This window comes from Nonomuraea sp. NPDC049655, assembly GCF_044465465.1.
Classification (GTDB): Bacteria; Actinomycetota; Actinomycetes; order Streptosporangiales; family Streptosporangiaceae; genus Nonomuraea.
In genome coordinates, this window is sequence record NZ_JBITLS010000013.1 from 275643 (window position 1) to 363489 (window position 87847).

Annotated in this window: 74 protein-coding genes, 1 pseudogene and 1 riboswitch (1 of these 76 running past the window's edge); of the genes and pseudogenes, 37 read left to right on the forward strand and 38 right to left on the reverse strand. The window is 73.8% G+C overall.

What is annotated here, in order from left to right; translation table 11 throughout:
- Nucleotides 1–493, reverse strand: partial view of a globin domain-containing protein gene (locus ACIBQ6_RS37085; RefSeq protein WP_397217760.1) — the 5' portion only. It extends 674 nt beyond the left edge of the window; only the first 493 of its 1167 coding nucleotides appear in the window; the start codon lies at nucleotides 491–493; its stop codon lies off the left edge, out of view.
- Between the two features lie 256 nt (nucleotides 494–749).
- On the opposite strand from ACIBQ6_RS37085, the gene ACIBQ6_RS37090 reads away from it, so the two are divergent.
- On the forward strand, nucleotides 750–1175 hold the full coding sequence (locus tag ACIBQ6_RS37090; RefSeq protein WP_397217762.1) for a pyridoxamine 5'-phosphate oxidase family protein: 426 nt from the start codon (nucleotides 750–752) through the stop codon (nucleotides 1173–1175).
- A gap of 51 nt (nucleotides 1176–1226) precedes the next feature.
- Here ACIBQ6_RS37090 and ACIBQ6_RS37095 read toward each other — a convergent pair whose 3' ends face one another.
- Complete coding sequence (locus tag ACIBQ6_RS37095) at nucleotides 1227–1982, reverse strand: sigma 54 modulation/S30EA ribosomal C-terminal domain-containing protein (RefSeq protein WP_397217764.1); 756 nt, start codon at nucleotides 1980–1982, stop codon at nucleotides 1227–1229.
- 122 nt (nucleotides 1983–2104) lie between these two features.
- A complete protein-coding gene (locus ACIBQ6_RS37100) occupies nucleotides 2105–2572 on the reverse strand; it encodes a MarR family winged helix-turn-helix transcriptional regulator (protein WP_397217766.1) in 468 nt (155 codons plus the stop codon).
- A 69-nt stretch (nucleotides 2573–2641) separates the two neighbouring features.
- On the opposite strand from ACIBQ6_RS37100, the gene ACIBQ6_RS37105 reads away from it, so the two are divergent.
- The 4 genes from ACIBQ6_RS37105 (at nucleotide 2642) to ACIBQ6_RS37120 (ending at nucleotide 7658) form a co-directional block, all read left to right on the forward strand.
- The gene (locus ACIBQ6_RS37105) at nucleotides 2642–3430 is read left to right on the forward strand and encodes an SDR family NAD(P)-dependent oxidoreductase (protein WP_397217768.1); all 789 of its coding nucleotides are present in this window, start codon (nucleotides 2642–2644) and stop codon (nucleotides 3428–3430) included.
- Between the two features lie 55 nt (nucleotides 3431–3485).
- The gene (locus ACIBQ6_RS37110; protein ID WP_397217770.1) at nucleotides 3486–4319 is read left to right on the forward strand and encodes an SGNH/GDSL hydrolase family protein; all 834 of its coding nucleotides are present in this window, start codon (nucleotides 3486–3488) and stop codon (nucleotides 4317–4319) included.
- Nucleotides 4316–4957, forward strand: coding sequence for an SDR family oxidoreductase (locus tag ACIBQ6_RS37115; RefSeq protein ID WP_352329358.1), 642 nt, complete (start codon nucleotides 4316–4318; stop codon nucleotides 4955–4957). The genes ACIBQ6_RS37110 and ACIBQ6_RS37115 overlap by 4 nt, the downstream gene beginning before the upstream one ends.
- Before the next feature lie 94 nt (nucleotides 4958–5051).
- On the forward strand, nucleotides 5052–7658 hold the full coding sequence (locus ACIBQ6_RS37120; RefSeq protein WP_397217773.1) for a LuxR C-terminal-related transcriptional regulator: 2607 nt from the start codon (nucleotides 5052–5054) through the stop codon (nucleotides 7656–7658).
- A 69-nt stretch (nucleotides 7659–7727) separates the two neighbouring features.
- Here ACIBQ6_RS37120 and ACIBQ6_RS37125 read toward each other — a convergent pair whose 3' ends face one another.
- The 5 genes from ACIBQ6_RS37125 to ACIBQ6_RS37145 all read right to left on the reverse strand — a co-directional run bounded on the left by ACIBQ6_RS37125 (nucleotide 7728) and on the right by ACIBQ6_RS37145 (nucleotide 11194).
- Nucleotides 7728–8414 carry a hypothetical protein gene (locus ACIBQ6_RS37125; RefSeq protein WP_352329361.1) on the reverse strand — a complete coding sequence of 229 codons (687 nt, stop codon included), beginning with the start codon at nucleotides 8412–8414 and terminating at the stop codon, nucleotides 7728–7730.
- Between the two features lie 27 nt (nucleotides 8415–8441).
- A complete protein-coding gene (locus ACIBQ6_RS37130; protein WP_397217775.1) occupies nucleotides 8442–8762 on the reverse strand; it encodes a hypothetical protein in 321 nt (106 codons plus the stop codon).
- A 146-nt stretch (nucleotides 8763–8908) separates the two neighbouring features.
- On the reverse strand, nucleotides 8909–9625 hold the full coding sequence (locus ACIBQ6_RS37135; protein WP_397217777.1) for an alpha/beta hydrolase: 717 nt from the start codon (nucleotides 9623–9625) through the stop codon (nucleotides 8909–8911).
- A gap of 134 nt (nucleotides 9626–9759) precedes the next feature.
- Nucleotides 9760–10266, reverse strand: coding sequence for a GNAT family N-acetyltransferase (locus ACIBQ6_RS37140; RefSeq protein ID WP_397217779.1), 507 nt, complete (start codon nucleotides 10264–10266; stop codon nucleotides 9760–9762).
- An 82-nt stretch (nucleotides 10267–10348) separates the two neighbouring features.
- On the reverse strand, nucleotides 10349–11194 hold the full coding sequence (locus ACIBQ6_RS37145; protein WP_397217781.1) for an acyl-CoA thioester hydrolase/BAAT C-terminal domain-containing protein: 846 nt from the start codon (nucleotides 11192–11194) through the stop codon (nucleotides 10349–10351).
- Between the two features lie 105 nt (nucleotides 11195–11299).
- On the opposite strand from ACIBQ6_RS37145, the gene ACIBQ6_RS37150 reads away from it, so the two are divergent.
- On the forward strand, nucleotides 11300–11596 hold the full coding sequence (locus ACIBQ6_RS37150; protein WP_358300446.1) for a DUF4287 domain-containing protein: 297 nt from the start codon (nucleotides 11300–11302) through the stop codon (nucleotides 11594–11596).
- A gap of 57 nt (nucleotides 11597–11653) precedes the next feature.
- Here the strand turns inward: ACIBQ6_RS37150 and ACIBQ6_RS37155 are convergent, their stop codons facing one another.
- On the reverse strand, nucleotides 11654–12649 hold the full coding sequence (locus tag ACIBQ6_RS37155) for a ribonucleotide-diphosphate reductase subunit beta (RefSeq protein WP_358300443.1): 996 nt from the start codon (nucleotides 12647–12649) through the stop codon (nucleotides 11654–11656).
- Nucleotides 12650–12666: 17 nt separating this feature from the next.
- Nucleotides 12667–15102, reverse strand: a complete 2436-nt coding sequence (locus ACIBQ6_RS37160) for a ribonucleoside-diphosphate reductase subunit alpha (RefSeq protein WP_397217783.1) — start codon at nucleotides 15100–15102, stop codon at nucleotides 12667–12669.
- A 128-nt stretch (nucleotides 15103–15230) separates the two neighbouring features.
- A riboswitch (cobalamin riboswitch) is annotated at nucleotides 15231–15436 on the reverse strand.
- Nucleotides 15437–15637: 201 nt separating this feature from the next.
- Here ACIBQ6_RS37160 and ACIBQ6_RS37165 point away from each other — a divergent pair.
- The gene (locus ACIBQ6_RS37165; protein ID WP_397217785.1) at nucleotides 15638–16585 is read left to right on the forward strand and encodes an alpha/beta hydrolase; all 948 of its coding nucleotides are present in this window, start codon (nucleotides 15638–15640) and stop codon (nucleotides 16583–16585) included.
- Nucleotides 16586–16685: 100 nt separating this feature from the next.
- Nucleotides 16686–16844, forward strand: coding sequence for a hypothetical protein (locus tag ACIBQ6_RS37170; RefSeq protein WP_397217787.1), 159 nt, complete (start codon nucleotides 16686–16688; stop codon nucleotides 16842–16844).
- 16 nt (nucleotides 16845–16860) lie between these two features.
- On the opposite strand, the gene ACIBQ6_RS37175 is transcribed toward ACIBQ6_RS37170, so the two are convergent.
- Nucleotides 16861–17481 carry a TetR/AcrR family transcriptional regulator gene (locus ACIBQ6_RS37175; RefSeq protein ID WP_397217789.1) on the reverse strand — a complete coding sequence of 207 codons (621 nt, stop codon included), beginning with the start codon at nucleotides 17479–17481 and terminating at the stop codon, nucleotides 16861–16863.
- 113 nt (nucleotides 17482–17594) lie between these two features.
- Here ACIBQ6_RS37175 and ACIBQ6_RS37180 point away from each other — a divergent pair, with 113 nt between their 5' ends.
- Both ACIBQ6_RS37180 and ACIBQ6_RS37185 read left to right on the forward strand, forming a co-directional pair.
- Complete coding sequence (locus tag ACIBQ6_RS37180; RefSeq protein ID WP_397217791.1) at nucleotides 17595–18242, forward strand: FMN-dependent NADH-azoreductase; 648 nt, start codon at nucleotides 17595–17597, stop codon at nucleotides 18240–18242.
- Nucleotides 18243–18244: 2 nt separating this feature from the next.
- Nucleotides 18245–18565, forward strand: a complete 321-nt coding sequence (locus ACIBQ6_RS37185; protein WP_352360314.1) for a multidrug efflux SMR transporter — start codon at nucleotides 18245–18247, stop codon at nucleotides 18563–18565.
- A gap of 29 nt (nucleotides 18566–18594) precedes the next feature.
- Here the strand turns inward: ACIBQ6_RS37185 and ACIBQ6_RS37190 are convergent, their stop codons facing one another.
- A complete protein-coding gene (locus tag ACIBQ6_RS37190) occupies nucleotides 18595–20157 on the reverse strand; it encodes an FAD-dependent monooxygenase (protein ID WP_397217793.1) in 1563 nt (520 codons plus the stop codon).
- A 69-nt stretch (nucleotides 20158–20226) separates the two neighbouring features.
- Here ACIBQ6_RS37190 and ACIBQ6_RS37195 point away from each other — a divergent pair, with 69 nt between their 5' ends.
- The gene (locus tag ACIBQ6_RS37195; protein WP_358300423.1) at nucleotides 20227–20832 is read left to right on the forward strand and encodes a TetR/AcrR family transcriptional regulator; all 606 of its coding nucleotides are present in this window, start codon (nucleotides 20227–20229) and stop codon (nucleotides 20830–20832) included.
- A gap of 42 nt (nucleotides 20833–20874) precedes the next feature.
- Here the strand turns inward: ACIBQ6_RS37195 and ACIBQ6_RS37200 are convergent, their stop codons facing one another.
- Complete coding sequence (locus ACIBQ6_RS37200; RefSeq protein ID WP_358300420.1) at nucleotides 20875–21417, reverse strand: RICIN domain-containing protein; 543 nt, start codon at nucleotides 21415–21417, stop codon at nucleotides 20875–20877.
- A gap of 105 nt (nucleotides 21418–21522) precedes the next feature.
- On the opposite strand from ACIBQ6_RS37200, the gene ACIBQ6_RS37205 reads away from it, so the two are divergent.
- The gene (locus ACIBQ6_RS37205; protein WP_397217796.1) at nucleotides 21523–22299 is read left to right on the forward strand and encodes a class I SAM-dependent methyltransferase; all 777 of its coding nucleotides are present in this window, start codon (nucleotides 21523–21525) and stop codon (nucleotides 22297–22299) included.
- Between the two features lie 31 nt (nucleotides 22300–22330).
- On the opposite strand, the gene ACIBQ6_RS37210 is transcribed toward ACIBQ6_RS37205, so the two are convergent.
- Both ACIBQ6_RS37210 and ACIBQ6_RS37215 read right to left on the reverse strand, forming a co-directional pair.
- Entirely contained in the window at nucleotides 22331–22960 is a 630-nt protein-coding gene (locus tag ACIBQ6_RS37210; RefSeq protein ID WP_358300414.1) for a response regulator transcription factor, read from the reverse strand.
- Entirely contained in the window at nucleotides 22957–24024 is a 1068-nt protein-coding gene (locus ACIBQ6_RS37215; protein ID WP_397217799.1) for a sensor histidine kinase, read from the reverse strand. Before ACIBQ6_RS37215 ends, ACIBQ6_RS37210 begins: the two co-directional genes overlap by 4 nt.
- Nucleotides 24025–24144: 120 nt before the next feature.
- On the opposite strand from ACIBQ6_RS37215, the gene ACIBQ6_RS37220 reads away from it, so the two are divergent.
- Nucleotides 24145–25266, forward strand: a complete 1122-nt coding sequence (locus tag ACIBQ6_RS37220) for a hypothetical protein (protein ID WP_397217801.1) — start codon at nucleotides 24145–24147, stop codon at nucleotides 25264–25266.
- Here ACIBQ6_RS37220 and ACIBQ6_RS37225 read toward each other — a convergent pair.
- Entirely contained in the window at nucleotides 25235–25615 is a 381-nt protein-coding gene (locus ACIBQ6_RS37225; RefSeq protein ID WP_358300405.1) for a TIGR03618 family F420-dependent PPOX class oxidoreductase, read from the reverse strand. The two genes, ACIBQ6_RS37220 and ACIBQ6_RS37225, sit on opposite strands and share 32 nt — an antisense overlap.
- A gap of 94 nt (nucleotides 25616–25709) precedes the next feature.
- On the opposite strand from ACIBQ6_RS37225, the gene ACIBQ6_RS37230 reads away from it, so the two are divergent.
- The 7 genes and pseudogenes from ACIBQ6_RS37230 to ACIBQ6_RS37260 all read left to right on the forward strand — a co-directional run bounded on the left by ACIBQ6_RS37230 (nucleotide 25710) and on the right by ACIBQ6_RS37260 (nucleotide 32431).
- Nucleotides 25710–26216, forward strand: coding sequence for a winged helix-turn-helix transcriptional regulator (locus ACIBQ6_RS37230; RefSeq protein ID WP_397217803.1), 507 nt, complete (start codon nucleotides 25710–25712; stop codon nucleotides 26214–26216).
- A 40-nt stretch (nucleotides 26217–26256) separates the two neighbouring features.
- Nucleotides 26257–26583 (forward strand): annotated as a pseudogene (locus ACIBQ6_RS37235) (2'-5' RNA ligase family protein); the annotation flags it as partial.
- Nucleotides 26584–26711: 128 nt separating this feature from the next.
- Complete coding sequence (locus ACIBQ6_RS37240; protein WP_397217806.1) at nucleotides 26712–28949, forward strand: Orn/Lys/Arg decarboxylase N-terminal domain-containing protein; 2238 nt, start codon at nucleotides 26712–26714, stop codon at nucleotides 28947–28949.
- 340 nt (nucleotides 28950–29289) lie between these two features.
- Nucleotides 29290–29802, forward strand: a complete 513-nt coding sequence (locus ACIBQ6_RS37245; protein WP_358010973.1) for a SigE family RNA polymerase sigma factor — start codon at nucleotides 29290–29292, stop codon at nucleotides 29800–29802.
- Nucleotides 29789–30517, forward strand: coding sequence for a hypothetical protein (locus ACIBQ6_RS37250; RefSeq protein WP_397217808.1), 729 nt, complete (start codon nucleotides 29789–29791; stop codon nucleotides 30515–30517). Before ACIBQ6_RS37245 ends, ACIBQ6_RS37250 begins: the two co-directional genes overlap by 14 nt.
- A gap of 81 nt (nucleotides 30518–30598) precedes the next feature.
- On the forward strand, nucleotides 30599–30868 hold the full coding sequence (locus ACIBQ6_RS37255; RefSeq protein WP_352328991.1) for a metal-sensitive transcriptional regulator: 270 nt from the start codon (nucleotides 30599–30601) through the stop codon (nucleotides 30866–30868).
- A 171-nt stretch (nucleotides 30869–31039) separates the two neighbouring features.
- The gene (locus tag ACIBQ6_RS37260) at nucleotides 31040–32431 is read left to right on the forward strand and encodes a rhodanese-like domain-containing protein (protein ID WP_397217810.1); all 1392 of its coding nucleotides are present in this window, start codon (nucleotides 31040–31042) and stop codon (nucleotides 32429–32431) included.
- A gap of 100 nt (nucleotides 32432–32531) precedes the next feature.
- Here ACIBQ6_RS37260 and ACIBQ6_RS37265 read toward each other — a convergent pair whose 3' ends face one another.
- Nucleotides 32532–33167 (reverse strand): transcriptional regulator, encoded by a 636-nt coding sequence (locus ACIBQ6_RS37265; protein WP_397217812.1) that lies wholly within the window; start codon nucleotides 33165–33167, stop codon nucleotides 32532–32534.
- Entirely contained in the window at nucleotides 33164–33553 is a 390-nt protein-coding gene (locus ACIBQ6_RS37270; RefSeq protein ID WP_397217814.1) for a DNA-binding protein, read from the reverse strand. The genes ACIBQ6_RS37265 and ACIBQ6_RS37270 overlap by 4 nt, the downstream gene beginning before the upstream one ends.
- Nucleotides 33554–33610: 57 nt before the next feature.
- Here ACIBQ6_RS37270 and ACIBQ6_RS37275 point away from each other — a divergent pair, with 57 nt between their 5' ends.
- Together ACIBQ6_RS37275 and ACIBQ6_RS37280 are read left to right on the forward strand one after the other, a co-directional pair.
- Complete coding sequence (locus ACIBQ6_RS37275; protein ID WP_397217816.1) at nucleotides 33611–34831, forward strand: PEP/pyruvate-binding domain-containing protein; 1221 nt, start codon at nucleotides 33611–33613, stop codon at nucleotides 34829–34831.
- Nucleotides 34832–34883: 52 nt separating this feature from the next.
- On the forward strand, nucleotides 34884–35486 hold the full coding sequence (locus tag ACIBQ6_RS37280; RefSeq protein WP_397217818.1) for a histidine phosphatase family protein: 603 nt from the start codon (nucleotides 34884–34886) through the stop codon (nucleotides 35484–35486).
- 59 nt (nucleotides 35487–35545) lie between these two features.
- Here the strand turns inward: ACIBQ6_RS37280 and ACIBQ6_RS37285 are convergent, their stop codons facing one another.
- The 5 genes from ACIBQ6_RS37285 to ACIBQ6_RS37305 are packed head-to-tail and all read right to left on the reverse strand — an operon-like array spanning nucleotide 35546 to nucleotide 45095.
- Entirely contained in the window at nucleotides 35546–38641 is a 3096-nt protein-coding gene (locus ACIBQ6_RS37285) for a DUF5722 domain-containing protein (RefSeq protein WP_397217821.1), read from the reverse strand.
- Between the two features lie 11 nt (nucleotides 38642–38652).
- The gene (locus ACIBQ6_RS37290) at nucleotides 38653–40095 is read right to left on the reverse strand and encodes an ABC transporter substrate-binding protein (protein ID WP_397217823.1); all 1443 of its coding nucleotides are present in this window, start codon (nucleotides 40093–40095) and stop codon (nucleotides 38653–38655) included.
- Nucleotides 40096–40144: 49 nt separating this feature from the next.
- Complete coding sequence (locus ACIBQ6_RS37295; RefSeq protein WP_397217826.1) at nucleotides 40145–40969, reverse strand: carbohydrate ABC transporter permease; 825 nt, start codon at nucleotides 40967–40969, stop codon at nucleotides 40145–40147.
- The gene (locus tag ACIBQ6_RS37300) at nucleotides 40966–41856 is read right to left on the reverse strand and encodes a sugar ABC transporter permease (protein ID WP_358300366.1); all 891 of its coding nucleotides are present in this window, start codon (nucleotides 41854–41856) and stop codon (nucleotides 40966–40968) included. Before ACIBQ6_RS37300 ends, ACIBQ6_RS37295 begins: the two co-directional genes overlap by 4 nt.
- 5 nt (nucleotides 41857–41861) lie before the next feature.
- Nucleotides 41862–45095: a family 78 glycoside hydrolase catalytic domain gene (locus ACIBQ6_RS37305; RefSeq protein ID WP_397217828.1), complete on the reverse strand. Its 3234-nt coding sequence runs from the start codon at nucleotides 45093–45095 to the stop codon at nucleotides 41862–41864.
- Nucleotides 45096–45263: 168 nt separating this feature from the next.
- On the opposite strand from ACIBQ6_RS37305, the gene ACIBQ6_RS37310 reads away from it, so the two are divergent.
- Nucleotides 45264–46301 (forward strand): LacI family DNA-binding transcriptional regulator, encoded by a 1038-nt coding sequence (locus ACIBQ6_RS37310; RefSeq protein WP_358300361.1) that lies wholly within the window; start codon nucleotides 45264–45266, stop codon nucleotides 46299–46301.
- Nucleotides 46302–46390: 89 nt separating this feature from the next.
- The gene (locus tag ACIBQ6_RS37315; RefSeq protein WP_397217830.1) at nucleotides 46391–47950 is read left to right on the forward strand and encodes a DUF5722 domain-containing protein; all 1560 of its coding nucleotides are present in this window, start codon (nucleotides 46391–46393) and stop codon (nucleotides 47948–47950) included.
- An 89-nt stretch (nucleotides 47951–48039) separates the two neighbouring features.
- Here the strand turns inward: ACIBQ6_RS37315 and ACIBQ6_RS37320 are convergent, their stop codons facing one another.
- From ACIBQ6_RS37320 to ACIBQ6_RS37330, 3 genes are all read right to left on the reverse strand, one after another.
- Complete coding sequence (locus ACIBQ6_RS37320) at nucleotides 48040–52428, reverse strand: ThuA domain-containing protein (RefSeq protein ID WP_397217832.1); 4389 nt, start codon at nucleotides 52426–52428, stop codon at nucleotides 48040–48042.
- 289 nt (nucleotides 52429–52717) lie between these two features.
- Nucleotides 52718–53905: an ROK family protein gene (locus tag ACIBQ6_RS37325; protein WP_397217834.1), complete on the reverse strand. Its 1188-nt coding sequence runs from the start codon at nucleotides 53903–53905 to the stop codon at nucleotides 52718–52720.
- 113 nt (nucleotides 53906–54018) lie between these two features.
- Nucleotides 54019–55164 carry a sensor histidine kinase gene (locus ACIBQ6_RS37330; RefSeq protein ID WP_397217836.1) on the reverse strand — a complete coding sequence of 382 codons (1146 nt, stop codon included), beginning with the start codon at nucleotides 55162–55164 and terminating at the stop codon, nucleotides 54019–54021.
- 102 nt (nucleotides 55165–55266) lie between these two features.
- On the opposite strand from ACIBQ6_RS37330, the gene ACIBQ6_RS37335 reads away from it, so the two are divergent.
- From ACIBQ6_RS37335 to ACIBQ6_RS37350, 4 genes are read left to right on the forward strand one after another with little or no spacing between them, the layout of a single operon-like run.
- Nucleotides 55267–55809: a helix-turn-helix domain-containing protein gene (locus ACIBQ6_RS37335; protein ID WP_397217838.1), complete on the forward strand. Its 543-nt coding sequence runs from the start codon at nucleotides 55267–55269 to the stop codon at nucleotides 55807–55809.
- Nucleotides 55810–55812: 3 nt separating this feature from the next.
- Nucleotides 55813–56199, forward strand: a complete 387-nt coding sequence (locus tag ACIBQ6_RS37340; RefSeq protein ID WP_397217840.1) for a hypothetical protein — start codon at nucleotides 55813–55815, stop codon at nucleotides 56197–56199.
- The gene (locus ACIBQ6_RS37345) at nucleotides 56196–57164 is read left to right on the forward strand and encodes an ABC transporter ATP-binding protein (protein WP_397217842.1); all 969 of its coding nucleotides are present in this window, start codon (nucleotides 56196–56198) and stop codon (nucleotides 57162–57164) included. The genes ACIBQ6_RS37340 and ACIBQ6_RS37345 overlap by 4 nt, the downstream gene beginning before the upstream one ends.
- Nucleotides 57161–57958: an ABC transporter permease gene (locus tag ACIBQ6_RS37350; RefSeq protein WP_397217844.1), complete on the forward strand. Its 798-nt coding sequence runs from the start codon at nucleotides 57161–57163 to the stop codon at nucleotides 57956–57958. The genes ACIBQ6_RS37345 and ACIBQ6_RS37350 overlap by 4 nt, the downstream gene beginning before the upstream one ends.
- Before the next feature lie 167 nt (nucleotides 57959–58125).
- On the opposite strand, the gene ACIBQ6_RS37355 is transcribed toward ACIBQ6_RS37350, so the two are convergent.
- The 3 genes from ACIBQ6_RS37355 to ACIBQ6_RS37365 form a co-directional block, all read right to left on the reverse strand.
- Nucleotides 58126–64374, reverse strand: coding sequence for an RHS repeat domain-containing protein (locus ACIBQ6_RS37355; RefSeq protein WP_397217847.1), 6249 nt, complete (start codon nucleotides 64372–64374; stop codon nucleotides 58126–58128).
- Between the two features lie 19 nt (nucleotides 64375–64393).
- Nucleotides 64394–67681, reverse strand: a complete 3288-nt coding sequence (locus ACIBQ6_RS37360) for a LamG-like jellyroll fold domain-containing protein (protein WP_397217849.1) — start codon at nucleotides 67679–67681, stop codon at nucleotides 64394–64396.
- A 163-nt stretch (nucleotides 67682–67844) separates the two neighbouring features.
- On the reverse strand, nucleotides 67845–69023 hold the full coding sequence (locus ACIBQ6_RS37365) for an aminotransferase class V-fold PLP-dependent enzyme (protein WP_397217851.1): 1179 nt from the start codon (nucleotides 69021–69023) through the stop codon (nucleotides 67845–67847).
- 52 nt (nucleotides 69024–69075) lie between these two features.
- Here ACIBQ6_RS37365 and ACIBQ6_RS37370 point away from each other — a divergent pair, with 52 nt between their 5' ends.
- Nucleotides 69076–70488: a PLP-dependent aminotransferase family protein gene (locus ACIBQ6_RS37370; protein ID WP_358300326.1), complete on the forward strand. Its 1413-nt coding sequence runs from the start codon at nucleotides 69076–69078 to the stop codon at nucleotides 70486–70488.
- A 10-nt stretch (nucleotides 70489–70498) separates the two neighbouring features.
- Here ACIBQ6_RS37370 and ACIBQ6_RS37375 read toward each other — a convergent pair whose 3' ends face one another.
- The 3 genes from ACIBQ6_RS37375 to ACIBQ6_RS37385 form a co-directional block, all read right to left on the reverse strand.
- Nucleotides 70499–71494 carry a serine/threonine-protein kinase gene (locus tag ACIBQ6_RS37375; RefSeq protein ID WP_397217892.1) on the reverse strand — a complete coding sequence of 332 codons (996 nt, stop codon included), beginning with the start codon at nucleotides 71492–71494 and terminating at the stop codon, nucleotides 70499–70501.
- A 142-nt stretch (nucleotides 71495–71636) separates the two neighbouring features.
- Nucleotides 71637–71993, reverse strand: a complete 357-nt coding sequence (locus ACIBQ6_RS37380) for a hypothetical protein (RefSeq protein WP_358300312.1) — start codon at nucleotides 71991–71993, stop codon at nucleotides 71637–71639.
- A gap of 1 nt (nucleotide 71994) precedes the next feature.
- A complete protein-coding gene (locus tag ACIBQ6_RS37385) occupies nucleotides 71995–72549 on the reverse strand; it encodes a helix-turn-helix domain-containing protein (RefSeq protein ID WP_358300309.1) in 555 nt (184 codons plus the stop codon).
- A gap of 95 nt (nucleotides 72550–72644) precedes the next feature.
- Here ACIBQ6_RS37385 and ACIBQ6_RS37390 point away from each other — a divergent pair, with 95 nt between their 5' ends.
- Together ACIBQ6_RS37390 and ACIBQ6_RS37395 are read left to right on the forward strand one after the other, a co-directional pair.
- Nucleotides 72645–73610, forward strand: a complete 966-nt coding sequence (locus ACIBQ6_RS37390; protein WP_397217853.1) for a serine hydrolase domain-containing protein — start codon at nucleotides 72645–72647, stop codon at nucleotides 73608–73610.
- A gap of 96 nt (nucleotides 73611–73706) precedes the next feature.
- Nucleotides 73707–74579, forward strand: coding sequence for an endonuclease/exonuclease/phosphatase family protein (locus ACIBQ6_RS37395; protein WP_397217855.1), 873 nt, complete (start codon nucleotides 73707–73709; stop codon nucleotides 74577–74579).
- A 69-nt stretch (nucleotides 74580–74648) separates the two neighbouring features.
- Here the strand turns inward: ACIBQ6_RS37395 and ACIBQ6_RS37400 are convergent, their stop codons facing one another.
- Nucleotides 74649–75029, reverse strand: a complete 381-nt coding sequence (locus ACIBQ6_RS37400; RefSeq protein ID WP_358300303.1) for a helix-turn-helix domain-containing protein — start codon at nucleotides 75027–75029, stop codon at nucleotides 74649–74651.
- Nucleotides 75030–75112: 83 nt separating this feature from the next.
- On the opposite strand from ACIBQ6_RS37400, the gene ACIBQ6_RS37405 reads away from it, so the two are divergent.
- A complete protein-coding gene (locus tag ACIBQ6_RS37405; protein ID WP_358300298.1) occupies nucleotides 75113–75547 on the forward strand; it encodes a nuclear transport factor 2 family protein in 435 nt (144 codons plus the stop codon).
- A gap of 38 nt (nucleotides 75548–75585) precedes the next feature.
- Here ACIBQ6_RS37405 and ACIBQ6_RS37410 read toward each other — a convergent pair whose 3' ends face one another.
- On the reverse strand, nucleotides 75586–76044 hold the full coding sequence (locus ACIBQ6_RS37410) for a helix-turn-helix domain-containing protein (RefSeq protein WP_358300295.1): 459 nt from the start codon (nucleotides 76042–76044) through the stop codon (nucleotides 75586–75588).
- Between the two features lie 83 nt (nucleotides 76045–76127).
- Here ACIBQ6_RS37410 and ACIBQ6_RS37415 point away from each other — a divergent pair, with 83 nt between their 5' ends.
- Entirely contained in the window at nucleotides 76128–77324 is a 1197-nt protein-coding gene (locus ACIBQ6_RS37415) for an MFS transporter (protein WP_397217858.1), read from the forward strand.
- A gap of 6 nt (nucleotides 77325–77330) precedes the next feature.
- Here the strand turns inward: ACIBQ6_RS37415 and ACIBQ6_RS37420 are convergent, their stop codons facing one another.
- Nucleotides 77331–78155: a nitroreductase/quinone reductase family protein gene (locus ACIBQ6_RS37420; protein WP_358300289.1), complete on the reverse strand. Its 825-nt coding sequence runs from the start codon at nucleotides 78153–78155 to the stop codon at nucleotides 77331–77333.
- Nucleotides 78156–78429: 274 nt separating this feature from the next.
- Nucleotides 78430–78843 (reverse strand): VOC family protein, encoded by a 414-nt coding sequence (locus tag ACIBQ6_RS37425; RefSeq protein ID WP_352366224.1) that lies wholly within the window; start codon nucleotides 78841–78843, stop codon nucleotides 78430–78432.
- 336 nt (nucleotides 78844–79179) lie between these two features.
- On the opposite strand from ACIBQ6_RS37425, the gene ACIBQ6_RS37430 reads away from it, so the two are divergent.
- Complete coding sequence (locus ACIBQ6_RS37430; protein WP_397217860.1) at nucleotides 79180–80565, forward strand: MFS transporter; 1386 nt, start codon at nucleotides 79180–79182, stop codon at nucleotides 80563–80565.
- Nucleotides 80566–80581: 16 nt separating this feature from the next.
- On the opposite strand, the gene ACIBQ6_RS37435 is transcribed toward ACIBQ6_RS37430, so the two are convergent.
- On the reverse strand, nucleotides 80582–81196 hold the full coding sequence (locus tag ACIBQ6_RS37435) for a dihydrofolate reductase family protein (RefSeq protein ID WP_397217862.1): 615 nt from the start codon (nucleotides 81194–81196) through the stop codon (nucleotides 80582–80584).
- 128 nt (nucleotides 81197–81324) lie between these two features.
- On the opposite strand from ACIBQ6_RS37435, the gene ACIBQ6_RS37440 reads away from it, so the two are divergent.
- The gene (locus tag ACIBQ6_RS37440) at nucleotides 81325–84036 is read left to right on the forward strand and encodes a LuxR C-terminal-related transcriptional regulator (RefSeq protein ID WP_397217864.1); all 2712 of its coding nucleotides are present in this window, start codon (nucleotides 81325–81327) and stop codon (nucleotides 84034–84036) included.
- On the opposite strand, the gene ACIBQ6_RS37445 is transcribed toward ACIBQ6_RS37440, so the two are convergent.
- Nucleotides 84020–86494, reverse strand: a complete 2475-nt coding sequence (locus ACIBQ6_RS37445) for an ATP-binding protein (protein ID WP_397217866.1) — start codon at nucleotides 86492–86494, stop codon at nucleotides 84020–84022. The genes ACIBQ6_RS37440 and ACIBQ6_RS37445 overlap by 17 nt on opposite strands.
- Nucleotides 86495–86672: 178 nt before the next feature.
- Between ACIBQ6_RS37445 and ACIBQ6_RS37450 the strand changes: the two genes are divergently transcribed.
- Nucleotides 86673–87128 carry a carboxymuconolactone decarboxylase family protein gene (locus ACIBQ6_RS37450; protein ID WP_397217868.1) on the forward strand — a complete coding sequence of 152 codons (456 nt, stop codon included), beginning with the start codon at nucleotides 86673–86675 and terminating at the stop codon, nucleotides 87126–87128.
- A 62-nt stretch (nucleotides 87129–87190) separates the two neighbouring features.
- The gene (locus ACIBQ6_RS37455; RefSeq protein WP_358300273.1) at nucleotides 87191–87655 is read left to right on the forward strand and encodes a DUF1801 domain-containing protein; all 465 of its coding nucleotides are present in this window, start codon (nucleotides 87191–87193) and stop codon (nucleotides 87653–87655) included.
- The last annotated feature ends 192 nt before the right edge of the window (nucleotides 87656–87847 follow it).

The window sequence follows — 87847 nt, forward strand, 5'->3', positions numbered from 1 at the left end:
CGCGGCGGCCGGCCACCCGCCAGCGCCGCCACGTGCGGCCCTCGACGGCGCCGGCGTCGGCGTAGAGGCGGGCCTCCATCGCGATCAGGGCGCCGGCCATCAGCCAGTACACCTCGTCCCAGGCGGCGGCGACCTGCGGGGTGACGGCCTCGCCCAGCACCTCGGCGATCGCGCCGAACAGGTACTTGTGCACGATCACGTACTGGTCGTCGGTGACGCCGACCGCGGTGTGCTTGTGCGCGATGCGCGCGAGCAGGTGGTCGGGCCGCTGGTCGGGGTGGTCCAGGAGGGTGGTGGCGAAGGCGGCGACGGAGGCGGCCAGCGCCTTGCGCTGCTCGCCGCTGGCCTGGTTGCCGCGGTTGAACAGGCCGTCCAGCAGGTCGGGCCGGTCGGCGAACATCGTCGCGTAGAACCGCTCGGTGATGGCGTCGAGCGAGGCGCCCACGACGGGCAGCGTGGCGCGGACGACGGCGGCGGATTCCGCGGACAACATTGTGACCTCCACAGTCCCAGGGGGGAGACCCGCGACCGCGGGCCGGACCCCAGGCTAGGGAGCGGGGCCCGGCCGCTGACCGGGGCGAACGTCCGCACTTGAAGGGCCGAAGGTCCCGGACGGGACATCCGGCCGGTCGCGGGCCGGTCGCGGGCCGGTCGCGGGCCGGTCGCGGGCCGGTCGCGGGCCGGTCGCGGGGGAAGATGGGACTTTCGTCCCTGCCGCGGGCGGGGGCGGGTGGGGGATCCTGGAGAGCATGCAGCTCGACTCGTCCGGACTGCAGGTGCTCTCCGAGGAGGAGTGCTTCCTGCTGCTGTCCTCGATGCCCATCGGGCGGATCGTGTTCACCGATCGTGCCCTGCCCGCCGTCCAGCCGGTGAACTTCTGTCTCGACGGGCGGTCCATCGTGATCCGCACCGCGACGGGGTCGAAGCTGGCGGCGGCCACCCGGCGGGCCGTGGTGGCCTTCGAGGCCGACGACTTCGACGCCGGGCGGCGTACCGGCTGGTCGGTCACGGCGGTGGGGCACGCGCGCGAGGTGACCGAGGCCGCCGAGCTGGCCCGCCTGGCTGAGTTGCCGCTGACGACGTGGGCGCCGGGCGACCGGGACCACTACATCGTGGTGGAGGCCGAGCAGATCTCCGGCCGCCGCATCGCGCCCGCCCGCGCGGCCGTCGGGTGACGGGTCCTTGACCGGGCGGCGCCGCCCCCTGGCCGGGGGCGGCGCCGGCGCTCAGTCCTCGTGCGCGGTGGTCACCAGGCCGTAGTCCCCGTCGTCGCGGCGGTAGAGGAGGCAGCCCGCCCCGGTGGCGGAGTCGGCGAAGAAGACGAACGGGAAACCGGTCAGCTCCAGCCGGTCGAGGGCCTGCCCGGCGGTGAGGCGGGGGGCGGGCAGCGGGCTGACCGAGATCCCCGCGCAGGTCGGCGCCGGCAGGTCGGGACGGGGGTCGAGCTGGGCGAGGCGGTAGCCGTCGCCGGTGCGGTAGATCACGCTGTCCTGGCCGGTCGCGGTCTCGGTGAACAGCAGGAAGTCGTAGTCGAGGTCGTCCATGTCCACCGCCGCCTCGTCGGGCACGGCGCGGGCGGCCGTATAGGTCAGGACGATCCGGCGTTCCCCGGCGGGCGGGGCGGGGTGGGGCGGACGGGGGTGGCGGCCGCGCCGGTTCTCCCAGTCCCGGGCGCTCTCCAGCAGCCGCGCCCGCAGCCGGTCGCCGAGCAGGTGGATGGCGGCGCGGGTGGAGCCGGCGCCGGCCCGGGCCCTGATGAGCCGGCCCTGGACGTCCACCACGGCCTCGGCCGTCCGCCGCTCCCCCGCGACCTGCGGTGTGGCGGCGAGCTTGACCGTCGCGCCGAGCACCGGCTCGTGGGCGAGCCGGGTCAGGTCGGCCACGGTGTGGCGGGCACGCCGCACGTCGGCCGCGCGCACGCCGCCGCCGCGGATCCTGACCTGCACGTCGTCGGCGTCAAGGGCGATGGGCCTGTGTCTCATTCGTGAACACCTTCTTCGCATCCGGTGGTGCTGATCCAAGCCTCTGCCCTGGGCGGACGCGGCGGCCAGAGCCGTAGGTCCTCCCGCGCGGGGACCTACGGCCCGCCGGGCGGCGGGCGGCCTCAGGAACGGCGGTAGCCGGGATGCACGCCCGGCGTCAGGCCCTGGTCGGCGGCGACCAGCTCCAGCAGGGCGAGCAGCTCGCCGCGCTGGTCAGGGCTGAGGCACGAGGTCAGGTCGGCCTCGTGCGCCATCGCGGTCCTCCTGATGTCCTCCATCACCTTCGCGCCCTGCTCGGTCAGGTGCAGCTCGTGGTTGCGGCGGTCGCCGGCCGAGCGGCGCCGCTCCACCAGGCCGGCCCGGTCGAGCGGGTCGAGCAGCGCGGTGACCCGGCTGGGCACGACGCCGAGGTCGGCGGCGAGCGACTGCTGGCTGCGGCCCGGCTGGAGGGCGATCATCCGCAGCAGGCCGACGTCGGACGGCGACAGGCCGAGCTCGGCGACCCGCGCGGCGAACCGGCCGGCGGCGTGCGCGCCGAGCTGCGCGAGCAGGAAGGCGACGCCCATCGGGCGGTTGCGGGACGCGGACACAGCGCATACTGTACTCCGCACAGAACCTTTCACAAGGGTGAACCTTTCTCTAGAGAGAAGCAATATGCGATGACCACCGAGATGACCACCGACCGGCCTGACTGGCCCAGACATCCAGGACTGGAGGGCAAGGTCGCCCTCGTCACCGGCGGTTCCCGCGGCATCGGCGCGGCGACCTGCCACGCGCTGGCCGCCAACGGCGTCCGGGTCGCGGTCACCGGCCGCGACACCGAGGCGGTGGACCGCGTCGTCGCCTCGATCACCGCCGAGGGCGGCCGGGCGCTGGCCGCGCCCGGCGACGTGACCGACACCGGCGCCCTGGCCCGCATCCGCGCCGAGGTGGAGGCCGCGCTCGGGCCGGTGGAGATCCTGGCCCCCTTCGCCGGCGGGCAGGGCGCGCCCGCGCCGACGGCGGGGCTCGACCCCGGCCGCTGGCGCGCCGTGCTGGAGTCCGACCTGACCTCGGTGTTCCTCACCGTCCACGAGTTCCTGCCGGGCATGCTGGAGCGGCGCGCCGGGTCGATCATCCTGATGTCGTCCACCGCGGGCCGGCAGCCCGGAGGCGCCAACGCCGCCTACGCCGCCGCCAAGGCGGGCGTGGTCATGTTCGCCCGGCACCTGGCCGCCGAGGTGGGCGGCGACGGCGTGCGGGTCAACTGCCTGGCGCCCTCGGCCGTGCTCAACGACAAGCTCGCCGCGCTGCCCGCCGAGCGGCTCGCCCAGCTCGCCGCGGCCTTCCCGCTCGGGCGCGTCGGCCGTCCCGCCGACGTCGCCCAGGCCGTCCTCTACCTCGCCTCGCCCGCCGCCTCCTGGGTGACCGGGGCGACCCTCGACCTCACCGGCGGACGGGTCTCGTGATCTACGCCGCGCACCGCCCGTCCCCCGCATCCACCGTCCAGACGGAGGCCATGTCATGACCGACCCGATGACCGAACGGCTCGTCCGGTTCCAGCGGCCCGGCGCCCTGCCGTACCTGATCGGCGCGGACGAGGCCCGCCTCGCCGCCCTGTTCGGCCTCGACGCGGGCGCCTACCGCGCGCTGCTGGACGCCTTCGACCACCAGACCCGGCAGGCCGCCGAGACGCTGCTGGCCCGGCCCGGCCTCGCCGACGCCGTCGACCGGCTGCCCCTGCGCCCCGAAGACGCCCGCGACTCCCGCGACGCCTTCCACGTCGTCGCCCTCGGCGAGAGCACCACCGCCGACCGCCTGTCCTGGTTCGAGATCCTGCGCCAGGTGGTCGCGCTGCGCCGTCCCGGCGACGCCGTCCGCTTCACCAACCTGGCGATCACCGGCAGCACCACCACCCAGGCAATCACCCAGCTCCCCGCCCTCGGCTTCCAGCGGCCCGACCTGGTGCTGTGCATGATCGGCGCCAACGACGCCCAGCACCTGGCCCCCGACGCGCCGACCCTGGTCAGCGCCGCCGAGACCGAGCGCAACCTGGCCATGCTGCACGACCTGGCCCAGCAGCGGGGGGCCGTCCGCTGGGTCTGGCTCACGCCCAGCCCCTTCGACGAGCCGCGCGCCGCCGCCTACCCGCACTTCCGGCGCGCCGGCATCACCTGGGCCGGCAAGGACGTCGACGCCACCGCCGACCACCTGCTGGGCCGTCCCGAGCCGACCGTGGACACCAGGCTCGCCGTCCGCGAGGACCACCACTTCCTCGACGACGGCGTGCACCTGAGCATCGAGGGCCAGCGCGAGATCGCCGAGGCCGTCGTACGGGCCCTGGCCGGTGCGGCATGAGGCTGATGGTCCTCGGCGCGACCGGCGGCACCGGACGCCAGGTGGTCGAGCAGGCGGTCGCCGCCGGGCACGACGTCACCGTCCTGGCCCGCGACCCCGCCCGCGTCCCGGCGGGCGAGCGGGTGAGCGTGATCGGCGGCGACGTGCTCACCCCCGGCCCCTGGCGGGAGGCCGTCGCCGGGCACGAGGCCGTGCTGTCCTGCCTGGGCAGCACCGACCGCGGCCACCCCACCACCGTCTACTCCCAGGGCACCGCCAACGTCATCGCCGCCATGCGCGACGGCGGGGTGCGCCGCCTGCTGTGCCTGTCGTCGGCGGGCCTGGACATCCCGCCGGGCACGCCGCTGGGCCGCCGCCTGGTCACCCGCTTCGTGATCCAGCGCCTCTACCGGCACGGCTACGCCGACATGAGACGCATGGAGGCCGCCGTCACCGCCGCCCACGACATCGACTGGACGATCGTGCGCCCGCCGATGCTCACCGACGGCCCGCTGACCGGCCGCTACCGCACCGCCGAGAACGCGCCCCTGGCCAAGGCGGGCTCGATCTCCCGCGCCGACCTGGCCCACTACCTGCTCGACCACCTCACCGACGAGCACAACCGCCACGCCGTCGTCGAGATCGCCGGCGGCTCCTGATCCGCCAGGCGAACACCGGCGAAGGCGACATTCCGGCTGACTCGTGCCCGTCCGGCGTGTCAGACTGCGGCAGACGACGCAGCGGGAGGCGGGCATGTGGCCGTTCGTGGGCAGGGAGTCCGATCTGGGCCGCGTCACCACCGCCCTGCGCGATCCGGCGGCCGGCGCGCTGGCGATCACCGGCCCGCCGGGCGTCGGCAAGAGCCGGCTGGTGTACGAGGCGCTCGCCACGCTCGATCCGTCCAGGTTCGTCGTGCATTCGGTGCCGGCCACCTCGGGCAACTCCGACGTGCCGCTCGGCCCGCTCGGCGTGCTCGTGCCCGACGGCGTCGTGGGCGTGGCCAGCCGCGGCGTGCTGGTGCGGGCCATGGTCGCGGCCCTGACGGCCGGGTCGCGCCGCGCGGTGGTCGTCGTGGACGACGCCCACCTGCTCGACGACGAGTCGGCGGCCGTGCTGCGCCACCTGGCCCGGACGCGGGCCGCGTTCGTGCTGGTGGTGCTGCGCGCCGGCGAGCCGTTCTCCGAGTGGCTGGCCGCGTTGTGGACCGAAGGGCTGGCCGAGCGGATCGAGCCGGCCGCGCTGTCGCCGTCCGAGGTGGGCCAGGTGCTGCACGAGGTGCTCGGCGGCCAGGCGGCCGAGCTCACCGTACGCCGTCTGCACGAGCTGACCGCCGGCAACCCGCTCCTGCTGCGCGAGGTCGTGCTGGCCGGCATGCAGGCCGGGACGCTGGCCGAGACCAAGGGCGTGTGGCGATGGGAGGGCCCCTGGCTGGTCGCCCCCCGGCTGACCGAGCTGGTGGCCAGGCGGCTCGGCGCGCTCGCCGACCAGGAACGGTGGGCGCTCGAACTGCTCGCCCTGGCCGAGCCCGTCTCGGTCGGCGTGGTCACCCGGCTCGTCCCCGAAGACCTGCTCACCCGCCTGGAGGCGCGCGGCCTGCTGTGGATCCAGCGCGACGGCCGCCGCTCCCTGCTGCGCCTGGCCCACCCCCTGTACGGCGAGGCGCTGCGCGACGGCTGCCCGGAGCTGCGCACCCGCAGGGCCAAGCGCGTGCTGGCCGAGGCCATCGCCGCCACGGGGGCCCGCCGCCGCTCCGACGCGCTGCGCATCGTCCGCTGGAGCCTCGACGCCGGCGTCCAGCCGCCGCCCGGCATGCTGCTGACCGCCACCCGGCGCGCCTGGACGCTGCTCGACCTGCCGCTGGCCGAACAGCTCGCCCGCGCCGCCACCGAGTCGGCCCTGCTGAACGGCGACGTCGAGCAGGGCGTCGGCGCGGCGCAGGTCCTGTGGCGGGTGCTCATCTCGGGCGAGCGCACCGGCGAGCTCATGGCCATGCTCGACGTCATGGACGCCGTCGCCACCGCCGGCCACCACCACGACAAGATCGCGTTCGGCCGGGCCGAGACGCTGTTCTGGGGGCTCGGCGACCCCGCCGCCCATCGCGCGCTGCCCGCCCGCGACGCGGCCCTGACCCCGGAGCACGCCGAGGAGCGGGCGGCCCTGGGCTCGGTGTTCGCCGCGTTCTCCGGCGACCTGCGCCCGGCGCTGTCGGAGCTGCCGCCGCTGTTCCGGGCGGGGATGGTCAACAAGGAGGCCGAGGTCAAGGCCCGCCTGGCGCACGAGCTGGCCGGCGCCTACGGCGGCCGCCCGCCCGCGCCGCCGCACGACGCGCGCGATCCCGTGCTGGCCGAGGCGGTGGAGAACATGCCGTGGCTGCCGCCGACCACCGCGCTGGTCCAGGTGCAGGGCGCGCTCCTGGCCTGCCGTACGGACCTGGCCGCGCGGCTCGCCGGACGGGAGCAGGAGGCCGCCCTCGCCCACGGCTGGGAGTACGCGCTGATGGTGGCGGCCATCGCGATGGCCCAGGTCGCCCGGTTCACCGGCGACGTGGCGGAGGCCCGGCGCAGGCTGCGCGAGGCCGTCGTCCTCCATCGGCCCGACACCGTCACCGGCCGCCTGCTCCACCGCCTGCTCTACGGCGAGGTCGCGCACGCCGAGGCGCTGGCCGGTGAGGCCGACGCCGCGCAGGACGCGCTGCGCACCGCCGACCGCCTGGAGTGGCCGCCCGCGACCATGTTCGGGCTGTGGGCCGACCTGGCCCGGCCGTGGGTGGCCGCCGCCCGGGGCGACGCCCGCGCCGCGGCCGGCCTGGCCCGCGCGACCGCCGTCCGGGCGCAGGCCATGGGCGCCGCGGCGGTGCACGCGCTCGCCCTGGCCGACGCCGTCCGGCTCGGCGCGGACGTACGGACCGCCCCGCCTGCCGCCACCACGGGCGGCGGCGAGTCCCCCTACCTGCGATACGCGGCGGCGATCAGCACCGGCGACCCCGCCGCGCTGGAGGCGGCTGCCGGGGACTTCGCCCGCCTCGGCCTGCACCCCCTGGCCGCCGAGGGGTACGGCCGCGCCGCGCGCCGTCACCAGGAGCGCGGCCGTGCCCACACCGCCCGGCGCTGCTGGGGCCTGTCGGCCGAGCACCTGCGCCGCTGCCCCGGCCTGGCCCTGGCCGAACGGCTGCCCTCGACCGCTGAGCTGACCGCCCGCGAGCGCGAGGTGGCGACGCTGGCGCTGGCCGGTTTGACCCACCGGCAGATCGCCGAACGGCTGGGCATCTCCAAACGCACCGTCGACAACCACGTCGCCCGCGCCTACGCCAAGCTCGGCGTCACCAGCCGCGGCGAGCTGCGCGACGTCCTGCGCCCCTGACGGCCGCCACCGCACCGCCCGGCCCGGTCGTCAGGCCCGGTCGTCAGGCCCGGTCGCCAGGCCCGGTCGTCAGACCCGGTCGGCGGCGCGGGCGGGTGGCGCGGTCGCCTCGCGGGTCCACGACGACGGCGCGGCCCCCTGCAACGGCGTGAAGTACCACAGGAAGGAGAGGGTGGGCGCGACGACGCCGGCGATCAGGTCGGCCCCCGACCCGCCGCTCCCGCCGAACCCCGCGCCGCTGACGCGGGCGTGCAGGTCGATCCACGCCCGGTAGTCGTGGCGGGCGGCGCAGGCGAAGTCGCCGCTGACCGCCGCCGACCCGCCCGGCGCCGGGTTGCTGAACAGCAGCTTGTTCTCCCCCACGTTGAACCCCGAGTCCCGCGCGATGACGAACTCCGGCCCGGTGACGACGGTGCCCGCCGTGAGGTCCTCCAGGCTGACGGCGAGGGTCACCGACAGCTCGGAGGAGTTCCACGACCTCTCGACGTGGAAGCGGGAGTCGGGGTCCAGCCGGAACGTCGCCCCGACCTGGGCCACCGAGGGCCCGTCGATGCGCCCGTTCTCGTTGCGCGGGACGCCGATCGACGCGCCCAGCGAGGTGATCTGGTCCGCGGTGGAAGGCGCGCCGCGGTTGGTCGCCATCCGCAGCGCCAGATGACCGGTGGCCAGGTCGTGCACGGCGGGGGCGACGGTGGGGGCGCCCAGGACCGCGCCGCCGGCCTCCCACGTCCAGCCGACCCTTGCGAAAAACGTCATGGTCCGTCCTCCTTGTGTCGGCTGTGGTCAGCGGGGTGGTCCGGCGGGGATCCGCAGGGCCGTCTGGCCGGCCAGGCTCTGCCTGGTCAGCTCGGCGCTGCGCCGGAGGCTGTCGCCGTTGGCGCGCAGCTGCTCGGTGCGCAACCGCCAGTCCCGGTCCCGCGCCTCCGAGCCGTCCGCCCCCTGCCGCTGCGTCTGCGTCCGCGCTTCTCCGGCCGGCGTCGCCGCGGCCCGCCCGGACGGCAGGACCATCGCCGCCGTCGTGGCCACCGCGGCCGCCCCCGTCAGCCGCAGCAGCCCTCTCCTGCCTACGGACGGCTCCCGGTCGCCGTTCTGCTCGTCGTGCATCGCCCACCTCCATGCCGTGGTCTTCCTGCACCACGATGGTGGCCGCGCCGCGGGTCCCCTGTCGTGAGCACGCACGTGCTCAGCCGCGCCCGCCCGTACTCATCGGCGGCCCGCCGGCCGGGACGGCCTCCCGGCCGGCGGCGGCCTCAGGCCAGCCGGTCGGCGAGGAAGCGCAGGGCGCTGTCGATCTCGAAGTCCGGCACGTCCGCGTGCCCGCCGGGGTTGGCGTGCAGGGTCTTCTCGGCCGAGGCCAGGGCGTCGAACAGGGCCAGGGCCTCGGCCCGCGGCACCCGTTCGTCGTCCCACTGCAGCAGGAACCGCACCGGGACGGTGATCCCGGCGGCGGCCTGGGCCGAGGCCGGCGAGGTGCCGCTCAGCCCCAGGACCGCCGCGCCGATCCGCAGCTCGGCGGCCACCAGCGGGATCCCCAGGGCGCAGCCCAGCGACACGCCCCAGTAACCCACCGGCCCCTGGTCGCCGAGCGCGTCCAGGACCGACCGCCACTCCGGCACGATCTTGGCGGTCAGCAGCGTGTGCAGCTCGGCCAGCAGCGGGGTGGGGTCGCCCGCGCCGGCCATGCGCTCCCGCATCGCGGCGATGATCCGCTCGTGTTCGGCGCTTCTGGGCCGGTCGCCGTGGGCCGGCGCGTCGATGGCCGCCGCCGCGAAGCCGCGTTCGGCCGCCAGCCGGTGCGCGCGTCCCACGACGCCCGGGGCCTGCTTGTGCTGCCCGCCGCCGTGCCCGATGAGGACCAGGCCGCGAGGTTCGGCGCCCTGCGGGGTCCACAGGACGCCGGGGATGTCGCCGAGGGCGAAGGATCGTTCGATGACGCCGTCGGCCGACGTCCGGGAGAGAAAACGCATGCGCGTCTTGAGCCTTTCGGGATGCCTTGTGCGGGCGCTCCCTAGGCGATGCGCGTGAGGGAGCCCCGACCTGTCACAACGTTGATCGGTCTCACCCCCTCAGTTCGAATGCGTGGCGAAAACGTACCACACCATCAGATTTCGGCTGCGGTGAAGGAGATCCACACGTCCGGCGGGACGTCCGGGCGGTTCGGGACGGGCCGGCGCTCCTCCGTCCACGCCTCGCCGGCGAACTCGGTCGCGACGCGCCGCCAGAACGCCACGCCCGCCGCGTTGGCGTCCTGGAAGGCGATCCGCCACGGCCCGGGATGCCGGGAGATCACGTCCCGGACGACCCGCAGCCCGATCCCGGACCGGCGGGCGCCGCGGACCACGAAGAAGCTGTTCAGCACCCGGACCGGGCCGGCCGCCGCACGCACGAACGCGAACCCGACCGGCCGGTCGCCGCTGGTGAACAGGTAGGCCGTCCAGTCGTCGTCATCGAGGGCGGTGCTCAGGCGGTCGCCGTGGTAGGTGCCGTCGGGGTCGGGGAGCCCGCCCTGGAAGTCCGCCATGTCGTGGCGGAACATGAGCCAGAGGCGTTCGACGGTGGGATGGTCCGCGGCCTCGACGGGCCGCACAATTACCGGAGAAATGCTCATACAAGCACTCTCGGCCAGATGCAACATCCGGCCGGAAGGTACAAACTACCAGAAGACGATCACCACAGGGGACCCGCGGGCGTCAGCCGTGCAGCAGGTCGAGGATGTGCGGCCAGGCGTCGGCTCCGAGCCCGGCGTCGGCGACCGGGTCGCCCCCGTAGAGGAAGTCCGGCGACTCGGGGGCGGGCCCCTCCCCCGGCAGGCGCGGACGATGACCGGCCTCGGCCCGGCTGACCACCCGCACCGGGCGGCCGGCGGCACGACGCCGGGCGGCCAGCCGCCGGGCGAACGGCAGGGACGGCCACATGGCGTCATCCCCGCCCGCCACCAGCAGCACGTCGGCCGCCGCCGCCTCGATCGGGATCTCCGCGGCCGGCAACAGATCGGCGAACGTGCGCTGGCTGAGCTCGTACAGCTCGCGCAGGGCCAGCGGGCCGTGCTCGGGCTCGGCCTCGGCCCAGTCGTCGTCGTACGGGACGAACGGCAGCGGCCGCCCCTTCCACGTCCAGGACGACCGGTAGGGACGCTTCTCCCCGTCCGGCCCCGGCCCGACGTTGCCCCACACGAGCGAGGTCGGCGACAGCGCCACCACCCCGCCGATCCGCCGATCCCGGACGGCGGTCAGCAGCGCGGCCTCGGCCCCCTTCGACATGCCCAGCACGCAGACCCGCCGGACGCCGGTGGACTCCAGCAGATCGACGGCCGACACGAACGTCTCCAGCGGGATCTCACAGATGCCCGGCGGCTGCCCCGGACCGCCGAACCAGCGGATCGACAACGCGGTCACCCCCTCCGCGGCCAGCAGGCGGGCCCTGTCCCGTTCGATCCGCCCGCTCGACCCCGCCAGCACGAGCACGCCCGTGCGGACGGCCGGGCCCGGTGTGACCAGGACGCCTTCCCACGGGCGGCTCAGTTCGCGCTCGTCCATCACCGTCACCCCTCGGCCCTCGGCGGAACGGCATTCTACTGAGACGGCGCACCCACCGAAATGGTGCATCATGGCCGCAACACCCCATGACGAGCGGAGAACACCATGTCCTTCCAGGCTTACCTGGACAACATCGAAGGCAAGACCGGACTGACCCCTCGTGAGTTCATCGCCCTGGCCGAGGAACGCGGCTTCGACGCCCCGTCCACCAAGGCCGGGACGATCATCGACTGGCTCAAACAGGACTACGACCTCGGACGCGGCCACGCCATGGCCCTCGTCCACGTGATCAAGAAGGGCCCGCGGATCGACGCCAAGCACGTCGGCGCCACCGGTTCCCACCGCGACGAGTCCGACGTCCTCTGGCTGGACGGCAAGGACAACCGCCCGGAGCCTGCCTGACCCGCGCGGCGGGGGCGAACCCCCGCCGGGCGGCTTTACGTTGTAGATCTGTAAGGGTCAGAAGTCGGCGTCGAAGCTGACCGAGCCGGTCACCCCCACCTGGTACGCCGACACCCGCCGCTCGAAGAAGTTCGACAACTCCTGCACGTCCTGCAGCTCCATGAACGCGAACGGGTTCTTCGACCCGTACAGCGGCTCGATGCCGAGCTGGGCCAGCCGCCGGTCGGCCACGTGCTCCAGGTACGAGCGCATGTCCGCGGACGACATGCCCGGCACGCCCTGCCCGAGCAAATCCTCGGCGAACTGCGCCTCGCAGTCGACCGCCTCGGCCAGCATCTCCCTGACCTGGCTCGCCATCTCCTCGTCGAAGAGGTCCGGCTCCTCCTGCCGGACGACGTCCACCACGTCGAAGGCGAAGGCCATGTGCATGGACTCGTCGCGGAAGACCCAGTTGGTGCCCGAGGCCAGCCCGTTCAGCAGGCCGCGCGAGCGCAGGAAGTAGACGTAGGCGAACGCGCCGTAGAAGAACAGGCCCTCGATGCAGGCGGCGAAGCAGATCAGGTTGAGCAGGAACGCCCGCCGGTCCTCGCGGGTCTCCAGCCGCTGGAGGCTGCCGATGGAGTCGATCCAGCGGAAGCAGAACTCGGCCTTGCGCCGGATGGAGGGGATGTTCTCCACCGCCGCGAACGCCGCGAACCGCTCCTCCTCGTCCGGCACGTAGGTGTCCAGCAGGTTCAGGTAGAACTGGACGTGCACCGCCTCCTCGAACAGCTGCCTGCTCAGGTACAGGCGCGCCTCGGGGGCGTTGACGTGCTGGTAGAGGTTGAGCACCAGGTTGTTGGCCACGATCGTGTCGCCGGTGGCGAAGAAGGCGACCAGACGGCTGACCAGGTGGCGCTCGGCCGCCGACAGCTTGGGCAGGTCGTTCAGGTCGGAGTGCAGGTCCACCTCCTCGACCGTCCAGGTGTTCTTGATCGCGTCGCGGTAGCGGTCGAAGAACAGGGGGTAGCGCATGGGCCGCAGGGTCAGGCTCATGCCCGGGTCGAGCAACATCGGATTCTCCTCGGGGGTCACTGGCAGGCTTCGCACGACTCGGGGTTCTCCAGGGAGCACACCAGGGCCTCCTCGGACTTGTTCGCGAGGGGCGCGGGGGGCGCGAGGGGCACGGTGGCCTGCTGGATGCGGGTGGCCGGGCGCGAGCGCAGGTAGTAGGTGGTCTTCAGGCCGGACTTCCAGGCGTACAGGTACATCGAGGAGAGCTTGTCGATCGTCGGCGCGCTCATGAACAGGTTGAGCGACTGGCTCTGGTCGATGAACGGCGAGCGCGCGGCGGCCATGTCGATCAGCGCCCGCTGCGGCAGCTCCCAGGCGGTGCGGAACAGCCGGCGCACGTCCTCCGGCAGCTCGGCGATGCCCTGCACCGAGCCCTCGGCCTGCTTGATGGCCGCCCGGACGCGGTCGTTCCACAGGCCGCGCGACTTCAGCTCGGCCACCAGCGCGTTGTTGATCTGCAGGAACTCCCCGCTCAGCGTCTCGCGCTTGAACAGGTTGGACACCTGCGGCTCGATGCACTCGTAGCAGCCGACGATCGAGGCGATGGTGGCGGTCGGCGCGATCGCGATCAGCAGCGAGTTGCGCAGGCCGTGGGCGGCGATGCGCTCGCGCACCGCGTCCCAGCGCCCGGCCTGGGTGCCGCTCTGACCCCACAGGTCGTGCTGGAGCCGGCCGCGGGCCGCCCACGTCTGGTCGTAGGCGGGGTGGGCGCCGAAGCGCTCGGCCAGGCCGGCGGAGGTCTCCAGCGCCGACAGGTAGATCTCCTCGGCGATCCGGGTGGACAGCTCCTTGGCCTCGGCCGAGTCGAACGGCAGGCGCAGGGCGAAGAAGACGTCCTGCAGGCCCATCACGCCGAGGCCGACCGGGCGCCAGCGCGGGTTGCTGGCCGCGGCCTGCTCGCTCGGGTAGTAGTTGATGTCGATCACCCGGTCGAGGAAGGTGACCGCGGTGCGGACGGTGGCGCGCAGCCGCTCCCAGTCGATGCCGCAGTCGATGTCGCCGCCGGGGCCCGTGCCCGCCAGGTGGGCGGCGAGGTTGACCGAGCCCAGGTTGCAGACCGCGGTCTCGGCGTCGCTGGACACCTCGACGATCTCGGTGCACAGGTTGGACAGGTGCACGACGTTGCCGGGCTCGGCCGCCTGGTTGCACAGGCGGTTGGCGGCGTCCTTGAAGGTCATCCAGCCGTTGCCGGTCTGGGCCAGGGTGCGCATCATCTTGGCGTACAGGTCGCGGGCCTTGACCTGCCGGACGTACCGGCCGTCGCGCTCGGCGGCGCGGTAGGCCTCCTCGAACCCCTCGCCCCACAGGTCGGGCAGCTCGGGGACCTCGTCGGGGTCGAACAGCGACCAGGTGCCGTCGGCCTCGACCCGGCGCATGAACTCGTCGGGGATCCAGTTGGCCAGGTTGAGGTTGTGGGTGCGGCGGGCGTCCTCGCCGGTGTTGTCGCGCAGTTCCAGGAACTCCTCGACGTCCGGGTGCCAGGGCTCCAGGTAGACGCAGGCCGCGCCCTTGCGCCGGCCGCCCTGGTTGACGGCGGCCACGGACGCGTCGAGCGTGCGCAGCCACGGGACGATGCCGTTGGAGTGCCCGTTCGTGCCGCGGATCAGCGCGCCCCTGGAGCGCACCCGCGACCAGGAGATGCCGATCCCGCCGGCGAACTTCGACAGCTGCGCCACCTGGGCGTAACGGTCGTAGATGGAGCCGATCTCGTCACGGGGCGAGTCGACCAGATAGCAGGAGGACATCTGGGTGTGCCGGGTGCCGGAGTTGAACAGCGTCGGCGAGCTGGGCAGATAGGCCAGCGACGACATGAGCCGGTAGAAGCCGACCGCCTCGGCGGGCGTCTCGGCCAGCCCGCAGGCCACGCGCAGCAGCCAGTACTGCGGCGTCTCCACCACCAGCCGGGTGGACGGGTGGCGCAGCAGGTAACGGTCATAGACCGTGCGCAGCCCGAAGTACTCGAACCGCAGGTCGGCGGTGACGTCGATGGCGTCGTCGAGCTTGCGGGCGTTGGCGTTGACGAACTCGGCGGTCTCGTCGCCGATGAGCCCCTCGGCGTGGCCCAGCCGGATCGCCTGGCTGAAGGAGGCCACGCCCTGCCCGCGGACCTCCTTGTCGATGTAGCCCGACAGCAGCCGCGCGGCCAGGCGCGAGTACTGCGGCTCCTCGCCGATCATCTCGGCGGCCGTCTGGATGGACAGCCGGTCCAGCTCGGCGGTGGTGGCCCCGTCGTAGAGGCCGCTGATCGTCTTGGTGGCCACCCGCATCGGGTCGATGTCCGTCAGATCGGTCGCCCAGTGCTCCACCGCACGTACGATCTTGTTGACGTCGACCGGCTCCGCAGTGCCGTTGCGCTTGCGCACCTGCATCTGGACGCGCCGCGGCGCGGACCTGTCGGCGTCCGCCCGCGCCGTCCCGGCCAGGTCCGTCATCGGGTCCCCTGTGACCGTCACTGCGCTCTCCCCTCGTGAACTCGGTCAGTGGCCGAGAACGCGCGCAGGAGGCGGACGGCGAGGCGCCACAGCCCTCTCGCCGGTGCCGTCCACCGTCCCGCGCGGCCTCGGACCAGCCGCGCGCGCATGATCGCGCGCGGCGCGCCGGCAGGTCTTCGGACTCATGGGCATGCTGTCGCTGCCTACTGGCCGTCGCTTCCCGGGCCTTCGGCCCAGTGCGTCTGACGGCGGTCGTTCCCACTCACCGCTGCGGGGCAGTCCCGGATTCCCACCGGGTTCCCTCTTGCCTCGGCCGCCCTGGCGGGGCGGCCGAACCGGCTGCGGGAGACACCATATATAGGGCGGATCAAAAAGTCACACCCAACATCTCGTGTTGCGAAGAACCCCCGCTCCGATCCGGCCACCCGCCGCGGAGCCGCTCCCCGCGGGCCTCACGGGCGGACCGGCATGTGATCGAGGTCATAGACCGGCCCTGCCCGGTTTTCGCTACCTTAGGTATCGATACTTCAAGTAGCGAAAACCTGAGGAGACCACCATGAGCGAGACCTCCACCGGCCGCCGTCCGGTCACGCCGGACTGGGACACCGTCACCCCCGCCGAACTGGCCGCCTACGTCGAGGCGGAGAACCGGCTGCGCGCCTCCGTCGAGGCACAGGCGATCACCGGCCGGCCGGATCCCGGCGCCGCCGTCGACTGGCGGACGGTGGCGCTGCCCGGCCGCGACATCCGCGTCCGGGTCCACCGGCCCCGAGCGGCCGAGCCGGGGGACGTCCTGCCGCTCGTGCTGCACGTGCACGGCGGCGGCTTCGTCGGCACGGCGCCGCAGAGCGACTGGGTCAACAGCCACCTCGCCGCCCACCTGCCCGCCGTCGTCGTCTCGGTGGACCACCGCCTGCTCGACTGGCACACGCCGCTGGCCGCCGCCGCCGACGACGGCTGGGACGTGCTCCGGCACGTGCTGGAGCACGCCGCGCAGTGGGGCGTCGACCCGGCGCGGGCCGTCCTGTTCGGCGAGAGCTGCGGCGGGCTGATCTGCGCCCTGGCGGCGATCAGGGCCCGCGACGCCGGTCTGCCCCTGAAGGCCCAGGTGCTGGTCAATCCCGCCGTGGAGGTGGCCGGGACGATGTTCGGCCACCCGTCGATGATCCAGTACGCCGACACCCCGACGCTCAGCGTGCCGGTGCTGCGGCTGTTCCACCGGCTCGCCGTGCCCGAGGGGACGGACGCCCGCGCGCTCTCCCCGCTGCACGCCGGCGACCTGGGCGGGCTGGCCCCGGCGCTCGTGGCGGTGCCGACCCACGACCCGATCGCCGACCACGGCCGCCGCTACGCCGAGGCGCTGCAGGCCGCCGGCACCCCCGCCCGCCTGGCCGAGTACCCCGAGGCCGGGCACGCCTTCCTCAGCATGCCGGTGCTGGCCCCCCAGGCCGAGGACGCGCGGGCGGACATCCTGAGCTTCCTCCGCGACGCCCTCACCGCGTAACCCGCGACCGGAGCGGCCAGGCGAGGACGGGCCGGCCCCTCGCGCGGGGACACCGACCGGTGGATCTTCAAGGGCTCGACCGGCGGAGCTCTAGGCGACCGTGCTCTCCGCCTGCTGGCATCACCAGCGTTACGAGCTCCTGGACATCGAGATCGGGCTCGCCCTGCCCGGGACCTACGGCGACGACGACGTCGAGGAGATCGTCGGGATGGCCTTCAGGAACGTCGACCCGTACGACAAGGCGGCGGCCTGGGGGTGAGCCGCCGCCGGCGCGGTCAGCGCCCGGCGTCCCGGGCGACGATGCCGTGCGCCAGCCGGGCCAGGGCGGCGGTGATCTGCTCGGGGGTGAGCCCGCGCCTGCGCTGCTCGGCGTAGACGTCGGGGCCCAGCGGGGCGAGGAGGATGTCGGCCAGCGCCTCGGTCTCCGGGACGCCCGCCTCGGCCAGCAGCACCCGCACGTGCGCCCGCCAGAACCCGTAGGCGCCCGTGGCGTAGCGCAACGCGCCCTGCTCGGCGCCCAGGACGAGCGAGATGTGCTCGTCCAGCAGGTCGACCATCGCGGTGTAGAAGGCGGCGAGCCGGTCGGCGGGGGGCGCGCCGGGGCCGAGCGGCGGGTCGCCGCGCAGCAGGCGTTCCTGCAGCTCGCGCTCGTGCTCGTCCAGCAGGGCCTGCGCGATCGAGACGGTGTCGGGATAGCGGCGGTAGAGCGTGCCCCGCCCGACGCCGGCGGCCTTGGCGATGTCGTCCATGGTCACGCCGCGCGGGTCGCGGGTGGCGAACAGCTCGGCCGCGGCGGCGAGCACCTTGGCGCGGTTGCGGGCGGCGTCGGCGCGCTCACGCGGGCGGCCCGCCTCCGCCACGGGACGCCCGGTCAGCAACTCGGTACGGGACTCCATGGCGGCGACTCTAACCCACCCCGACATAAGTGGACAACGTGCCCGCTTAGTTGCTACGGTCACCTCGACCGCAAAACGGACGTCATGTCCACTTATCTCGAGGAGCCCCTCCCATGGCCGTTCTGCTGCACCTGGACGCCAGCGCCCGACGCCGTTCGATCAGCCGCGAGCTCGGCGACGCCTTCGCCGAGGCGTGGCGGTCCGCCCACCCCGAGGGCACCTACGTCCACCGCGACCTGGCCGCCGAGCCGGTGCCGCACATCGGGGAGGCCTGGACCGAGCTGTGCGACTACGTCATGGCCAACCAGATCACCGACATCTCCCGCTACCACGAGGCCGCCCGCACCCCGGAGCAGGCGGCCGCGTGGGCGATCGTCGAGCCGCTGCTGTCGCAGCTGGTGGCCGCGGACGTGGTGCTGATCGCCACCCCGATGTACAACTACTCGATCCCGTCTTCGCTCAAGGCCTGGCTCGACCAGGTGACCTTCCCCAAGATGTCCCTGGCCGGGCGGCGTTTCGTGGTCACCACCGCGCGCGGCGGGGCCTACTCGCCCGGCGCCCCCAAGGCCAGGTTCGACTACCAGGAGCGCTACCTGCGTGACTTCTTCGCCGGCCACTTCGCCGTCGAGGACACCACCGTCGTCGCCGCCGAGCTGGCCAACTCCCGCGTCGACCCCGGCCTCTTCCACCTGCGCGCCCAGCACGACGAGCTGTACGCCGCCGCGCTGCGCGGCGCCCGCGACCTGGGGAAGGAGTTCTGACGATGAACTGGCTCATCCTCGGGCTGGCCGGGCTGGTCGAGATCGCCTGGGCGCAGAGCATCAAGCCCACCCAGGGCTTCACCAGGCCGCTGCCCACGCTGATCTGCTTCGTCCTCATGGTGGCCGCGGTCTGGCTGCTGTCGTACTCGATGAAGACCCTGCCGGTCGGCACCGCGTACGCGGTCTTCACCGGCATCGGGGCGGTCGGCGCGATCGCCCTGGGCGTCGTCGTGCACAAGGACCCGATGTCGATCGGCCGGATGGCGGCGCTGGCGCTGATCGTCGGCGGCATCGTGCTGGCCCGCCTCACCAGCCCGGAGTGACCCCTCCCCGTCCGGACGGACGGCCGGGCTCAGCTCGGGCCGAACCAGCGGGCGAGCGCGGCCCTGAGGCCGTCGGGGCCCGCGCCCGCCCAGGCGACGTAGCCGTCGGGCCGGACGAGCATCGCCGGGGCGGGGGCGTCGGCGGTGGCGGCGGCGGCGGTGGCGGTGGCGGTGGCGGTGGCGGCCACGTGGCGCACCCGGCCGAGCCAGGGCGCGGCGGCGGCGGCCAGGGCGTCGCCGCCGGTCAGGTCCAGGAGCAGGGGGCGGGCGTCGCGCATCAGCTCGGCCAGGCGCCGCGGCCGCCCGTCGCCGGTGGTCAGCGCCATGGACGGCGCGAACCAGCCGGTGGGCCCGGCGGGCCGCTCCTCCCCCATGTCGTGGCGGACGTCGCCGCCCGCCATCAGCTCGGCGATCATGCGCAGGTTCTCCGTACGGCCCAGGAGCTCGGCGAACAGCCGTCGTAGCGCGGTGACCTCGGCGCCGGGCGCCAGCAGGGCGGTCGCGGCCAGGGTCTGGGTGACCACGCGTTCCGCGCACGCGCGGCGCTCGCTCTCGTAGCTGTCCAGGAGCCCTTCCGGGGCCTGCCCCCGGAGCGTGGCGGCGAGCTTCCAGGCCAGGTTGGCGGCGTCCTGGAGCGCCAGGTTCAGGGTGGGCCCGTGGCTCACCTGGGCGGCGTCGCCGGCGATGAAGACGCGTCCGGCGCGGTAGCGGTCGGCGAGCCGGGTGTTGCGCCCGCACAGCCGGCGCAGCATGACCGGCGCTCCCTCGGGCGGCGGGCTCAGCGGCAGGCGCACCCCGAGGACGCGTTCGACGCTCTTCTCCATCTCGGCCAGCGTCATCGGCGCGCCCGGCCCCGGGAAGCCGCCCGCCGGACGCTCCTCCCACTCGGCGGTGTTGATCAGCGGCCGCCGCGGGTCGTGGGCCAGGAGGGTGAAGACGCCGCGATCGGTGCGGTGGAAGTGGGCGGGGATCTCGCCGAGCCCCTCGATCAGGACGCGCCCGCCGGGCAGGATCCGGACGTGCTCGCTCGGGCCGATGAGGGCCGAGCGGTCCACGACGTGGTCGTCGCTGACGCCGGGGAAGCCGATGCCCGCCGCCTTCCTGACCATGCTGTGGCCGCCGTCGCAGCCGACCAGGTAGCGGGCGGTGAGGGTGGTTTCGGCGCCGCCGGGGCCGCGGGTCACGACCTCGACCCGGTCGGCGTCCTGGCCGAAGGAGATCACCTCCTGGCCGCGCCGCACCTCCGCGCCCAGTTCGGCCGCGCGCGCGGCGAGCACCCGTTCGAGGTCGCGCTGGTCGCAGGGCAGGAGGTACATCGGGTTGGCCTCGCCGAGCGTGTGCAGCGGCAACGGCATCCCGCCGAAGAAGTGGCCCGGCGCCGGCGCCGGGACGCCCCGGCCGCCGCAGCGTTCGAACAGGCCGCGGTGGTCCAGCAGCCGGACGACCTGCCCGGCCAGGCCGTGGGCCTTGTCCGACAGGTCGGGCTCCGGCCGTCGTTCCAGCACCAGCGGCCGCACGCCGGCCAGGCGCAGCTCGCAGGCGAGGAAGAGGCCGGCGGGCCCGGCGCCGACGACGATGACGTCGAACATCATGGACGGTCCTTTGGGTACAGGGCTGTATCTAATTCCGGCCACCGTAGGGCGCCGGGATAAGATACGCAAGTGAATCTCAAGCACCCTGCCCCCGGCGGCGCGTCCCGCCGTCGCGGCCCCGCGCTGGAGGAGGCGATCCTCGACGCCGCCTGGCAGGTGCTGGTCGAGCACGGCTACCACGGCTTCACCTTCGAGGCCGTCGCCGCCCGCGCCGGCACCAGCCGCCCGGTGCTCTACCGGCGCTGGCCCCGGCGCGACGACCTGCTGCTGGCCACCCTCGCCAAGTTCTGGCGGCTGATCGACGTGCCCGACACCGGCAGCCTGCGCGAGGACGCCGTCGGGTTCCTGCGCAACGCCGGCGACGACCGCGCGGGCATGCTGACGCTGATGAGCGTGCAGCTCGCCGACTACTTCCGGGAGGCCGGCACCAGCCTCACCGAGCTGCGCGACACCCTGCTGCCGCCCGGCCGGGCGACCGCGTTCGAGACGATCGTGGGCCGGGCGGTCGAGCGCGGCGAGCTGCCCGACGTGCCGCGTTCGTCCAGGGTGGTGAACCTGCCGCTGGATCTGCTCCGGCACGACATGCTCGTCACGATGCGCCGGGTGCCGGAGGAGTCGATCGCCGAGATCGTGGACGAGGTGTGGCTGCCCCTGCTGGGCGCGCCCCCCGGCTGACCGGCGGCCACCAGGGGACGGCCTCCCGTGGCGGCGAGCTGGTCAGCTCCCGTAGTAGTCGCGGATCTCCCAGAACCTGGACGGGTGCCCGTCACAGGTGTACTGGACGGCCTCCAGGTTGTTGGCGGTGCTGACCCCGCCGGCGATGGTCAGGCACTTGGCGGTCTGCACGTTGCGGAACTCGACGTACTGGCCGACGCGGTTGCCGAGCGCCCAGTAGCGCGAGGGGTGGGTGTCGCAGGTGTACTGGAGGGCGACGACGTTGTTCTCGGTGCTGACGCCGCCGGCGATGGTCAGGCACTTGCCGGTCTGGCGGTTCCTGACCTGCAGGGCCGCGCTGGAGTAGCCCCACACGTCCCAGCGGCGGGAGGGGTGGCTGTCGCAGTCGTACTGGACGGCGTGCACGTTGTTCTCCGTGCTGACGCCCCCGGCGATGGTCAGGCACTTGCCGGTCTGCCGGTTGACGAGCTGGACGTTGGAGGCGGCCCAGACGGACGAGGCCGACGCGGGCGCCGGGGCGGCGGTGAGGGCGAGGACGAGCAGCGGGGCGGCGACGGCCGCCGGGCGAAGGAGGTGTCTCTTCATGCGGCCAAGCCTGCGGCCGCGGGGCTCGTACGGCCTGAGTAGCGCGTACTCAATGTGCGCCGGCGGGGTTGTGCGCCTGGACGATCATGAATGAGGATCGTGCACATGACAACACAACGGATTCAAGGAAGGGTCTTCGGCGAGGTCGCCGACGAGTACGACAGGGTCCGGCCCGGCTACCCGGCCGAGCTGGCCGCGGACGTGCTGGCCTACGCCGGAGGGCCCGCGCTGGAGGTGGGCGCGGGCACGGGGAAGGCGACGGAGCTGTTCGCGGCGACCGGCGTCGAGGTCGTGGCCACCGAGCCGGATCCGGCCATGGCCGCCGTGCTGGCCCGGCGGACCGCCGACCGGCCGAACGTGACGGTCACCGTCTCGGCGTTCGAGGAGTACGTCCCGCAGCGGGCGTTCGGCCTGCTGTACTGCGCCCAGGCGTGGCACTGGGTCGACAAGGAGGTGCGCTGGCAGCGGGCCGCCGCGGCGCTGGCCCCGGGCGGCGGGCTCGCCCTGTTCTGGAACGTCGACTGGCCCGCCGACGAGGGGGTGACCGCGCGGCTGCTGGCCGCGCACGAGCGGTTCGCCCCGCACGTCAGGCCCAACACCGGCCCGATCGGCAGGCCCATCGGCGAGGAGGCCGGCGCCCGCGAGTGGGCCCGGGAGATGGGGCTGCCGCCCGAGTTCGGCGACCTCGGCACCCGCCTCTACCGGTCGGGACGCACGGTCTCGGCCGCCGACTACGTCGCCCTGCTGTCCACCCAGTCGTCCTACCGCATCCTGGCCGAGGACGTGCGCGAGAACCTGTTCGGCACGCTCCTCGACACGCTCGGCGAGCAGGTCGCCCTGAACGTCGAGACGGCCCTCTACCTGGCCCGCCACCTCCCCTGACCGGCGGCACGGCACGGACGGGCGCACCCCGTCACGGCTGGGCCCTGCCGGTCGCCCACGCCCACCCCGCGATCATCACGCGGTTCCTCGCGCCGATCTTGCGCTGGACCGCGGCGACATGGTTCTTCACCGTCCCCGGGGACAGGAAGAGCTCGGCGGCGATCTCCGCGTTGGTCCGCCCCCGAGCCACCAGGGCCACGATCTCGTCCTCCCGCTCGGTCAGCACCACGTCCGAGACCTCCCGTTCCGGGCCGCTGCCGCGCAGCAGCCGGACGGTGAGCTGGGGGCTGATGAGCATGTCGCCGTTCACCGCCGCCCGGACGGCCTCCACGAGCAGCGCGGGCCCCGAACGTTTCAGCACGAACCCGGCCGCGCCGTGCTTGAGCGCCGCCTGGACGTACTCCTCCAGCCCGAACGTGGTGACGACCACCACGTGGATGCCGGTGCCGGCCAGGGCGCGGGTCACCTCGATGCCGTCGGCGCCGGGCATGCGGATGTCGGCGAGGACCACGTCCGGCCGGACGGCGAGGGCGGTGTCGATCGCGGTGCGGCCGTCGGCCGCCTCGGCCACCACGCTAAGGTCGGGCTGGGCGTCCAGGATCAGGCGGAAGGCGTCGCGGATGCCCTCCTGGTCGTCGGCGACGAGGATGCGGATGCTCACCCGGGAGATTGTCGCAGCGGCAGCCGCGCCGCCAGCGACCACCCGTCCGGCACGGCCCCCGCGACCAGCTCGCCCCCTTGTTCGGCGACGAGCGCGGCCAGGCCGGGCAGGCCCGAGCCGCCGCGCCGGCGGCCCGCCGCGCCGGACGTCCCGTCGTTGGTCAGGGTGATCTCCAGGACGTCGCCCGGCGTCGTGACGGACAGCTCGACGCGGCCGGCCCGCGGCGCGTGCCGCCGGATGTTGGTCAGCCCTTCGATCACGATCCGGTAGGCCAGCGCCGCCGTCTCCGCCGGGACGGCCGCCGCGCGGTCGATCCGCACGCCGACGTGCGCGGATCCGGCGGCGGAGAAGCGCGCGGCGGCCTCGGCGACGCCGTCCAGGTCGCCGGACGGGCCGAGGGGCCGGTCGTGGTGGAGCATGTCGAGCGTGCGGTCGAGCGTGGACAGGGCCCGTTGACCGGCCGCCTCGACGCGTCGCAGGGCCCGCAGCGGATCGCCCGCGACGGCGCCCGCCTGGGCGTGCGCGACCATCTCGCTGATGTCGTGGGCGAGGAAGTCGTGCAGGTCGCCGGCCAGCCGCAGCCGCAGGACGGTGCGGGTGTCGGCCACCGCGCGCCGCTGCCGTACGTCGAGCAGGCGCAGGTAGGCTCCCACGGCGGCGCCCGCCAGCACGCCCGCCCCCCAGAACGCGCACGCCCCCACCGCCTCCAGCGCGGAGGCCGGCGTGAAGACCCGCGGCAGCCAGGTGGCCGCGGCGAGCCCCGCCAGCAGCGCCGCGGGCACGGCCCGGCGGACCGGCGCGTACCGGACGACCAGCCCGGCCGCGACCGTCAGCGCCGCGCTCTCGGCCATGCCCAGCGCGCCGACGCCCGGCGTGGACGGCCCCCCGGCGGCCCGCCACAGGACCGTGACCGCCAGGGACGCGCCCGCGGCCGGCAGGACCAGCCAGGCGAGCCACCCGGCCCCGCTCCCGGCCCTGCTCCCAGCCAGGAACAACCCGATCGCCGCCACGGCGACGGCGACCGCCGCCGGCAGCGCGGCGGCGACCATCCACAGCACGTTCATCCGGGACACGATATGCGCCCGCGCCGCGCGCCCCCACGTGCCGAACGGCACTGCCGCGGCCCGCGGGAGGTGCCGAACGGCATCTGCCCGCCGTGCGCCCGCGCTGGAAGGCTCGTGGGCATGACGATCTTCACTTCCGGCCGGTACGGTTACGCGGCGGCGCTGTGGGCGGTCGCCTACGGCCTGCTCGGCGCGGCGTGGGCGCTAGGGGCGCCCGGTTACCCCTGGGGGGCCGACGATCCCGACCCCGACGGGGCGCTGTCGATCCTGGCCGGCACGGCGCCGCCGTTCGGCTGGTGGATCGCGGCGTTCTCGGCCCTGGTGGCCGCGACGGCACTGGCCCTGACCCGCCGCGACGACGCCCACCCGGCGAACGACCCCGGACCGAACGACCCTCCGCCGCTCCTACCCGGACCGCCGCACCACCCCGGGACGAGCCCCCGGGGTGGTGAGCGCCCGGCGAAGGGGGTGTGGGGGCGGGTGCCGGTCCTGCTGGCCTGGCCGATCGCCGTGCTGCTGGTGCTGGTGGTTCCCGACTCGCGGCTGATGATGGGCGTCGCCTACACGCCGTTGCTCCTGGTCGCGCCACTGTTCGGCTGGGGGCTGGGCGGCGCGACGTTCGCCGACGCCTGGCCGTGGCCGGTGCTCAACCAGCTCGTGTGCGTGCTGGGCGGTCTGCTGCTGGCCGCCGCCGCGCGGGACCACGGGCGCGGGCGCGGGAACTGGTTCACCCCGGCGCGCGGGCGGATGGCGGTGTACGTGGCGGTCGCGGTGCCGCTGGTCTACTGCGCCACCCGGTGGGCCTGGGCGCTGGGCATCCCGCTCGGCGTGAGCACGGAGTTCCTGGCCGCGGGCGAGGACGGGCTGTGGCTGGCGGGGGCGTACCTGGCGACGTTCGGGGCGCTGGGCGGCGTGCTGACCCTCGGGCTGGTCCAGCGGTGGGGCGAGGTGTTCCCGCGATGGATCCCGGGGCTGCGCGGCCGGCGGGTGCCGCCGCTGCTGGCGGTCGTCCCGGCCGGGTTCGTCTCGATCATCGTCACGGTGGCCGGGCTCACCTACATCCGCTGGACCGTGGCCGGCCGGTTCGCCCTGGAGGAGTGGGGAGCCTGGCTGCCGGAGTGCTTCTGGCCGGTGTGGGGCGCCGCGCTGGCCACCGCCGCCGTCTGCTACCACCGGCGCCGCCGGGCGAACCCGCATCCCACGGCGGAGGTCAGCCCGCGCTCTGCCGGTCGGGCTCGATGAGCAGGACGACCCGTTCCTCCGCGCGCGAGTAGGGGCCGCCGATGTACTTCGCGGCGATCCGGTCGACGATCTCCCAGCCCGCCTCGCCCTCGACCCACTCCACGACCCTGCCCCGGACGAGCACCGGCCGGAACGGGTCGCCGGGCGGCGTCAGGGAGAGCGCGACCCGCGGGTCGCGCCGCAGGTTGAGCGCCTTGCGGGAGCGCGGGCCGGTGAGGACGGCGACATGGTCGCCGTGCGTGCCGATCCAGACCGGGACGGAATGGGGGGCGCCGTCGGGCAGGACGGTGGCGAGATGGGCGATCGGGGTGCCGTCGAGCACGCCGCGCACGTCGGGGTCGAGTTTCATGGGTTCTCTCCGGATTCTGGGGTTCCTTGAGGAGACTCTGTAACCGTAGCACCGAGAGTTCCTTAAGGGAACCCCGAGAGGTAGGGTGGGACCCATGCAGCGCACGAACTTCGCGGAGATGGCCTGCTCCATCGCCCGCACCCTCGACGTGATCGGCGAGCCATGGTCGCCGCTGATCCTGCGGGACGTGTGGGCCGGAGTACGGCGGTTCGACCAGCTCCAGGCCGATCTCGGCATCTCCCGCAAGGTGCTGACCGAACGGCTCGCCCACCTCGTCGACCACGGCGTCCTCGAACGCCGTCCCTACGACCGGCGGCCGCGCCACGAATACCACCTGACGGTCAAGGGCGCCGAGCTGGTCGACCTGCTCATGGTCATGGCCGGATGGGGTGACCGGTGGCTCGCGGGCCAGGCCGGGCCGCCCGTGCTCTACCGCCACCACGCCTGCGGCGAGATCAGCGCCGTGGAGCTGCGCTGCGCCCACTGCGGCGCGCCGATGCACGCCGGCGACGTCGACCTGCTGCCCGGTCCCGGCGCGGCTGTCGTCCCGGATGAAGTCGATTTGCCGCCCGGCCCCGGCGCGACCGGCAGGCCCGGGTAAATCGGTGGCCGGCGCCACGGACGGCCTGGGAGCCTGAGTCATGCCTCCCACGGAACCGGGCCCGTACCGAGCCGGCGGAACGGCGCTCGTGGTCGCGATCCCCGAAGCGGAGCCGCTGGTCGGCCCCTGGCGCTCCCGGCTGGACGCCGTCGCCGCCGACGGCGTCCCCGCGCACGTGACGATCCTCTACCCGTTCCTCGATCGCGACCGTCTCGACGAGGGGGCGCTCGACCGGCTGATCGGCGCGCATCCCGCCTTCGACGTGCGGTTCACCGGATGCGGCAGGTTCCCCGGGGTGCTCTACCTCTCCCCCGCCCCCGAGCGGCCGTTCCGGGAGCTGACGGAGGCGGTCGCCGCTGGCACGCGGACCGGATCTTCGCGCTCGGACGGCACTCCTGAGCGCTCGACAGGCTTTCGTCACTCACCGTGTCTTTGCCATTCCTTGGCGTTACGATCAGGGGAGATTCCCGTCCCTGATCGATCACGGAGTGCCGCATGGAGCGAACGGTTCTGGCCGCCGTCACCGAACACCCCGACGCCGACTCGGCGCTCGCCGAGCAGATCCGCCGGGTGTGCGCCGAGATGGGCGAACTCGGCCTCCAGGTGCGCTGGACCCGCCGCACGGCCGACGCCCTGGCGGTGGTCGGGTCCGACGCCTCGCTCACCGCGATCCTGGCGGCCTGGGACGCGCCCGGCGCCGAGGACCTGCTGGCCGCGGTGGCCAAGCGCTTCCGCGGCCTGCCGGTCTTCCTGATCACCCAGGACCAGGAGCTGCCGCTGTGGGTGTACGAGGTCATCCAGGGTTACGTCTTCCCGCTGGAGGACACCCCGCAGTTCATCGCCGGGCGCATCGCGCACGCCGCCGACCAGTACGCCGACCAGATCCTCCCGCCGTTCTTCCGCGCGCTGGTGCACCTGGAGGACCACCACCCCTACTCCTGGCACACCCCGGCGCACGCGGGCGGCGTGGCGTTCCTGAAGTCGCCCGTGGGCCGGGCGTTCTTCGACTTCTACGGCGAGCGGCTGCTGCGCACCGACCTGTCGATCTCCGTCGGGGAGCTGGGCTCGCCGCTCGACCACACCGGCCCGATCGGCGAGGCCGAGCACAACGCGGCCCGCGTCTTCGGCGCCGAGCGCACGTTCTTCGTGGTCAACGGCAACTCCACCGCCAACCGCATCGTCGGGCACCACGCGATCGCCCGCGACGACACCGTCCTGGTCGACCGCAACTGCCACAAGTCGATCCAGCACGCGCTGGCCATCAGCGGCGCGCGGCCGGTCTACCTCGTTCCCGAGCGCAACGGGCTGGGGCTGGCCGGGCCGATCCCGGCCGCCGCGCTGGAGGCGTCCGCCGTCCGGGCGCGGGTGGCCGGCCATCCGCTCGCGGCGGGCGACCCCGCGTACGCGGTCGTCACGAACTCCACCTACGACGGCGTCTGCTACGACGCGGTCCGGGTCGCCGAGCTGCTGGGCGCCACCGTGCCGCGGCTGCACTTCGACGAGGCGTGGTTCGCCTACGGCCGGTTCAACCCGCTCTACTCCCGCCGATACGCCATGTCGGTCGACGAGCGCACGCTGCCCGGCCCGGGGCGTCCCACCGTGTTCGCCACGCAGTCCACGCACAAGTTGCTGGCCGCGTTGTCGCAGGCGGCGATGTTGCACGTCCGGCCCGCGCCGCGGGCGCCGGTCGACTTCGACGCGTTCAACGAGACGTACCTGATGCACGCCTCGACCTCGCCGCTGTACCCGATGATCGCCTCCCTCGACGTGGCCGCGGCGATGATGGACGGCCCCTCCGGGTCGTTCCTGACCGGCGAGGCGATCGTCGAGGCGGTCCGGTTCCGGCAGGCGATGACCCGCCTGGCCGCCCGCATCCGCGAGGACGGCCGGCGGCCCGGCTGGTTCTTCGGCCTCTGGCAGCCGCCCTCGGTGCTCGACCCGCACACCGGCCGGGCCGTGCCCTTCGCCGACGCCGACCCGGCGCTGCTGAGCTCGGAGCCGCGCTGCTGGGTGCTGGAGCCCGGCGCCGCCTGGCACGGCTTCGACGGCATGCGCGACGACTACGCCCTGCTCGACCCGGTCAAGGTGACGATCACCTGCCCCGGCGCGGACGCGGCCGAGGGCACGCTGGAGTGGGGCATCCCGGCCAAGGTCGTGGCCGCCTACCTGCAGCGGCGCGGCATCGTGGTGGAGAAGACCGGCGACCACACCCTGCTGGTGCTGTTCTCGATGGGCATCACCAAGGGCAAGTGGGGCACGCTGATCGACGCGCTCACCGACTTCAAGAACGCCTACGACGACGACAGGGCGCTGGCGGACGTGCTGCCCGGGTTCGGGCCGTCCGGCGTGTCGTTGCGGGCGTTCTGCGGCGAGGTGCACGCCAAGCTGCGCGACTCGGGCGTGGGCGCGCTGCTCGACCAGGTCTTCACCGCGCTGCCGGAGCCGGTCTCCACGCCCGCCGACGTCTACCAGGCCATGATCCGCTCCCGTACCGAGCGGGTCCCGCTGGCCCGGCTGGCCGGGCGGGTGGTGGCGGCGACCGTGGTGGTCACCCCGCCCGGGATCCCCATGCTGATGCCGGGCGAGGCGACCGGCGCGGCCGACGGCCCGCTGATGCACTACCTGCGCGCCCTGGAGGACTTCGACCGGACCTTCCCCGACCTGGCCACCGACATCCACGGCGCCCACCGCGACGGCGAGGGCCGCTACTGGGTGGAGGTCGTCCGCGACTGACGGCCCCCGAAGGGCCCATGTGGCCCTTGGCCGGCTCGGTGGACAGCCGCACGGTCTCCCGTCGATCGACTCGCTCCACCCGGCGGGTGAGCCGTCACGCCGCCAGGCCTCCCTGTCGGCCGGGGTCGTGCCCGGTTCGCGGTAGGCGTCCCAGGCCCTGCCGTCGGGGGTGGTCCACCGTTCCGTGATCGGCCGCCGCGGCGGGCGCCGGCGTGCCCAGGGCGGCGCCCATGGCGATCAGGCGGTGGAACGTCGCCGCCCCGCCGCCTTCCCCCGCTCTCGCGGGCAACCGCCGCCGGCCCCCAGGCGTATAAGGAAGCGTGAAATCGGACAGACAGCCGTGAGCGCCACGGAACACGACTTCGGCGCATTCGTGGCCGCACGCGCCACGAGCCTGCTACGGGTCGCCTACCTCGCCTGCGGCGACGAGGCGGAGGCGGAGGACCTGCTGCAGACCGCGCTGGAGCGCACCTATCGGAACTGGGACCGGGTCCGCCACGACAGCCCCGAGCCGTACGTGCGCCGCGTCATCGTCAACGCCGCCATCAGCAGGGCCCGCCGCCGGGCGATCCTCAGGATCATCCCGATGCACAGCCCGCCGGACACTCCGGACCGGGCGACGGACACCGACCTGCGCCAGGTGCTCATGGACGCGCTGCGCGCCCTGCCGCCCCGGCAGCGGGCGGTGATCGTCCTGCGCTACTGGGAGGACCTCAGCGAGGCGCAGACCGCCGAAGTGCTCGGTTGCTCGGTCGGCACGGTCAAGAGCCAGGCGTCGAAGGCGACGGCCAAACTCCGTTCGGCCCTCGGACGGGAGACAGTGGAAGGAGTGATCAGGAATGCCCACGCTTGAGGAGGAGCTCCTCCGGCTCATGACGGAGGAGACCGCCCGGCTGCACGCCGCGCCCGACCTGGTGGAACGGGTGGTGCGCAGGTCCCGGCGCAGGCGGGTGAGGGGCCGGATCGCGGCGTTGTCGGCGTCCGTGGCGGTCGTGGCCGCGCCCGTGGCGTACCTGGGCGCGAGCACGACGACCGCGACGGGCAGCCAGGTGGCGATCTCCGTGACGCCGGAGCCGCCCGCCATCGACGACACCCCGCCCCAGCCGTCGGAACCGCCGAGCCTCGGCGACCTGGGCGACGGGATGAGGTTCGGGCACGTCAAGGTGGGATACCTGCCCGAGCGGCTGAAGTGGTCCGGCTGGTCGGTGGACTTCGGCGACAAGTACACGACCGCCTACTTCTACGAGGGCGACGACCCGGGCTCCTACCGGGTGCAGATCTACATGTACGAGGAGGGGGCCGTCCAGGAGGTCGGCGACCGGATCGCGGCCTACCGCGACGAGGGGGACGGCGAGGAGGTGACCGTCGGCGACCGCGGCGGCTACCTGGTCGTCCAGAACGTCGGCGAGGACGGCATGAAGGGCACCCCCACCCTCTTCCTCCGCATGGGCGACAAGCAGTGGGCCGAGATCATGTTCAGCCCGACGTACGCCGAGGAGTTCCGCGACGCCGCGGCCGTGTCCGCCGAGCTGAAGAGGATCGCCGAAGGGCTCACCCCCAGCCCGTGACCGCCTCCGCCTCCACCGCGCCCCCGCGGACGTGCGCGGCACCATACCTCGGGGGGTATATTGGCGGTGGAGGTGGAGCGAATGGACATGAACGCGGCCGTCCTGGCCGAGGCGCTCACCCGGCTCAAGCGGGCCCACGGCCAGCTCGGCGGGGTGATCGCCATGATCGAGAACGGTGACGACTGCGAGCGGGTGCTGACCCAGCTCGCGGCGGTGTCCAAGGCCCTGGACCGGGCCGGATTCAAGATCATCTCCACCGGCCTGCAGCAGTGCCAGGCGGCGCGCGAGCGCGGCGAGGAGCCGGCCATCACGCCGGAGCGGCTGGAGAAGCTGTTCCTGGCCCTGTCCTGATGCAGCACTGATCTCCCCGCGGGCAGCCGAAGGCGACGAATGAACTCGTACGCCCGAGCCTGCCCGTCTTTTTACCTGCCGGATACCCCCCGGGGTATCAATGGGTAGGACGGTCCCTGACCCGGAAACCGGCCGGACCGCGACTGCGACGACACGAAGGCGGCGAAGAAGATGAGCACGATCCACATCGAGGTGGTGGAGACCTCTTCCCTGGGCGACCGCAGCTACCTCGCCCACGACGGCCAGGTCGCCCTGGTCGTCGACCCGCAGCGGGACATCGACCGGATCCTCGCCCTGGCCGGACGTCTCGGCGTGCGCATCACCCACGTGGCCGAGACCCACCTGCACAACGACTACGTCTCGGGCGGCCTGGCACTGGCCCGGGTGACCGGCGCCGCCTACCTGGTCGCCGCCGACGAGACCGTGCGGTTCGACCGCCGGCCGGTCTCCGACGGCGACCAGGTCACGCTGTCCGGCGCCATGAGCGTCCAGGCGGTGGCCACGCCCGGCCACACCTTCCATCACCTGTCGTACATCCTGACCGGCCCGGACGGCCCCGAAGGCGTCTTCACCGGCGGCTCCCTGCTCTTCGGCACCACCGGCCGCACCGACCTGCTCGGCGCCGAGCACGCCCACGACCTGGCCCACCGCCAGCACACCTCGGCGCACCGCCTGGCCGACCTGCTGCCCGACGGCGCCCACGTGTGGCCCACCCACGGCTTCGGCAGCTTCTGCTCGGCGACGCAGGCCGACGCCCCGGCCTCCACGATCGGCCGCGAGCGGCAGGCCAACCCGGCGCTGCGTCTGGAGGCCGACGACTTCGTCGCCCAGACCCTCGCCGGTCTCGACGCCTACCCCGCCTACTACGCCCACATGGGGCCGCGCAACTCCGAGGGCGGCGGCCCGATCGACCTCACCCCCGTACGGACCGCCGACCCCGAGGAGCTCGGGAAGCGGATCGCGGCCGGGGAATGGGTGGTGGACCTGCGCTCCCGCAAGGCGTTCGCCAGCCGCCACCTGACCGGCACGCTCAGCTTCGGCCTGGACGGCCCGATGTCCACCTGGCTCGCCTGGATGGCCCCGTGGGGCGCGCCGATCACCCTGCTGGGCGAGGACGCCGCGCAGGTCGCCGCCGCCCAGCGCGAACTGGCCCGCATCGGCGTCGACCGCCCGGCCGCCGCCGCGACCGGCGACCCCGGCCAGTGGGCCGGCGGCCACGACGACCGGCTGGGCGAGCTCGCGGTGGCCACGTTCGCCGACCTGGCCGCCGTCCGCGCCGGGCGCGCGCCCGCCCACCTGCCCGCTCCGGACGTCGTGCTGGACGTGCGCATGACCAACGAATGGCGGGCCGGCCACGTCGCGGGCGCCACCCACATCCCGCTGCCCGACCTGCCGCACCGCCTGGCCGACGTCCCGGCCGGCACGGTGTGGACGCACTGCGGCTCCGGCTACCGGGCGGCCGCCGCCACCAGCCTGCTCGCCCGCGCCGGACGCCGCGTGGTGCACATCGACGACGCCTACGCGGCGGCCGCCGAGGCGGGCCTGACCATCACCGACGACTGACCCGGCGCGCTCGCCGCCGCGCACGTCCCGGGCTCCCGCAACGTGCCGCTCGGCCTGCCGCGCGTACCACACCATCCCGTGCCCGGACGCGCGCCTGGGGTCAGGAGCCGGCGTGGCGGTCGAGGCCGAGGGTGGAGATCAGGTCCTCGTGCAGCTCGAACCAGACGCGGTGACAGGAGTCGACGTCGGTGCGGTCGACCCACGCGCCCTCCCCGTTGCGGGCGCGGGCCAGGGCCGCGGTGAAACGCGTGTCGTACCCGCCGAACCGGGCCAGGACGCCGGTCAGCCGGTCGGCGAGCGGCTGGAGGGCGCGGCCGACGACGGTGAGCTCGTGCAGGATCCGGGCGTCCCAGGCGGGGTCGGAGTGGTCGTTGGCGGCGAGCCGGTCGCGGCCGTCCGGGCGCAGCTGCCAGTCGGTGCACGCCTTGAGCAGCAGGGCGTTCAGCGGGAGGAACTCGCGGTGGACGTCGCGGACCTCCTCGGCGCCGCCGGCCTGGTCGAGCTCGGCGGCCAGGCGCCGCTCGTCCTCGGCCCGGCCCGTCTCGGTGAGCGACCAGCCGCCGGTGCCGGCGAACTCGGAGCGGCTCACCCAGCCGCGCGCCTCGGCGTCGAGCAGCTGCTCCTCCGTCTCGGCCACGCCGAGCGCGTACCGGCGGGCGAGCACCGGGGTGTCGGCGAAGCCGGTGACGCGTACGGCGTGCAGCGCCAGCAGGCCGGGCGCGGACTGCCAGGTCATGAGCCGGCCTCCTGACGGATGGTCAGGCGGGTGTAGTGCTGCTGGCACGCCTGCGGCGAGTTGAACCCCATCGCCTCCGCCATCTGCGCCCAGGTCAGCCCGGCGCTGCGGGCGGTGAACAGCAGGGCCGACTCGATCGCCTCGACCTCGGCGCGCGCGGCGGGCAGCAGGGCCAGCGCGCCCAGGATGTCCTCCGGCTCCAGGCCGGCGTTGCGCCAGACGGCGAACCGCGTCAGGTCGACCGCCGACGGCGGGACGGGCGGGGGTTGCCACGGGCGCGGGTCGAGCAGGTCGGCGCCGAGGGCCATGAGCCGCCGGCGGGCCTCCCTCTCGCGCTGGGCGTGGAGCTGGTCCGCGTTCGGGACGGGGTCGTGGTTGCGTTGCATGCGGGCCATGATTCACAATCGGCGGGACATCGTCAACATTTTGTTGAAGGGCGGCGGATGATCGTACCCCTTGTGGAGGCCGCGGCCGACACCTGCGGGGGCAAGGGCGGCGCGCTCGGCGCGCTGCTGCGGGCCGGGCTGCCGGTCCCGGACGGCTTCGTGGTGCCGTTCGCCGCCCATCTCGCCGCGGTCCGCGGTCTCGACCTCGGACGGCACACCGCCGGACCGGACGACCTGGCCGCGGCTCGGCGGGCGATCGAGGCACGCACGCTCGACGCCGGGCTGGCCGCGGCGCTGGCTCGGGGGCTCGGCGCGCTCGGCGACCCGCCCGTGGCCGTGCGGTCGTCGGCGGCCGACGAGGACACCGGCCTGAGCTCGGCCGCCGGCCGGTACGAGAGCTTCCTCGCCGTGCGCGGCGCGGGCGGGGTGGCCGAGGCCGTGCGCGCCTGCTGGGCGTCGCTGTTCTCGCCGCGCGCCGCCGCCGGCCGCCGGTCCGGCGAGGGCCCGGCGATGGCCGTGGTCGTCCAGCGCCACCTGGACGCCGAGGCGTCCGGGGTCATGTTCACCCCCGGCGGGCCGGACGAGCCCACCGGGATCGAGGCGTCGTGGGGGCTCGGGCCCAGCGTCGTGGGCGGCACGGTCACCCCCGACTCCTACCGGGTCGCCGCGGACGGATCGGTCGTGCGCGCCGTGGCCGACAAACGCACCCGCCTCGACCGGGAGGGCGCGCGGCTCGTCGTGCGGAACGTGCCCGACGACGTCCGGGGGCGGGCGGCGATCGACGACGCGACCGCCGTGCGGCTGGCCGGGCTGGGCGCGCGGATCGCGGCCCTGCGCGGCGGGCCGCAGGACGTCGAGTGGGCCGTCGCGGGCGGCCGCGTCTGGATCCTGCAGGCCCGCCCGATCACCGCCGCTCCCCCGGCCGCCGGCCCGCCCGCCCCGGCGGCGGACGTGCCTGCCGGGGCGCTCGTCGGGACGCCGGGCAGCCGCGGAGCCGTGACCGGCACCGCGCGGATCGTGCGCGGGCCGCGCGACTTCGCCCGCGTGCTCCCGGGCGACGTGCTCGTCTGCCCCTTCACCGACCCGGCGTGGACGCCGCTGCTGCGCATCGTCGCCGGCGTCGTCACCGAGACCGGCGGCGTGCTCTCGCACGCCGCGATCGTGGCCCGCGAGCACGCCATCCCCGCCGTCCTCGGCGTCCCGGACGTGACCAGCAGGCTCCGGGACGGCGCGCTCGTCACCGTCGACGGCACCGCCGGTACCGTCACCGCCACCTGACCCTGGGAAAGGAGAGGGGAGCGGCCTGCGACACGCCGCTCCCCGACCACCTATGTCGCTACGACGCCTCTATCTGGCCCGCCACGGCGCGGCCGACGCGTTCGGGCAGCTCACCGACGCCGGGCGGCAGCAGGCGGCCCTGCTCGGCGAACGGCTGGCCGGGATGCCGGTCGGCGCGGTGTGGCACTCGCCGCTGCCGCGTGCCGCCGAGAGCGCGCGCGAGCTCGCCCGGCGTCTGCCCGGCGTGCCGGTGGCCGCGGCCGACGAGCTCGTCGACCATGTGCCGTACGTGCCCGCTCCCGCCGAGACGCCCGCGTCCTGGGCCGGCTACTTCGACGGCTTCGACCAGGCGGAGGCGTCGGCGGGCCGCGCGCTCGCCGACGCCCTGATCGCCCGGTTCGCGAAGGTCCCCGCCGAGCCCGCGTCCGACGTGCACGAGGTGCTGGTGACGCACGCCGGTCAGATCGCCTGGCTGGTGCGCCACGCGCTGGACGCGCCGCCGCCGCGGTGGCTCGGCCTGAACAGCGCCAACACCGGCCTGACGATCATCGAGTACCGCACCGGCCTGCCGCCCACGATGGTCATGTTCAACGACCTGAGCCACCTCCCGTCCGGCCTGCGCTGGACCGGGTTCCCGCAGGACATGTGGCCGTGAGCGGCGGGGCGGGGGCGTCGGGAGGTGGCGTCGGGAGGTGGCGTCAGGGGATGCCCTCGTCAGGAGATGCTGCGTCCTTCCACCGCGTCGAGCACCAGGGGGCTGGGGCCGGGGTCGCCGCGCACGCCGAAGCCGTAGCGGTAACCGGCCCTGACCTCGGGGTCCGACAACGCCGGCAGGTGTTCCAGCGTGGCCGCGGTCACCAGCTCCCAGCCGGAGCCGGTGTCGGCGTACATGGCGGCCCGCTCGCCCACCAGCGACAGCGCGAAGCGGCCGCCGTCGGGGACGGTGACGCCCTGCTTGACGCCGAAGACCGCGATCCCGCCCGGCACCTGCGGGCCGCGCACCTCGAACCCGGCGAACCTGTGGCTGTTGACGTAGAACGCCGCCACATCCGTGCTGCCGTCCTTGACCAGGCCCGTGTAGACGGTGTCCATGTCGGTGGAGTCGCCCTGGAACCTCCTGATCGTGATCGCCGTGGCGAACGCCGGGTTGCGCGGCGAGACGCCTGACGACATCAGCCCGAACCAGGACGCCGACGGGTGCCCGGCCGACAGCGCGCCGCCCGCGTACGTCACCTGCGGCAGCTCCTTGTCCTCCGGCTGGACCCGGTGGGCCTGGTAGTCTCCGGCCTGGTCGAAGCCGTCGGCCAGCTCCTGGTTGGCGAAGGCGTCGGGGGCGGGCGGCACGTACGCGGCCCGCGGCGGCAGCCGGAACGTCACCCGGTCCGTGTGCCCCAGGTAGGACGCGCACACGACCGGATACTCCTGGTTCGCGGGCGCGTACGCGGTCAGCGTGGTCTCCGTCGTGCGGCTCGCGCCCGTGCGCAGGCCGGTCACCGGCAGCGCGGGCGGATCGACGGCCACGCCGTCGCAGGCGGACAGCGTGACCCGGCCGGCCATCGGCAGCACGTCCCGGTTGGTGACGGTGAAGGTGACCTTGGAGCCGAGCCGGCCGCGCTCGGCGGTGGACGCGCTCACCTCGACGTTGCGCCGGGCGAGGCCGGGCAGCGCTGCCGCGGCCAGGCTCAGCCGGTCGAGGTCGTACGAGCCCGCCCAGTCCGAGCCGGCCGAGCCGCGTACCCAGACCTTGACCCGGGAGATCGCGGCGCGCGGGGCCCAGCGGGACAGGTCCAGCGTGAGCCGGTTCCAGCCGAGCTCGGGGTCGACCGTGCCGGCGCCCTCCGCGACCGCGCCGCCGCGCCCGTAGACGCGGACCTTGGCGGTGAAGACGTTGCCCGGCTTGAAGCCGTCGTCGGCCTCGGGCGGCACCCGGACCGACACCGACAGCGACGGCGTGCGCGAGGCGTCGAGCGGCTTGCCGAACAGCACGTCGGCGCCCTTGTACGACTTGGCGTACCGCGACCAGCCGGGCAGGTCGCGGTCGAAGCGCACGCGCAGCGCGTGCCCGCCGTCCACGGCCACCCGCTCCACGGCGGCGGCGTTGTCCGAGGGCCGCCAGCCGTCGGCGCCGGTCTCGAAGCCGGAGATCACCCGCTCGGCCACCGGCCTGGCGTCGAGCTGCGTGCCCACCGCGGCGGGCGGCCTCCTGACGGCCAGCTCGGCCGGGTCGAAGCCGGGGATGACGTCCTTCCAGTCGGAGATGCCGATGATCTTCTTGGCGAACTCGGTCACCTCCAGCGACCGGCCGGTGTCGATGGCGGCGAACACCTCGTGCAGGGGCTTGCGCTCCCCGGCGTTGGAGGGCGCGCTGTGCTCCTCGTCCCACGTCCACAGGCCGAGCCGCAGGCCGCCCTCCTGCTTGTGGTCGACGTGCCGGTGCAGGATGAAGGAGTCGATGCCGTCGGCGAAGGCGATCTTGTAGTAGGCGTACGCGTAGGCCGCGGCCTGCAGCTCCAGCTCCTTGGCGGAGTAGTCCTGGGAGTTCAGGCCCTGTTCGGAGAGGATCACCCGTCGCCGTTGCCCGTGGTAGGTCAGGTCGTCCTGGGCGAGGTAGCGCGGCAGCAGCTCGATGTTCTTGAACGTGATCCGCAGGGTGTCGAAGCCGTCCGTGGCGGTCTTGTCGTTCCAGAACGCCGGGTTGAACAGGTTCTCCGGGTAGGGGTGGTAGGCGATGTTCCAGTCGAAGTCGCCCTGGCGCTTGGTGAGGGCGTTGAGCCCGTCCACCACGTCGCGGCCCTTGTAGGTGTACTTCGGGTCGTCGTTGGCCGCGCCCGTCCAGAAGTGCGTCAGCGAGGTGTAGACGCGGGCGGCGGCGTCGGCCTTGCGCACGGCCTGCCAGGTCAGCCGCATGGCGCGGGCGTACTGGTCGAGGAAGACGTCACGGTCCTGGCGGCCCATGTTGTACCAGAACTGCTGGGCGTCGATCTCGTTGCCGACGATCCAGCCCCACGCGCGGCCGTAGCGGCCGTCGGCCTGGCTGTAGCGCTGGGCGAAGAACTCCATCGCGGCGGTGAAGTGCGCCTCGCCCTCGGCCGTCTTGGTGTTGAACGCGTACACCGTGCCCTTGCCCAGCTCGGCGTCGGGGTGGATGAGCGTGCGCGCGGCGGAGTCGGGCGCGCCGCTGTTGTAGACCAGCACGATCATGTTGACCAGGACGCCGTTGTCCGACAGCGGCTTGACCTGGGCGTCGAGCCCGGCGACGGCGCCGCGGTCGAAGTAGTACGTCTTGCCCTGCGAGACGAACTCGATGGTGTTGCCCGGGGCGCCCGGCCCGGCCGTCATGACCGAGTCGAGGGCCAGGTTGATGCCGGCGTGCTGGACGCCGATCTCCTCGGCGTCGTCCGTCATTTGCACCTGTAACCCCTTTTTGCCCGACATTTCGGGATAAGGGGCTTGGTTGGCCGAGGGGAAGCTCAGCTTGTCAGCGTAGTGCACCTCTCCCAGCGGGCCGTCCGCGCCCACCGCGAGGAACTTGTCGTAGAGCCGGTCCTGGTCACCGTCCATCCGGGGCACCTCGACGCGGAACGGGCCCGCCTCGACGGACGCGACCGGCCGCTCCCCCGCGGGCGAGTCCTGCCAGGTGTCCAGCGCGTACAGCTCGGCCGGGCCGGGGGCGACGCCGGTGACGGTGACCGTGTCCCCGCCGACCTCGACGCCGCTCACCCCGCCGGCCGCCGCCGCGCGCGCGGGCAGGCCCTGCGCCGGGAGGGCCAGCATCGGGACGGCCAGCGCCAGGGCGATCAACAACCGCATGTCATCTCCTCCTACTTGGCCCAGTCCTCGTCGCCCCAGGCGTTCTTCTTGATGCCCGCCTCGATGCCGCGCTTCCACCACTTGTCCAGGTCGGCCAGCTCCTCCTCCAGGGAGCGCCGGCCGAGCAGATAGCCGTCGAAGACGTCGCGGAAGGAGGTGCCCTCCGGGCCGCCCGGCAGGGCCACCACCCGGAACGGCTTGCCCCACTCGCCCTCCAGCAGCCCGGCGGTCTCGGCCGACGGCTCGACGCCCTCGACGGCGGGCAGGCCGCCGGTCGCGTCCAGCCAGGGCTTGATCGCCGGCGAGCTCATGTACTGCAGGAACTTGACCGCCGCCGCGTACTTCTCGCCCTTGACGGTGGAGGGGATCATGTAGCTGGTGCCGCCGATCGAGGCGCCGTAGCGGGCCGGGGCCTCCGACGACAGCGGCGTGCTGGCCTTGGTGATGGTCGGGAACGGCATCGTGCCGAGCGCGAACTTGGCGTCCGCCTTCAGCGCCTCGACGGCGAAGTCGGTGCCCCACGACATGGCGGCCTTGCCCGAGACGAAGTCGCGGTAGCCCACGGTCGCGCCGCCGTCGGCGACGCCCGTCCAGTTGGGCGTGCCGCAGTCGAAGAACTCCTTGTAGATCTTCAGGGACTCGGCGACCTCGGGCGTCCCGGTGGTGAGCGTGCCCTCCTTGATGACCCGGCTCATCGACTTCTCGGTCACGGTCGGCGCCTTGCCCGGCTTGCCGGTGGCGTCGAAGAGGTTCCAGTCGTCGTGGTACTTGTCTATGAGCTGGGTGCTGACCGCCTCCCACGTCCAGCCGGCGGCCAGGCCGCCCTTGTCGAGGGCGACGGGGTCGAAGCCGGCCGCCTTGAGCTTCCCGCAGGCGCTCCTGAAGTCCTCCCAGGTGGCGGGGGGCTGGTCGACGCCCGCCTTGGCGAAGGCGTCCTTGTTGTAGAACAGGCCGATGGCGACCAGGTTGAAGGGGACGTACTCCAGCTTGCCGCTCTCCTTGCTCAGCGCCTTGGAGACGGCGGGGCCGTAGTACTCCTTCCTGAACACGTCGATCCAGCGCTGGTTGCCCGGCACGTACGGGTTGGGCTTCTGCAGCTCGGCGTCGAGCGCGTGCACCTCGTGGGCCTTGTGCGGCGGCTGGTTGAAGACCAGTTCGGGCGCGGTGCCGGCGGCGAGCTGGGTGGTGATCGTCTGCATGAAGCCGTCGAGGGGCAGCACCTGCGTCCTGACCTCGATGCCGGGCTCGCGCTTCTCGAAGGCGTCGACCAGCGCCTCCCAGGCCGGTCCGAAGCTGCTGCCGCTGGCGTTCCACTGGTTGGGGCCGGCCAGCGTGATCGTCACCTTGCCGCCGCCGTCCTGGGCGGACGTGCCGCCGGTGCCGAGCAGGCCGCAGCCTGTCAGCGCGAGCAGCGCGGCCAGCGCCGCGAGCCCGCTCTTGGGGGGTGTTCTCATCGGGGTACGGGTCCTTTCCTTATTGATACGTTTCAATCACGGCGCCGGCTCACTTGCCGGACACGATGCCGCCCTGGATGCCCGCCAGGAACCACTTGGACAGGAACGTGAACAGCACCACCAGCGGCAGGCTGGCCAGCACGTAGCCGGCGAACAGCGGGCCCCACTGCTGCGCGTTCTGGTTGGCGAAGAAGGCCAGCCCCGCGGGGATCGTCCGGTAGGCGTCGGTCTGCACGGTGAGTAGCGGCCAGAAGTAGTCGTTCCACACGCCCAGCACCGTCATCAGCGCGACCGTGCCGATGACCGGCCGGGCCAGCGGCAGCATGAAGGCCAGGAACAGCCGGACGCCGCCCGCCCCGTCCACCCGCGCCGCCTCGAAGATCTCCTCGGGGATCTGCGCCATGTACGTGCGCATGACGACGATCCCGAAGACCGTGTTCGCGGTGACGTGCGGGATGATCAGCACCAGCCGGCTGTCCAGGATGCCGAGGTCGCGCATCAGCACGAACAGCGGGATCAGGCTGGTGATCGAGGGCACCATGAGCAGCGCCGCGACCAGCCCGAACAGCGCGTTGCGCCCCGGGAAGCGGTGGCGGGCGAACACGAACGCCGCCGCCGGGGCCAGCAGCATCGTGCCGGCGATGGCCAGCGCCGCCACCACGAACGAGGTGAACAGGTACGGGCTGACCTGCTCCCAGGCCGCCGCGTAGTTGTCCAGGTGCACCGGCCAGGCCGGCGACCAGTAGCTGCCGAAGAACTGCTCGTTGTCCTTGACCGAGGCGGCCAGCATGAACAGGTACGGGAACAGCCCGGCGAAGGCCAGCACCGCCAGCACGCCGCCGGCCACCAGGTCGGTCCTGCGGGTCCGGCTCACGATCCCGACCTCCTGCCGAGCGCCAGCGCGACCAGGCTCACGCCGAGCGTCAGGGCGAACAGCACGGTGCCGAGCGCGGCCGCGTACCCCCAGCTGGTGTCCACGAACGCGGCGTCGAGCATGCGCAGCACCGGCACCTGCGTGGCGTTGTCGGGGCCGCCCTTGGTCATGATGTGGGCCTGCATGCCGTACTGGAGCACCGAGATCACCGCCAGCACCAGCAGCAGCTTGACGTCGCGGAACATCATCGGCAGGTCGATGCTCCAGAAGCGGCGCAGCCGGCCGGCGCCGTCCACCTCGGCGGCCTGGTAGATCTCGGCCGGCACGTTCTGCAGCGCCGACAGGAAGACCAGGAACGGCAGGCCGGCCACCCACGGGAAGCCGATCGTCATCAGCGCGGCCAGCGCCGTGGCGGGGTCGCCGATCCAGTTGCCCGCCAGCCCGTCCAGGCCGAGCGCGCGCAGCAGGCTGTTGACGACGCCGTCGCGCGGGTCGTACATGAACTGCCACAGCAGCACGTTGACCACGGCCGGGAAGGCCAGCGGCAGGATGAGCAGGGTGCGGAAGACGAACCGCAGCCGCTCGCTGGACAGCGACATCACCAGTTCGGCGGCCAGCAGCGGGAACACCCACATGAGCGTGACGGCCCAGACGAAGATGATCCCGGCGTTGCGGAAGGAGGCCCACCACAGGTCGTCGCCGAGCATCGTGAGGTAGTTGTCCAGCCCGACGAACGGCGAGCCGAAGCCCGGCCGCCACTCGTACAGCGAGTGCAGCATGCCGTTGAGCGCCGGGTAGTAGGCGAACGCCGCGAGCAGGGCGAAGGTGGGCAGGAGGACGAGGTAGACGCCCCACGGGATCCGGCGGCGCGCTTTGGTGCTGGTCACGATCGTCAATGCCTCTCAGCGGTGGTGCGGAACGCGTACGAGCCCGAACCGACCCGGTAGACCGCGGCCCCGTCGTCGAGGCGGTCGAAGGTCACGCCCTCCGCCTCGGCCGCCGGCCGGCCGCCTTCGGTCACCCGTTCCGGCGGCGCGGGCACGTGCACCTCGGCCCGGGTGTTGGGCGGCACGACGACGTCCAGGGCCAGGCCGCCGTCCGTCAGCCGCCAGGAGATCTCCACCTGGCCGTGCCGGGTGCGGTGGGCGGTCCGCGCCCAGCCGATCCCGCCGCCGGGGCGGGGGCGCACGACGATGTCGGCGTAGCCGGGCGAGCCGGGGGCCAGGCCGCCGACCGTCCGGTACATCCAGTCGCCGACGGCCCCGTAGGCGTAGTGGTTGAAGGAGTTCATGCCGGGGTCCTGCAGCCCGCGGTGGTGGCTCCAGGAGTCCCAGCGCTCCCACATGGTCGTCGCGTCGCCGTGCACGACCGGGTAGAGCCAGGACGGGAAGGTGTCCTGCGTCAGCAGCCGGTAGGCCACGTCCAGCCGCCCGGTCGAGGTGAGCGCGTCCAGCAGGTACGGCGTGCCGAGGAACCCGGTCGACAGGTGGCCGCCGCGCGCCTCGACGTCACCGGCCAGCCGGGCCGCGGCCCTGGGCAGCTCGTGCTCCTCCAGCAGCCCGGCGGTGACGGCCAGCACGTACGCGGTCTGCGTGCCGCTCGCCACCACGCCGGGGCCCTCGACGAAGGCCGCGCGGAAGGCCCGGCGCACCCGTTCGTACAGCTCCAGGCAGGAGCGCCGGTCGGCGTCGCGGCCGAGCGCGGCGGCGAGCCCGGCCAGCTGCCGGGCCGACAGCGCGAAGATCGCCGTGCCGACGAGCCTTTTGGGGGTGTCGGCGCAGATCGACAGCCAGTCGCCGAACCCCTCGTCGGGGAAGACGCCGTTCTCGGAGCGCCGGTCCAGGTAGGCCAGCCAGCGCAGCATCGGCTCGAAGCAGGCGGCGACCACGCGGGCGTCGCCGCGCAGCCGGTGCAGCGCCCACGGCAGCATGATCAGCGCGTCGCCCCAGCCGGGCGAGCCGGCCTCCTTGGGGTTGGGCGACAGGCCGCGGCCCGACAGCACGTCGGGCACCACGTGCGTGACCGCGCCGTCGTCGCTCTGGGCGTCGACCACGTCGGTCAGCCAGCTCCGCAGGAAGGCGGCGGCGTCGTAGTTGAACAGGGCGGTCGGGGCGAAGGCCCAGATGTCGCCGGTCCAGCCGAGCCGCTCGTCCCGCTGCGGGCAGTCGGTGGGGACGGCCAGGAAGTTGCCGCGCTGCCCCCACACGATGTTGCGCTGCAACCGGTCGAGCCGCTCGTCGGAGCAGGTGAACTCGCCGGCCGGCTCCATCGCGGCGTGGGCCACCCTGGCCGTGATCGACTCGGGGGCCGCGCGCAGGCCGGACACCTCGGCGTACCGGAAGCCGTGGAAGGTGAACCTCGGCTCGAACGTCTCGGCCTGCTCGCCGCGGGGCAGGAACTCGTCCGTGGCGCGGGCCGAGCGCAGGTTGGCCAGGTGCAGCCCGCCCTCGTGGTCGAGCACCTCGGCGTGCCGCAGCACCACCGGGCGGTCGCGGCCGGCGCGGCCGGTGAGCCGGACCCAGCCGACCAGGTTCTGGCCGAAGTCGGCGATCCACACGCCGGGCCGCTGCTCCCACACCCGCACCGGCGCCACCTCCTCGTGCACCCGGATCGGCGGCGCGACGGAGGCGGTCACCCGGCCGGCCGGCGGGCTCACCGGCACCGCGGGCGCCCAGCCGGAGTCGTCGAACCCGGCGGCCGTCCAGCCGAGCGGCTCGGCCGCCAGGTCCTGCCGCTCGCCGTTCTGCAGGTCGGCGTAGCGGATCGCGCCGGAGCCGGCGCGCCAGTCGGAGTCGGTGCTCAGCCGGGTGCGGGTGCCGTCCTCGTGCAGGATCTCCAGCTCGGCGCGGAAGGCCAGGCGGCGGCCGTACTGGAAGGAGCCGAACCAGCTGATGTTGCCGGCGTACCAGCCGTCGGCGAGGACCGCGCCGATCGTGTTGCGTCCCTCCGACACCAGCGCCGTCACGTCGTAGGTCTGGTACGTGACGCGGTGGCGGTAGTCGGTCCAGCCGGGGGCCAGGTGGTCGGCGCCGACCCGGGCGCCGTTGAGGTGGATCTCGTAGACGCCGAGCGCGGTGGCGTACAGCCTGGCCCGGCGCACCGGCGACGGCACGCCGAACTCGCGCCGCAGGTACGGGCTCGGCCGGTCGCCGACCGGTTCGCGGCCCAGCGGCGGGTCGCCGTGCAGCCCGACCTCCTCGGCCAGCCGCCAGCCGGAGTCGTCGAAGCCGGGCTGCTCGAAGCCCTCGCCCGGCCGCTCCTCGGCCCGCCACCGGCCGCCGGAGGTGACGGTCACCGTGCTCTCGCCCGCCACCGGGACGAGCTGCGGCAGCGCGGGCCGCCCCTCGACCACGACCTCCAGCCGCACGCACAGCCCCGGCCCGGCGGCCCTGATCGCGAGCACGTTCTCGCCCGAGGCCACCAGGTCGCCGGCGTCGGCCACGAACGCGCCCGCCCGCCGCTCCCCCGCGACCCGCACCCCGTTGACGTACGCCTCGACCGACCCGACCGCCTCGGCCGACCCGGCCGCCTGGACCGCCTCGACCGACCCGACCGTCTCGGCCGCCTCGGTCCCGCCGCCGTCGCCGATCACCAGCCACGCCGACAGCGGCCTGGCCCCGCCCGGCACCGCGAACCGCGTCCGGAACGCCCCGGTCGGCGACCCGGACGGGCCGAGCGGGCCGGCCACCCAGATGCGCGGCACGTTCTCCAGCGACGGCAGCCGCTCGGAGCCGGGCACCAGGGGGGTGCCGATCCAGCCGGCCATCCAGCCGCCGGCCTCGCCGAGCCCGGTCTCGAACCAGTGCGCGGGGCTCCAGCCGGACCATTCGCCGTGCTCGTCGGCCACCTTGACCCGCCACTGGTAGCGCGTCCTGGGCCGCAGCGCGGCGCCGCCGTACGGGACGTCGAAGGTCGCGGCCGAGTTCACCATGCCGCTGTCCCAGACTGATTCGGCCTCCTCGTCGGCCGGATCGCCCTCCCGGGCCACGACCAGCCGGTACGCGCTCTGCGCCCGTCCACGCCCGGCCCCGGTGATCCGCCAGGAGAACTCCGGCGTGTCCACGTCGAGGCCGAGTGGTTCGGCCAGTCCTTCGACGCGCAGGTCGGTCACGGCGAGATGCGACAAGGGTACTCCCGGCTAGTTGAAACATTTCAAGCAATGCGCACCGTAGGCACCGTGAGGTACATCCGTCAATGCCCCGGTTCCAGATGTGCAGCGCGGGTTCGTTTGGCTGAAACATTTCAACCAGTAGACTGGCCCTCTCTGCCAGGTGACCAGAAGGGCTGTCCACCGGTGACCGACATCCACAAGCCGGCCGAGCGCCGCCGGCTCAGCATGGTCGACGTCGCGGCCCATGCCGGCGTGTCCGTGGGAACGGTCTCCAACGTGCTCAACCGGCCCGAGCTGGTGGCCGAGCGCACGTTGCGCCGGGTGCGCGCCTCCATCAAGACGCTCGGCTTCGTGCCCAGCGCGCCGGCCCGGCAGCTGCGCGGCGGCTCCGGCCGCTCGGTGGGCGTGATGGTGCGCGACATCGGCAACCCGTTCTTCAGCGAGGTGCTGCCGGGCATCGAGACCCGGCTGTCGCAGGAGCAGCTGCTCCTGGTGCTGTGCAGCTCCGGCGACTCGGCCGAGAAGGAGGCCCACTACCTGCAGATCCTGGAGCAGCACCGGGTGCCCGGCATCCTCATCACGCCCGCCGGGCCCGACATCTCCCATCTGGTGGAGCTGCGCCGGCGCGGCATCGGCATGGTGCTGCTCGACCGGCCGGGCGCCGACGCCCAGCTCTGCGCGGTGGCGGTGGACAACGTCCGGGGCGGCGAGCTGGCCGGCGCCCACCTGCTCGCGCTCGGCCACCGGCGCATCGCCTTCCTCAACGGGCCGCCGATCGTGCGCCAGTGCGCCGATCGGCGCGAGGGGCTGGCCAGGGCGGTGCGGGCCGCCGGGCTCGACCCCGACGAGGTGATCACCGAGGTCACCCTGCCCGCGCTGACGCCGCGCGAGGGCGAGGCGGCGCTGGAGCGGCTGCCCGCGCGCAAGGGGCCGACGGCGCTGTTCTGCGTCAACGACACGGTGGCGCTGGGCGCGCTGCGTGGGCTGGAGCGGCGCGGGGTGCGCGTCCCGCACGACATGGCGGTGCTGGGCTACGACGACGTCGAGTTCGCCGAGCTGCTGTCGCCGTCGCTGACCTCGGTCCGCCAGCCCAAGCACCAGCTCGGCCAGGCGGCCGCGGAGCTGCTGCTCACCGACGCCCGGGGCGACGCCAACCACTGGCACCAGGAGATCGTCTTCCAGCCGGAGCTCATGGTCAGGGCGTCGACCGTTCCTCAGTGACGTTTCAAGTCGGTCCGCCGCAGCGAATCGGGTCTTGCCTGGCCGCCTTCTGGGCCTCATTGTTGAGACGTTTAAATCCAGGAGGTCCCATGGGTTGGGTTGCCCGCATCGCCGCCGTCCTCTTACTTCTGCTTCCGGCCGCTCCGGCCGACGCCACCGGCACCGCCGCCGCTCTGCCGTATCCGGTCAGGTCCGACTACCGCATCAAGGGCCTGCAACCGGACTTCTGGCCCGACAAGAACGAGATCGCCGGCAACAACGCCGGCGGCGTCGCCATGAACCTCATCTGGGCCGACTGGGAGCCCAGCGTGAAGACGCCGCCCTGCGCGGCGGGCGCGCAGGAGTTCGGGGGGCGCTGCTTCACCGTCGGCTCGGCCGTCGACGCCGCCATCAGGGACTGGACCGCCCGCGGTCTCGTCGTCACCGCCGTCGTCTACGGCACCCCGGCCTGGGCCCGCGGGGCCCGTCCCTGCACGCCCGCCGCCCCCGGGTTCGAGAAGTTCTGCGTCCCCGACGACCCCGCCGACTACGGCCGCTTCGCCGGCATGCTGGCCCAGCGCTACGACGGGCAGCACGGCAACGGCCGCATCGCCGACTTCGTCGTCATGAACGAGGTCAACAGCAACACCTGGTTCGACATCGGCTGCGGCCAGGGCACGGCCTGCGGCACGACCGCCTGGCTGGACGCGATCGCCGCGAACTACAACGCCGCCTACGACGCCGTCGTGGCCCAGCAGCCCACCGCGAAGGTGCTCACCTCGCTCGACCACCACTTCGGCACCGCCTACGACCAGCCGGCCGCCTCCGAAGCGATGTTGTCGGGCATGACCGTGCTCAAGGGCCTGGCCGCGCGGGCCGGCGACCGGGCCTGGCGGGTCGCCTACCACCCCTACCCGCCGAACCTGCTGGCGCCGCAGTTCTCCGCCGACGACTTCCCGAAGGTCACCTACGGCAACATCGGCGTGCTGGTCGGCTGGCTGCGCCAGCAGTTCCCGAACACGCCGTCGGCCTGGCAGGTGCAGCTCACCGAGAGCGGCGTGAACTCGTTGTCGCCCTCGTCGGAGGCCGCGCAGGCGTCGCAGTTGTGCAACTCCTTCCGCAACGTCCTCGGCACGCCGGGCATCGAGAGCTACGTCTGGCACCGCATGAGCGACCATCCGGACGAGACGGCGGCCGGCCTCGGCGTGGGGCTGCGCCGCACCGACGGCTCGGCCAAGCCGGCCTGGGCCACGTGGGCGCTGGCCAACCGGAACGACCTGTCGCCGCCGCAGTTGTCGTGCGGCTTCGAGCTGCTGCCCCACACCCAGCTCCGCCGCGGCTACCAGTCGAGCAAGGGGCACGTGGCCAGCTCCCGGCTGCTGCCGCCCGGCTTCGCCCAGGAACGCGTGTGGAAGCTGCTGCGCAACCAGGCGGCCGGCACCGTGCCCCTGTACGAGTGCAAGGTCGGCGCGCACACCATGCTCACCCGCGACCCCGGCTGCGAGGGGCAGTTCCCGATGGGCCCGGTCGGGCACGTCTACACCAGCCAGGTGCCCGGATCGGTGGCGCTGCACCGGTGCCGGGCCGCGAGCGGCGACCACCTGGTCACGGACCAGGCGGGCTGCGAGGGCCTGATCCACGAGCAGGTCCTCGGTTACGCGCTGCCCTGACCCCGTCCCGGGCCGGCGGCCGTCCGCGTGGCGGCCACCGGCCCGGCGGCTTCCGGTGGCCGTCCGCGTGGGGGCCGCCGGGCCGGCGGCTAGCGGGCCCGCTTCGCCGGCGTCCTGGGCGCGGCGCGGACCAGGGTGAAGTCGTCGACGTCGAAGTTCGCGCCGGTGAACACCAGGTACAGCCGGGCCGCGCCGGAGGGCAGGCCGGTCAGCGCCGTGGAGACGTCGGCGTAGGACTCCCAGCCGCCGGTGTCCGGCACGGTGACGGCGCCGAGCACCGGCCCGGCCGGCGAGCCGGTGCGGATCTCGAAGCCGCCCGACGGCCCCGGCGAGGCCACCCGTGCCCGGAACGCGGTGACCCCGGTCAGGTCCACGTCGTAGGCCGCCCAGTCGCCCGGGTTGACGTAGCCGAGCACGGTGCCGCCGTGCGCGGGCGCGTGCGGGTAGGTGGCCACGCCCGACGCCTGCGCCCAGGTCTCGGCCTGGACGACGGAGTCCCCGGCAGGCGGGCCGAGCTCCTTGATCCGGATGTTGCGGAAGGACGCCTGGTCGGCGTCGCTGTGGTTCTGGATGCCGATGTGCCCGTTCTTCAGCGAGCGGGCCGGGTCGGTGTTGGTGAAGTCGTTGATCTTGGCGCCGTTGAGGAAGACCTGGAGGCGTTCGCCCTCGACCCGGATCTCGTAGGTGTTCCACTCTCCCGGCGGGTTCAGCGCGGCGTCGCGGGCGGCGATGTCGGCGGCCTTGAAGCCGTAGACCGAGCCGGTGGTCCGGTCCGGCGCGTCGGTGGCGTCGATCTGGATCTCGTAGCCGTTGTTCACCGCCGAGGACGGGTCGGTCGAGGGCGGGAAGCCGACGAAGACGCCGGAGTTGTCGTCACCGGCCAGCTTCCAGTCCAGCTTGAGCGAGTAGGAGGTGGTGTACTCCTTGGCCTTGTACCAGAGCAGGCCCATGCCGCCCTGCGAGGTCAGCGTGCCGCCGGCGTTGGCGAAGCCGCCCGGCCCGGCCTGCTCCCAGCCGGTGGTCGAGCCGTCGTAGAGGGTGGTGTAGCCGGTCTCGGGACGGCAGTCGGCCTTGGCCTGGCCGGTGGCGTAGGCCAGGCCGCCGCGCAGGTGCTGCCGGAAGGCGGGCTCGGCGAAGGACTCCGCGGTGTGCCCGCCGCCGGTGTAGAAGGAACGCCCCCCGTCGTACGGCTTGCACCAGGCGATCGGGTGGTCGGCGCCCATCGTGCCGCCCGAGTACGTCGACTCGTCCAGGGTGGCCAGCACGTGGGCGCCGGTCCTGGCGTTGGTCCGGTAGTCGTACCATTCGTCCGTCCGCGGCCAGGTGGCGTCGAGGTGGGCGGTCGCCGGGTGGGCGCGGTCCTCGACCTTGACCGTCGCCTTCTGCACCGCCGGGTGGGCGGCGAACCAGGCGCCGACGAGACCGCCGTACCAGGGCCAGTCGTACTCGGTGTCGGCGGCCGCGTGGACGCCGGCGTAGCCGCCGCCCGCTTTGACGTACGCCTCGAACGCGGCCTGCTGCGCGGCCTCGAGCACGTCACCGGTGGTGTTGAGGAAGACGACCGCCTTGTACGCGGCCAGGTTCGCCGCGGTGAACGCGGCCGGGTCCTCGGTGGCGGTCACGCCGAACCCGAGGTCCCTGATCGCCTGGACGCCCGCCGCGATCGAGTCGTGCCGGAACCCCGCCGTACGGGAGAAGACCAGGACGGCGGGGCCGCCGGCGGCGGGGGTCGCCGTGGTGAACCTCTGGGCCGTGCCGCCGTTGCACGTCCTGATGACGAGCTGAGCCGGGTCGGTGGCGTCGAGGCACTTGCCGAGCGCCTTGAGCGCGCCGCCCTCGGCGGTCCACTTCTGCGCGCCCGTGCCGTTGCAGGTCCAGATCTGCACCTTGGTGCCGTCGGCGGTGCCGCCCCCGGCCACGTCGAGGCACTTGCCGAGCGCCTTGACGGTCTGGCCGTCGATGGCCCAGTTCTGGGCGTTCGTACCGTTGCAGGAGTAGAGCTGCACCTTGGTGCCGTCGGTGGTGCCGGCGCCCGCGACGTCCACGCACCTGCCGTCGGCGGCGCGGATCGGGCCGACCGCTATCGCCTCCTTGGCCAGGGTGAAGTCGTCGAGGTCGAACAGCGCCCCGGCGCCCCCGGTGAAGACCAGGTAGAGCGTGGTGGACGCGGCGGTCGCGCCGGTCAGCGGGGCCTGCACGTCGGTGAAGGTCTCCCAGCCGCCCGTCACCGGGACGGCGGCCTTGCCGAGCAGCGGCCCGGTGGGCGAGCCCGCGCGCACCTCGATGGAGCCGCCGGCGCCGCCGGAGGAGACCCGCGCCCGGAACGTCCTGGCGTCGTCGAGCCGGTAGGGGGTGAAGGCGATCCAGTCGCCGTTGTGCACGTCGCCGACCGTCCTGCCGCCGTGCGCGGCCGCCTTGGAGATCTGCGAGACGCCGGACATCGTCGCGTAGTGCTCGGCCTGGCGGTGGCGGGGCTGCAGGACGTGCTGGGTGTGGGTGGTCAGGCCGCCCTTGTCGGTGTACTCGGCGTCGAAGACGGCGAAGATGTTGGCCGCGTCGTCGTGCTCGCCGTCGGCCGGGATCGTCAGCTCGCCCGCGCAGCCGTTCTTCGAGGTGATCTGGTGGCCGTGGCTGTCGTGGCCGAGCACGTACGTCATCCTCACCTTGGCGCAGTCGATCTGCGTGTCCTCGGGGTCGGTCACCCCGATCGTGAAGGGCACGGTGTCGCCCCAGGTGAACAGCGTCCCGGGGGCGGGCGTGCCGATGGTCACGGCGGGGGCGGTGTTGCCGGCCGTGATGACCACGCCGGCGGTGCCGGCGTTGCCCTGGGGGTCGCGCACGGTGAGCGTGGCGGTGAACTCGCCCTCGCTGGTGTAGGTCTTGGTGGGGTTCGGGGCGGTGGAGGTGGTGCCGTCGCCGAAGTTCCAGGCGTAGGTGAGCGCGCCGCCCTCGGGGTCGGCGGAGCCGGCGCTGGAGAAGGCCACGGTGAGCGGGAGCTTGCCGGACGTCCTGTCGGCCTTGGCGACCGCGACCGGCGAGCGGTTGCGGTCCTTGATGTACTCGACGCGGTAGAGGGCGGAGTTGGCGTCGCCGCCGAAGTAGCCCGAGCCGTAGTCGAGGACGTAGAGCGCGCCGTCGGGCCCGAAGGCCAGGTCCATGACCTGCGTGCCGGTCCAGGGGAAGGCGGCGATCTCGCCGCGCGTGCCGTCGGCGGCCACGTCGATCGCCTTGATCCACTTGCGGCCGAACTCGCCGGCGAAGAAGTGCCCGTCGAGGTCCTGCGGGAACTTGACGGCGGAGTTCAGGGCGGCGTCGTAGCGGTAGATCGGGCCGCCCATCGGCGACTCAGAGCCGCTGCCGAACTCGGGCGGGGAGCCGGCGTCGCCGCCGTACCTGATCCAGGCGGGCTTGGCGGGCGGGAGCTTGGCCAGGCCGGTGTTGCGCGGCGAGTCGTTGGCCGGGCCGCCCGCGGCGCAGTCGTACTTCTGGCCCGACGGGCCCGAGGGGAAGGTGTAGTCGTTGTAGGTCTCGGTCAGGGTGTTGGTGCCGGTGCAGTACGGCCAGCCGTAGTTGCCGGGGCCGGTGACGCGGTCGAACTCGACCTGCCCGGCGGGCCCGCGGTTGGGGTCGGTGCTGCCGGCGTCGGGGCCGTAGTCGCCGACGTAGACCACGCCGGTGGCCTTGTCCACGGTCATCCTGAACGGGTTGCGGAAGCCCATGGCGTAGATCTCGGGCCTGGTCCGCGCGGTGCCCGGCGGGAAGAGATTGCCCGCGGGGATCGTGTAGGTGCCGTCCGCGGGGTTCACCTTGATGCGCAGGATCTTGCCGCGCAGGTCGTTGGTGTTCCCGGCGCTGCGCTGGGCGTCGTAGACGGGGTTGCGGTCGGGGCGCTCGTCGATGGGGGCGTAGCCGGCCGAGTCGAAGGGGTTGGAGTCGTCGCCGGTGGACAGGTAGAGGTTGCCCTGGGCGTCGAAGTCCATGTCGCCGCCGACGTGGCAGCACATGCCGCGGTCGGCGGCCACGTCGAGCACGGTCCGCTGGGAGGCCAGGTCGAGCGTCCAGTCGGGCTTGAGGGTGAACCGGGCCAGGCGGTTGACGCCCTGCCAGGCCGACCAGTCGGCGCCGGTCGCGGGCGCGTCGCCGGACGGCGTGCTGAGGCGGGGGGCGTAGTAGAGGTAGATGGTCCGGTTGGCGGCGAAGCCGGGGTCCACGGCGACGCCCTGGAGGCCCTCCTCGTCGTGGGTGTAGACGGGCAGCGTCCCGATCACGGTGGTCAGTCCCTGGGCGTCGGTGCGGCGCAGCGTCCCGTCGCGGGCGGTGTGCAGCACCGACAGGTCGGGCAGCACGGCCATGGTCATCGGCTCGCCCATCTCGGCGACGCCCTTGGCCAGCTCGACGCGCTGGTAGTCGGCGGGGTCGATGGCGGCGTGGGCGCGGGCGGGCGGGGCGGCCAGGGTGAGCACGACCGCGCTCGACATGGCCAGGAGGACGGCGCTGACCCGCGCCGTCCATCGGGCGGCACGGGTGGGTCTGCTGGGGGGCGTCCTGGGAGGCATCGCGGAGGTTCCCTTTCCGTGGGGGGTGGACCGGGAAGGAGGGTTCCATTGGCGGACGATCGAAGAACCTTCGTAGATCGCGACAGTAGATCTGACTTTTGATGATTGTCAACGAAAGTCTGTTAAGTTCTAGACGAAACGGTTTCGGCCCGTGGCCGGAACGACGAAGCGCCCCGCCTGCGCGGGCAGGCGGGGCGCTTCGCGGACGAGGTCAGCCGGCCAGGGCGCTGTCGACCGCCTCCGGAGCCAGGACGTGCTCCAGCACCATGACGGCCGCCCCGATGACGCCCGCCCGGTCGCCCAGCTCGCTGACCTGGATGCGCAGGTGCTGGGTGGCCAGCGGCAGCGAGCGCTTGTAGATGGCCTCGCGCACCCCCGCGAGCAGGTGTTCGCCGGCGTCGGCCAGGTCGCCGCCGATCACGATCGCGGCCGGGTTGAAGAAGTTGACGATCGTGGCCAGCACGTCGCCGATCTCGCGCCCGGCCTGGCGGACGAGCTGGGCGGCGTCGCGGTTGCCGGCGCGCAGCAGCGCGACGACGTCCCGGCCGCCCGCGGCGGGCACGCCGGTCGCCGAGATGCGGGCGGCCAGCGCGGCCCCGCCGGCCAGGGCCTCCAGGCAGCCCACGTTGCCGCAGTGGCACAGCACGCCGTCGTCGGCGGTGGCGACCCGGATGTGGCCGATGTCGCCGGCCGCGCCCTGCGCGCCCCGGTGGAGGCGGCCGTCGGAGATCACGCCGCAGCCGATGCCGGTGCCGATCTTGACGAAGACGAGCTGGCCGGTCGCCTGCCGCCCGGCGCGCTGCTCGCCGAGCGCCATGATGTTGACGTCGTTGTCCACGAAGACCGGCACGCCCAGCCGCTCCCCCAGCCACTCGGGCACCGGGAAACGGTCCCAGCCCGGCATGAGGGGCGGGTTGACCGGGCGCCCGGTCGGGTACTCGACCGGGCCCGGCAGGCCGATGCCCGCCCCGCACACGTCGGCCAGGTCGCGCCCGCTCTCGTCGAGCAGGTCGGTGAACGTGCCCGCGAGCCGCCCGAGCGTCGCCTCGGGGCCCTCGTCGATCGGCGCGTCGGCGGTCCGCTCGGCCAGCACCGTGCCGCCGAGGTCGGTGATCGCCACCCGCTCGTGCGTGACGCCGAGGTCTGCGGCCAGGACGAGCCGGGCGGTGCGGTTGAAGGCGAACATGGCCGCGGGCCGCCCGCCCGAGGAGATGGCCTCCTCGGCGGGCAGCACCCAGCGGTGGCGGAGCAGCGCGTCGAGGCGCAGGGACACGGTGGACCGGGCCAGGCCGGTGAGCTGGACCAGCTCGGTCCGGGTGCGCGGCGGCCCGTCCCGCAGCAGGGAGAGCAGCGCGCCGGCCCCCGCCGTCGCGCCGTTGAGCGTGTCCAGAGTCAACACCAGCCTCTCCGCCGATGACGGCAGCCACTTCAGAGGAGCCCAAGTCTATCTTCGCCGAATGGCACACGACTTATGGCTGAGCATCGACATAAGCCCGCCGATCCCGCGGACGATCACGTCGCCAGCGGGAGCCTCAGGACGAAGCGGGCGCCACCCGGGTGGTCGGCCACGAACAGATCGCCTCCGTAGGCGTGCGCGATCTCGCGGGCGATCGGCAGGCCGAAGCCGGAGCCGCCCGCGTCCAGCGAACGCGCCTGTTCCTGCCGGTACAGCCGGTGGAAGATGCGCTCCCGCTCCTCGGGCGGGATGCCGGGCCCGTCGTCGATGACCTCCAGGACGGCGTACGGCGGCGCGGCGGCGACCACGAACTCGATCCTGCCGGTGGTGTGGCGCTCGGCGTTGGCCACCAGGTTGGACAGCAGCCGGGCCAGCCGCACCCGCGAGGCCCGGACCACCACGTCCGGCTCCAGCCGGGTCAGGACGGACGCGCTCGGCGGATGCGCGTCCAGCTCCTCCACCACCAGGCGGGCCAGGTCGACGAGATCGGCGCCGGGCGGCGGGGCGGTGTAGAGGCGGGCCAGGGCGAGCAGGTCGCCGACGATGTCGTTGAGCCGCTCGGCGTCCCGGTGCAGGCTGCGCAGTGTCCGGCGGAGGTCGGCGCCGGGGTCGGACAGGGCCTCCTCCAGCTCGGTCAGCAGGCCGGTGATCGGGTTGCGCAGGTCGTGGGCGGCGTCGAAGACGAACCGCTGCTGGTGCTCGATCGTCTCGTGCAGCATGGAGACCTTCTGCTGCTCCTGGCGGTAGGCCTGGTGCAGCAGCGCGTCGGGCTTCAGGGGGCCGGAGGCGCGGCCGCCGGGGCGGGCGGCGGGCCGGGGTTCGAGCGACCCGGTGACGTCCCCGAAGACGACGACGATCTCCGTCACCTCGCCCGACGGGTCGAGCACCGGGGCGTTCGCCAGGCGCCAGTGGCGCCGGCCGGGCGGATCCCAGTCGTCGCGCAGCAGCGGCACGACGTCGCCGGCGGCGGTGGCGGCCACCCGCTCCAGCGAGGCGCCCACCTTCGCCGCGCCCGACCCGCTCAGGCCGCCCAGCACCGGGGCCGCGCCGAGCAGGGCGCGACCGACGACCTCCGTCCGGTCCTGGCCGGTCATCCGCAGGTAGGCGTCGTTGACGGCCAGCACGACCTGGCCCCGGGTGAGCAGCATGCAGGGACACGGCAGCGCCTCGAACGCCGCCTGGTATCCGACCGTCGCTCCCATCACCGGGTCCCCCTCAGGCCCCACATACCCCCATAAGGCCACTGACATGCGGAAATGCCGCGTCCTTGTCATTCTCATTCTCGATAGTGATAACGTGTAGGCGTGACGACCTCGACAGAGCGCTGGGCCGAGCTGGCGCTGCATCCCGTGCGCATCCGCATCCTGCGCGCCGTCGCCGGGGGCCGCCGTACGCCCTCCGACCTGGCGGGCCTGCTGCCCGACGTGCCGCAGGCGACGCTCTACCGGCAGATCGCGACGCTGGCCAAGGCCGGGATGCTGGAGGTCGTCGAGGAGCACAAGGTCGGCGGCGCGACCGAACGGGTCTACGCGGTGCCCGGGGGCGGCCTGACGCCGTCGCCCGAGGCCCTGGCCACGGCGTCGGCGGAGGACCACGCGCGGTGGTTCACCGCGTTCGCCGGCAGCCTGCTGTCGGAGTTCGCGCGCTACCTCGACCGCGAGCGCGTCGATCTGGCCGCCGACGGCGCCGGATACCAGCAGGTGGTCCTGCACCTGGACGACGAGGAGTTCGTCGCCTTCGCCACGGGGTTCGCCGAGCTGGTGCGCCCCCTGCTGGCGAACGAGCCGGGAGAGGGGCGTACGCCGCGCTTGCTGGCGACGGTCCTGCTCCCCCTGAAGGAAGGCTGAACCATGGCAACGATGTACGTCGACGAGGATCTGGTCACGATCGAACTCGGCCGCTGGGAGCGGTTGCTCACCGGTCACGGCCGGTACGCGTGCCCGCTCGCGTCCGTGCGGGAGGTGCGGGTCGCGGGCGAACCGTTGCGCGTCCCGCGCGGCGCGCGCAAGGGGCTGAGCGTGGCGGGCCACGTCAAGATCGGCGTGTGGGGCCTGTTCGGCGGGCGGCGGCAGCTCGTGTCGGTGACCGGCGACACGCCGGCGGTGCACCTGCTGCTCGACCGCGCCGCGTCCGGCGGCGAGTTCGACGAGGTGGTCCTCTCCGTCCCCGACGCCGGCCGGGCCGCCGCCGCGATCCAGGCGGCGGTCCAGGCAGCGGTGCGGGCGGCGGTCGCGTGACCGGCGTCGAGGTCACCGGCCTGACCAAGCGGTACGGCGCGCTGACCGCCGTCGACGACCTCAGCTTCACGGTCCGGCCCGGGGCGGTCACCGCGTTCCTCGGCCTCAACGGCGCCGGGAAGACCACGACGATGCGCATGATGGTGGGCCACGTCACCCCCACCCGCGGCCGCGTGACGATCGGCGGCCGACGCTACCGTGACCTGCCGCGACCGACCACCGTGGTGGGCGCGACCTTCGACGCCGCCTCCTTCCATCCCCGTCATTCGGTCCGCGACCATCTGCGCGTCTACGCCGCGATGGGCGGCCATCCCGATCGCCGGGTCGGCGACCTGCTGGGCCTGGTGGGCCTGGCCGGAGCCGCCGGGCGGGCGACCGGCGCCCTGTCCACCGGGATGCGGCAGCGGCTCAACCTGGCCACCGCCCTGCTCGGCGACCCCCGGGTGCTGCTGCTGGACGAACCGGGCAACGGCCTGGACCCCGAGGGGGCGGCGTGGCTGCGCTCGTTCCTGCGCGAGATGGCCGCGCAGGGCCGGGCGGTGCTGGTCTCCAGCCACGTGCTGGCCGAGGTGGAGCAGGTCGCCGACGACGTGGTGGTCATCGGGCGGGGGCGGCTGCTGGCCGCCGGCCCCCTGCGCGAGCTGTGCGGCACTGAGCAGGACGTGCTGGTGCGCACCCCCGACGCCGCCGCCCTGCGCGCGGCGCTGGCCGCCGAGGCCGCGCAGGTGGACGTGGCCGGCCCGCACGACCTGCGGGTCCGCGGCCTCGATCCGGCGCGGGTCGCCGCCCTGGCCGCGGCCCACGGGCTGCCGGTGCACGGCCTGACCACCGAACGCCCCACCCTGGAACGGCTCTTCCTCGGCCTCACCGGCCAGACGGCGGGCGTGCGAGAGCGGGCGGGCGCGGTCGGGGAGGCGGCGGGCGCGCCGGACGGGGCGGGCGCGGGCGGGAAGGCGGCGGCATGACCGGGTTCGTGCGGGCGGAGTTCCGGCGCCTGCTGGCCACCAGGATGTGGTGGGGCATGCCGCTGGCGGCCGTCCTGCTCGGGGGCGGTCTGATCGGGCTGCTGGCCCTGGTCGGGCCGGAGAACTTCGAGCCGCCGATGCCGGGGCTGGACACCGAGGCGGGGGTGCGGGCCGTCCTGGGGTTCCTCGGGTTCACCGCCTTCGTGCCGGCCGCCGTCGGGACGCTCGCCGTCACGTCGGAGTACCGGCACCGCACGGTGAACTTCACCTTCCTGTTCGCGCCGGACCGGTGGCGGGTGCTGGCGGCCAAGCTCGTCACCTACGCCGTGGCGGGCCTGGCGTACGGGCTGGTGCTGGCCGGGACGGCCGGGGCGGCGCTGTTCGGCGTGGCCGCGGCCCGCGGCGTCGAGCTGGGCCTGCCCGCCGGGACGATCGTGGCGCTGCTGGCCCGGCTGGGGGTGGCGATGGCGGTCTACGTGGTGCTGGGCGTGGGCATGGGCGCGCTGATCCGCAACCAGGTCGCGGCGCTGTGCGTGGTGATCGGCTACCTGTACGGCGGCGAGCTGGCGCTGATCATGATCCCCGGCGTGCGGGAGTTGTACCCGTGGCTGCCCGGCGGCGCGACCTCGGCGCTGACCGACTTCACCGCCGTGGCCGACGCGCTGGCCGCCCAGCTGTCGAGCGAGCCGGTCCGGCTGCTGTCACCGGCCGCCGGGGCGCTGGTCCTGCTGGCGTACGCGGCGCTGGCGAGCGCGGCCGCCGTCCTGCGGCCGCTCCGCCGCGACGTGGCCTGACCTGGCGCGGGCCCGGACGGCGGCGTCCCTGCCGGCCTTCGCCACGGCCCACGACGTGCCGCCGGACGCGGCGGCCGGAGGACCAGCGCGTCCGGCGGACCCCCGCGTCCGGCGGGTGAGCCCCGGGCGCGGGGACCGGGTTCGGTCCGCGTGCCCGGGGCCGGGGATCAGAAGAAGCCGCCGAGGAAGTCGTCCAGGCCGCTCTGGTCGATCCATCGGGTGACCCGGGCGCCGGTCTCGGCGATCGTGCCCGTCCGGGTGTTCTCCGGCTCGATCTTCTCCGGTTTGAAGATCTGCTTCTCCGCCTGCCCGGAGCCCTGGGGCCTGGTCAGGCTGGGCGGCGGCGGCCCGTCCGGGTACATCTTGCCGTCGCGGTAGACGGTGTAGGACTGGGTCGGCTGCGTCGTGCCGTCGTTCCGGTAGACCTGGCTGGGTCTCGGCTGCGCCGGCTGCCTGGCGGCCTTCGGCGGCGACTGCCGTTGCACCGCCCGATGACTGGTCGGACGCTGGGCCGGACGCCGCGCCGCCTGGGCGCGCCGGGCCTGGGCCGCCCGGTAGCGGTTGCGCTCCCGCGCCGCCTGCGTGGCCCGCCGCTTGGCCGCCGCCTCGGCGGCCTTCCTGCGTGCCTCCCTCTTGGCCGCCGCGGCGGCCCGTCTCTTGGCCGCCGCCGCGGCCGCCTTCCTGGCCTTCTCCGCCGCCTTCTTCCTGGCCGCGGCCAGCGCCCTGCGCTTGGCCGCCGCCGCGGCCTTCTTCTTGGCCGCCTCCAGCGCCTTCTTCCTGGCCAGCGCCGCCGCCCGCCGCTTGGCCGCCGCGATGGCCGCGCGCCGCGCCGCCGCACGGGCCGCCGCGAGCGCCGCCCGCCGGGCCGCCGCCTGCGCCAGCTTCCTGGCGATGATCCGCGCCGCGATGCGTGCCGCGATGCCGACGGCGATCCAGAACAGCTGGCCGTCGGGGTCGCTCATGCTGATGGGGCTGTTGTTGGCGTAGGCGTAGGCGTTGAGCTGCTGCGGGTCCTCCTCGTCGATGATGGGGTCGACCGACAGGAAGCGGCCGTTCTTCGGGTCGTACTCGCGGGCGCCCAGGTGCACGAGCCCGGTCGTCGGGTCCTTGGTGCCGCCGACGAACGACCGCTGACCCGGCCACCATGGCGGCGGCGACCCGCGGTCCTCGCCGAACGGCGTCATCCGCCGGACGGCCAGCTCGCCGGTGCCGCCGTTCACCGCGGCCTGCGCGGTGCCCTGGTGGTCGGCGGCCAGGAAGTAGACCTGGTTGTCGGGCGTGCGGACCGCGATCGGCTCGCCGTTGATGGTGTAGTAGCGGGTCTGCTCGACGGCGTCCTTGGCGAAGTCGAAGCGCAGTTCCATGTCGTCCACGTACAGGGTGGCGTCCGTGGCGGTCTTGCGCAGCAGCCGGTCGCCGTCGGCGTCGTAGAGGAACGACGTCGTCTTCCCGGCCTCCGTGACCGACTCCAGGTTGCCCTCGGCGTCCCAGACGAGGGTCTGGTCGGACGTGCCGACCTTGCGCCTGGTGGTGTTGCCGGCCTCGTCGTAGGCGAACAGGTCGGCCCCGATGCTCTGCACCGCGTGCGGCTGCTTGGCGCCGGCCGCCGGGTAGACCGAGGTGCGCACGGTCTCGGGCGCGCCGCCCCAGGCGTGCCTGGTCTCCTTCACCCGGTTGCCGGTGGAGTCGTAGGCGTAGCTGACCGCGTACGGCGCCACACCGCCGATCTTGTCGGAGGCCGGCGTGCCGCTCGCGCAGTCGTCGTTGGCCGTCCACGCCGAGGTCATCCGGCGCAGGTGGTCGTAGGTGAAGCACTGCGTGTCCTGGCCGCCCGCCCGTTCGGCGATCTTGGTGATGTTGCCGGCGGCGTCGTAGGCGTAGTTGAGGTCGAGGTCGGTGGCGGCGGCGCCCTCCCGGTCCAGCCGCATCCTGGTCAGCCTGCGGGTGGACTCGTCATGGGTGTAGGTGAGCCAGGTCTTCTTGCCGCCGGAGCCCAGCTCGTACTGCAGGGTCTCGCCGAGCTTGGAGTAGCGGGTCGCGGTCACGTACGACGACAGCCCGCTGACCTTGGTCGGCTGGCTGAGCTCGTCGTAGGAGTAGACCACCGACTCGGCCTCAAGCCCGCCCCCGGCCGGGAAGCTGACCGACTGCACCTGGTCGTCGAGGGTGTAGCGGGTGTTGAGCACGTACGAGCCGGCCAGCTTGCCCTCCCGCTCGGGGACGGTCACCGTCTCGCGCAGCGTGCGGTAGTCGGAGTCGATGGCATTGATCTCCGCCTTGTAAGCCTGCCCGCCCGCGTACCGGATGCTGGCGTTCATGTGGCCCTTGGCCAGCGCGTCGTACTTCCACTCGGCCAGCAGCGCGCCGGTGGCCGAGCCGTCGCGCAGCTCCTTCTTGCGGCCGAGCTCGTCGTAGACGTACCAGAGGGTCTTGCCGCGGGCGTCGGTGGTGCTCACCAGCTCGTCGGCGTCGTTGTACGTCATCGTGGTGACGCCCTTGTCGGGGTCCTCCGTCTTGATCTCCCGGCCGCGCACGTCGTAGTGGTGGCGCCACACGTTGCCCGCGGCGTCGGTCACCGTGGACAGGCGGCCGGCGGGGTCGTAGGTGTACTTGGTGGACTCGTACGGGCCCGTCGGGGTGGCGCCCTTGTACTGGCGCAGCTCGATGAGCCGGTCGTCGGCGTCGCCGATGCGGGTCGTCGCGGTGCCGCCCGCCGGCGGCGTGATGTTGACGCGGTCGCCCTGCTGGGTGGCCGAGACGCGGTACCTCTCCACGCCCTTGGCCTTGAGGATCTGGGCGTTGACCTCGCCGGCGCCGTCGAAGACCGACACGACCTGCGTGGGCACGTCGGTGTCGGCGACCGCGAGCAGCTCGGTGGCGGGGGTGCCGGTGGCGAAGTAGCCGGTGTTGGACTTGCTCACCTCGCCGAGCGAGTTGTAGAAGGTGTCGGTGATCGTGCGCCCGTCGCGCAGCGCCGGGTCCTGCGTCTGGTCGTCGCGGGGGGCGGGTTCCTGCGTCTGGCGCTCGCGCATCAGGCCGTCGTACAGCTCGTGGCTGACGGTGTAGCCGCCGTCGGCGCGCAGCGTCTTGGTGGTGACGACGCTGGGGCCGTCGGTGCGCATGGTGTAGGCGTACTCGGTGCTGGGCGACTGGCCGGCGGCCTTGCTGCGGTCCGGCTGCCAGACCTTGACCAGGCGGCCGAGCGCGTCGTGCTCCATGTCGGTGCGCCGGCCGTTGGCGTCGACCTCGGCGACCGGCTCGCCCCAGGCCGGCTCGACGAGGGTGCGCTCGACGTGGCCGAGCTGGTTGGTCTCGACGATCTCCGTGGCCTGGGCCCCGGTGGCCGGGCTGTAGGTGATGGTGGACTTCGTCCCGACCGGGCCGGTCTCGCTGGTCTCGCGGCCGTAGACGTCGTAGGTGTGGGTCCTGTCGGTGACGGTCGACCCGTCGGCCGCGCCGAGCTGCTGGACGGTGGTCACGTCGCCCCTGGTGGGCGCCTGGCCGTAGGCCTTGTTGTCGTACTGGACCCGTTCGTCGGAGATCACCTCTCCGGCGGCCAGGGCCGAGACGGCGGTGCCGCAGCCCGCGGCGACCTTCTGGATCCTGCTGGCGTAGTCGAGCATCCAGGCGGTGTCGTTGCGGGCGTAGGTGTAGCGGGTGCACTGGTCGTCGTCGGCGGTGGCCAGGTCGCCCTTCTCCTCCACCTGGGTGAGCAGGCCCTTGGCGTCGTACGAGCGCTCCTCGCCGGTACGCCGCCACGCCCCGCCCGCCAGCGCCGTGCGGGTCACCATCGACTTGGGCTCGACCACGTAGGCGGTCTTGGTGACGCCGCCCTGCGTGGACTCGGCGGTCTTGAGCGACCACGGCTCCTCGGCGGTCGCGGTGAGCACCGTCGCGCTGTCGCCGTCGTAGAGGATCTCCTCGCGTTCGAAGCCGGACAGCTGGTCGAGGTCGTCCAGCTTGCCGCCCTCGGTGTCGACGACCTGCGCGACGCGCTTGGAGCCGTCGGCCTGCCTGTCGCCGTGCATGCCGCGGAAGTACCTGAACTCGGTGAGCGTGCGCCGGGTGTCCTGCCCGTCGCCCTCACGCACCCGGACGCGCCCGAACCCGCGCCAGTCCGACCAGGTGCGCTGCTCGGGCTTGACGAGGATGTTGTCGGCGTAGTGCCAGGCCGCGCCGTCGAGGTACTCGTAGTCGGTGACCACGTTCGGCGAGCCGGCGACGCGGTCCACCTCGACGGTCTGGGTGACGACGTACTTGTGGAACCAGTCGGTGACCTCACCCTCGTCGGGCGGCGCCCAGCGCTGCGGGAAGCACAGCCGGTTGTTCTTGTCGGCCGCGGCGGGCACGTCGCCGGGCTTGCAGTCGGCCGCGGCGTAGTTGACCCGCAGCTCGCCGCCGGTCTCGTTGTTCACCGCCTGGACCCGCCACTTGACCAGCGGCGCGCGTCCTTCGTTGGCGTCCACCCGGTTGGGCAGCTGCACGCCGCTGAAGGTGATCTTCGGCATGGTGAGGGTGCCGCCCACGTGGCCGCTCTGCTGCACCGAGGCCAGCCACAACGACGGGCTGAGGCCGTCGCCCGTGGCGGGGAACTGGTGGGTCAGCGTCCAGGAGTCGACCGGGCTGTACTGGCCAGAGGCGCCGAGCACCTGCGTGGTGACCTTGGCCAGGCGCTTGCGCGAGAAGAACGTCGGCGACAGCCGGTCGGTGCACTTGACCCCGGCGTCGCAGATCTGGTCGAACGGCACGTCCGGCCAGGACGCGGCGGTCTCCTTCTTGAGCTGGTCGGCGGCGCAGGTGACGGCGCCGGAGGGCAGGCAGCGCTCGGCCACGTCGAAGACCACCCGGGCGGCCGGGGCCTTGGTGAACAGCTCGTTGCTCAGGTAGCCGTAGTCGACGCGGGTGAGGTACGCGCCGCGCACGTACACGGTGCCCAGCTCGGGCTTCATGCTGCGGCCGTAGTAGTTCTTCTCGGTCTCGTACCAGTACGTGGTGGCGTTGCCGTGGGTGTCGACCGCGTAGTCGAGGTTCCATCGGTAGGCCTGCTGGCACCAGGCGTTGGCGGGGGTGCTGGAGTAGCACGGCTCGCCGCTGTTGTTGCCGAACACCGGCACGGTCTGCACCGACTTGGTCTCCGGCTTGCCGGTGACCCAGCCGGGCAGGCGGTTCAGGCCGAAGCTGTACTGGGTGCCGTCGGCGGTGGTGACCCGCCAGTACTCGCCGTTGTTGTCGCCGTTGGCAGCCCCGGTGAGGTACTCGATGCGGGTGCCGTCGTCGCGCTTGGGCCGCCACTGCTTGGTGGTGGCGTCCTTGACCAGCTCGACGGCGGAGTTGCCGAGCGACAGGGTGGCGTTGTCCTGGTCCCAGCACAGGTCGCCGGTCTTCTTGCCGTCGATCATGCACGCCTTGTAGCGGCGTTCGACGTAGCCGCTGGGGTTGAGTTCGAAGCCCTCGCCCACCCAGGACGGCTGGTTGTTGGTGGAGACGGTGCGGCCGTCCACGCTCTGGGAGGAGTAGTCGAGCGACAGGTCGGGCTCGTCGCCGCCCAGGGCGGGCGGGGTGCGCAGGTCGTAGCTCCAGGAGAAGTCGCCGGACTGGTTGCCGACGCTCCAGCTCGCCGAGGCGGCCAGCGAGGTGGCGGCGTGGTCGCCCGACGGGCCGGAGGCGGCGGCGGTCACGGCGTACAGGCCGGTGGTCTCGACCTCGGCGGTCAGCTTGCCCGCCTTGGCGTCGTTGTCGCTCCTGACCGGGCGCGGCGCGGCGCAGGTGGCGGCGGCCTTGGCGTCGAGCGCGCACTCGTCGAGCTTGACCATGCGCAGCCGGGCGCCGTAGTCGCCGCCGAAGGCGTACCGGAAGCCGGAGTAGTCGATCTCCAGCCGGGTCTTCCCGTCCGCCTTGGCCGCCGTGACGCCCTGGCCGGGCGAGACGCGCATCGCGACGCCGAGCAGGTCGGTCCTGAGCAGCTCGACCTTGACCGGGACGGCCTCGGCCGCGGCCACGCCCTTGGCGGCGGGCGCGAGCCGCACCGGGAACCCGGCGGAGAGCGTGGCGGCCCCCTCGGTGGCGCCGCCCAGCTCGGCGGTGCCGGCGGCGGGCCAGGCGACCTTGGGCGGGGCCTTCCACGCCTGTTCGGCGGCGGGATCGGCGAGCGGCGGCAGGACGGGCACCTTCCCGCCCTTGACCGGCGTCTCCTTCTGCACCGCGGGCGCCTTGCGGGGCGCGGCGGAGGCGGGCATCGCGTACGCCATGGGCGCCAGGAGCACGACCGTGAGCACGGTCGCCAGCCTGCGCGGCCAGGCGGTCTCGGGCTTGACGCCCTCGAAGCGGTTCCAGCGGGGGTCGGGGGCGTCGGGCTCGGCGGCGGGCTGCTGAAAACGATTCCAGTTGGGCTCTGGCAGGTCTAACTCACTGTCCACGGATTCTCCCAGGGAGGGGCTACTGGGCTGCTAGCTGGGCTATCTGCTCGGCGCTGAGCACGCCGTCGTACGTGCGGACGTCGTCGACGGTCCCCGGCCAGTAGCCGGTGAAGACGCCCGCTGTCCTGGTCCGGCCCAGTTGCAGGGGGCCGGTGGCGGACCAGGTGCTCACGTGGGGGGTGACGGTGGTGGCCGACAGGCGGCCGTTGACGTAGACGCGCAGCTCGCCGGCCAGGGCGTCGTACACGCCGGCGACGTGCGTCCATTCCAGGGGGGCGGGGACGGCGTCCGAACGGGTGCGGACGAGGGCGGCGGTGTCGGTGTCGGCGGCGGCCATGCCGAGGGCCCACCGCCCCTGTTCCTTGTCGAAGCCGAGCTGGAACCCGGCCGCCCTGGCGCCCGGCTGGGCGACGGCCGCGGTGTCCTTGGCGGGCAGGTAGTCGAGCTGGGTCCAGACGGCGACGGTGAACCCGGAGCCGGTGGCGACGGCGGGCGCGGCGGTCTGGGCGTAACCGGTCGCGCCGTCGAGCGCGAGGGCGCCGTCCAGCCAGCCGTCGGTCCAGGTGGCGGCGCCGGCCAGCGCGGCGGGCGTGGCCCGGCCGGAGGAGTCGGCCGCCGACAGGCCGCCGTCCTCGTCCAGCTTCCAGTGGCCGACCAGCGTGGCGGCGCTGTTGACCAGGTCGGCGACCTCGTCGGCGAACATGGCGCGGCCGTAGAGCCGCACGTCGTCCACGTCGCCGGGCCAGAAGTCGGCCGCCGCGCCGGTCGCCTTGCCGCGGCCGATGGTCAGCGGGCCGGTGGCGTTCCACGGCGCGGGGACGGCGGCCGAGGACTCCAGCCGGCCGTTGACGTAGAGGGAGATCTGGCCGGACGCCGAGTCGTAGACGCCGGTCAGGTGGGTCCACTCGTTCAGCCGGGGCGCGGCGGCCGACAGCGCGCGCACTGCCGTGGCGGCGTCGGCGTCGGCGCTGGTGACGGCCAGCGCCCAGCGGTTGTCGGCCTTGCTGTACTGCAGGGAGAACGCGCCGGTCCGGCCGCCCTCCTGGGTGACGGCGGTGGCGGAGGCGGCGGTGCCGGTCAGCCGGACCCAGGCGGCGACGGCGAAGTTGCGTCCGGTGTCGGCGACCGGGCCGCCGGTCTGTGCATAGGCGCCCGCCAGTCGCAGCGCGCCGCCGGTGCGGCCCGAGGTCCAGGTGGCGCCGTACAGGGTGGCCGGGTGGGCGCCGGCGGCGTCGGCGGCGGTGCCGCCCTGGCCCTCGTCCATGGGCCAGTGGCCGGCCGGTCCCCGTCCGGCGTTGACGTTGAAGACGTACGTGCGGATCGGGCCGAGCTGCCCGGCGCGGTCCTTGCTGCGCACCGACAGGACGTTGGGGCCGTCGTGGCGCGGGGTGAGGGTGATCGCGGCCGTGCCGTCCTGGGCGGGCGGGACCTCGGTCTTGGGGGTGGTGTCCAGGCCGTAGACGTAGGCGGCGACGTCGGTGACGCCGTTGGGGGCGAAGGTGAACCGGCCCGCCAGGCCGACGCCGTCGCTCCAGCCGTTCTCGGCGAACCGGTCGGAGGACACCTCGGGCTCCCGGCCGGGGGCGGTGGCGTCCACGGTGGCCTCGCACCAGGGGCTCCAGGCGCTGTTGGCCTTGCCGTCCTCGGCGCGGACCCGCCAGCGGACCAGCGCGCCGTCGGCGTACAGGCTCTGCGGGACGAGGGCGGAGAAGGCCGTGCCGGTCGAGCCCACGGGGGTCAGGTACTCCCCGGCCTTGGTCCCGTCGGCCCGGTACCACTCGAAGCGGCCCCTGACGGAGTTGTCGGCGTCCTTGAGCCGGGCCCAGAGCTTCGGCGTCGGCGTGCTGATGACCGGCCGGTCGTCGCCGGAGACGCACGGGCCGCCCGGGTCGGACCAGGCGTCGGCCGCCACCGGGTCGGCGGGCAGCGAGTTGTACTCGATGACCAGGCTCGGGTTGTTGCGGAACTTCTTCCAGGCGTACTGGTCGGTCTCGCTGGTGGCGCGGAGGCCGACGGTGATGTTGGCCCACTTGTTGGCGGCGGCGTCGGCGACCTGGGAGGTGACGTCGAACTCGACGCCGCCGGGCAGGCAGGCCGAGCCCCAGCCCTTGGCCACGTTCACCGTGGACAGCTTCTTGACCCACTTGGGCTGGTTGCTCCAGGTGGTGCTCTTGCTGATCGTGTTGGTGGACCACGCCTCGACCGCGCGGGCGCTGCACGAGTACGACCAGGTCTCGTACGTGCGCAGCGTGCCCTTGATGATCTGCTTGCCGTGGATCGTGGAGCCGGTGTTCATCTGGAAGAACGAGCGGTTGGTCTGCGAGTTGACGTGCCCGACGCGGGCGACGTCGCTGGAGTTGAGGTAGTTGGAGCTGGGCCAGTTGCTCCACACGGCGGTCCAGGCGCCGCGGGCGGCCGAGAAGTACGGGTCCAGGAACACCGGATACCGGGTCTTCGGGTCGCTCATCATCGCGCGGTCCGGCCGCAGCCGCAGCTTCCTGCCGTCGAGCGAGACGCCCATGGTGGCCTGGCGGGCCTCGGGCGCGCGGCCCTCCTTGACCGCGGCCTCGCCGGCGCCGGTCGAGTCCCACATCGTGGGGGTGGGCGCGATGAAGATCGTGCCGCCGGTGCGGTCGACCGCCTCCAGGTTGCCCGCCTTGTCGGCGGTCAGCGACAGGCCGCTGACCGACAGCGGGAAGTCCAGGTCGGGCAGGGCACGCGCGGCGGCCCGCGTCTTGACCACCAGGACGTGGGAGAACCCGTCCACGTCGGCGGTGACCCGCAGGTCCACGCCGGGCAGCACCTCGGGGTAGGTGGCGGTGTCGCCGTCGAGCGAGGGCCTGGGCAGCGTGCCCGGCCAGGTCAGCTCCAGGGCCTTGCCGCCGCGGTACAGGCGGGCGAGCGGGCCGCCGCCCCCGCCGGAGAAGGTCAGCCCGGCCGCCGTCGCCACCGGCTCCACCGCGCCGTCGGGACGCAGGCGCAGCGTGGTGTCCACGGGCACCCAGCCGGCGGCCTGGCGGACGCGGACGGGGCGGGCGTGCTGTTCGAGGGTGAAGGTGCCGTCCGGGCGGGCGAAGACCTGGCGGGTCTCGCTGCGCATCGACTCGATCTCGACCGGCCGGCCGGTGCGTCTGGCCGTGGCGGTCGCGGCCGTCTCCGGCGCGAGAGGCGCGGAGACCGCGGGGGGCGCGGGGGGCGCGCTCGCCGCCGGAGGCGCGCCTGCCTCCGGCGGCTCCGCGCCGGCGGGCGGCACCGCCGGGATCGTGAACGCCAAGACAGCCGCGACCAGCCCACGCCCAACCCGCATCGGTCCTCGCATGTCGACCAGAGGTCCGCGCGGGACCAGGCGATCTTCGATTGACGAACGGATTGTCACCCGCGTAATGCCGTACGTCTAGATCTTCTGGCGAAATTCGCCATAAGTTGGGACACGTCTGGAAGGAACCGCCGTCAGCCGTTCGCGGACCCCGTCACCGGGGCGCGGCGGCGAGTTCGGCGACCGCCGCGACGACCAGGTCCACCTCCTGCTCGGTGTTGTAGTAGTGCGGCGACAGGCGCAGGCACCAGTCGACGTCCTTGTCCCCGAAGTCGAACTGGGCGAAGTGCCGGAAGCTGAGCGCCGAGTTGACGCCGCGCGCGTCCAGCGCCGCCTTGAACGGCTCCGCCCGCCAGCCCTCGACGGCGAAGGTGACCAGGGCGCCCAGCCGCCGTCCCCGGTCGAGCACGCGCACCCCGGCCAGCGCGGCCAGCCCGTCGCGCAGGCCGGCGGCCAGGGCCGGGGTGCGCCGGGCGACGGCCTCCACGCCCACCCGGCGGGCGTAGCGGGCGGCGGCCGCGCAGCCGAGCACGACGGAGTAGGGGAACTCCCAGTCCTCGAACCTGGCCGCCGTCGCGACCGGCTCGTAGCGGCCCGGCTCGGTCCAGCGCGCGCCGTGCATGTCGATGAACAGCGGCTCGTACCCGGCGTCCAGGACGCGGTCGGCGACGTACAGGAAGCCCGAGCCGCGCGGGCCGCGCAGGAACTTGCGGCACGTGGCGGTGAGCAGGTCGCAGCCGATCTCCTCGACGTCGACCGGGTACTGGCCGACGGACTGGCAGGCGTCCACCAGGTAGAGCAGGTCCAGCTCGCGGCAGTGCCGGCCGATCTCGGCGACCGGCTGGACCAGGCCGGAGTTGGTGGGGATGTGGGTGGCGGCCACCAGGCGCGGGCGGTGCCGGCGCATCAGCGCGGCCATGGCGGGCACGTCCACGCCGCCCTCGGGCAGGTCGGGCGCGTGCACGACCCGTACCCCGAACCGCCTGGCCAGTGAGAGGAAGGCGATCTGGTTGGAGATGAAGTCGTTGCGGGTGGTCAGGACGACGTCCCCGGCCGCGAACGGGATCGCCGACAGCGCGGTGGAGAAGGCGTGGGTGGCGCTGCCGGCGAAGGCGATGTTGCGGGGAGCGCAGTTGATCAGGGCGGCGGTCTCGGCGTAGAAGTCGGCGACCTGCGCCGCGCGGGCGGCGGCGGCCTCGTAGCCGCCGAGGTGCGCCTCCAGCCGCAGGTGGTCGACCATCGCGGCGAGCACCGGAGCGGGCAGCAGGCCGCACCCGGCGTTGTTGAAGTGCACGACCTCCTCCGCGCCCGGGGTGTCGGCGCGCAAGGCCACGACGTCCAGAAGCGATTCCGCCGAAGTGCTGGAAGCGCTATCATCGATTCTCATGTCCGACAGTAGCAGTTCGGCCGAGCTGGCGACCAGGATGCGCACGATGATCGACCGGCTCTCGCCCGGCGACCGGCTGCCGAGCAGCAGGGAGCTGATCCGGCGCTACAAGGTCGGCCCCGCCACCGTGTCCCAGGCGATCGCCGCGCTGGCCGCCGAGGGCGTGGTGGTCACCCGTCCCGGCAGCGGCACCTACGTCGCGGCCCCGGCGCGGCGGCGCGCCGGCGTCCCCGACACCGCGTGGCAGAGCGTCACCCTCGCCGACCGGGCCGTGGACACCCGCAGCCTCACCGGCGCGGTCGGCGCGCTGCCCGAGGGCACGATCCTGCTGGACGGCGGCTACCTGCACCGCTCGCTCCAGCCCACCCGCGCCCTGACCGCCGCGCTGGCCCGCGCGGCCCGCCGTCCCGACGCCTGGGACCGCGCCCCGGCCGCCGGCCTGGCCTCCCTGCGCGGCGTGTTCGCCACGATGGCGGGCGGCGGCGTGAGCGCCGAGGACGTCCTGGTCACGGCCGGCGGGCAGAGCGCCCTTTCCATGGCGTTCCGGGCGATCGCCGGGCCGGGCGACCCCGTCCTGATGGAGTCGCCCACCTATCCCGGGGCGATCGCCGCGGCCCGAGCGGCCGGCCTGCGCCCGGTGCCGGTGCCGACGGACGCCGACGGCCTCAAGCCCGACCTGCTGGCCGACGCCTTCGCCCTGACCCGCGCCCGCCTGCTCTACTGCCAGCCGACCTACCACAACCCGACCGGCGCGGTGCTGGCCCCGGGCCGCCGGCGCCAGGTCCTCGACACGGCCCGCGCGGCCGGCGCCTTCGTGATCGAGGACGACTTCGCGCGCCACCTCGGCCACGGCGCGCCGGTGCCGCCGCCGCTGCTGGCCGACGACCGCGACGGCACGGTCGTGCACCTGACCTCCCTCACCAAGCCGGCCGCGCCCAGCCTGCGCATCGGCGCCCTGACCGCCCGGGGCCCGGTCATGGAACGCCTGCGCGCCGTGCGGCTGGTCGACGACTTCTTCGTCGGCCGCCCGCTGCAGGAGGCGGCGCTCGACCTGCTCACCTCCCCCGCCTGGGAACGGCACGTCCGGTCGCTGGGCGCGGCGCTGCGGGAGCGGTGCGCGACGCTGGCCGCCGCCGTCCTGGCCGAGCTGCCCGGCTGGACCCTCGACCGCGTGCCCGCCGGCGGCCTGCACCTGTGGGTGCGCCTGCCCGAGGGCGCCGACGACGCCGTGGTCGCCGACGCGGCCCGCCGCGACGGCGTCGCCGTCAGCGCCGGCAACCGCTACTTCGCCACCGAGCTCCCGGCGGCCTTCCTGCGTCTCGGCTTCGCCGCGACCGCCGGGCACGCCGAGCTGGCCGAGGCCGTGCGGCGGCTCGCGGAGGTGGACCGCGCGCCGGCGGCGTCCCGGTAGCGCTTCTGGGTCAGCCCTGTGCCCAGGCGGTCGCCGTCCAGGTCAGCGCGTGCGTGGCGGCGGACTTGCGGAGCAGCCTGAGGTGGACGACCTGGTGGTCCTCCGTGACGACGCACAGGCCCATGCCCGTCCGCATGCGGGCGAAGGTGAGCGAGGAGCCGAGCGGGTTCAGGTTCACCGCGTCCACGCAGGCGGCCGGGCCGGTGGGGGTCAGGTCGACGCCGTTCTGGAAGTGCGAGAAGTCGGTGCAGGGCGGGCCGCCGGGGAGGGTGAAGCGCACGTTCTCGTACTCCTTCTCGTACTCCTTCTCGTACTCCGGCAGGGTCGGGGAGGGCACGGCGGCGGCGCCCGTCCAGAGGGCGAGGGCCGTCCTGGCCTTCCGCGGGCGGGCCGGACGCGTCGGCGAGCCGCGCGGCGGCGCGTAGGTGTGGAGCGTGGACGCCACCGCCGCGGGCAGCCAGGGACCGGCCGCCGCGTCCCCGGCTCCTCCGGCGAGCGCGGCGACCTCCGCCGGGGCGGGCCGGTCGGCCGGGTCCTTGCTGAGGCAGCGGGCCAGCGGCCCGGCCAGGGCGGGCGGGCATCCGCGCAGGTCGGGCTCCTCGTTGGCGATGCGGTGGAAGAGCACGTCCGCCGGGCCCTCGCCGAACGCGGGCCGTCCGGTCAGGGCGAAGACGGCGAGCTGGCCCAGCGCGAACACGTCCGTGGCCGAGGTCACCGGCAGGCCCTTGACCTGTTCGGGGGTCATGAACACCGGGGTGCCGACGCGCATGCCCGTGCGGGTGAGGCAGGTGGCGTCCACGGCGCGGGCGATGCCGAAGTCGATCACCTTGGGCCGGTCCTCGGCCAGCAGCACGTTCGAGGGCTTGAGGTCCCGGTGGACCAGCCCGGCCGCGTGGATGCCGATCAGCGCCTCGGCGACCCCCGCGATCAGCCGCCGGACGGTGGCCGGCGGCAGCGGACCGTGCTCGGCCACGGCCTGGTGCAGGGATCGCCATCGGGACTCCAGGGCCGGTACGGGGGTCGTCCGCGTGGACCCGGGGGCGGCCGATCGGGCCCGCCCCGGCGTCGCACGGGATCATTGTCGGCCCGTCGAGGCGTACGGCGCCTGTCCTGTATTCGTCCCACACCGTGTGTGGTGCGGGCGGCCGTCAGCGGACGGCGATGGCCTCCTCTACGAGCGCCACGGCGGCGCGCGGGTCGGCGACCTCGATCACGAGCCGGGCGTAGCGTTCGTCGGCCAGCTCGATGACCACGGCCTTGGCGGCGTCGTGCACGTCCCAGAAGACCTTCTCACCGTTGAGGTGGAACGTTCCCGCCGTGATGACGCCGGGCAGGTGGGCGCCGGGCGCGCGCACCCCCTTGGGGTCACCGACGATCCCGGGGTCGGCGGTGGCGCCGCGCACGTTGGCCAGCGGGATGACCAGCCGGCTCTTCAACGCCCACAGTTTGTCCAGGCCCTCGATCTCCACGACCAGCGTCTGTCCGTCAATGCTGATCCTCGCCATGTCATGCTCCTTGGTGGTGGTGGTTGAGCCGGTGGGCCAGAGCGGCGCCGGCCCGGTCGATGTCGGTGTTCGCGGTCCCCGCCCTGGCCCGCAGTCGCAGGCCGAGGAGGGCCGCGGTGAGCGCGAAGGCCAGGCCGTCCTCGGCGCCCTCGCTCCCGGACGCCGCCGTGGCGGCCTGGTCGAACGCGGCCAGCACGGCGGCGAGCCGGTCGGCGACCTCGCGGTCGACCGGCGCGCGTTCGACCGCGGCCAGCAGCAGCAGGTTGAGGCCGACCTCGGCGTCCGGCTCGGCGGCGGCCACGCGCAACGCCTCGGCCAGGTCGCCGGCGGCGGCGATCCGGTCGATCAGCGGGTTGACGTCGTGCTCCAGGGACCAGCTCAGCGCGGCCTGGTAGAGACCGCGCTTGCTGCCGAAGGTCTTGTACAGGCTGTTGCGGTGGACGCCGAGGTGGGTCACCAGCTCGTCCATGGAGATGCCGTCGTAGGACCGGGTCGAGAACAGCTCCGCCGCCGCCCGTACCACGGTGGCCTCGTCGAATCCTCTTGGTCGTCCCATGCCTCGATCGTAGACAATAAAGGAACGTTCAGTCAAGAACGTTCATTCCTAAACCTCCGAGACGTGCGCCTGGACCGCACTGGGAGGATCGGGTCATGTCCGAACTGCGCCGGCGAACAGCGGCCCTCGTCTCCAAAGCCGGCTACCGCGACGACGAACCGATCGTGGCCGGGATCCACCGGCGCGGCGCGCCGCCCGTCCTCGTGGCGCGCGGGGTGACCGCCTCCGGTGCCCCGATGAGCGCCACGACCGTCCTCTATGCCGCGTCGCTGTCGAAGCAGATGACCGCGGCGTGCGCGGCGCTGCTGGTCAGAGACGGGGTGCTGGACGTGGAGTCGCCCCTGTCGGGGTGGTTGCCGGGCCTGCCGGGGTGGGCCGGCGCGATTCGGATCAGGCACCTCGTCCACCACACGGCGGCCCTTCCGGCGGACGCCGAGATCGACGCGCTCCAGGGCTCCGCCGACCGCACCACGCCGGGCATCCTCGCGGCCCTCACCCGCTTCCCGGCCCTGGACCGCCCGCCGGGCACCGGGCACGTCTACTCCAACGCCGGGTACGTCTGTCTGGCGGCGGTGCTGGAACGAGCGTCCGGCCTGACCTTGCCCGATCTCGCCCGCCGCCGGCTCTTCGCTCCCCTGGGGATGACCGGCACCCGCTTCTGGCCGGGCCCGGACCCCATGCCGGCGGGCGCCGCGCCGCTCGTCCGCCTCCGTCCCGCGCCTCTGTCACTCGGGGACGGGGGCGTGTGGACGACCCTCGGCGACCTGCTGCGCTGGAGCCAGGCACTGAACGCGGACGAGCTCGGCGTCTCATCGCTCATGCAGACCCCGGGACGGCTCGACGACGGGACGCCGATCGACTACGCGTGGGGAATGGGCGTACGGTCACATGCCGGACATGTCGTCTACCGCCACGGCGGAGGCTGGACCGGACTGCGCGCCCTGCAGGCCCGCATCCCCGACCTGGACGTGAGCGTCGCGCTCATCGCGACCCGCGACGACACCGACCGCCGGATACCGCTCCTCGACACCCTCCTCGAAGCAGCGCTCCAAGCCCCCTGAACCGGAACGACCACCCCCCGTGCGGACGGTCGCGACCGACGAAACGCTGGACCCAGCGGCGGGACAGCAGGCCCCACACCCCCGACCCGCCGCCAGATGCCCGGGGCGGGTTCACAGCTGGCGCGCCCGCCGCAGGACAGGCGACTGCGCGCTTGGTCTAGGTTTGGGCGGGTGCGAGTGGTTTCGGTGAATGCGTGGGGTGGGGCCATGTTCGGGGAGCTGGCGCCCTGGGTGGAGGGGTGCGGCGCCGACGTGCTGTGCCTGCAGGAGGTGACGCGCACGCCCGGCCTGCGCGGCTGGACCAGGTTCGACGACGCCGAGCGGTCCCTGCCGCAGCGGGCCGACCTGCTGGCCGACGTCGGCGCACGCCTCCCCCGCCACCAGCCGCTGTTCGCCGTCAGCGACTCCGGGCCCGTCCAGGACGAGGAAGGCGGCTCGCACCGGCAGGACTTCGGGGTCGCCACGTTCGTCGCCGAGACGCTGCCCGTCGTCGGCGTGCGGTCCGCGTTCGTGCACGGCGGCTACGTCGAGCACCACGACGGGTGGCCGGCCGGCGACCGGCCGCGCGCCGCCCTGGCCGTACGCGTCTTCGACCGCCCGGCACGGCGGTTCGTCACCGTCGTGAACCTGCACGGCCTGCGGGACGCCGGCGGCAAGGCCGACACCCCGGCCCGCCGCGCCCAGGCCGGACGGCTCGCCGCCCTGGTCGCCGGCGCGCGCGAGGACGGCGACCTGACCGTGGTGTGCGGCGACCTCAACCTCATGCCCGGCAGCGAGACGTTCCGGATCCTGGCCGGGCTGGGCCTGCGCGACCTGGTCGGCGACGCCGACACCAGGACCTCCCGCTATCGCAAGCCCGTACGGCACGCGAGCTACCTGCTCGTCTCCGACCCCGCCGCCGTCAAGGAGTTCGAGGTGGCGGCCGCCCCCGAGGTGTCCGACCACCGGGCCCTGATCCTCGACCTCTAGCCCTGTTTTCCGCACCTGGACGATCGTCCGGCCTTCAAGGGCACGGAGTCTTCTGGGCGGCGGCCGCCGTCAACCCTTGCGTTCGTGATCGTAGGCGGCCTGGGCGGCGGCGACGGCGGCGCCGTGTCGCTTGGCCCAGTCGGTGAGTTCCAGCAGCGACTTGTGGAGTTCCCGGGCCATCTCCGTCAGCGTGTACTCGACCTTGGGCGGGACGACCGGATGGACGGTGCGTACGAGCAAGCCGTCCCGCTCCAGCTTGCGCAGCTTGAGCGTGAGCATGCGCCTGCTGATTCCGTTGATCGAGCGTTCCAGCTCCGTGAACCGGACGGGACCCTGCGCAGCGGCTACCAGGATGCCGATGCTCCACTTCCCGGAGACGTGATCGAGGACCTCCGAGACCGGGCACGCCTCGCGGGCCAGGGCTGACACATCGATGTGACTCTGGGACATGAAAGTGCCTTCTTCCGCTGGGCTCGACAGTCACCAATCATGTACTCCGTATCAAATCGTGCACCAAGCCGGAAGGTGGCCCCATGCTTCAGGAGCTCGCAGACCGCACCGCGATCGTGGACACCGTCATCGCGTACGCGACGGCCCTGGACACCAGGGACTGGGAGACCCTGGGCGCGCTGTTCACCGACGACGCCTGCTGGGAGTACAGCGGTTCGGGCGAACGGCTCCGCGGGCCTGAGGCGATCATGGCCAGGATCAGCACCAGCGTGGCGCGATTCGACGCCACCCATCACCTGAACGGCAACCATGTCGCCACAGTGCGCGGTGACGAGGCCGAGCACACTTGCTACTACCAGGCCCAGCATGTCCGCCTCGGTCTGCCCGATGGCGAGAAGTTCCTTGCCGGGGGTCGCTACGACGACCGGCTGCGCCGCACCCCGGACGGCTGGCGGTTCACCCACCGCAGGATCACCAGCGTCTGGAGCGAGGGAAACCCCGCCGTGATCACGTCCTGACGGCAGGCTGCGAAGATCCACATGTGCGGTGAACGGGTCTAGCCGGACGCGGCGGTCTTCCGCACGCGGGAGGTCTCGGCGGAGAGCGGCGTGCCGTCCTGGCCGAGCGGGTGCAGCCGGGGCAGCTCCCGCCCCTGGCCGTCGACCAGGACGGAGTGCGGCTCGTCCGGCGCGAAGGCGTGGCGCTCGCCCCATTGGCGCAGGGCGACGACGGCGGTGAAGAGGTCCCGCCCGGCCTCGGTGAGCCGGTAGGCGTGCCGCCTGCCGTCGGCGGCGCTCCTGTCGAGGATACCGTGCTCGACCAGCTTGCGCAGCCGGTCGGTGAGGATGTTGCGGGCGATCCCCAGCCGCTGGTGGAACTCGGTGAAGGTGGTGGCGCCGTCCATCGCGTCACGGACGATCAGCAGGCTCCACCGGTCGCCGACCAGGTCGACGGCGCGCGCGACCGGACAGGCCGGGTCGGTCCAGGCGTTTCCCGCAGCGAGTGTGACGTCCACCGAACCCTCCGATCAGTTGCGATTCGAAACCATTATGCCCTACCCTCCGATCGGTTGCATATTGAAACTAATCGGGGAGTGACATGTCGCCAGGACTGACCGGAAGGCAACGGATCGTGCTCGCGCTGGTGTGCGCGGTGGCCGTGTCGCCCGTCTACGGCATCCAGCCCGTCCTCCAGGCCGCCGGCCGGGACCTCGGGCTGGCGGACGGATCACTGGGCTGGCTGGTCGCCGCCGGCCAGACCGGCTATCTGGCGGGGCTGGTGCTGCTCGTCCCGCTCGGCGACCTGTTCGACCGGCGCCGGCTCATCACGGCCCACCTGCTGCTGACGGCGGTGGGCGCCGGGGTGGCCGCCGTGGCGCCCGGCGGCGGCCTGGCGATCGCGGGCCTGGCCCTCGCCGGGCTGTTCGCCGTGGTCGTCCAGGTCACGGTGGCCTACGTCGCCGCCGTCTCACCGCCCGGCGAGCGCGGCCGCAACATCGGCACGGTCACCTCGGGCGTGGTGGCCGGGATCCTCGGGGTCCGGATGGTCGCGGGCCTGCTGGGCGAGCTGGCCGACTGGCGGGCGGTCTACCTGGTCATCGCCGCGTCGTGCGTGCTGCTCGCGTTCGCCGCCCGCCTGGTCCTCGACGCCGACGTCCGGCGTCCCCGGGTCTCGTACGGCCGGTCGCTGTCGTCTCTGGGCCGGCTGGTGGCCGGGGACCGGCTCCTGCTCAGCCGGGGGCTGATCGCGTTCTTCCTGTTCGCCTCCTTCGGCACGTTGTGGAGCGGGCTGGCGCTGCCGCTCGGCGCCGCGCCGTGGCACCTCGGCACCACCGAGATCGGGCTGTTCGGGCTCGCCGGGCTCACCGGCGCGCTGGGCGCGGCCCGGGCCGGCCGCTGGGCCGACCGGGGCCTGGCGTCCTCGGTCACCGGCTGGTCGCTGGCGCTGCTGGCCGCCTCCTGGCTGCTGACCGCCCAGGCGGGGTGGTCGTTGTGGCTGCTGATCGCCGGCGTGGTCGTGCTCGACTTCGCCGTGCAGGCCGTGCACGTCAGCAGCCAGCACCTGCTCACCACCGCGCGTCCCGACCGGAGCAGCGGGGTCATCGGCGCGTACATGGCCTGCTACTCCCTCGGCTCCGCGCTCGGCGCGATCACCACCACCTGGGCCTACAGCCTCGCGGGATGGCCGGCCGCCTGCCTGCTCGGCGCGGCCTACGCCGCGCTCGGGCTCGTCGTCGCCGTCTCGACCCGGCGGCTCGGCGCCGCGCCGGCGGCACGCGTGTCCGCCTCGGCCTGAACGGGGTCAGGGAAGGTCGAGGATCGGCACGAGCTGCTCCTCCTCGTACGCCAGATGCGCTTCGAGCTCGTCGGTCAGGCGCTCGATCTCCGCGCGCACCCGCACCGGGTCGTCACCGGACAGGGCCTCCTTCAGCTCCGCCACCAGCACGCTCACGCGCTCGTGCTCCACGGCCAGCCGCTCGATCACCGGGGCGAGCGCGGGATGCCGCTCGGCCAGCGCCGGGAACATCATCGTGTCCTCGCCGGTGTGATGGTGGTGCAGCCCCTGGCACATGGTCAGGCAGTTGACGCGCAGCTGCACGCCCAGGCCGGGGCGTCCGGTGTCGGCCAGCTCCTTGCGGATCAGCGCGAGCTCGCGGCGGAAGCCGTCGTGCACCAGCTTGAGGTACGCCCCGCCGGAGGGCGCGGTCGACCGGGGCGGCCCCGGCACCACCTTCAGCGCGACGACGGGGATGATCCGGGTCGTCTTGGCCTGGTAATCGGCCCAGCCGGGGTCGCTCTCCACGGCGCGGGCGAAGGCGGCGTCCCGTTCGGCCCCCTCCAGGACCTCCGCCTCGACGTCGAAGACGAAGACGCCGCTCTCGACGGTGGCACGGGGGTCGGCGCGCAGGTTGTGGTACCAGGCGGGGTTCCTCGGCGCCCCGCCGGCGGAGGCGATGACCAGCATGCGCTCGCCGCCGTCCGGCAGGTAGCCGAGCGGGGTGGTGTGGGGCTTGCCCGAACGGGCGCCGGTCGTGGTGAGCAGGAGCAGTCTCGCTCCCTCGAAATAGCCGCCGACCTGGCCGTTGTTGGCGCGGAACTCGTCGATGACCTGCTTGTTGAAATCCACTCTTCTCCATGGGTGATGGTCTCTGCTCTGACGTGCTGAGGAGGAGAAGAGGGAGCGGCGGGCCGCGCGCCCGCCGGGCGGTCACGCCAGGGCCGGGCTGCTCTCTGGTGCGTGGCCCAAGGCCGACCCGGCAGTCACGGAGGTGACGTTACTTCATCAAGATATTTTTCGCAAAGCCGACAAACCTCCAGGCCGGGTCCGCGGTGGTCCGGCGTCGGCACGATCGCGCGCCGGCGCCGGACCTCACCACCTCCCCTGGAGGCGCCCGCCGCGGCTACTCGGCGTAGGGCTGGTCCTCGCCCTGCTCGCTGTAGCCCAGGCTCCAGACGTAGCCGTCGGGGTCGGCGAAGGTGCCGCCGTACCCGCCCCACGGCAGGGCGCCGGCGGGCTTGAGGATGGTGGCGCCGGCCTTCTCGGCCTCCTCCATGATCTCGTCCACCCGCGCCTCGCTGCGGACGACATAGGTGAGCACGACCCCGCTGAACCCGCTGCCCTCCGGGCTCAGCCCGATCTGGCCGGCCAGGCCCTCGCGGCCGTAGAAGCCGACGGGCGAGGCGCCGTCGGACTCGAAGAACACCGAGATGCCGTAGTCGTTCTGGATCTTCCAGCCCAGGCCCTCGGTGTAGAACCGCTTGGCCGCCTCCATGTCGCGGACGGCGAGGAGGATAGAGCTGACGTGCGCTTTCATGCCATGTCTCCTTGGTGCTTCAGACGTTTCCGACGATGAGAGCAACGCTACGGAGGACGCGCGGCCGGGCGCTTCTCGAATCCTGACCGGTTGGACCGGCCTTGGGAGACGTACGGCGGCAGCCATGACCTGGGCGCGGCCCTCGCCTGCGCGCTCCCCTCGAAGGGCACGCAGGACCAGCGGTGATCCCCCGCACACGAACGACGGCCCCCGCGATCTCGCGGGGGCCCTTTCTCGTTGCCGCCTCCTCGCCGGACGGTGATTTGACGAGCGTCCCCCAACTGTACGAGGATCCCGAACTGTACGTAATTTCCGGACAATCGTATGAAGGTGGACATGAGACGCCGACCCGGCCTGGTCCTCGCCCTGCTGGCCCTCTCCCAGCTCATCACCTCCCTCGACTTCAACATCGTCTTCGTCGCCCTCCCCCGGATCGGCGCCGACCTGGACTTCTCCCCGCAGACCCTGCAGTGGGTGGCCAGCGCCTACGCCGTCGCGTACGGCGGGTTCCTGCTGCTCGGCGGCCGGGCGGCCGACCTGCTCGGCCACCGCCGGATGTTCGTGGGCGCGCTGGCGCTGTTCGCGCTCGCCTCCCTGGCCGGCGGCCTGGCGCAGAGCCCCGGGGCGCTGGTCGCCGCGCGGGCCGCGCAGGGACTGGGCGGCGCGCTGCTGTTCCCGGCCACGTTGGCGCTGGTCAACACCGGCTTCGCCGAGGGCACGGCGCGCAACGGGGCGCTGGCCGTGTGGAGCGGCGCCGGAGCCAGCGGGCTGGCGCTCGGGTCGCTGCTCGGCGGCCTGCTCACCGGCGCCTGGGGCTGGGAGGCGGTCTTCTACGTCAACGTGCCGCTCGCCGTCGTCGCGATCGCCGGAGCCTGGCTGCTGCTGCCCGCCGACGGGGCCCGCGCGCGGGGCCGCCGGTTCGACGTCCCGGGCGCGGTGCTGGCCACCGGCGGCGTCAGCCTGCTCGCCTACGCGCTCATCCAGGGCCCCGAGTCGGGGTGGAGCTCGCCGCTGATCACCGGCGGGTTCGTGCTGGCCGCCGTGCTGCTGGCCGCCTTCGTCGCGGTCGAGAAGGCGGGCGCCGACCCGCTCATGCCGCTGCGGCTGTTCGGCAACCGCAGCCTCAGCTCGGCCGTCGCGGTCATCCTGGTCTTCGGCGCCACGTTCAACGCGCTGCCGTACTTCCTGACCGTCTACTTCCAGACCGTGCTCGGGTACGGCGCCGTGGCGACCGGGCTGGCGTTCCTGGTGCCGTCCCTGCTGATCGCGCTGGGCACCCAGCTCGGCGGGCGGCTGGCCGGGCGGATCGGGATGCGGGTGACGCTGCTCCTCGGCACCGTCGGCGGGGCGGCGGGCACCGCGCTGCTGGCGATGGGGATCAGCGCCGACGGCTCGTACTGGGGTGTGCTGCCCGGCATCGTCGTGTCCGGCGTCAGCCAGGGCCTCACCTGGACCGGGATGTGGATCGCCTCGGCCACCGGCGTGGCGGCGGGCGAGCAGGGGATCGCCTCCGGCATGGCCTCCACCGCGCTCCAGGTCGGCGCGGCGCTCGGCCTCGCGGTCCTGGTCGCGGCCGGCGGGGTGGGCGAGGCCACCGGGCCCGCGCTCGCCTCGGGGATGCGCACGGCGGTGCTCGTCGCGGCCGCGGGCATGCTGCTCGGGACGGTCGTCGCCCTCACCTTCGCCCGCCACCGCGCCACCGCCGCCCCGCTCCCCGCCTGACCGGTGGGCCCCGAGCTCAGCCCTGGTGCAGGCGGTCGTAGAGCAGGCAGATCGCGCCCGATTCGGTGGTCGTCAGGTCGGTCAGCGACCAGTGCGCGGCGGGCAGGCCGTCCTCGAACAGCCGGGCGCCGCCGCCGGCCACCTCGGGGCAGAGCGTGATGCTGAGCCGGTCCAGCGCGTCCGCCTCCAGCAGGGCCCTGATGACGCTGCCGCTGGCCAGGACGACGACGTCCCCGCCGGCCTGTCCCCGCAGCCGCTCGACCTCCGCGGCGGGGCCGGTCTCGGCCAGGCGGGAGTTCTGCCACGTCGGGTCCGTCAGGGTCGAGGAGAAGACGATCTTCTCGGTCTCGTCGAGCCACTGGGCGAAGGCCCGGTCGCGGGGGTCGGCGTCCTCGTCCTTGGCGACCGCCGGCCAGAAGGAGCCGAAGCCCTCGTAGTTCCTGCGGCCGAGCAGGACGGTGGTGGCCGCGCCGGTCACCCGGATCATGTGGTCGCGGGCGTCGTCGCTGAGGGCGTGCGGGACGATCCAGCTCATGTCGTACTCGCCGCCCGGGCCGCTGACGCGGCCGTCGAGGGACAGCGAGATGTTGCCGACGACCCTGCGGCCCTGGATGGTGTCGTGCTGCGTCATGTCCGGCTCTCCTGGTGAGGTGTTCGTTGCGATGGGCACGATCCTGCCGTCCTGGCGGGCCGGGAACATCGGCCACCTGGCAGAGATGCCGCCGGTCCCCTGGCCTGTTTGCTGGCATACTTCGGGCGATGTCTGATGTCCGTCATGTTCCGGCAGAGTTGTCGTCGTTCGTGGGCCGGGCCGAGGAGCTGGCGGCGGCCGGCGAGGCGGTGGCGGCCGGGCGGGTCCTGACCCTGACCGGGCCCGGCGGGTGCGGCAAGACCCGGCTGGCGATGCGCCTGTGCCGGGCGGCGTCCGGGGCGTGGCCGGACGGCGTGTTCTGGGTCGGCCTGGAGCAGGAGACCGACGGCGGCCAGGTCGGCCGCCGGCTGGCCGCCGCCCTGGACGTCCCGCTGCCCGCCGACCGGGACCCGCTGCCGGTGCTGGCCGCCGCGCTGCGCGAGCGCGAGCTCCTCGTCGTGGTCGACAACTGCGAGCACGTGCTGGACGACGCCGCCGGGGTCGTCGCCGCCGTCCTGGCCGAGTGCCCGGGGGTGGCGGTGGTCGCCACCAGCCGGTCCAGGCTCGGCGTGCCCGGCGAGCGGGTGTGGCCGGTGCCGCCGATGAGGCTGGCCGACGCGCTGGAGCTGTTCCTCGAACGCGTCCGCGCCGGCGCCCCGGACGCGGCCGGAGCGGCCGGATCGCAGGCCAGACGGATCTGCGACCGGCTCGACCGGCTGCCCCTCGCGCTGGAGCTGGCGGCCGGCTGGGCGGGCGCGCTGTCGCTGGCCCAGATCGCCGACTCCCTGAGCGCCCCCTACGCCCTCCTGGACGGCGGCGCGCGGACCACCCCCTTCCGGCAGCGCACCCTGCAGGCGTCGATGAGCTGGAGCCACGACCTGCTGGACGACGACGAGCGGGTGCTGTTCCGGCGTGCCGGGGTGTTCGAGCCGGGCTTCACCGCCGATGCCGTCACCCGCCTGGCCGAGCTCGGCGGGCCGGGCGCCGGACGTCTGCTCAGGGCGTTGCGGGGGCTGATCGACAAGTCGCTGGTGGTGGCCGACACGACCGGCCCGGTGGCCCGGTACCGGATGCTCGGGGTGGTGCGGGCGTACGCGCTGGACCGCCTGGCGGCGGCGCGGGAGGAGACCGCCGCGCGCGACCTGCATCTCGACGTCCATGCGTCGTTGCCGGCGGAGCTGGCGCCGCTGCTGGAGACCGACAAGGACGCCTGGCGGGCGCGGTTGGGCGCCGCCTACCCCAACGTGCGGGCCGCGATCGAGTGGGGGCTGTCGCGTCCGGACCCGGCGCGGGGGCGGCGACTGGCCGCGGACTGCGCGTGGCTGTGGCACCTGGAGGGACGCGGCGCCGAGGGGGCCGCGCTGCTGCGCCGGGCCGCGGCGCTCGGCGCGGACGAGCGCAGCCCGCTCCAGGCCCGGGTCCTGACGGCGCTGGCGCTCGTGCTCAACACCGCCGAGCCGGGGATCGAGGCGTTCGAGGTGGCGCGGACGGCCCGGGACCTGGCCGAGGCGGCCGGCGCCCCGGAGGCCGCCCGCCCGGCCGGGCCGCTGATCGCGCTCGGCCTGCTGGCGACGGGCCTCCCCGAGGCGCTGGCCGAGGCCCGCGCGGTGCGGGACGAGGCCGTCCGGGCCGGGGACGGGTTCGTCGCCGACAGCGCCGAGGCGATCGCCGGCCTGGTGCACGTGCTCGGCGACGACTACCGGCGGGCGATCGAGTGCTTCGAGCGGGCCGTGGAGCGGCTGGTGGCGCGCGGCGACCGTGGCGTGGCCTCCTTCGCGCTGGGCTGGTGGGCGCTGGCCGCCGCCCGGTCGGGCGCGCTGGAGCGGGCCGCGGAGCTGGCCGGACGGGCCGTCGAGACCGCGGAACCGCTGCGTGACCTGCACTGGACCGGCTCGGCCCGGGTCGTCCTGGCGGAGATCCGCATCCTGCAGGGCCGCCTGGACGAGGCCGCCGCCGCCCTGGAGCCCGTGGACCGGCTGATCGACGGGCTCGGGCGGCTGCCGTTCATCACCGGGTGGGAGCGTTGCCAGGCGATGCTCGCGCTCGGGCACGACCGGCCGGGCGAGGCGGTGGAGTGGTGCTGGCGGGAGGGCCGCTGGCAGGAGGAGCCGGACGCGGCGTGGCTGGCGCCCGACACCCAGCTCGTGCTGGCGGCGGCGCTGCGCCGGTCGAACGAGGAGGCGGCGGCGACGCGGCTGCTGGACGCCCTGTCGCGGTCGCCGGTCACCGCGCGCATGCCGCGCGTGCGCGCCGGGGTGCTGGACGAGCTGGCGCTGCTGTCCCACGACAGCGACCCGGAACGCGCGCTGCGGCTGCACCACGAGGCGCTGCGCATCCACGCCGACCACGACCTCGTGCTCGGCCTGGTGGCCGGCCTGGAGTCGCTGGCGCTGCTCGACCTGCGTCGCGGCGCCGTCAGGACGGCCGGGGTGCTGGCCGGGGCCGCCGAACGGGCACGCGCGGACCTCGGGGCCGCGCCCCGCCCCCTCCTGGCCGCCGACGGCGAGGAGGGCCGCGAACTGCGCGCGGCCGTCGAGCGGGGACGCGCGATGGACCTGGACACGGCGGTCGCCCACGCCACCCGCGCGCGGGGGCCGCGCCGCCGGCCCGACTCCGGATGGGAGAGCCTGACCCCGGCCGAGCGGTCGGTGGCCGGGCTGGCCGCCGAGGGGCTGTCCAACCCGGAGATCGCCGCCCGGCTGTTCGTCAGCCGGGGCACGGTCAAGACCCACCTGGCGCACGTCTACGCCAAGCTCCAGGTCGCCAACCGCACCGAGCTGGCCCGCGCGACCGCCGCCCGTCCCGCCGGCGAGAGGGACGAGGTCAGGCGTCCGGGTTGAGTTCGCGGCGGATCGCCTGGCTCGCCGCGCGGTGCTCGGCCGCGGCGGCCGGGTCGCTCTCGTCGAGCACGGCCGCGATGCCCTCGTGGGCCAGGGCCTCCTTGTGCCGCGCGCCCACCTTGGGCGCCAGGTCGAGGGTCTGGCGGTGCAGGCGCAGCGCCTCCTCCGGCAGGCCGGCCAGGCGGCAGGTCTCGGCGTAGCCGTAGAGGAAGTGCACCTTCCAGTGCTCCTCGAACAGCTCGTCCAGGAGGGCGAACGCCTCCCGGTGGCTCTCCAGCGCCTCCTCGTGGCGGCCCATCTGGCGCAGCGCGACGCCCAGGCAGTTGAGGCACCATGCCTCGTTGTGCTTGTGGCCGTCCTCGCGGGCCAGCTCCAGGGCCTGGCTCAGGTGCTGCGCGGCCTCGCCGGGCTCCTCGTGGACGATCGCCATGCCGAGGGTGATCCGGGCGGTCAGCGTGGCCGGCCAGCCGGGCTCGCCGTGCGTCCGCGCCAGCACGTCGCGGGCCAGCCGGGCCGCCTCCTCCCGGCGTCCCAGTTGCAGCATCGCCCACGCCTCGTCGGCGGCGGCGTGGGCCGCGCCCGTCGGGCAGGCGGCGTCGGCGTAGAGCCGGGCCGCCTGCCGGAAGAGGTCAAGCGGCTCCTCGACGTGCCCCTCGTCCCAGCTCAGGTAGCCGCGGCGCATCATCAGGTCCGCCGCGGAGCGGGCGTCGCCGGCCTGGGACACCAGGGGGGCCGCCGCCTCGTACGCGGCTCCGGCCTCGGCCATGCGGCCCGCGTTGTAGCGGGCGAAGCCCAGGTCGCTGTGCGCCTCGGCGAGCTGCCACGGGTCGCCCAGGCGTTCGGCCGCCGCCAGCGAGCGTTCGAAGAGCACGTTGAGGTGAGTGGTGCCGCAGCGCCGGGCGAAGAACGCGCGCATGAAGCGGGGCAGCTCGCACGCGTGCGCGTCGGCGCCGGTGGCGACCGCCACCTCGAAGGCGCCCATGAGGTTGGTGTACTCCGCGCCGAACCAGCCCAGCGCCGCGTGCTTGCTGCCGAAGGCCGGCAGGGCGGCCGGCGGGCTGCCCGCGGACGCGGCCCGGCTGCCCGACTCGTACGGCATCGCGGCGTCGGCGGCGGCCGCCGCGTGCACGTAGTAGTCGAGCACCCGGCCCAGCGCCTGCTCCCGCTCGGCCGGCGTGTCCTGCTCCTCGGCGGCCCGGCGCGTGTGCTGGTGGACGAGGTCGTGCAGCGTGTACCGGCCGGGCGAGGGCTGCTGGACGAGGTGGGCGTCGAGCAGGTCCTCCAGCATCGCCCGCGCGTCGCGCAGCGGCACGCCAGCCAGGGCGGCGGCCACGTAGTCGTCGAAGGAGGACCCGGACAGCAGGCCCAGCAGCCGGAACAGGCGGCGCTGTGCCCGGTCGAGCTGGCGCACGGACATGGCGAAGGCGGTGTCGAACTCGCTCGGCCCCTCGGCCATGCGCTCGACCAGGATGCCGACGGTCCAGCCTGGCCGGTGGCGCAGCCGGGCCCCGGCCAGCCGCAGGGCCAGCGGCAGGTGGCCGCACAGCCGCAGCACCTCGGCCGCCGCCTCCGGGTCCTGGGCCAGCCGCCCGTCGGGCCCGCTGGGGTCGCCGCTGGCGCGGGCCAGCAGCTCGGCGCTCTCCTGCGGGGTGAGCACGTCCAGCGAGACGGGCGGCACCTCCTCCAGGCCCACCAGCCGGTTGCGGCTGGTGATCAGGGCGACGGACTCGCCCGCGCCGGGCAGCAGCATGCGGACCTGGTCGGCGCCGGCGGCGTTGTCGAGGACCACGACGGCCCGCCGTCCGGCCAGCTCGGCCCGCCAGCAGGCGGCCAGCGGCTCGATGCCGCCCTCCTGCGGGATCTTCTCCGAGGGCACGTCGAGCGCGGCGAGCAGCGACCGCAGCGCGGGGTCGGGGTCGAGCGGTTCCCGCCCGTCGGTGAACCCGTGCAGGTCCAGGTAGAGCTGGGCGTCGGGGTAGTCGGCGGCGAGCCGGTGCGCGGCGTGCACGGCCAGGCACGTCTTGCCGACGCCCGCCATGCCGTCCACGGCGACCACCCGGCTCTGCGCGACGGCGGCGAGCACGGCGTCGAGATGGGCCGCGCGCCCGGTGAAGTCGGGCACGTCGCGCGGCAGGTCGTTGCGCGGCGGACGGGGAGCGCCGGCGGGCGCCGAGGGCGGCTGGACCTGGCGGCTCGCCTTGGGCGGCGCCGGAAGGGGGTTGGCCGCCCGGTCCCACAGCGGGCGCAGCGGGCGCGGGTCGCGCTTGACCAGGCGGCACAGCTCGATCACCGCGGCCCACGGCGGCACCGACTGGCCGCTGAGGTAGCGCGACAACGACGACGAGCTGAGGCCCGTCTCGCGGGCGAGCGCCCGTACGCCGTGCCCGGAGAGCTCCTGGAGCAGGCGCAGGCGGGTGGCCAGCTCGTCCTGGGGGCCCGCCGTCTGCTGTCGAGTCACGCGTTCCTGCCTCTCTGTCCCGTCGCGGAAGAAACTTACCGGGACGAATCACCGCAGGCCAACGGCATTCCGGCTGTCCCACGGTGTCCCACGGGCATCGTCGCGCCGGGCCCGCTGCGCTGAGATGGAGTCACGCCCCGGGGGACGGGGCGCCGACCAGGGAAAAGGGAGAACCACCATGCAGTCCCGGATGAAGAACCCGGCCGCCGTCCTGCCCGGCGCGATGCAGTCGATCCAGGAGCTGTTCAAGGCGGTGCACGCCGGCGGCGTGGACGCCGGGACGCTGGAGCTGGTGCACCTGCGGATCAGCCAGATCAACGGGTGCAGCGCCTGCGTGGACGCGGGCGTCAAGGGCGGCCGCAAGGCCGGGGTGAGCGAGGACCGGCTGGCCACGGTGGCCGCCTGGCGGGAGGCCCCGTACTTCACCGAGGAGGAGCGGGCGGCGCTGGAGCTGGCCGAGGCCGCCACGCGGCTGGCCGACCGGCCCGACGCGGTCAGCGACGAGGTCTGGGACCGGGCCGCCACCTACTACGACGAGAAGCAGCTCGCCGCGATCGTGCTGATGATCGGCGTGACGAACCTGTTCAACCGGCTCAACGCCAGCACCCGGCAGATCGCCGGCGCGCGGGGCTGAGCGACACCACCCCACAAAACGGTCAGTACTAGCATTCACCCCACACACAAGGAGATTTCACCATGAGCACCACGAAGAACGCCGACGCGTCCGGCAAGGGTTTCGAAGGCTTCACCGAGGACGAGCGCGCGGCGATGAAGGCGCACGCCAGCGAGCTGAAGAAGGCCGCGCGGCGCGGCGGGAAGGCGTCGGCCGCCGACGGCGAGCGCGACGTGCTGGAGAAGATCGCCGAGATGGCCGAGGACGACCGGGTGCTGGCCGAGGCGGTGCACGCCATCATCAGGGCCGCCGCCCCGGACCTGACGCCGAAGACCTGGTACGGCATGCCGGCCTACGCCAAGAACGGCAGCGTCGTGTGCTTCTTCAAGCCCGCCGCGAAGTTCAAGTCCCGCTTCGCCACCCTCGACTTCAACGACGGGGCGAGCCTTGAGGACGGCGCCATGTGGCCGAGCGCCTTCGCGCTGAAGGAGCTGACCCCCGACGCCGAGGCGCGCATCGCCGCCCTCGTGCGGCAGGCCGCGGGCTGAGCCTCCGGCGGACCCCTGCGGTCCTGCTCCACCGCGGCGCGCCGGACCCTGCTCCGGACCGGCGCGCCGCAGTGGAGCACGGGACCGTCAGACCTCGTCCACGCTGCTCGGCTCACGCCGGGACAGATCGATACCGAGTTCCTCCGCCGCGCGGAAGACGTCCTCGTCGGTGTCGCGCATCTCGATGGACAT

Coding starts and splice junctions, on each gene's coding strand:
- ACIBQ6_RS37090 (WP_397217762.1), top strand. CDS start 750: ATGCAGCTCGACTCGTCCGGACTGCAGGTGCTCTCCGAGGAGGAGTGC.
- ACIBQ6_RS37095 (WP_397217764.1), bottom strand. CDS start 1,982: ATGAGACACAGGCCCATCGCCCTTGACGCCGACGACGTGCAGGTCAGG.
- ACIBQ6_RS37105 (WP_397217768.1), top strand. CDS start 2,642: ATGACCACCGAGATGACCACCGACCGGCCTGACTGGCCCAGACATCCA.
- ACIBQ6_RS37110 (WP_397217770.1), top strand. CDS start 3,486: ATGACCGACCCGATGACCGAACGGCTCGTCCGGTTCCAGCGGCCCGGC.
- ACIBQ6_RS37115 (WP_352329358.1), top strand. CDS start 4,316: ATGAGGCTGATGGTCCTCGGCGCGACCGGCGGCACCGGACGCCAGGTG.
- ACIBQ6_RS37120 (WP_397217773.1), top strand. CDS start 5,052: ATGTGGCCGTTCGTGGGCAGGGAGTCCGATCTGGGCCGCGTCACCACC.
- ACIBQ6_RS37125 (WP_352329361.1), bottom strand. CDS start 8,414: ATGACGTTTTTCGCAAGGGTCGGCTGGACGTGGGAGGCCGGCGGCGCG.
- ACIBQ6_RS37130 (WP_397217775.1), bottom strand. CDS start 8,762: ATGCACGACGAGCAGAACGGCGACCGGGAGCCGTCCGTAGGCAGGAGA.
- ACIBQ6_RS37135 (WP_397217777.1), bottom strand. CDS start 9,625: ATGCGTTTTCTCTCCCGGACGTCGGCCGACGGCGTCATCGAACGATCC.
- ACIBQ6_RS37140 (WP_397217779.1), bottom strand. CDS start 10,266: ATGAGCATTTCTCCGGTAATTGTGCGGCCCGTCGAGGCCGCGGACCAT.
- ACIBQ6_RS37145 (WP_397217781.1), bottom strand. CDS start 11,194: ATGGACGAGCGCGAACTGAGCCGCCCGTGGGAAGGCGTCCTGGTCACA.
- ACIBQ6_RS37150 (WP_358300446.1), top strand. CDS start 11,300: ATGTCCTTCCAGGCTTACCTGGACAACATCGAAGGCAAGACCGGACTG.
- ACIBQ6_RS37155 (WP_358300443.1), bottom strand. CDS start 12,649: ATGTTGCTCGACCCGGGCATGAGCCTGACCCTGCGGCCCATGCGCTAC.
- ACIBQ6_RS37165 (WP_397217785.1), top strand. CDS start 15,638: ATGAGCGAGACCTCCACCGGCCGCCGTCCGGTCACGCCGGACTGGGAC.
- ACIBQ6_RS37175 (WP_397217789.1), bottom strand. CDS start 17,481: ATGGAGTCCCGTACCGAGTTGCTGACCGGGCGTCCCGTGGCGGAGGCG.
- ACIBQ6_RS37180 (WP_397217791.1), top strand. CDS start 17,595: ATGGCCGTTCTGCTGCACCTGGACGCCAGCGCCCGACGCCGTTCGATC.
- ACIBQ6_RS37185 (WP_352360314.1), top strand. CDS start 18,245: ATGAACTGGCTCATCCTCGGGCTGGCCGGGCTGGTCGAGATCGCCTGG.
- ACIBQ6_RS37190 (WP_397217793.1), bottom strand. CDS start 20,157: ATGATGTTCGACGTCATCGTCGTCGGCGCCGGGCCCGCCGGCCTCTTC.
- ACIBQ6_RS37200 (WP_358300420.1), bottom strand. CDS start 21,417: ATGAAGAGACACCTCCTTCGCCCGGCGGCCGTCGCCGCCCCGCTGCTC.
- ACIBQ6_RS37205 (WP_397217796.1), top strand. CDS start 21,523: ATGACAACACAACGGATTCAAGGAAGGGTCTTCGGCGAGGTCGCCGAC.
- ACIBQ6_RS37215 (WP_397217799.1), bottom strand. CDS start 24,024: ATGAACGTGCTGTGGATGGTCGCCGCCGCGCTGCCGGCGGCGGTCGCC.
- ACIBQ6_RS37220 (WP_397217801.1), top strand. CDS start 24,145: ATGACGATCTTCACTTCCGGCCGGTACGGTTACGCGGCGGCGCTGTGG.
- ACIBQ6_RS37225 (WP_358300405.1), bottom strand. CDS start 25,615: ATGAAACTCGACCCCGACGTGCGCGGCGTGCTCGACGGCACCCCGATC.
- ACIBQ6_RS37230 (WP_397217803.1), top strand. CDS start 25,710: ATGCAGCGCACGAACTTCGCGGAGATGGCCTGCTCCATCGCCCGCACC.
- ACIBQ6_RS37240 (WP_397217806.1), top strand. CDS start 26,712: ATGGAGCGAACGGTTCTGGCCGCCGTCACCGAACACCCCGACGCCGAC.
- ACIBQ6_RS37250 (WP_397217808.1), top strand. CDS start 29,789: ATGCCCACGCTTGAGGAGGAGCTCCTCCGGCTCATGACGGAGGAGACC.
- ACIBQ6_RS37255 (WP_352328991.1), top strand. CDS start 30,599: ATGGACATGAACGCGGCCGTCCTGGCCGAGGCGCTCACCCGGCTCAAG.
- ACIBQ6_RS37260 (WP_397217810.1), top strand. CDS start 31,040: ATGAGCACGATCCACATCGAGGTGGTGGAGACCTCTTCCCTGGGCGAC.
- ACIBQ6_RS37265 (WP_397217812.1), bottom strand. CDS start 33,167: ATGACCTGGCAGTCCGCGCCCGGCCTGCTGGCGCTGCACGCCGTACGC.
- ACIBQ6_RS37270 (WP_397217814.1), bottom strand. CDS start 33,553: ATGCAACGCAACCACGACCCCGTCCCGAACGCGGACCAGCTCCACGCC.
- ACIBQ6_RS37275 (WP_397217816.1), top strand. CDS start 33,611: ATGATCGTACCCCTTGTGGAGGCCGCGGCCGACACCTGCGGGGGCAAG.
- ACIBQ6_RS37280 (WP_397217818.1), top strand. CDS start 34,884: ATGTCGCTACGACGCCTCTATCTGGCCCGCCACGGCGCGGCCGACGCG.
- ACIBQ6_RS37285 (WP_397217821.1), bottom strand. CDS start 38,641: ATGCGGTTGTTGATCGCCCTGGCGCTGGCCGTCCCGATGCTGGCCCTC.
- ACIBQ6_RS37290 (WP_397217823.1), bottom strand. CDS start 40,095: ATGAGAACACCCCCCAAGAGCGGGCTCGCGGCGCTGGCCGCGCTGCTC.
- ACIBQ6_RS37315 (WP_397217830.1), top strand. CDS start 46,391: ATGGGTTGGGTTGCCCGCATCGCCGCCGTCCTCTTACTTCTGCTTCCG.
- ACIBQ6_RS37320 (WP_397217832.1), bottom strand. CDS start 52,428: ATGTCGAGCGCGGTCGTGCTCACCCTGGCCGCCCCGCCCGCCCGCGCC.
- ACIBQ6_RS37330 (WP_397217836.1), bottom strand. CDS start 55,164: ATGGGAGCGACGGTCGGATACCAGGCGGCGTTCGAGGCGCTGCCGTGT.
- ACIBQ6_RS37340 (WP_397217840.1), top strand. CDS start 55,813: ATGGCAACGATGTACGTCGACGAGGATCTGGTCACGATCGAACTCGGC.
- ACIBQ6_RS37350 (WP_397217844.1), top strand. CDS start 57,161: ATGACCGGGTTCGTGCGGGCGGAGTTCCGGCGCCTGCTGGCCACCAGG.
- ACIBQ6_RS37360 (WP_397217849.1), bottom strand. CDS start 67,681: ATGCGGGTTGGGCGTGGGCTGGTCGCGGCTGTCTTGGCGTTCACGATC.
- ACIBQ6_RS37370 (WP_358300326.1), top strand. CDS start 69,076: ATGTCCGACAGTAGCAGTTCGGCCGAGCTGGCGACCAGGATGCGCACG.
- ACIBQ6_RS37380 (WP_358300312.1), bottom strand. CDS start 71,993: ATGGCGAGGATCAGCATTGACGGACAGACGCTGGTCGTGGAGATCGAG.
- ACIBQ6_RS37385 (WP_358300309.1), bottom strand. CDS start 72,549: ATGGGACGACCAAGAGGATTCGACGAGGCCACCGTGGTACGGGCGGCG.
- ACIBQ6_RS37390 (WP_397217853.1), top strand. CDS start 72,645: ATGTCCGAACTGCGCCGGCGAACAGCGGCCCTCGTCTCCAAAGCCGGC.
- ACIBQ6_RS37395 (WP_397217855.1), top strand. CDS start 73,707: ATGCCCGGGGCGGGTTCACAGCTGGCGCGCCCGCCGCAGGACAGGCGA.
- ACIBQ6_RS37400 (WP_358300303.1), bottom strand. CDS start 75,029: ATGTCCCAGAGTCACATCGATGTGTCAGCCCTGGCCCGCGAGGCGTGC.
- ACIBQ6_RS37405 (WP_358300298.1), top strand. CDS start 75,113: ATGCTTCAGGAGCTCGCAGACCGCACCGCGATCGTGGACACCGTCATC.
- ACIBQ6_RS37415 (WP_397217858.1), top strand. CDS start 76,128: ATGTCGCCAGGACTGACCGGAAGGCAACGGATCGTGCTCGCGCTGGTG.
- ACIBQ6_RS37425 (WP_352366224.1), bottom strand. CDS start 78,843: ATGAAAGCGCACGTCAGCTCTATCCTCCTCGCCGTCCGCGACATGGAG.
- ACIBQ6_RS37430 (WP_397217860.1), top strand. CDS start 79,180: ATGAGACGCCGACCCGGCCTGGTCCTCGCCCTGCTGGCCCTCTCCCAG.
- ACIBQ6_RS37435 (WP_397217862.1), bottom strand. CDS start 81,196: ATGACGCAGCACGACACCATCCAGGGCCGCAGGGTCGTCGGCAACATC.
- ACIBQ6_RS37440 (WP_397217864.1), top strand. CDS start 81,325: ATGTCTGATGTCCGTCATGTTCCGGCAGAGTTGTCGTCGTTCGTGGGC.
- ACIBQ6_RS37450 (WP_397217868.1), top strand. CDS start 86,673: ATGCAGTCCCGGATGAAGAACCCGGCCGCCGTCCTGCCCGGCGCGATG.
- ACIBQ6_RS37455 (WP_358300273.1), top strand. CDS start 87,191: ATGAGCACCACGAAGAACGCCGACGCGTCCGGCAAGGGTTTCGAAGGC.